This window comes from Flavobacterium ginsengiterrae (assembly GCF_039539785.1).
Lineage (GTDB): Bacteria > Bacteroidota > Bacteroidia > Flavobacteriales > Flavobacteriaceae > Flavobacterium > Flavobacterium ginsengiterrae.
This window is the reverse complement of the sequence record NZ_BAABDU010000001.1, coordinates 1-115,343: the sequence shown is the minus strand read 5'-3', so window position 1 is coordinate 115,343 and position 115,343 is coordinate 1. Positions and strand designations below refer to the sequence as shown.

At 38.8% G+C, this 115,343-nt stretch carries 91 protein-coding genes and 1 rRNA gene (1 of these 92 running past the window's edge); 45 read left to right on the top strand and 47 right to left on the bottom strand.

What is annotated here, in order from left to right; translation table 11 throughout:
• The 3 genes in view from mobC to ABD859_RS00450 are tightly spaced (at most 29 nt apart) and all read right to left on the bottom strand, a layout consistent with a single transcriptional unit that may run on beyond the window.
• Window positions 1-874, bottom strand: partial view of a conjugal transfer protein MobC gene (gene mobC, locus ABD859_RS00460; protein WP_345138749.1) — the 5' end (the start) only. Its footprint begins 1,112 nt before the window's first position; only the first 874 of its 1,986 coding nucleotides appear in the window; its start codon is at window positions 872-874; its stop codon lies off the left edge, out of view.
• 29 nt (window positions 875-903) lie between these two features.
• Window positions 904-2,169, bottom strand: a complete 1,266-nt coding sequence (locus ABD859_RS00455) for a relaxase/mobilization nuclease domain-containing protein (RefSeq protein WP_345138747.1) — start codon at window positions 2,167-2,169, stop codon at window positions 904-906.
• Window positions 2,154-2,561 (bottom strand): plasmid mobilization protein, encoded by a 408-nt coding sequence (locus ABD859_RS00450; protein WP_345138745.1) that lies wholly within the window; start codon window positions 2,559-2,561, stop codon window positions 2,154-2,156. Before ABD859_RS00450 ends, ABD859_RS00455 begins: the two co-directional genes overlap by 16 nt.
• Before the next feature lie 286 nt (window positions 2,562-2,847).
• On the opposite strand from ABD859_RS00450, the gene ABD859_RS00445 reads away from it, so the two are divergent.
• Complete coding sequence (locus ABD859_RS00445) at window positions 2,848-3,141, top strand: hypothetical protein (RefSeq protein ID WP_345138744.1); 294 nt, start codon at window positions 2,848-2,850, stop codon at window positions 3,139-3,141.
• 136 nt (window positions 3,142-3,277) lie between these two features.
• Window positions 3,278-4,477, top strand: coding sequence for a WG repeat-containing protein (locus ABD859_RS00440; protein WP_345138742.1), 1,200 nt, complete (start codon window positions 3,278-3,280; stop codon window positions 4,475-4,477).
• Window positions 4,478-4,769: 292 nt separating this feature from the next.
• Here the strand turns inward: ABD859_RS00440 and ABD859_RS00435 are convergent, their stop codons facing one another.
• On the bottom strand, window positions 4,770-5,237 hold the full coding sequence (locus tag ABD859_RS00435; RefSeq protein WP_345138739.1) for a JAB domain-containing protein: 468 nt from the start codon (window positions 5,235-5,237) through the stop codon (window positions 4,770-4,772).
• Window positions 5,238-5,769: 532 nt separating this feature from the next.
• On the opposite strand from ABD859_RS00435, the gene ABD859_RS00430 reads away from it, so the two are divergent.
• Both ABD859_RS00430 and ABD859_RS00425 read left to right on the top strand, forming a co-directional pair.
• The gene (locus ABD859_RS00430; RefSeq protein ID WP_345138736.1) at window positions 5,770-6,162 is read left to right on the top strand and encodes a Rid family hydrolase; all 393 of its coding nucleotides are present in this window, start codon (window positions 5,770-5,772) and stop codon (window positions 6,160-6,162) included.
• 112 nt (window positions 6,163-6,274) lie between these two features.
• Window positions 6,275-6,589 carry a DUF6965 family protein gene (locus tag ABD859_RS00425; RefSeq protein WP_345138733.1) on the top strand — a complete coding sequence of 105 codons (315 nt, stop codon included), beginning with the start codon at window positions 6,275-6,277 and terminating at the stop codon, window positions 6,587-6,589.
• Between the two features lie 97 nt (window positions 6,590-6,686).
• Here ABD859_RS00425 and ABD859_RS00420 read toward each other — a convergent pair whose 3' ends face one another.
• Entirely contained in the window at window positions 6,687-7,136 is a 450-nt protein-coding gene (locus ABD859_RS00420) for a response regulator (protein ID WP_345138730.1), read from the bottom strand.
• A 428-nt stretch (window positions 7,137-7,564) separates the two neighbouring features.
• Here ABD859_RS00420 and dinB point away from each other — a divergent pair, with 428 nt between their 5' ends.
• The 5 genes from dinB to ABD859_RS00395 all read left to right on the top strand — a co-directional run bounded on the left by dinB (window position 7,565) and on the right by ABD859_RS00395 (window position 15,446).
• A complete protein-coding gene (gene dinB / locus ABD859_RS00415; RefSeq protein ID WP_345138727.1) occupies window positions 7,565-8,746 on the top strand; it encodes a DNA polymerase IV in 1,182 nt (393 codons plus the stop codon).
• Window positions 8,747-8,749: 3 nt separating this feature from the next.
• Window positions 8,750-11,803 carry a DNA polymerase III subunit alpha gene (locus ABD859_RS00410; RefSeq protein ID WP_345138725.1) on the top strand — a complete coding sequence of 1,018 codons (3,054 nt, stop codon included), beginning with the start codon at window positions 8,750-8,752 and terminating at the stop codon, window positions 11,801-11,803.
• A 35-nt stretch (window positions 11,804-11,838) separates the two neighbouring features.
• Window positions 11,839-12,459 carry an alpha-ketoglutarate-dependent dioxygenase AlkB family protein gene (locus tag ABD859_RS00405; RefSeq protein ID WP_345138722.1) on the top strand — a complete coding sequence of 207 codons (621 nt, stop codon included), beginning with the start codon at window positions 11,839-11,841 and terminating at the stop codon, window positions 12,457-12,459.
• A 117-nt stretch (window positions 12,460-12,576) separates the two neighbouring features.
• Window positions 12,577-12,846, top strand: a complete 270-nt coding sequence (locus ABD859_RS00400; RefSeq protein WP_345138719.1) for a DUF3606 domain-containing protein — start codon at window positions 12,577-12,579, stop codon at window positions 12,844-12,846.
• Between the two features lie 299 nt (window positions 12,847-13,145).
• Window positions 13,146-15,446 (top strand): ATP-dependent helicase, encoded by a 2,301-nt coding sequence (locus tag ABD859_RS00395; RefSeq protein ID WP_345138717.1) that lies wholly within the window; start codon window positions 13,146-13,148, stop codon window positions 15,444-15,446.
• Between the two features lie 46 nt (window positions 15,447-15,492).
• On the opposite strand, the gene xseB is transcribed toward ABD859_RS00395, so the two are convergent.
• From xseB to ABD859_RS00380, 3 genes are all read right to left on the bottom strand, one after another.
• A complete protein-coding gene (xseB, locus tag ABD859_RS00390; RefSeq protein ID WP_345138714.1) occupies window positions 15,493-15,702 on the bottom strand; it encodes an exodeoxyribonuclease VII small subunit in 210 nt (69 codons plus the stop codon).
• Window positions 15,680-17,134 carry an exodeoxyribonuclease VII large subunit gene (gene xseA / locus ABD859_RS00385; protein WP_345138711.1) on the bottom strand — a complete coding sequence of 485 codons (1,455 nt, stop codon included), beginning with the start codon at window positions 17,132-17,134 and terminating at the stop codon, window positions 15,680-15,682. Before xseA ends, xseB begins: the two co-directional genes overlap by 23 nt.
• Before the next feature lie 179 nt (window positions 17,135-17,313).
• Window positions 17,314-17,559 (bottom strand): hypothetical protein, encoded by a 246-nt coding sequence (locus tag ABD859_RS00380; protein ID WP_345138708.1) that lies wholly within the window; start codon window positions 17,557-17,559, stop codon window positions 17,314-17,316.
• Between the two features lie 517 nt (window positions 17,560-18,076).
• Here ABD859_RS00380 and ABD859_RS00375 point away from each other — a divergent pair.
• The 3 genes from ABD859_RS00375 to ABD859_RS00365 all read left to right on the top strand — a co-directional run bounded on the left by ABD859_RS00375 (window position 18,077) and on the right by ABD859_RS00365 (window position 21,741).
• Entirely contained in the window at window positions 18,077-18,280 is a 204-nt protein-coding gene (locus ABD859_RS00375) for a hypothetical protein (protein WP_345138706.1), read from the top strand.
• Between the two features lie 73 nt (window positions 18,281-18,353).
• Window positions 18,354-20,150 (top strand): secretion protein, encoded by a 1,797-nt coding sequence (locus tag ABD859_RS00370; protein WP_345138703.1) that lies wholly within the window; start codon window positions 18,354-18,356, stop codon window positions 20,148-20,150.
• A 103-nt stretch (window positions 20,151-20,253) separates the two neighbouring features.
• Window positions 20,254-21,741 (top strand): hypothetical protein, encoded by a 1,488-nt coding sequence (locus ABD859_RS00365; RefSeq protein WP_345138700.1) that lies wholly within the window; start codon window positions 20,254-20,256, stop codon window positions 21,739-21,741.
• A gap of 742 nt (window positions 21,742-22,483) precedes the next feature.
• Here the strand turns inward: ABD859_RS00365 and ABD859_RS00360 are convergent.
• Window positions 22,484-22,918, bottom strand: coding sequence for a response regulator (locus ABD859_RS00360; RefSeq protein ID WP_345138698.1), 435 nt, complete (start codon window positions 22,916-22,918; stop codon window positions 22,484-22,486).
• 532 nt (window positions 22,919-23,450) lie between these two features.
• Here ABD859_RS00360 and ABD859_RS00355 point away from each other — a divergent pair.
• The 10 genes from ABD859_RS00355 to ABD859_RS00310 all read left to right on the top strand — a co-directional run bounded on the left by ABD859_RS00355 (window position 23,451) and on the right by ABD859_RS00310 (window position 31,017).
• Entirely contained in the window at window positions 23,451-23,831 is a 381-nt protein-coding gene (locus ABD859_RS00355) for a YidH family protein (RefSeq protein WP_345138696.1), read from the top strand.
• Window positions 23,832-24,158: 327 nt separating this feature from the next.
• Window positions 24,159-25,286 (top strand): NAD(P)/FAD-dependent oxidoreductase, encoded by a 1,128-nt coding sequence (locus ABD859_RS00350; protein ID WP_345138693.1) that lies wholly within the window; start codon window positions 24,159-24,161, stop codon window positions 25,284-25,286.
• A gap of 1 nt (window position 25,287) precedes the next feature.
• Window positions 25,288-26,001: a methyltransferase domain-containing protein gene (locus tag ABD859_RS00345; protein WP_345138691.1), complete on the top strand. Its 714-nt coding sequence runs from the start codon at window positions 25,288-25,290 to the stop codon at window positions 25,999-26,001.
• On the top strand, window positions 25,998-27,050 hold the full coding sequence (locus tag ABD859_RS00340; RefSeq protein ID WP_345138688.1) for a type III polyketide synthase: 1,053 nt from the start codon (window positions 25,998-26,000) through the stop codon (window positions 27,048-27,050). Before ABD859_RS00345 ends, ABD859_RS00340 begins: the two co-directional genes overlap by 4 nt.
• A 12-nt stretch (window positions 27,051-27,062) precedes the next feature.
• On the top strand, window positions 27,063-27,500 hold the full coding sequence (locus ABD859_RS00335) for a 3-hydroxyacyl-ACP dehydratase FabZ family protein (protein ID WP_345138685.1): 438 nt from the start codon (window positions 27,063-27,065) through the stop codon (window positions 27,498-27,500).
• Complete coding sequence (locus ABD859_RS00330) at window positions 27,497-28,765, top strand: beta-ketoacyl-[acyl-carrier-protein] synthase family protein (RefSeq protein ID WP_345138683.1); 1,269 nt, start codon at window positions 27,497-27,499, stop codon at window positions 28,763-28,765. The genes ABD859_RS00335 and ABD859_RS00330 overlap by 4 nt, the downstream gene beginning before the upstream one ends.
• A 1-nt stretch (window position 28,766) precedes the next feature.
• The gene (locus tag ABD859_RS00325; protein ID WP_345138681.1) at window positions 28,767-29,021 is read left to right on the top strand and encodes an acyl carrier protein; all 255 of its coding nucleotides are present in this window, start codon (window positions 28,767-28,769) and stop codon (window positions 29,019-29,021) included.
• Window positions 29,018-29,524, top strand: coding sequence for a 4'-phosphopantetheinyl transferase superfamily protein (locus tag ABD859_RS00320; protein WP_345138680.1), 507 nt, complete (start codon window positions 29,018-29,020; stop codon window positions 29,522-29,524). Before ABD859_RS00325 ends, ABD859_RS00320 begins: the two co-directional genes overlap by 4 nt.
• Before the next feature lie 410 nt (window positions 29,525-29,934).
• A complete protein-coding gene (locus tag ABD859_RS00315) occupies window positions 29,935-30,513 on the top strand; it encodes a flavodoxin family protein (RefSeq protein ID WP_345138677.1) in 579 nt (192 codons plus the stop codon).
• 144 nt (window positions 30,514-30,657) lie between these two features.
• Window positions 30,658-31,017 carry an SPW repeat domain-containing protein gene (locus ABD859_RS00310; protein ID WP_345138674.1) on the top strand — a complete coding sequence of 120 codons (360 nt, stop codon included), beginning with the start codon at window positions 30,658-30,660 and terminating at the stop codon, window positions 31,015-31,017.
• Window positions 31,018-31,689: 672 nt separating this feature from the next.
• Here the strand turns inward: ABD859_RS00310 and ABD859_RS00305 are convergent.
• Complete coding sequence (locus ABD859_RS00305) at window positions 31,690-31,977, bottom strand: hypothetical protein (protein WP_345138671.1); 288 nt, start codon at window positions 31,975-31,977, stop codon at window positions 31,690-31,692.
• Between the two features lie 296 nt (window positions 31,978-32,273).
• Here ABD859_RS00305 and ABD859_RS00300 point away from each other — a divergent pair, with 296 nt between their 5' ends.
• Genes ABD859_RS00300 through ABD859_RS00275 form a run of 6 tightly spaced genes read left to right on the top strand, consistent with a single transcriptional unit; the run spans window position 32,274 to window position 37,280 of the window.
• Window positions 32,274-33,407, top strand: coding sequence for a glycosyltransferase (locus tag ABD859_RS00300; protein WP_345138668.1), 1,134 nt, complete (start codon window positions 32,274-32,276; stop codon window positions 33,405-33,407).
• Complete coding sequence (gene glf, locus ABD859_RS00295; RefSeq protein WP_345138665.1) at window positions 33,404-34,540, top strand: UDP-galactopyranose mutase; 1,137 nt, start codon at window positions 33,404-33,406, stop codon at window positions 34,538-34,540. The genes ABD859_RS00300 and glf overlap by 4 nt, the downstream gene beginning before the upstream one ends.
• Complete coding sequence (locus tag ABD859_RS00290; protein ID WP_345138662.1) at window positions 34,540-35,685, top strand: glycoside hydrolase family 1 protein; 1,146 nt, start codon at window positions 34,540-34,542, stop codon at window positions 35,683-35,685. The genes glf and ABD859_RS00290 overlap by 1 nt, the downstream gene beginning before the upstream one ends.
• A 22-nt stretch (window positions 35,686-35,707) precedes the next feature.
• Window positions 35,708-36,148 (top strand): adenylyltransferase/cytidyltransferase family protein, encoded by a 441-nt coding sequence (locus tag ABD859_RS00285; RefSeq protein ID WP_345138660.1) that lies wholly within the window; start codon window positions 35,708-35,710, stop codon window positions 36,146-36,148.
• Window position 36,149: 1 nt separating this feature from the next.
• Window positions 36,150-36,749, top strand: a complete 600-nt coding sequence (locus tag ABD859_RS00280) for an SET domain-containing protein (RefSeq protein ID WP_345138657.1) — start codon at window positions 36,150-36,152, stop codon at window positions 36,747-36,749.
• 39 nt (window positions 36,750-36,788) lie between these two features.
• Complete coding sequence (locus tag ABD859_RS00275; RefSeq protein ID WP_345138654.1) at window positions 36,789-37,280, top strand: CinA family protein; 492 nt, start codon at window positions 36,789-36,791, stop codon at window positions 37,278-37,280.
• A 415-nt stretch (window positions 37,281-37,695) separates the two neighbouring features.
• Here the strand turns inward: ABD859_RS00275 and ABD859_RS00270 are convergent, their stop codons facing one another.
• Together ABD859_RS00270 and ABD859_RS00265 are read right to left on the bottom strand one after the other, a co-directional pair.
• On the bottom strand, window positions 37,696-37,968 hold the full coding sequence (locus ABD859_RS00270) for a hypothetical protein (RefSeq protein ID WP_345138652.1): 273 nt from the start codon (window positions 37,966-37,968) through the stop codon (window positions 37,696-37,698).
• A 37-nt stretch (window positions 37,969-38,005) separates the two neighbouring features.
• Window positions 38,006-39,031: an SDR family NAD(P)-dependent oxidoreductase gene (locus ABD859_RS00265; RefSeq protein ID WP_345138649.1), complete on the bottom strand. Its 1,026-nt coding sequence runs from the start codon at window positions 39,029-39,031 to the stop codon at window positions 38,006-38,008.
• 587 nt (window positions 39,032-39,618) lie between these two features.
• Between ABD859_RS00265 and ABD859_RS00260 the strand changes: the two genes are divergently transcribed.
• A complete protein-coding gene (locus ABD859_RS00260) occupies window positions 39,619-39,948 on the top strand; it encodes a hypothetical protein (protein ID WP_345138646.1) in 330 nt (109 codons plus the stop codon).
• Between the two features lie 452 nt (window positions 39,949-40,400).
• On the opposite strand, the gene ABD859_RS00255 is transcribed toward ABD859_RS00260, so the two are convergent.
• On the bottom strand, window positions 40,401-40,727 hold the full coding sequence (locus ABD859_RS00255) for a helix-turn-helix domain-containing protein (protein ID WP_345138643.1): 327 nt from the start codon (window positions 40,725-40,727) through the stop codon (window positions 40,401-40,403).
• A 253-nt stretch (window positions 40,728-40,980) separates the two neighbouring features.
• On the opposite strand from ABD859_RS00255, the gene ABD859_RS00250 reads away from it, so the two are divergent.
• Window positions 40,981-41,250 carry a hypothetical protein gene (locus ABD859_RS00250; RefSeq protein WP_345138640.1) on the top strand — a complete coding sequence of 90 codons (270 nt, stop codon included), beginning with the start codon at window positions 40,981-40,983 and terminating at the stop codon, window positions 41,248-41,250.
• 44 nt (window positions 41,251-41,294) lie between these two features.
• Here ABD859_RS00250 and ABD859_RS00245 read toward each other — a convergent pair whose 3' ends face one another.
• The 7 genes from ABD859_RS00245 to ABD859_RS00215 form a co-directional block, all read right to left on the bottom strand.
• Entirely contained in the window at window positions 41,295-43,532 is a 2,238-nt protein-coding gene (locus tag ABD859_RS00245) for a xanthine dehydrogenase family protein molybdopterin-binding subunit (protein ID WP_345138638.1), read from the bottom strand.
• Window positions 43,533-43,549: 17 nt separating this feature from the next.
• Window positions 43,550-44,569 carry an FAD binding domain-containing protein gene (locus tag ABD859_RS00240; protein WP_345138635.1) on the bottom strand — a complete coding sequence of 340 codons (1,020 nt, stop codon included), beginning with the start codon at window positions 44,567-44,569 and terminating at the stop codon, window positions 43,550-43,552.
• Window positions 44,566-45,045 carry a (2Fe-2S)-binding protein gene (locus tag ABD859_RS00235; RefSeq protein WP_345138632.1) on the bottom strand — a complete coding sequence of 160 codons (480 nt, stop codon included), beginning with the start codon at window positions 45,043-45,045 and terminating at the stop codon, window positions 44,566-44,568. Before ABD859_RS00235 ends, ABD859_RS00240 begins: the two co-directional genes overlap by 4 nt.
• A 92-nt stretch (window positions 45,046-45,137) precedes the next feature.
• Window positions 45,138-46,154 (bottom strand): catalase family protein, encoded by a 1,017-nt coding sequence (locus ABD859_RS00230; RefSeq protein WP_345138631.1) that lies wholly within the window; start codon window positions 46,152-46,154, stop codon window positions 45,138-45,140.
• Between the two features lie 119 nt (window positions 46,155-46,273).
• Window positions 46,274-47,233: a gluconolaconase gene (locus ABD859_RS00225; RefSeq protein ID WP_345138628.1), complete on the bottom strand. Its 960-nt coding sequence runs from the start codon at window positions 47,231-47,233 to the stop codon at window positions 46,274-46,276.
• A gap of 4 nt (window positions 47,234-47,237) precedes the next feature.
• The gene (locus ABD859_RS00220; RefSeq protein WP_345138625.1) at window positions 47,238-48,089 is read right to left on the bottom strand and encodes a PQQ-dependent sugar dehydrogenase; all 852 of its coding nucleotides are present in this window, start codon (window positions 48,087-48,089) and stop codon (window positions 47,238-47,240) included.
• Between the two features lie 504 nt (window positions 48,090-48,593).
• On the bottom strand, window positions 48,594-49,226 hold the full coding sequence (locus tag ABD859_RS00215; protein ID WP_345138622.1) for a YciE/YciF ferroxidase family protein: 633 nt from the start codon (window positions 49,224-49,226) through the stop codon (window positions 48,594-48,596).
• A 693-nt stretch (window positions 49,227-49,919) separates the two neighbouring features.
• Here ABD859_RS00215 and ABD859_RS00210 point away from each other — a divergent pair.
• From ABD859_RS00210 to ABD859_RS00190, 5 genes are all read left to right on the top strand, one after another.
• Window positions 49,920-50,297 carry a response regulator gene (locus tag ABD859_RS00210; protein ID WP_345138621.1) on the top strand — a complete coding sequence of 126 codons (378 nt, stop codon included), beginning with the start codon at window positions 49,920-49,922 and terminating at the stop codon, window positions 50,295-50,297.
• Between the two features lie 106 nt (window positions 50,298-50,403).
• Window positions 50,404-51,855 carry a sensor histidine kinase gene (locus tag ABD859_RS00205; RefSeq protein WP_345138619.1) on the top strand — a complete coding sequence of 484 codons (1,452 nt, stop codon included), beginning with the start codon at window positions 50,404-50,406 and terminating at the stop codon, window positions 51,853-51,855.
• Window positions 51,852-52,283 carry a response regulator gene (locus ABD859_RS00200; RefSeq protein ID WP_345138617.1) on the top strand — a complete coding sequence of 144 codons (432 nt, stop codon included), beginning with the start codon at window positions 51,852-51,854 and terminating at the stop codon, window positions 52,281-52,283. Before ABD859_RS00205 ends, ABD859_RS00200 begins: the two co-directional genes overlap by 4 nt.
• A gap of 57 nt (window positions 52,284-52,340) precedes the next feature.
• Window positions 52,341-58,700, top strand: a complete 6,360-nt coding sequence (locus ABD859_RS00195; RefSeq protein WP_345138615.1) for a HAMP domain-containing protein — start codon at window positions 52,341-52,343, stop codon at window positions 58,698-58,700.
• Between the two features lie 14 nt (window positions 58,701-58,714).
• Window positions 58,715-59,938, top strand: a complete 1,224-nt coding sequence (locus tag ABD859_RS00190) for a response regulator (protein WP_345138612.1) — start codon at window positions 58,715-58,717, stop codon at window positions 59,936-59,938.
• 133 nt (window positions 59,939-60,071) lie between these two features.
• On the opposite strand, the gene ABD859_RS00185 is transcribed toward ABD859_RS00190, so the two are convergent.
• The gene (locus ABD859_RS00185; RefSeq protein ID WP_345138609.1) at window positions 60,072-63,716 is read right to left on the bottom strand and encodes a PAS domain S-box protein; all 3,645 of its coding nucleotides are present in this window, start codon (window positions 63,714-63,716) and stop codon (window positions 60,072-60,074) included.
• Window positions 63,717-64,578: 862 nt separating this feature from the next.
• Here ABD859_RS00185 and ABD859_RS00180 point away from each other — a divergent pair.
• From ABD859_RS00180 to ABD859_RS00150, 7 genes are all read left to right on the top strand, one after another.
• Window positions 64,579-65,439, top strand: coding sequence for a helix-turn-helix domain-containing protein (locus tag ABD859_RS00180; protein WP_345138607.1), 861 nt, complete (start codon window positions 64,579-64,581; stop codon window positions 65,437-65,439).
• Between the two features lie 113 nt (window positions 65,440-65,552).
• Entirely contained in the window at window positions 65,553-66,605 is a 1,053-nt protein-coding gene (locus ABD859_RS00175; RefSeq protein WP_425554210.1) for an alpha/beta hydrolase, read from the top strand.
• Window positions 66,606-66,926: 321 nt separating this feature from the next.
• The gene (acnA, locus tag ABD859_RS00170; RefSeq protein WP_345138604.1) at window positions 66,927-69,698 is read left to right on the top strand and encodes an aconitate hydratase AcnA; all 2,772 of its coding nucleotides are present in this window, start codon (window positions 66,927-66,929) and stop codon (window positions 69,696-69,698) included.
• 568 nt (window positions 69,699-70,266) lie between these two features.
• The gene (gene lpdA / locus ABD859_RS00165) at window positions 70,267-71,673 is read left to right on the top strand and encodes a dihydrolipoyl dehydrogenase (RefSeq protein ID WP_345138602.1); all 1,407 of its coding nucleotides are present in this window, start codon (window positions 70,267-70,269) and stop codon (window positions 71,671-71,673) included.
• Between the two features lie 23 nt (window positions 71,674-71,696).
• Complete coding sequence (locus ABD859_RS00160; RefSeq protein WP_345138599.1) at window positions 71,697-72,386, top strand: SDR family NAD(P)-dependent oxidoreductase; 690 nt, start codon at window positions 71,697-71,699, stop codon at window positions 72,384-72,386.
• Between the two features lie 10 nt (window positions 72,387-72,396).
• Window positions 72,397-73,149: an SDR family oxidoreductase gene (locus ABD859_RS00155; RefSeq protein WP_345138596.1), complete on the top strand. Its 753-nt coding sequence runs from the start codon at window positions 72,397-72,399 to the stop codon at window positions 73,147-73,149.
• A 24-nt stretch (window positions 73,150-73,173) separates the two neighbouring features.
• Window positions 73,174-74,013: an alpha/beta fold hydrolase gene (locus ABD859_RS00150; protein WP_345138594.1), complete on the top strand. Its 840-nt coding sequence runs from the start codon at window positions 73,174-73,176 to the stop codon at window positions 74,011-74,013.
• A 106-nt stretch (window positions 74,014-74,119) separates the two neighbouring features.
• Here ABD859_RS00150 and ABD859_RS00145 read toward each other — a convergent pair whose 3' ends face one another.
• From ABD859_RS00145 to ABD859_RS00130, 4 genes are all read right to left on the bottom strand, one after another.
• The gene (locus tag ABD859_RS00145) at window positions 74,120-74,737 is read right to left on the bottom strand and encodes a hypothetical protein (protein WP_345138591.1); all 618 of its coding nucleotides are present in this window, start codon (window positions 74,735-74,737) and stop codon (window positions 74,120-74,122) included.
• Between the two features lie 216 nt (window positions 74,738-74,953).
• Window positions 74,954-75,409, bottom strand: coding sequence for a response regulator (locus ABD859_RS00140; protein WP_345138589.1), 456 nt, complete (start codon window positions 75,407-75,409; stop codon window positions 74,954-74,956).
• 188 nt (window positions 75,410-75,597) lie between these two features.
• Window positions 75,598-76,788 carry a DUF4932 domain-containing protein gene (locus ABD859_RS00135; protein ID WP_345138587.1) on the bottom strand — a complete coding sequence of 397 codons (1,191 nt, stop codon included), beginning with the start codon at window positions 76,786-76,788 and terminating at the stop codon, window positions 75,598-75,600.
• Window positions 76,789-76,949: 161 nt separating this feature from the next.
• On the bottom strand, window positions 76,950-77,135 hold the full coding sequence (locus ABD859_RS00130; RefSeq protein ID WP_345138584.1) for a bacteriocin: 186 nt from the start codon (window positions 77,133-77,135) through the stop codon (window positions 76,950-76,952).
• A 531-nt stretch (window positions 77,136-77,666) separates the two neighbouring features.
• On the opposite strand from ABD859_RS00130, the gene ABD859_RS00125 reads away from it, so the two are divergent.
• Complete coding sequence (locus tag ABD859_RS00125; protein ID WP_345138582.1) at window positions 77,667-78,371, top strand: SDR family oxidoreductase; 705 nt, start codon at window positions 77,667-77,669, stop codon at window positions 78,369-78,371.
• 88 nt (window positions 78,372-78,459) lie between these two features.
• On the opposite strand, the gene ABD859_RS00120 is transcribed toward ABD859_RS00125, so the two are convergent.
• The 5 genes from ABD859_RS00120 to ABD859_RS00100 all read right to left on the bottom strand — a co-directional run bounded on the left by ABD859_RS00120 (window position 78,460) and on the right by ABD859_RS00100 (window position 82,382).
• Entirely contained in the window at window positions 78,460-79,467 is a 1,008-nt protein-coding gene (locus tag ABD859_RS00120; RefSeq protein WP_345138579.1) for a VOC family protein, read from the bottom strand.
• A gap of 62 nt (window positions 79,468-79,529) precedes the next feature.
• Window positions 79,530-80,387 (bottom strand): SDR family NAD(P)-dependent oxidoreductase, encoded by an 858-nt coding sequence (locus tag ABD859_RS00115; protein WP_345138576.1) that lies wholly within the window; start codon window positions 80,385-80,387, stop codon window positions 79,530-79,532.
• A 162-nt stretch (window positions 80,388-80,549) separates the two neighbouring features.
• A complete protein-coding gene (locus ABD859_RS00110) occupies window positions 80,550-81,128 on the bottom strand; it encodes a Crp/Fnr family transcriptional regulator (protein WP_345138574.1) in 579 nt (192 codons plus the stop codon).
• 98 nt (window positions 81,129-81,226) lie between these two features.
• The gene (locus ABD859_RS00105; protein ID WP_345138572.1) at window positions 81,227-81,547 is read right to left on the bottom strand and encodes a nuclear transport factor 2-like protein; all 321 of its coding nucleotides are present in this window, start codon (window positions 81,545-81,547) and stop codon (window positions 81,227-81,229) included.
• Between the two features lie 40 nt (window positions 81,548-81,587).
• Window positions 81,588-82,382 carry an SDR family oxidoreductase gene (locus ABD859_RS00100; RefSeq protein ID WP_345138570.1) on the bottom strand — a complete coding sequence of 265 codons (795 nt, stop codon included), beginning with the start codon at window positions 82,380-82,382 and terminating at the stop codon, window positions 81,588-81,590.
• A gap of 123 nt (window positions 82,383-82,505) precedes the next feature.
• Between ABD859_RS00100 and ABD859_RS00095 the strand changes: the two genes are divergently transcribed.
• Complete coding sequence (locus ABD859_RS00095; RefSeq protein ID WP_345138568.1) at window positions 82,506-82,883, top strand: winged helix-turn-helix transcriptional regulator; 378 nt, start codon at window positions 82,506-82,508, stop codon at window positions 82,881-82,883.
• Between the two features lie 14 nt (window positions 82,884-82,897).
• Here the strand turns inward: ABD859_RS00095 and ABD859_RS00090 are convergent, their stop codons facing one another.
• From ABD859_RS00090 to ABD859_RS00025, 14 genes are all read right to left on the bottom strand, one after another.
• Entirely contained in the window at window positions 82,898-84,187 is a 1,290-nt protein-coding gene (locus ABD859_RS00090; RefSeq protein ID WP_345138566.1) for a family 8 glycosyl hydrolase, read from the bottom strand.
• 36 nt (window positions 84,188-84,223) lie between these two features.
• Window positions 84,224-85,174, bottom strand: coding sequence for a glycoside hydrolase family 43 protein (locus tag ABD859_RS00085; protein WP_345138564.1), 951 nt, complete (start codon window positions 85,172-85,174; stop codon window positions 84,224-84,226).
• 146 nt (window positions 85,175-85,320) lie between these two features.
• Window positions 85,321-86,814: a RagB/SusD family nutrient uptake outer membrane protein gene (locus tag ABD859_RS00080; protein ID WP_345138562.1), complete on the bottom strand. Its 1,494-nt coding sequence runs from the start codon at window positions 86,812-86,814 to the stop codon at window positions 85,321-85,323.
• An 11-nt stretch (window positions 86,815-86,825) separates the two neighbouring features.
• The gene (locus ABD859_RS00075; protein ID WP_345138559.1) at window positions 86,826-89,834 is read right to left on the bottom strand and encodes a SusC/RagA family TonB-linked outer membrane protein; all 3,009 of its coding nucleotides are present in this window, start codon (window positions 89,832-89,834) and stop codon (window positions 86,826-86,828) included.
• A gap of 482 nt (window positions 89,835-90,316) precedes the next feature.
• Window positions 90,317-92,260 (bottom strand): glycoside hydrolase family 97 protein, encoded by a 1,944-nt coding sequence (locus tag ABD859_RS00070; protein ID WP_345138557.1) that lies wholly within the window; start codon window positions 92,258-92,260, stop codon window positions 90,317-90,319.
• Window positions 92,261-92,292: 32 nt separating this feature from the next.
• Entirely contained in the window at window positions 92,293-93,858 is a 1,566-nt protein-coding gene (locus ABD859_RS00065; protein WP_345138554.1) for a glycoside hydrolase family 43 protein, read from the bottom strand.
• Window positions 93,859-93,883: 25 nt separating this feature from the next.
• Complete coding sequence (locus tag ABD859_RS00060) at window positions 93,884-96,160, bottom strand: glycoside hydrolase family 127 protein (RefSeq protein ID WP_345138552.1); 2,277 nt, start codon at window positions 96,158-96,160, stop codon at window positions 93,884-93,886.
• Window positions 96,161-96,195: 35 nt separating this feature from the next.
• Window positions 96,196-98,724 (bottom strand): glycosyl hydrolase 115 family protein, encoded by a 2,529-nt coding sequence (locus tag ABD859_RS00055; protein ID WP_345138550.1) that lies wholly within the window; start codon window positions 98,722-98,724, stop codon window positions 96,196-96,198.
• 187 nt (window positions 98,725-98,911) lie between these two features.
• Window positions 98,912-100,594 carry a sialate O-acetylesterase gene (locus ABD859_RS00050; RefSeq protein ID WP_345138547.1) on the bottom strand — a complete coding sequence of 561 codons (1,683 nt, stop codon included), beginning with the start codon at window positions 100,592-100,594 and terminating at the stop codon, window positions 98,912-98,914.
• Between the two features lie 45 nt (window positions 100,595-100,639).
• Window positions 100,640-101,860 (bottom strand): SGNH/GDSL hydrolase family protein, encoded by a 1,221-nt coding sequence (locus tag ABD859_RS00045; protein WP_345138544.1) that lies wholly within the window; start codon window positions 101,858-101,860, stop codon window positions 100,640-100,642.
• 38 nt (window positions 101,861-101,898) lie between these two features.
• Window positions 101,899-103,623, bottom strand: coding sequence for a glycoside hydrolase family 43 protein (locus ABD859_RS00040; protein WP_345138541.1), 1,725 nt, complete (start codon window positions 103,621-103,623; stop codon window positions 101,899-101,901).
• Window positions 103,624-103,759: 136 nt separating this feature from the next.
• Complete coding sequence (locus ABD859_RS00035) at window positions 103,760-105,700, bottom strand: RagB/SusD family nutrient uptake outer membrane protein (protein WP_345138538.1); 1,941 nt, start codon at window positions 105,698-105,700, stop codon at window positions 103,760-103,762.
• A 12-nt stretch (window positions 105,701-105,712) separates the two neighbouring features.
• On the bottom strand, window positions 105,713-108,802 hold the full coding sequence (locus ABD859_RS00030; RefSeq protein WP_345138536.1) for a SusC/RagA family TonB-linked outer membrane protein: 3,090 nt from the start codon (window positions 108,800-108,802) through the stop codon (window positions 105,713-105,715).
• Window positions 108,803-109,414: 612 nt separating this feature from the next.
• Window positions 109,415-110,446, bottom strand: a complete 1,032-nt coding sequence (locus ABD859_RS00025; protein WP_345138533.1) for a LacI family DNA-binding transcriptional regulator — start codon at window positions 110,444-110,446, stop codon at window positions 109,415-109,417.
• 187 nt (window positions 110,447-110,633) lie between these two features.
• Here ABD859_RS00025 and ABD859_RS00020 point away from each other — a divergent pair, with 187 nt between their 5' ends.
• On the top strand, window positions 110,634-113,261 hold the full coding sequence (locus tag ABD859_RS00020; protein ID WP_345138531.1) for a glycoside hydrolase family 3 protein: 2,628 nt from the start codon (window positions 110,634-110,636) through the stop codon (window positions 113,259-113,261).
• 29 nt (window positions 113,262-113,290) lie between these two features.
• On the opposite strand, the gene ABD859_RS00015 is transcribed toward ABD859_RS00020, so the two are convergent.
• The 3 genes from ABD859_RS00015 to rrf all read right to left on the bottom strand — a co-directional run bounded on the left by ABD859_RS00015 (window position 113,291) and on the right by rrf (window position 115,155).
• Window positions 113,291-113,782, bottom strand: coding sequence for a DUF2306 domain-containing protein (locus ABD859_RS00015; RefSeq protein ID WP_345138530.1), 492 nt, complete (start codon window positions 113,780-113,782; stop codon window positions 113,291-113,293).
• A gap of 162 nt (window positions 113,783-113,944) precedes the next feature.
• Window positions 113,945-114,802, bottom strand: a complete 858-nt coding sequence (locus ABD859_RS00010) for an AraC family transcriptional regulator (protein WP_345138528.1) — start codon at window positions 114,800-114,802, stop codon at window positions 113,945-113,947.
• Between the two features lie 243 nt (window positions 114,803-115,045).
• Window positions 115,046-115,155 (bottom strand): 5S ribosomal RNA (gene rrf / locus ABD859_RS00005).
• Window positions 115,156-115,343 lie beyond the last annotated feature (188 nt).

Here is a 115,343-nt window from a genome sequence, read left to right as displayed (position 1 = left end):
ATTCCGAAGCATCGGTTATATCTTCCATGCTCTGCGGATCCAGCGGATTGCAGCGGTGCATAATCGTATCAAAATTAATGAAATAGCATTTAGGCATGACCGTATACACTTGCTTGTATTTTTCAAAGGTATTGTAGACGATTTTTGAAAGGTCATCGTATTTGAAATCATACACAAACATGCTGAAGCCTTTGGCAATATGCTGGGTGATGACATGACGGATGACAAAATAGGATTTGCCCGATCCGGGTGTCCCTAAAACCAGCAGACCGCGGAACGGATTGATAATGTTGATCCAGCTCGAACGGAGCTTCTTTTTCAGGTAATACTGCGCCGGCAGATTGATTGAATATTCATTTTCCAATAGCCGTTCTTCCTGCGGAAAGGTTTCATTCTCACTGTTAAATATGTCCGAAACACCCAGCCTGTTTTTGATTAGCCTGGAGAGCAGCGTGCCTCCAGAAAGCATGAGCAGAAAACCCAAAGCCGTAACGGTCATATAACTTACCGCAGCCATAACCGCATCAGTAAAAAACAGTGGCAATAGCCTGCTTACAAAGTATAACAGCAGTCCTGAAACCATCTTATAAAAAGCAGTCTTAAAGACAAGTTTCTCATCCTTTTTCCCTCTGGCTCCCAAAAGCGAGATCAAAAGAAACCCCACCGCGGCAAGCTTGGAAATATAAAAATTATCAAACAGCCCCGTCCGCAAGACAGATGCCAGAATCTTATCCCCAAAGAACCCTGTGAGATTCCATATTCTAAAGGCGCCATAACAATAATAGTAAAAATGTCCCAGCAGCAAAGCGATGCTGATGAGCCTTGTCATGTCTACTATTTTTCGAAGCGCCTGTTCATTTTCTCCTGTCTGCATAGCTCAGTATTTTAGCATTATCGATTGTTTTAATTCAGTTCTGATCCGCCTCTTTTTTTTCTTCTGCGGCGTTTTCGTCTCAATGCCCCTGGAAGATTATCCGACTGCCATTCGGGTTTGAAAAGTTCCCCGAGAACCTTAGCGGAAAGCCCTTGTGAAGCACTTTCAAAAACCGGTATTCCGTGCTCGGAAATATCATGGCACTGCATTTTTTTAACTTTGGAAATCTCTTGCGTTTTTACTGTTTCAAAGCAGCGTTCCAGTATACCCTTGGCGCTGTAATTTTTTCCCATCATACTGCCGTTTAAAACACACTTCGTGATATGGTCGACATAGGTTATGCCATACAGCTGTCCCGTATCGCTTTTTCTTAAAACCGTATCAATTCCTTCTTTCCTGAGCTCAAAAACTAATCTGTCCATATCCACATTTTTACTCAGAAAAACGGTATCCACCTCTGTTTTTATCCGCCTTTTTTCAAATGTCTTTTCACTGCTGTTCAAGACGTACCGCTTCTCTAAAAAAGCAAGTGTCGGCTTCATGGCAAAATCGCTCGCCTTTATGGGCACTCCTATGGCTTTTCCCTCTTTGTCCAGTATGCGGTAGACCAGTCCGCCGGCCTTAAAAATCCTTGACCCTTCACCGCCCCGGTCTGCCTTAATGTTATAAAGCTGGAGCACAGCATTAAGCTCTGCCAGCGAGCTGTATTTATAATTAAAAAGCACCGAGGAAAGCACTCCTGAAATGGCTTTTTTGGATGCTGTTTTACCGTAGGAAACCTTACCTACTGCAATAGGTTTTAACAGAGCATTATCTTCCGCTTTGCTGCCTTCAGCCCTAACCAGATTGAACTGCTTTTCAATTTCCTTTCTCGCTGTTTCCGACTGGTTCTTTCCGATGTTCTGCATGTCAATCCGAGAGCCGTCCTCCCGTACTTTTATCGATACCAGATGGATGTGCGGATGCCCTGCGTCTTCATGGCGGTAGACCAGATAAGGCTGTTCCCCGAAGCCTATCTTCTGCATGTAGGCATCGGCTATTTTCAGGAGCTTTTCATCGGCATATTTTTCAGAGGGATGGAAGTTTAGCGAGATGTGCACGCTGTTTCTTTTCACCCTGCCGTTAAGGGCATTCTGGAGCAATAATCTATTCAGTCTCATGGCTGCTGAAAGCTCATTGGCAGCAGCAGGATAATTGCCTTCCCCTATGCACTGGGCAGCCCCTTCCTTTACCTTGTTCTCATTGTAATGGAAAACGCTTCTTACCGAATGCCCGGTCTTTATGACAGCAACCATTTCGAGGTCATTTCGCTGGTCATTTTCTGGATATCCGACACCGTACGCAGCAGCCTTTCGCGCTGCGCTTCGGTGCTTAAAATCCAATGCCTGAATTCGGGAATCTGCTGCAGGGTATGCAGCTTTCTGACGCTCTGGTTGAAGTTGTTTCCAAGGGCGCTGAGCTCCTTTCGAAGCCTGATGAATTCGAGCATACATTCATCGAGCGAGGCGTCACGGTGTTTGACCGTAACGGGTTTATGCAGCAGGCAGTTTCTGAGGTATTCACTCATCTGTCTGCAGGTGGTCGCCTTGCATCTTCTTTCCAATGCCGCATATTCGGACGTGGTAAAGCGCACTGCCGCAATACGGGTTCTGTTTAAAAGCTCTTTTTTCATCTTATTTCCTTTCATTTTTTTAAACGATCAGCCTTTTTGTTTCTCTGTCCGCGAGTTCCGAGCACAGGACAGCCGGATGCGTTTGTTAAACAAACGGACATCTGGCCGACTGCAGGAACGAGGCAGTCCTGCCGCTTTATCAAATCAAAACTCTTTTAAAAGCTCTTTACAGCGGATTACAACAGCGAAAGTAGAAAACAGCAATGGACTGCACCTATCCTGTCCATATTTTGAACGGGGTATTTTCAAGGCTTCTGACTATCTTTGAATCAATTAATTATTAATTTAAAAATGAGGAATTATGCTGACAGAAAATGATGCTGCCCAGGTTTTTGATACCATTATGAGTATCCCGGGCATGAACGAACCGGTGAGGATTGATCTGAAGATTTCACGAAAAAATGTACTGATGCTGAGCCACGTAATCGAGCGCGGCCTGCAGGAAAACGACAGCAGTCCTTCGGTGCTGCTGCAGCGCACGGCAGAGGAAAATATCAGCGAGCTCAGACAGCTTTCCGCAGACTGCCTTGGAAGGGCAGGCCTTACCGAACTGAGCGAGAAACTTGCCAGTCTGGGAGCAGAAAAAAAGAGGTAAAAAAAGGAGAACAGAAAGCCGTTAACTAATGCGTTAACGGCTTTTTTATTTATCAAAGGCCGGCTGATTTATTGCTGCAGGCAGATGGATTCCATTGCTTTTTTTATGCTATTTTTGAATAACCATTCCAATGCCTATGAGCCCAGAAGAATTAAAAGCTTTTGAAGAAAGACAAGCTGAAATGCAGCAGACCCGTGAGATTTTTGATCTGATCCGCAGCAGGCTCAGCCTGAAATACGGGGAGTTTTTCGGACTCCGCGATACAAGGGGATTCGTTGTGCTTAACCTCTATAATAATCAGGGCGGTAAAACAAGAGTCCTTAAAGTTTCGGAAACCGCAGAAGTGCTGCTCGGCACCTATAAATACCACTCAGTCCATCATCCGCAGACCAGAAAAAACGTTCTTATTTTCAGCGAGCTCAGAGATAAGCCTGACCGCTGCAAGACCACCAGAGAGGGAGTGCTCGATGAGAATTTTGAAATACTGGTTCCTGCCGTGTACGATACGATAAGAGACATCAGTGAAGACAGCTTTCTGGTCGTTATTGATAATTGCGCCGGCATACTTAATGCAGCATTTGAAACCATCATTCCATTAAAATTCAGAGAAATTGAATACAATAAAACCCTGAAAATTTTCAAAGCCAGAGAAGAGATCCATAAAGGAAAAGATGAAGACGGCGATGACATTGAAGGCAGCAGGTATTGGATCTACGACCGCAACGGACTGCTGCTTCAAACTTTAGAGTATGGACTGGTCAATTTTGTGCATGATCCCAGTTTTTATACGGTTTACGATATAGGGGCATTCTATCCCCACTATGCAGACCATACGGCTATAATCAAACGGCAGGGTCTGCTGGACCAGAACTTCAAAATCATAATTCCCCCGCTTTATGACCTTATTTCTAAACGCGGGAAGTCTATTCTGGTGTACGAAAAAAGAAATGCGGTATCCGGGCATGATTATGAATCGGAAGAGGCAGAAGCCGCTGAGTGCTACTATACGCTGGATGGCGGAAAATGGGGCGCTTTTGATCAGGAAGGAAACCCTGTAATCCCTATTGAATATAACTGGATCGGACACACCTTTAAGGATGATCTATTTGTAATCAGCCGCACAGGGCTTATGTACTATTATCGGGGCGAACAGGAAGACGGGATCTGGTGCCACAAAGAAGGGCTTTATGGTCTTATCAATTCCAAAAATGAAATCATAGTAGAACCTGGCTATAAGCACTACCACACCTACGAGGACAAAATCATATTCTGTAACAGGCATTCTGCCAATTATGAAATCCTTGATATGGAAGAGGCACTCACCATATACTTTTAGCTTCCTACGGAAGACTATGCATAAAAAAACTCCCTTAAAAAGGGAGTCCTTAGGCGGCCGGCGGTTGCCTGAAAAGTATACGGTAATTAACTAAATCATTTGGGACAGAACCTCCAGACGAACCCCGCCGGTCCCCTGTTTTTTCTGACTGATTCTATAGTACTATTACCAGTATAAAAACAAATTTACGGCAGTTTAAACTGCCCGCCCTTACAGTATCTTCCGATAATTTTACAGTATTTCTAGTCTGCATCGAAGCAGAACGAAATACTAAATAAAAAAGAAAAAGACGCTATAAAGCGCCTTCATCTGAAAAGGAATAATAGTTTTCTGCCGTTACGACCAGATGATCCAGCAGTTTGATATCCAGCAGCTCCCCAGCCGCTTTGATTTTTCTGGTAATGCCTTTATCAGCTTCTGAAGGAGCCGTCTTCCCAGAAGGATGGTTATGGGCAATAATAAGCCCTACGGCATTGGCTTTGAGCGCTGCGGCAAACAGCAGCCTGATGTCTACAACAGTTCCGGCAATGCCTCCTGAAGAAACCTGATACATGCCCAGCACTTTGTTAGACTGGCTCAGCAGCAGTACTTTGAACTGCTCGATGAATTCAATCTTGTCGGGATCCCAGCATTCGACCAGTATTCCGTAAGCGGATTTTGAAGAAGTGATAAGCGGCCTTTCGGAACTTTTGACTTTGGTTCTGTATACAAGGTCAATTTCCGATACGGTTTTCCAGCTGCTGTTTTCATTTGCTTTCATGATGCTTCAATTTTAAGATTAATAACAGCACCTGCACCGGGCACAGGTAAGCGAGCGCAGAAAGCAACGCAATAAAGCAGGACGGATGTCTTGCATTTATGGGGGAATTTTTTGCAGCGAACCGCAGTTCTGCGCCCGACCTTTGTGATGGAATTAAACTCAAAAGACTTCTTCTGATCCAGCCGTACGAGAAAAAGGACTTTGGCAGGGCTGAAAAAGATCCAGCAGAAAAATTGACGGCATAAAAGAAAAATTCCGCCGCAATGCACGTGGTTTGAAAACAGCACAGAAGTGTTCGAAGATAAGACCGCCATCAGTATTGACTTAAATACGGTACACATCATTCTTTACGCTTTTCTTCCAGCCGTTGCGCCAGGATACTATTTGAGTTGTATCAAATTAAGGCTTAATAAAATTACGAAATGTCGTAAAACTTTTAATGGAGCTGGATTGCTGCATGTATGAAGGAGAGCTGCTTACGAAATTGGCGTGGGAATTGGATTTGATAATATTACATATTAAAATCTAAATTATGCTGAACTTGAAAAAAGAATTGGGCACATTGCAAATGCCTTGGGAAAAAGAATATGGCTACGCACAAGCGGTAAAAAACGGAGACACACTCTGGATTTCGGGGCAATTGGGTCATGATAAGGAAGGAAAACTGGCAGAGGGGATGGAAAACCAATTCGCACAGACGTATGAAAACATAAAATTTTTATTAAATAGTTTTGCGATGAGAGAAGACGACGTTGTAGAAGAGGTTATTTATGTAACTGATATGGCTTCAGCATTTCAAGCAAGAAAAAAATTGGGAAAATCTTTTTATCCTGATCCGCAAAGAGTTGCCAGCAGTATCGTTGAAGTAAGTGGACTTGCTCTTCCCGGACAAATGGTGGAAATAAAAATTGTGGCAAAAATTTAAAGGACGGCGTTAAATTTTATGCTGTCTGCTAAAGCAATGCAAAATCAAAAAGACCAGCAAAAAAATACCTCTGACTCTTGACCTGTCTCTATTTTGCAGTTATTTTTGCAGCATGAATCCAGAAGATATAAAACGTTATTTTGAGAGCAATACGCCTCCCAAGGAAGTGAAATGGACAGATTGGGCCTACATCAGCGATACCCAGGTTTTTCTTAGAAGCTGTTACACCACCATCCAAAATTACAACGGCCCAATGGACCGCTGTCCGGCATGGTGGCATCTGAGGGATTTTTACCTGCTGATGAAAAAAACACAGCACAGCCCGGCTTCGGCAGAAACCCAGACCGGAGAATCGGCGTCTGAAGAAAATGAGTCTGGACAGACCGCGTACCCACAAAGCGCGGAACAGGAGCAGGTATATATCTGACCGCTCTCACTGAATAGTATCATCTTACCTTTTACCCATAAAAAAAACAGCCCTGCAATTCATATGCAGGGCTGTTTGTCTATAGGCGCCTTCTTATTCAGGCGATAAGAAAACCTGTTTTATCTCTTGTAAATGCGTTCCAGTCCATGGAAAAAACATTCTGGAGCAGTTTTTTAAGTTCCTGATAAGTACCCGGTTTCACAGCATAAAAGTCTGCACCGAGTTCATACGATTTATCAATGCTGTAGGCATTATTGCTGGTGGACATCATAATGACTTTAAGCGCATTAAAAGGCTGATCTGCATTCCTTATTTCTGTCAGACATTCAAATCCGTTTTTGCCGGGCATATTGATGTCCAGAAACAGCAGTTCGGGAATCTCCGTTGCCGTCTGATAGAGGCTGTGAAGCAGCTGCTGTCCGTCCTCTGCCTGCTTTACCATAATGGCAAGATCGAGCTCGCTGACAGCATCCATAAAGAGCATTCTGTCATCTTCATCATCGTCTGCCAGATAAATAATTTTGTGGGAATTCTGGGGTTGTAACATGGCCTTGAATTTATGCCGTTACAGAAAACAAAAATCTAAGAATCTGCAAAACCTGTACAAAACATACAGTTGTTGAAAATCGATAAATAATCGAATTATATCCGTGGAGCGGTTAATAGCTGACAAAGATACGTTATTTTTCTTATAAAAATGCTGTAAAACCCCAATTGTGCTCAATATTATGACAAGAATAACAGTATTCACTGTATATGTATAATATTAAAAAAAATGATACTGACTTTAAAAATTAAAGAAAGAAATGCTTCTCTGCGTAAATTCTGAATAAAGCCTTTCAGATGTGGAATTCATCCTTTTCAAATCCCCTTTAAAATAAGGATTTTACAATTTTGTTGCTATTTGTAACACATTTAAAACTAAAAATTGTTATCACCTGTACTAATTTTGACTCGTATAAAAATGAACAGATGATGAGCAGAGCAGTTGTACACATTGATATGAATACGTTTTTCGTCTCCTGCGAAAGACTGGTTAATTCCGAGCTTAACGGCATCCCATTGATCATCGGCGGAGGGGAACGCGGTGTTGTGGCTTCCTGCTCCTATGAGGCCCGAAAATTCGGCGTGCGCTCCGCCATGCCCATTCAGATGGCACTGCGTCTCTGCCCTCAGGCAAAGGTCATGAAAGGGGATATGGAACTGTATTCCAACCTCTCCCATGACATTACCCAAATCATACAGGAAAAAGCGCCCGTGGTGGAAAAAGCCAGCATTGATGAATTCTATCTGGACATCACCGGCATGGACCGTTTCTACGGCAGCTACAAATGGACCGACGAGCTGGCTCAGCGTATCACCAAAGAAACAGGTCTGCCCCTGACCTTTGCCCTTTCGATAAACAAAACTGTATCGAAAATCGGCACCGGCGAAGGCAAACAGAAACAGAATCTGGACATCCCCGAGCATAGGGTGCAGTCTTTTTTAAATCCGCTTTCCATTCAGAAAATCCCCATGGTCGGCGAGAAAACCTTCCAGCTGCTCTCGCGCATTGGCATTAGGACCATTAAAACACTTTCTGAAATGCCCGCTGATGCCCTGCAGCAGATGATCGGCAAAAACGGACTGGAGCTCTGGAAAAAAGCCAATGGCATCGATCATACTCCTGTAGAACCCTATACGGAGAGGAAGTCCATTTCAACTGAACATACTTTCTCCCAGGATACTATAGACATCCCTAAACTGAACAGGGTGCTGCTGGGCATGGTGGAAAAGCTTTCCTATCAGCTGCGCTCTGAGCAGTGGCTTACCTCAACGGTGACCGTTAAAATACGGTATTCCAACTTTGATACCGAAACCAAGCAGTGCCGTGTGCAGTACACCTCAGCAGACCATATCCTGACCAAAACCGTTCAGGAGCTTTTTGATAAGCTCTACCAGCGCAGGATGCGCCTTCGTCTTATCGGGGTGCGTTTCAGCGGGCTGGTCAGGGGCACCTATCAGATCGACCTCTTCAATGATACCGAAGAAATGCTGGCACTTTATCAGGCCATGGACCGGATGAAGACCCGCTACGGCTTTGATGCTGTAATGCGCTGCGCCGGCGCCTCTTTCAAACCTAACAATAAAGACGAAATTTTAAAACGCAAAAAATAAACCATGTACCTCAACTGCCACTCCTTCCACTCCCTGCGTTACGGCACCATACCGGTTGGCGAACTGGTACAGCAGGCCGTCTGTTGCGGTGTCAAGGTTATGGCCCTGACCGATATCAATACCGTGACTGGGATTTATGAATTTTTAAAAGAGTGCACTGCTGCAGGCATAAAACCACTGGCCGGGATTGAATTCCGCTGCGGCAATGAATTCCGGTACATCGGACTGGCGAAAAATACCAGCGGTATTGCCCAGATGAACCGTTTTCTCACACGGCATAATTTCGACGGCAGCCCCCTGCCCTTAACGGCCCCTGATCTTTCCGATGTACTCTTTATCTACACCATGGAAAATGCACCCGCTTCGCTGAAGGAAAATGAGTTTATCGGGATCCGTCCGGAAGAGCTTTCTAAACTCGTATTAAACAAACAGTCCAGAATCTCCAAAATGGTCATACTCCAGCCGGTCACCATCCGCACCCGCACGGAGTATAACCTGCACAGGATCCTGTGCGCAGTGGAACGCAACATCATTTTATCAAAACTGACTCCCCAGGACCACTGCAGGGAAAATGAAGCCATGATTCCACTGAAATCCCTGCTGGAAAAATATTCGGATTATCCCCAGATCATCTCCAATACCCAGACGGTAACATCCCAGTGTCATTTTGAATTTGACTTTAAGACGCCCAAGAACAAAAAATACTACACCCACAGCCGCCAGACCGACATCGAGCTGCTGAGCATACTGGCCCAGCAGGGACTGGAATGGCGTTATGGAAAAGACCATATAGAAGCGAAGACCAGAATGATCAAGGAGCTTAAAATTATTGACCAGCTGGAGTTCAGCGGCTATTTCCTGATTACCTGGGACATCATACGCTACAGCACAAGCAGGGGGTTCATGCACATCGGGCGCGGCAGCGGGGCCAACAGCATCATTGCCTATTGCCTGGGCATTACCGACATCTGCCCTTTGGAACTGGACCTGTATTTTGAACGCTTTTTAAACCTCAACCGCAAAAGCCCGCCTGATTTTGACATCGACTGGTCCTGGAAAGAGCGCGACGTGATCCTTGAATATATATTCTCGCGCTACGGTGCCGACCATGTGGCGTTCTGCGGCACGAACGTGGAATTCAAATACCGCTCCATTTTCCGTGAAGTCGGTAAGGTCTTCGGGCTTCCCAAAGAAGAACTCGATACGCTGGCCAAGAACCCCATGGAGCTGCACCCGACCAATAAAGTGGTGCGTCAGGTGCAGCAGTACGGCATGCTTCTGGAAAAATACCCCAACCAGCGCAGCATGCATTCCTGCGGCATCCTGATATCCGAAGAGCCCATTACCCATTATACGCCATTGGAAATGCCTCCCAAGGGCTTTCCTATTGCCCTTTTTGATATGCATACCGCTGAGGATATCGGGCTTGAAAAATTTGATATTTTAAGCCAGCGCGGCATCGGCCATATTGACCAGAGCGTTAAGATTATTGAGAAAAACAGGGGGATTACGGTCAATATCCGCGATACGTCGCTTTCCAAGAATGAGGCTTCGTGCAATGAATTTCTTTCACGGGGAAAAACCATCGGCTGTTTTTATATTGAAAGCCCTGCTATGCGCGGCCTTCTGCGCCGACTGCATTGCAGCGACTACAAAACCCTTGTGGCAGCGTCTTCCATCATACGTCCCGGCGTGGCGCAGTCAGGCATGATGAAGGAATACATCTACCGCCATAACCATCCCGATAAGTTCGAGTATTTTCATCCTGTTTTCAAAGAGCAGCTCGGAGAGACGTACGGCATCATGGTCTATCAGGAAGATGTCATCAAGATTGCCCTGCATTACGGCGGGCTTCCTGCCGCCGATGGTGATATCCTGCGCCGTGCCATGTCCGGAAAAGGACGATCCAAAGCCGCCCTGCAGCGGGTAAAGGACCATTTTTTTGAATGCTGTGCCCGTCAGGGACATCCCGTGCCGCTCAGCGAGGAAATTTACCGCCAGATAGAATCCTTTGCCGGTTATTCCTTCTGCAAGGCGCATTCGGCTTCCTATGCTGTGGAAAGCTACCAGAGTCTGTACCTCAAAGTGCATTATCCTATCGAATTCATGACCGCGGTGATTAATAACCAGGGCGGGTTTTACCGCACAGAGGTCTATGTGCATGAGGCCAGGATGTCAGGGGCCTCCATCCATAATCCCTGTGTCAATAAAAGCACCTATGAAACCACGCTGTATGGCCGCGATATTTATCTGGGCTTTATGCAGCTGCAGGGGTTTGAATACAAAACAGCCCTGCTGATTCAGGAAGAGCGCACTGTCAATGGGGATTACAAATCGCTCGAAAATTTTATAAACCGCATCCCCATAGGCATTGAAAACATCCAGATCCTGATCTTCATCGGGGCTTTCCGCTTTACAGGGAAATCCAAAAATGAACTGCTGATCACCGCCCGCCTGCTGCTGGTGAATTTCAAGCCCGGGGACCGTAATTTAAAACTCATTCAGGAACCGGCCAGGGAATTCAAGCTGCCCGCATTGGAACGCTCTTTATTTGAAGATGCTTTTGATGAAATCGAGTTTATCGGCTTTCCGGTCTCCTGCTCCCCTTTTGACCTGCTGCAGACCCGCTTCAGGGGCGATGTAATGGCAAAAGACCTGCTGCTGCACCACAAAAAACAAGTTCGTATGCTGGCCTATCTGATCTCAAGAAAACATGTACCGACCAAAATGGGCGCCATGTATTTTGGGACCTGGATTGACGCCGAAGGAGAACTCTTTGATACGGCGCATTTCACGGGAAGCTTAAAAGAATATCCTTTTCAGGGCGGCGGCTGTTACCTGCTGCTGGGCAGTGTTGAGGTTGACTACCATTTCCCGACCATCACGGTCATCAAAATGGCTAAAATGCCTTTTATTGCTGATCCGCGTTATGCCCATGAGAATGACTGGAAGTACAAAATGCAGCAGAAACTCAAAGAAGATGTCAGCATGACCCACCGCGCCCCATATCCGCAGGAACATGAAATCAATATCCCCAGACATAAAATGAACAGCTGATAAATAAGATACGTATAACTAAAAATGTGAAAAAAATGATGCTTTTTGATGATACCGAAATTTTCTCACAAGGCTCCGGGGGCAGAAAAATATTTGACGTTCCCGATGCCGACCTGCTTTTGATTGATAACTTTTTCAATAAAGAGCAATCCGACCATTATTATAATTTCCTGCTCCATACCACCCAGTGGCGGGAGTACGAAATGCCCATGTACGACAAAGTGGTCACGGCACCGCGCATGATTTCATGGTACGGAGATTCTAACAGGCCTGAGCGCAGGTCCAATCCCGACTGGCCTTCAGAACTGCTTGCTATACGTGAACGTGTACAACAGGAAACCCGAATACATTTTAATGCCGTACTGCTGAACCTCTACCGCAACGGAGGCGACGGAGTAGGCTGGCACAGCGATAAAACGCCCTCCAGTAATAAAAACATGAATATCGCTTCGGTAACCTTCGGGGAAACGCGTATGTTCCGCCTGCGTCACAAAGTGCTCAAACATATCCCGCCGATAGAAATCCCGCTGCATCACGGCACCTTCCTGCTGATGGCAGGAAACACCAATACGTACTGGGAGCATCAGGTCCCTAAAACAGCCCGCCCTGTTCTGCCCAGGATCAACCTCACCTTCCGTCAAATACGGGAAGCATAATGCCAATCATCTTAAATTACTGATAATCATAACAATCCTGTAATAATCCGGTTTTATAATGTAACAGCATTATTGTACGGGATGGTAACTTTGGATAAATCCTAAAATTTAAAAATCATGGAAAATACAAACAGCACAGCAGAGACAGAAGATAACCATATCAATATCTCCGACCAACAGGAAATCCAGCAGTGGGCAGCAAAGCTCAATGTACCTGAAGAGATATTAAAAGATGCCGTAAGGGCAGCAGGAACAACGGTTGAAGAAGTGGTGGATCATCTAAGTGAAAATCCGCCTTCCAGAGAAAGCGCTTCAGAAAGGGTCCATTTAAAAGAAGGTCCATGGCATCAGGGAACGGAAAGCAGTGAAGAGTACAGGACAGACTGAAAACACTGAAAGTCAAAAATCTTGATGCCGTTAACTGCATGATCAATGCATTCTGCAGCCGTATCGAAAAGAATTCATAAGAATCCTGAAGGGCATTTTTTAATCAGCTGATTATTGAGGTCCCCTTCAGGGTTTTTATTTTCAATAGACCAGCTTATACTGCCTATGTTGCAAAATCAATCGGACGGATTACGGACCTGATGCGCTTTTCAATAAATTGCATAAATTTGTACCACAGACGCTTTGATCTGTCTGTTTCCCGCAAATAAAAATAAAGATCAAAAATCCCTTCTTTAAAAATGACTGACCCAATATTAGAAAACTTAAACCCAAAACAGCTTCAGGCGGTGAAAACTACTGAAGGATATGTACGTGTTATTGCCGGTGCCGGATCCGGAAAAACAAAAGCGCTGACCTCGCGTTTTGCTTATATTGTGGACAGGCTGGGCATCAACTCTTCCAATATCCTGTGCGTGACCTTTACCAACAAAGCGGCGCAGGAAATGAAAAAACGCGTCAAGGCGCTGATCGGCGATCTTTACGATGTAAGCTTTATCACCACCTATCACGGTTTCTGCGTGCGTTTTCTGCGGGAGGAAATAAACAAAATACACTATCCGAAAAATTTTATCATACTGGATGCCGAGGACCAAAAAACGATCCTAAGGGATGTTTTCACAGAACTTGACATCAATTCCAAGAACCTGACTTTCAAACAGGTGCTGCGCTTTATCTCCAAGCAGAAAAGCACCTCGGATTATATGGGCTATATGCTGGAGAATATAAGTTTTGAGCCCGATGAAAAGGATTCGATCTCTGCACGGGTCTACCAAAAATACTTAGATAAACAGAAACGTAACTACGCACTGGATTTTGACGACCTGATCCACTTTACGGCTTTTATTCTGGACAGCAATCCTGATGTGCTCTCCAAATGGCAGCAGATGATGCATTACATTCAGGTGGATGAAGCCCAGGACAGCTCAGACAGCCAGTTTCATCTGGTGGAAATGCTCTCCCGGGAACACCAGAACCTTTTTCTTGTAGGTGATCCCGACCAGACCATCTATGAATGGCGCGGGGCAAAGCCCGAATACCTGGTGGAATTTGACCGGATGTTCCCCGATACCCAGACCATTATCATGAACCAGAATTACCGTTCGACCCCCAATATCCTGAAAGTGGGCAACCACATCATCAAAAACAATCAGATACGAGTGGACAAGGATATGGTCACCGATAATCCCGAAGGGGTTGAAGTGGTGCATTTCCACGGCAAGAACGATTTTGAGGAAACCTTCTGGGTGGCTTCCGAGATCAAAGAAATCCTGAAAACCGAAAAGGCTTCGTATTCCGATATCACTATCTTATACCGTTCCAATCATCTCTCGCGCAATATCGAGCAGGCCCTTATCAAGGAGAATATCCCCTATGCCATTTTCGGCGGGGTGCGTTTCTTTGAGCGCAGGGAGATTAAAGACGTACTTTCTTTTTTAAGGCTTATCGTTCAGGGGGATAATTTCTCGTTCCTGCGCATGTTCAACCATCCTTCAAGGGGACTTGGGAAAAAGTTCCTGGAGAGGCTCAGCCTTCTGGCAGGCGAACAGAACCTGTCCCTGCTTCAGGCACTGGAAAACAATATACAGGATAAAGAACTCAATAAAAAAGGCGCTATAGATTTTCTCAGCCTTGTTGTCGAACTGAAAAAAGACGCAGAAAATAATTCCATCTCAGACCTGGTCAAAATTATACTCGACAAGAGCGGGCTTTCCGAACTTTACCGCAAGGACGGTGATGAGGACAGGCTCGAGAATATCAAAGAACTGGTAAGCTCGATGATGCTTTTGGAAAAAGAAAACAACGGCCCCATAAATATTGCAGAGTACCTTCAGGAAGTCTCGCTTTATACCGATCTTGATAAGGACACGGAAAATCAGGATAAGGTGCGCCTGATGACCATACACATCTCCAAAGGACTGGAATTTCCGTATGTTTTCTTATGCGGATTTACAGAAGGAGTGCTTCCCAGTGCCCTTTCAATCAAAGAAAGAAGAAAACGTGCCATCGAGGAAGAAAGAAGGCTCATGTATGTGGCCGTCACGCGCGCGGAGAAAAGATTCTATATGACCGATTCGGAAGGTTTTAACTTCACTACTGGTCTCAACAAATATCCGTCAAGGTTCCTTTTTGAAATCAAGGAGGAATTTTACGTGCGCAAAGGAAAACTCTCTGCTGAAATGATCCAGTCAGCACAATCTTCCGCCGCGGCTTCAAAAAACACTGAAGATACTGCTTTTTCAGAAGGCGATCTGGTGATGCATCCTGTGTGGAACAAAGGAAAAATACAGACTGTCGATAGGGAGAAAAACCAGTATATCGTGCATTTTTTCGAAATGGGCAAAGAAAAGCCGATTGATTTTGCTTTCCGTTTCCTGACTCCTGCATCTGAAGAAGAACCAGAAGACACCTCTCCCGCGGCCATTTTAGAGCTGCATGATAGCTTAAAAACGGCCCCAGATCCCTTTACTCAAAGTGATGCCTCAGGGCAGGATGCTTTTGCGGATGATACAGATAGAAAAGAGCCGGAATCCTGGAACTAATAAAACGGATCTGGCATACGTTTCAGATCAGTTTACCGGCTGCAGTCTACCCTTCTTTCTGGTTTTCCATGCCGTCAATGATTTTCCCCACTTCGGTCTCGGTGGCTTTAAGCCTGCCCTGGCAGAAGGTGATCAGCTCCGATGCCCTTTTCACTTTGGCCGCCAGCTCGTCGACCGAAATGGTTTCATTTTCTATTTCTTTTGAAATAGCAGTAAGCTCATTCCAGGCCTGCTCATAAGTCAGTTTCTCTTCCATGGTAGTGTATTTTTTCTTTAACGGTGCTTTTAAGTATGGTATCGTGAAGGATAACCTCAATGTCATCCCCTTGCTTTATATATTCGGTGCTCGCTGCAATCTTCCCGTTGGTTTTCACAATCGCGTAGCCTTTTTTGAGGATATTCTGCGGGGACATCAGTGTAATGCTTTTGAGCATATGATTGAGATGCAGGTTTCTGCTCTTGAAATAGCCAGCCGTAAAAAGCTTTAAGCTTCCGGCAAGATAATCCATATCGCTTTTCCTGCGGCGAACCATGTTCTGTGAGCTCTGGGCTGTCATCTGGGCTTTAAGAGAAAGTTTCTGCTGGTATTCGTACAGTATGTCTTTTGCAGCTGATGCGATTCTCTGATGGGTAAAGACCAGCTGCTGTTTATGCTGGGAGAGAAGCTCTTTTGCATTTCTGGAGATATTGCCTTTAAGTTCTTCCAGCACTTTGAAATGGTGCAGGAAAAGCTGCTGTGATCTGATCACGATATGCTGCTGCATAGAAAATAATCCGGTCTCAAAACTGCGGTTATGGGCAATGATAAACTCTGCCGCTTTTGTCGGAGTTTTGGTATTGGTATGAGCCATCAGATCCGTGATGCTGACATTTTTCTGGTGTCCGATCCCCGTTATGACCGGAATAGGAAACTTAGCGACAGCCCGCCCGATATTGTAATTGTCAAAGATCAGAAAATCAGACTGTGCGCCTCCACCTCTTGTAATTACCACGGCATCATAAGGAATTCCCGTCTGATACACTTCGATAAGCTTGTTTAAAAAAAGCCTGGCATTATTGTCTCCCTGCACGATGGTGTAATAATCATCAATCTGAAAAGCATAGCCAAAATTATTATGCTCAAGCGTATGCCTGAAATCCTCATTACCCGCTGAATTACTTGCCGATATTACTGCAATGCGCTGGATCACAAGAGGCAGTTTCAGACGGCTGTTGTGCGTGGAATAGCCCTCGGCGGTCTTGGTGATAAAATCATTTTCCTGCACAAGTCTTTTAAGCGTAGCATTGCGCTGGCGTTCGAGAACGCCAAGGGTAAAATTAACATCGATATCGAGCACATTGACCGAAAGCCCGTAGAGCGGATGGTAGTCCACGCTGACCTGCACCAGTACATGCAGGTTATTGGTGAAGGTCTGTCCAGTCTTTTTTTCAAAATCAGACAGGTGCACCGCTCCCTCTCCCCACGCCTTGCCCATTATCTTGGCTGTGATGGCACTGTTCTTCTCCGCTTTCTCTACCAGTTCAAAATAATGGATTTTCTTGTCTGCCTTAAAGCTATGGCTGGTCACATCAGCCACGACCCAATAGCGGCGTCCTTTAAAACGTTCGTTTACCGCCTGATGGATCTGATAGTTCAGCTGTGAGAGTGTGATAAAGTTGTCGGGGCCCATAATCATCTGCAGCACCATGCCGCTATTCCGAAATTTTCTTAAAAAGCTAAGATAGCAATTATCCCGCAAAAAAGTGTTATGGAAAGATCGGCAGCTTTGCCGGCCTTTTAATAGTATCTTTCCGTAAATCTGATTTGGCAATTACTGCGGCGCTCTCTTTCAGAAACGCAACTCCGTTTATACATCCAGACTATAAATTATCTGATTGTTACTGTATCGGAAAGGTTTTCCGAACTGATAAAGGCCGCAATATACTGCTGCACATCATTTCTCTTCTCGGCGTCGGTTTCAAAGGAATTGATATGGAATTCATCATCCTGGTCGGAAATATGAATAATTTCTGTGTAACCTTTTGCTATAAGGCTTCCTTTTAACTTGATGACAGTGAGCTGCTGGCGCGGGTCCAAATCTTTTCTCACCTTAAATTGTATCGCTTTTTCCATGTAGAAGATTTGTTTTTACGACTTCGTATTCTATATTCAAAGTTATAAATTTATCTATTTCTACCCTAGTTCATATTGTTAAAATTGAACTAGGCCGGATGGCTGAAATGAGAAGACTGCAGCCGGTCCGCAGCCGTTTTTGTTCAGGACACTTTGTTATCTGTACTTCTAGATTGTGGAAGCTGACCCGTTTCTGATTTCACCGTTGTTTTATTATTTAAAAATACAAGCGTCCAAAATTTTCATGGAAAGCTCGTGCATGTTCTTTACAGCTTTGCTTCGTATGGGACTGCATCTCGTCTGATCTGCCCGCTCCCCCATTAACATGACCAATCTTTGACACATCAGTGAGTTCTGAAATAAATTAACTTTTTTAACAATCTTATTCATGAATATTTTCATTTGTAAGAAATAAAGGTTAATTCTTACATCTTGCTGCCGAAAGAAAGATTTCTTTTATTAGATTTGAATTTAAAGAGTTATATATCAGCTCCATTTTTAATTTTAAATCAAAAAAATGCATAGCACTCCTGTAAGATTAAGTATCCTGTGTTTTTTATTTTTTTTACTATCTGCCGGCGTTTTTTCTCAGGGGGCAGGGCCGCCGCCGCCGGGACTGCCCGATCCCGAACCTGTGCCGATCAATGGAAAGATTGCCTTACTGCTTCTGGGCGGCATTTTATATGGCGGCTTTGTTACCTCACGTAAAAGAAATTCATAAAATGCGGTAGTTGTAATTGGTTGAGCTTAGACATTTATTATAACTCGCAGCTGCGATTTAATTTCAAAACATTATGAAGTATATACTGTATATATTACTTTCTCTGAACGCTGCCCAGACATCGGCCCAAATCTATTTTAGTCCCAATGCGTTCCTGTATGCCAAAAATGAAGTACTTTATGTAGGACAGAATATTACCATGGCCTCATCTTCGAATCTTTACCTGCGGAATAATTCACAGCTGCTTCAGGGATCATCGTCCCTTTCACAAAACTCCGGACAGGGCACGCTATCGGTTTATCAGGAAGGAACTGCGGATAATTTTGATTATAATTACTGGTGTTCTCCAGTTGGAAATGCCTCATCTGCATCGGGTAATGAAAACTTCGGCATTACAATGCTGCACCGTCCTACCTCACCAGTGCTTTCGACTCCGGCAACTCTGCTGCCGGCGGGGAGTTACGACGGCACTTCAAATCCGCTTTCCATTGCGTCATCGTGGATTTATAAACTGGTAAATGCAGGCAGTTACTCGCAGTGGATCTATGTAGGAAATACAGCCGGGCTTCAGCCGGGTGAAGGCTTCACGATGAAAGGCACCAGCGGCACGGATCTGCTTGATCCAGCGCAGACAGGCACATTTAATAATCCGGGCGGTGCACAGCGCTACGATTTCCGTGGAAAACCCAATGACGGCAATATAACTGTAGTACTTGGAGCAGGTGCCGCGACATTAACCGGAAATCCCTATCCTTCTGCACTTCATTTAAATGCCTTTCTTCTGGATCCTTCAAACGTCGTCATTACAGGTGGAACCGCTTACTTTTGGGAGCAGGATAAATCTGTTAATTCCCATTATCTAAGCGCTTATAAAGGAGGTTACGGGGCTTATGCCCCGGTGAGCTTACTCTCGGACGGTATCTATACCCCTCCGGTATTTAATTCGTATAATCAGGATGGTTCGCTGAACACAGGAACTCCGGCTTCCGGTTCCGGCACTCCCATACAGAGACGCTATTCTCCTATTGGACAAGGTTTTTTACTTAATGGAACCGCTGCAGGTACAGCGATTTTTCGTAATTCACACCGTATTTTTGTAAAAGAAGCTTCAGGAGGTTCTCAATTTGAAAAATCTGCAGGGATACAAAAGCCCGAAAGCCGGCAGGAAACAGTAACTCCGGTATCCCATATCAAATTCAATACGATCATCAACAATCAGTTTACACGACAGCTTGCCCTTGCCTTTACCCCAGATGCTACCGACGGTGTGGATCCCGGAGTCGACGCGGTTAATATCTCAACAGATCTTCCCAATGACCTAGGTTTCTGGCTTGAGAATGCATCCTATGTTATTGAAGGAATCAACTTCGATCTGTCGAAACAAATCCCTTTAGTAGTAAAAGCAGCTGTAAACTCAACATTTAAATTTTACATCTCAGATATTATCAATTTTGATCAGGCACAGCCGGTTTATCTTTATGATATGCTGGATGGATCATACCACAATATTGCCCAGACACCCTTTCAGGTGTCCGTGGCTCCGGGAATCTATACCGAACGCTTCAAAATCACCTTTACATCTAAGACGCTGGGAGTTCGTGATTACGACTCCGACACGCAGTTCTTCATCTTTCATAATGATGTTCAAAGCAGCGTAACTGCAGTCAATCCAGGAATGCTGCCTATTGAATCTTACAAGCTCTATGATGTGAACAGCCGAATGGTTCGATCAGAGAATAATCTGACTGCTGATCTGCGCTATGCTTTTTCGACCAGCGGTCTCAGTGCAGGGGTTTACATTGCTGTATTTCATACCAATGACGGCAGACGATTAACCGGTAAGATTATTATTTCAGCCGGCAGTCATTAACGCCGACGCCGCACACCAGACTTAAAATGGATTGCCGCCGCAGTTCAACAGCTGTCAAATCTCATTTCGCATTGAATGTTTCATATAATATAACATCATAATTATGACAAGTAAAATTACATTAACAGCCTTGAAATTATGCTTTATTGGCTTACTGCTTACGTCATCTGAATCCCTGGCTCAGATTGGAATAGGAACGACTTCTCCCAGTCCAAGTTCAATTCTGGATGTCAGCTCGACCACACAGGGTTTTTTGACACCTCGAATGACAACCGCCCAGCGTACTGCCATTACTTCCCCCGCTGACGGGCTGATGGTTTACGACACGGATCTGCGATCTTTTTACTATTATTCACTTCCAGCCGCTTCATGGACAATGATCAACAGCGGCGGGACGCCAAGAGTAAATTTCAAACGCATTCGCAGCGGAGACAACCTTGCTGTTGTTCTTGCCTCAGAGCTTACAGCGGGAGGCGGTGCCAAGTATATGCTGGCCTCCAATACATTATATGAAATTAACGGACAGATAACCTTTAATCTGCCTGTCGATCTAAACAATGCTTATCTCAGCGGGCTGGATGCCAATGATGATATAATTGTCAAGACCTCTGGATTTCTATTTTCAGGAAGCACCGGAGGAAGCATACGAAATCTGACGATTACCACCCCTGGAGCAACAGTTTTTAATCTTACAGGATCTGCAACACAGACCTTACTGGTTCGTGACTGTATAATAGCTAATTCTTCCAGTATCGGAACGATCTCAGGGTATGGCCTTACTTTTTTCAGCATCGTCAACTATTCTGGCAATACAAACGGTATTACGTATAACAATATCGGCCAGTTACTGTTGAGCAACCAGGCATGGTTCAGCAACAATTCAGGGACTTATGAAAAATTCACAGGTACCTTCAATCTAATACAAAAACAGGGCGGTTTTTCTAATGTAGCGGCCACTGCAATCGGACTTGATGTATCGGCTTCTAATCTTTCCATCACCAGTGATGCCGTTCTGGAATCTGTAGTTTTTACAGGTCCAGTGCCTGCAGGCTTTGTACAGCCCTATACTGCCGGAAGTTATCCGGGTTATAATTTTAACAACAGCTGGAACGTACGCTCTGCTGGAATACCGACAGAAAGCGATGCCAATGCCGCGGGCGATTTCGCGATGGATTACCCGGTAGGAAATGGACTGTCTGTTGGTTTTAATACGTCCAATCCCAGCAACATTGTTAAGATCGGGTCGGGAACTCCTCCTACAGTGTACTCTAACCTCTTCCGATTTACAACAGATGACGTGAACAGACTGCGCTACGCCGGCAAGAAAAAAAGAATATTTCAGATTTCAGGCGCCATTTCTTTCCAAGTACCGGCGGCTGGGACTTATATTGTTTTCATTGCCAAAAACGGCACTCCAATTAGCCAGTACAAAATCTACGGACGCGGCGCAGCCACAAATGACATTGTCGTGCTTCCATTAAATGCCTCAGCGGAAATGGTGACAAATGATTACATTGAGGTGTTTGTCCAAAGGTTTTCAGGAAGCACTGGCAATATTATTGTTCCCAATATGACACTCACTATACGATAAATTTTAAGATGCCAGTATTCTTTGACTGGTATCCCTCGCGATACTGACGCCATCCCTATCTAAATTAAAAGTTATTACCTGATAACATTCTCACAGCAGTAATTGAAAACGCAGGTAAACGTTAAATATAAACCAGCCAGCGGACATACTCACCGCTGGTTTGTATAGAAACATCAAGAATTGATGCGCAGGATTCTGTATCACATGTTATTGAGCTGCATTGTTCCAGATACTTTAAATATGGTAACATCTCAAAATACAATACATTACTGCCCCAGCGCCGCACCCTCTATTTTTTTATATCTGAAACAGTATAAACCTTCAACTTAAAATTTTATCAATTGCAAAACAATGACACTGCTGCATTCGTAAAGCAGTTAATTAAATTATCTTTGAAAAAAAAGACTTAAAAACATAAAAAAGAGTGTTGGTTTTACTTAGAACTTCTGTGATGGGCTTCACTGGCGGCATACATTCAACACATCTGCCCGTAATTTTCACCCAAAAGCAGCACCGGTGCCGTCAGAGCATGCAAAAAAAATCAATGGATAAAAGCGCTAAGAAGTATGCGCATGATCACAGACAGAAACAGCATTAGAACGCAGAATCAAGTAAAAAACTTATTTCAGGCTTTTCAAAAAATCTTACTATTAAATCTGCAGTTTCAATAAATATGCGGTTCAGGATGTATTCTTTTCTACCATCCTGTTTATTACATCGAATTTAAATTAACCATTGCAAATCATTGTAAAACAAAATCCGGAGCAGGTTCGGCTGTATTGATCTCCAGTACTTTTTTGATTAATGAGCTCAAAACAGACACACTGGCGGGTTTTATCAAATACCAGTCAGCACCAAGTTCAAGTGCTCTTGCTATAGTATCGGGATTACGTGATGTGGAATACATTATTATCATTATGTTTTTTAGATTATCACTGCGGCTTCGTATTTCCTGCAGACATTCAAAACCGTTTTTAATGGGCATATTAATATTTAAAAATACTACATCTGGCACCAGCTCGAGTGTCTCGCATAGTATCTGAGTCAGCTTTTCTCCGCTTTCAAACTGCCATAGATTTACTGACGGGTCTACCTGCTGCAAAACCTCTGCGAAAATAAATCTGTCATCCTCATCGTCGTCTGCTAAATAGACATTTTTTATCAAACCTGTATTCATTTTAATTGTTTTAAAGAATTGAATGCTAAATACTGTAAAGCCTGAACGTCTGGCCTACCATCCTGTATTTATTTCCTGCAAACTCTCAACTGCCGGACTGTACATCAAAAAGAGGCCACAGTCTTTATAGCAGCCGGCCTCATGATCATAAGGAATGCCTCAATGCTGTAATTATTTCTATCTCTAAAAGCTTATTACCAACACAACTTTAATTGTTTAACAATTTACAAAAAAGATTAAACAAAAATAGTAAAAAAAATAAATTTGTTTTCTCTGGATGATTGTAAGGCCAGCTAGAATTCGATACATGACATAAATAGAAATTGCCTATAATGCAAGCCGGCATTTTTACTTCACAAAATGTAAAAAATCGTTTTGGTTATAGTAAGGAAGATAATTGTTCATTTTTTTTAATAAATTTAGGTATTAAAATGTACCGCGATAATAAACAAAGCCGCATATGGCACATCATTCAAACCGGTGCACTTTACAACTGCAAAACGTACAACCAGTATATAAAATCTAAAGGCAAATGGAATCTAAAAACGACCAGCTGATAATACGCGAACTGATGGCGAACGAAAGAACTTTCCTGGCATGGGTGCGCACAGGAATTGCATTAATGACATTTGGTTTTGTCGTGGTCAAGTTTTCTATGTTTATCAGACAGTTAGGACTCGAACTTGGTGAAGATCCTGCTGTACACAAAGGATATTCTTCGATCATAGGCATTATCATTGTTATTACCGGCGCGGCAGCCTGTCTATACGCTTTTATCCAATACCGATATAACACTAAAAAAATCAAAACATTAAACTTCAAATACAGCACCGCCTTCACGACCCTGCTGGCTATTCTAATTATATTGATGAGCGTTACGCTCATTATTTATCTTTTTCATACTGCCAAATAAAAACCGGCCTTACAAAAGACACTATACTTGTATCGGTGTGAATGGTGCTGCGCTGAAAGCGCGTCATTTCATCTTTTTGGCATTCATCAATATTTTGACACATCGAGCTCTGATCGGTTTTTGAATGCTGCGATATTTTGTAATTTTCAGCTCATACACCTTGAATATCAAAGAGGTTTTCAAATTTAAATTTTCATAACATTGTAATTACATCAGAATTAGTAATCTTTATTTTCATATGTTTCCTCAAATGATGTTGTTACTTATTTCTTATTTTTTTTTCACTTTCATAAGGATGATTTGATATATTATAAGTAAATTGGTAGTATGAGAACAAATGCCGATGTCATAATTATTGGAGGGGGCCTTGCCGGCTTAGCCGGTGCATTGCATTTGTCCAAGAAAGGACTCAGCGTAACGTTGATTGAAAAAACGACTTATCCTCGTCATAAAGTCTGCGGTGAATATATCTCTAATGAAATTTTACCTTATCTGCAATGGCTTGGCATTGATATTTCTGAACTTCATCCGACCAAGATCTCAAATTTCGAATTTTCAGCACAAAACGGAAAAACTGCCCGTACCAAACTTCCCTTAGGCGGTTTTGGCGTCAGCCGTTTTGCCCTCGATCATTTTTTATATAAAAAAGTATTAGAAAATGGATGTACCGTCTTTACTGAAACCGTACATAACAGCTCCTTTGATAATAACATGTTCACAATAAAGACCTCCCAGCAGATTCTTACATCCAAAATTGTGCTCGGTGCTTATGGAAAAAGATCGAATATGGATCAGGTTCTCGCTCGAAACTTTATTGCCGAAAAATCGCCTTGGCTGGCGGTAAAAGGACATTACAAAGGTGAATTCGACAGCAGTCAGGTAGCGCTGCATAATTTTAAGGGAGGCTACTGCGGTGTGTCGGTTGTTGAGAAAAACATCATCAATATATGTTATCTAGCCGATTATGCAACTTTTAAAAAGTATAAAAATATAGACGAATATCAAAAAGCAGTGTTATACGAAAACAAAAAACTGAAAGCTGTTTTTGAAAATGCTGTACCTCTATTTGACAAACCTCTAACGATCAGCCAGATTTCATTTGATAAAAAAAATCCAGTTGAAAACCATATTTTGATGGTGGGCGATACGGCCGGTCTTATACACCCTATGTGCGGGAATGGAATGGCAATGGCTGTACACAGTGCTAAAATTGCAGCAGAATTGATTCTGGATTTTTACAGCGGTAGAATAACATCACATCAGGAATTGGAAAAAAAATATAAACAAGAATGGAAAAAACACTTTAGCAGACGATTGTTTACAGGCAGACTTCTAGCCAAAGCTCTGACACATAAAAAAATTACAAACTTAATGACTTTTGCTGCGGCATCAATGCCTTTATTACTTTCAAAAATCATCAGGCAGACCCATGGCAGCCCTGTCACAATCAATTAGAATGAGTGTTAATAGTAAATATAGAACAGAACAAACCGAGATAATGGACGATTTTTCACTTGAAGGTCCAGAATTAATCGATGCATTAGATCAGATCGCCAAAATCAACCAGCTTTTAGGAGGCAATAAACTCACGCTGCATGGATTAAAAAAACTATTGCAGAAAAAAAAAGCCTCCAAACCGCTTATCATTGCAGATATCGGTTCGGGCAACGGTGATATGCTGCGAATGCTCTCTAGGTTTGGCAAAAAGCACGGTTATGATTTTTCGTTACAAGGAATAGACGCCAATGCATTTACAATAGAATATGCGCGAAATCTTTCTAAAGAATTTCATAATATCCAGTACAAATGTCTTGATATTTTTAGTCCAGAATTTAGTTCATTAAAATACGATATCGCATTGTGCACTTTAACCCTGCATCATTTTACGAATAGCGAGATTGAAAATATTTTAAAACAAATTTACAACAACGCCGCAATAGGAATTGTAGTGAATGATTTACATCGATGCAAAACGGCTTATCGATTATTTCAATTGATTTGCACTGTTTTCAGCCTCAATGAAATGTCCCGAAAGGATGGACTTGTTTCTATTTTAAGAGGCTTCAAAAAAAATGAACTCAAGCAATTCTCCACAAAACTAAATTTTAAAAACTATACCATAAACTGGAAATGGGCTTTTCGCTACCAGTGGATAATCAAAAAAATATGAGCGTAAAGATCGTTACAGCTGTTAAACAGCTTCCGAAATATTCAAGAGAAACAAAAGATATTCTTCCTTATTTAGATGTCTGGCTCGAAGGCCGGGAAGAACGTTTTATCAAAAAGGTAAAAAAAATATTTGCAGGCGCCGCAGTAGACAAACGTTATTCAATTATGGAACCTTCAGAAGTTTTTACTGCATCTTCTTTTGAAGAAAAAAATGATATTTACAGCCGTGAAATGATCGTTTTAGGTCATCAGGTTTTAGAAAAAGCACTTCAAAAAACAGGCTGGGATCCGCAAAGTCTAGATTATATTATTACGGTAAGCTGCACAGGTATTATGATTCCGTCTTTAGATGCTTATCTGATCAATAAAATGAAACTGCGTCAGGATATTGTGCGTCTTCCGGTAACAGAAATGGGCTGTGCAGCGGGAATATCGGGAATTATATATGCAAAGAATTTCCTGAAATCAAATCCAGGAAAGCGTGCTGCTGTAATTGCTGTCGAGTCACCTGCTGCTACATTTCAGCTTAATGATTTCTCAATGCCGAATATTGTCAGTGCGGCTATTTTTGGTGATGGTGCCGCCTGCTGTCTGCTCTCTTCCCATAAAGACGACATCGGCCCGGAAATTCTGGACGAACAAATGTATCATTTTTACGATGCCGAACACATGATGGGTTTTAAACTCACAAACAGCGGTCTGCAGATGGTTTTGGATATTGAAGTACCCGAGACTATTGCAAGTCATTTTGGTGACATTATTCATCCTTTTTTAAAACAAAACGATATGGAAATAAAAGATATAGATCATTTAATCTTTCATCCCGGCGGCAAAAAAATCGTCAATACTGTCGAAGCACTATTCTCTGGTTTAGAAAAGAATATCGACGACACAAAAGAAATTCTGAGACAGTATGGCAATATGTCCAGCGCTACCGTGCTGTATGTTTTAGAAAGCATTATGAATCGAAGTCCAAAAAAAGGTGAAAAAGGATTAATGCTGAGTTTTGGTCCCGGATTTTCGGCACAGCGTATTTTGTTACAATGGTAATATGTTAAAATTATGGAATTAAGCGATATTATAAAACAACTTCCATACAGCAGTCCTTTTTTATTTGTTGACGAACTCCTGCATGCGGATGAAAATGGCGTTACTGGAACATTCACATTTAAAAAAGAACTTGATTTTTACAAAGGTCATTTTAAGGATAATCCTATAACCCCCGGCGTTATTTTAACCGAAGCTATGGCGCAGATCGGCATGGTTTCTCTTGGCATTTATTTATTAAGCAATGATAGTTATAAAGATACTGTCATTATGTTTACTTCTGCAGATATGGAATTTTTAAAACCTGTTTATCCAAATGAAAAAGTAACTGTGACTTCACAGAAAATTTTCTTCCGTTTCGGAAAACTCAAATGCAGCGCCGTAATGACCAATGAAGCCGGACAGGAAGTCTGCCGGGGAATTCTGGCCGGGATGATAACTCAAAAATTATGAAAAAACGAATCGTAATAACAGGCCTTGGCGTCACGGCTCCAAACGGTGTCGGAATTCCGGCATTCACTAATGCGATTAAAAATGGCGTTTCAGGAATTCGTCATAATAAGCAGTTAGAAGAATTACAGTTTTCATGTCAGATCAGCGGACAGCCTGAAATTCCAGACGAATTGAAATCGCAGTATTTTACCGAACTCGAGCTCAGAGGATTTAATAGTTCTGGTATTTTATACGGTGTTATTGCGGGTATAGACGCGTGGAAAAATGCAGGTTTACCTTTGAATGAAACTCTAGATTATGACAGCGGTGCTGTATTTGGCTCAGGCACATCGGGTATTGATAAATTTCGAGAAAGTATCTATAAAATCGATGATCTGCAAACGCGAAGACTTGGCAGCACCGTTGTGGCTCAAACCATGAACAGCGGTGTAAGTGCTTATCTGGGCGGGAAAATTGGCTTAGGAAATCAAGTAACAACCAATTCATCTGCGTGTACAACGGGCACAGAAGCAATTTTGATGGCCTACGACCGAATACAATCTGGACAGGCAAAACGAATTCTTGCAGGAAGCACCTCAGACAGCGGTCCGTATATTTGGGCAGGATTTGATACGCTTCGAGTATGTCCTTCAAAATTTAATGAAATTCCAATAGAAGGCTCTAGGCCTATGAGTGCATCTGCTGCAGGATTTGTTCCCGGAAGCGGTGCTGGTGCAATGGTAGTTGAAGATTTAGAAAGCGCTTTAGAACGAAATGCAATAATCTATGCCGAAATATTGGGCGGAAACGTCAATTCCGGCGGGCAGCGTGACGGCGGCAGTATGACTGCACCAAACAGTATTGCGGTTCAAAAATGTATCGAAAATGCTATTATCAATGCTGGAATTACTGCACACGAGATTGACGCTGTAAACGGACATCTTACCGCCACAGCCAAAGACAGTCTCGAGATTGAAAATTGGACAAAAGCACTAAATCGAAGCGGTATTAATTTCCCTTATATCAACTCTTTAAAAAGTTTGACAGGTCATTGCTTAAGCGCTTCAGGAAGTATTGAAAGTGTCGCTGCCATATTACAGCTTCACGAAGGCTTTTTATTCGGAAATATCAATTGTTCCGACCTGCATCCTGAAATTGCTGCACTGATTGATCCTTCAAAAGTGCTCTTCCAAACGAGTAACAGTAATCCGAAAATAATTGCCAAAGCCAGTTTTGGTTTTGGCGATGTAAATGCATGTGTATTATTTAAAAAATTTGAAAAATAAAATGGCTGAAAAAGAACTTATCGAGAAATTAAAAAACATTATAAAACCTTATGCTGCAGATACAGCTGCCTGCGAGAATCTGTCTGAAGAAACCGATTTTATAAATGATTTAAAAATTAACTCTGCTAATCTTGTAGATATCGTTCTGGATATCGAAGAACAATTTGATGTTGTAATAGACAACGCTGATATGGAACGGATGCTGGATGTCAAAGCAGCAGTAGAAATCATAGAAACAAAATTAGCAGCTAAATGATTGGCAATGATGTCATAGATCTTCAACAATCGCGTTTAGAAAGTAATTGGCAGCGTAAAGGTTTTCTTGAAAAACTTTTTACAGATGAAGAACAACAGCTCATAGAAGAGCATCATGATCCCGAAATCATGGTATGGCTGTTATGGAGCATGAAAGAAGCGGCTTATAAAGTCTATAACAGACAAACTAAAATACGGGAATACATACCTAAAAAACTCGCATGCTCCATTATGACATTATATGAATTTCAAGCACAAGGCCTTGTCACCTGTAATGGAAACACATACTACACCAAAACACAAATAACGCCTGAAAGCATTCATACTATCGCCGGGGTGGGTATGGAAATTTTAGACAATATAAAGGAAACAGATCGGAAAGGAATTATAAAGAACGAAACTGGTATTCCGTATCTTGCAGCTATAGGCGCTGAACTGCAGGATATTTCGATAAGCCATCATGGACGCTTTGAACGTATTGTTACATTTACAAAAAAAAAATAAAATCTTACTATGTTGACCTGCATATAATTTATAATGAGAATGGATGATAAACCCAAAGAACTGAAAGTTTTCATCATGACTACCTCCTCGGAAAACAGTGACAGAGAACCCGCAGAAAAACTGGATATATCAGGCGCCGTTCTGGTCTGCTGGATATCCAAAGATCAATCTGCGATACTAGATTAGAAACAACAGATTTAAATTCTGCGTCTACAACGATGCAATTATACCCTATGTTATTCCTTCGTTCAATATTTTTATCAGTTTAAAATGAAAACTCTATAAATCAAATCATTAATACTATAAAATTATCATTAAACGGTGCTCCAACTTTGTAATGCTGATTCAAATTAGAATATGGGATTGAAAAGTATTAATCCCTATTATACCCAGTATTAAAATTAAATTACATGAAAGCAATCATTTTATTGGCGACGTTAAAAAGCGAAGACCGCTCAAACACACAAGTATTAGTAGATTTTTTTGGCGAATTTTTAACCCGTCAGCAAATCGAATTTGAAATTATAAAACTTGTAGAGTATAACATTCTTCATGGAAGCTATACCCATCTTGATAAAGAAGATGACTGGCCGGAAATTTATCAAAAAATAGTAAAATCTGATATCATTTTATTTGCTACACCTATCTGGTGGAATAATCATTCATCAATACTTCAAAAGTGCATTGAACGTTTGGATGAAGTATTTGATATTATAAATTCTGGAGAAGATTCTCCCGTTGATGGGAAATTAGGAGGTATCCTGGTAACAGGAGATTCTGATGGTGTAGAACATGTTACAGGCAACATTGCAAACTTTTTCTGCTCCATCGGTATCACAATTCCTGCTTATTCATCACTGGGAGTGATTTGGGAAGGCCACAGCAAAGATTCTAAAAAGACTGCAGCACAGCTTAAAAAATACTATAAAGATAACTACAGTAAGGATGCCCAGTCGATGGCAGAATCTCTGGCGAAAGCTTTAAAATAAAAAAATAGTTTGGATTTTTAATATATGGTTTAAAACAAACCTGCATACAGAAAGCAAAAGACGCACTCCGATGCAGCTTTTTTGATGCATCTTCCATTAAATCCCTATGAAAAAATTCAAATAATAGAATCAAAATAAAAGATCATGAAACCAATAGACACCAGAACGCACGGCTGTATGGATTATATCATGGGTATTTTCCTTACTGCTTCCCCTTCAATATTCGAACTTAATTATAATGGAATTGAAAGCACTATTTTTTATATTTTAGGACCAGCAGCTATCCTGTACAGCCTGTTGACCAATTACGAATTAGGATTTATAAGATTAATACCGATGAAACTGCACCTTATTCTTGATTTTATCTCTGGAGTTATTTTAGCTTCTTCCCCATGGCTGTTCGGTTTTTCGCAAACTGTGTACGGACCTCATGTTATTTTAGGGATTATCGAGATTGGAGCCGCACTTTTGACTAGTTGTAAACCTATGAGGAGGGTGGTATAATAAAACGCACCAACCTCGTGGTTTATTAAGACATTAGTTATATTGCTGCATTTTTCCAATAGCACATCGCAGAATTGTGCGCGATGAAATATGAAACACTAAACTTTTAAATCATAGATCCGTTAAAAATAACAGGTCTTGCTGCGCAATACATAACAAAAAAACAAGTTACAGCCTGATACCTTTCCGTACATCTTTATGCGGCACGGCGGTCTGTGTATTAGATTTAGACATTCCTTTTTTCTTTCCTTTATTATCCTTTCGCAGTGTCAATTTTAAATCTGCACGTAAACTGTCTATTGTATTTTGATTGCACTGTACGTGTTTAGTTGCTGACCACGCTGCATAGTCTCAAATTGTGATAAGTACGTGCTTAAAACTATAAAAGATAGAAATAAGTTTTCAAAAATTTTCGGTAGTGAAGAAACTTTAGCAGATTATCTATTGAACCCAAATTTAAAAAAGGCAGCAGCTTATACAGGAATTTTGGAGGCCAGGGTACGACAATTATAAGTTTAAACCTCCATAATTGAAAATATAATGACGCAGTTGGGAAGACGGGCAAGCGACAAATACTGTTCTGTTACCTGACTTATCAATTCCACCGCCGAATAGAAAAAGAGTGGTAATCATGAACTGTCCCCAAGTAGTATCGTATTTTTTGGGCGTAGTCTATGACCGCTCTTTTGTATCTGCCGGCCGACGATCTGTCTTCGATTCCTTACCGCCCCGGCTTTTTTGATTATCATTGTTTTCCTGTTTTTGTCTGCCATTATTGTTTTCATGCACCACATCTTTTACAGCAGGCTTTCCTGAAAGACTGGATCGAAAGTCTTTTTTTGACTCTTCGCCTGATTCAGAATTGTATTTTGAATAACATATAATCGATATTAATACAGGTTCAAGATTACCCGTATTACTGTTTGATCGCACTCTGTGCGAATTATTTGCTCTGCTCATTTTTGTAGTTTTTAAGACGGCATCCTTCTGTCATCAACAGCCAAGTATTAGTAATTATACAGTTACAAAGGTGCAAATACTCCTCTTCTACAATTTATATCATTCCGGTTTTATTTACTGTTTTTCAAATATTTAAGGAGTAAATAATATCGAACTTATATGTAAATTATATAACTCTCAAGATTTTTTTTGTAAGAATATACTTTTTTACACCGATACATTTGCTGAAAGATGATTACTCTATTTATCCTTCTGCCCACAATTAAATCGCATCAAACTATTAAAAATCAAATCTTATGATAAACAATTTAAACAAAATTAACAATGGTTTACGCAGGCAGGAAACTTCTGCAGACCAGCCGCAATATTACGACATGATTGTCTTCAGTCATTTACGATGGAAGTTCGTCTATCAGCGTCCACAACACCTCATTAGCCGGATGGCTGCAAGTATGAAAGTGCTATTTATTGAAGAACCGCTGCCAAACCAAGAAAATGGCGAACGCGGCACTCTGCTTGTTATCAGCGAAAAACTGCATGTACTGCAGCCTCATACCTCAGATATACTTTCCATAACGGAAATTCTCCCTGATTATGTAAAAAGCACAGCGATTTCTATCGGATGGTTTTATTCTCCTGCGTTCTGCCCGCTTTTAGACTATTTTCAATTTGACACAATTATCTATGACTGCATGGACGAGTTAACACTTTTTAAAGGTGCACCGGCACAGCTTATAGATCAGGAAAAATATCTTATGGCTAATGCTGATATTATTTTTACAGGCGGTAAATCACTCTACGAATCAAAGCAACAACATCATAAAAATGTGCATTGTTTTCCAAGTTCTGTCGATCAATCACATTTTTCAAAAGCTTTAAAAAATATCTCAATACCAGCCTCCATAGGAGATATTCCGGCTCCAATAGTCGGTTATTACGGCGTCATTGATGAAAGAATTGATTTAGAACTGCTTGAAAAAACCGTTCAAGAACTTCCCGAGGTTTCTTTTGTCATGATAGGCCCGCTGGCCAAAATTGAAGAATCCGATCTTCCACAAGCCGCAAATCTTTATTATCTGGGGATGAAATGTTATGATGAACTGCCGTATTATCTAAAAGCATTTGACATTGCTATGATGCCATTTGCATTAAATGATGCCACAAAATTTATCAGTCCTACCAAAACGCTTGAATATATGGCTGCCAAAAAGCCTATAATATCGACACGGGTAATTGATGTTGTTCGTGACTACAGCAGTTGTGTAACTATAATTGAAACAGCTGACGACTTTACTCAAGCAGTCATTCAGTTAACAGCTGAGCCCAAGATTGAGAATTTGGAAGCGGCATATGAAAAAATTCTTCAGAAGACGTCTTGGGATACGACAGCTGAACAGATGAAATCTATCATTAAATTCTTTGCGAAATGAAAAATATAGATATTCTCATTATAGGAGCCGGCATATCAGGCTGTGTTTTAGCTGAACGATACGCATCGATAGGCCGAAAAGTCCTTGTAATTGAAAAACGAAACCATATTGGAGGAAACTGTTACGATTTTATAGACGAAAATGGCATATTGGTTTCTAAATACGGCGCTCATTTGTTTCATACCTGCGATGAGTCAGTATGGCGTTATGTTAACCGCTTTTCAGATTGGTATCCATGGGAACATAAGGTAATTGCAAAAGTAGATGGCAAAAATGTTCCCATTCCTGTCAATATTACTACAGTCAATGAACTTTTTAATCTTAACTTAACCGGTGAAGAAGAGATGCAGACATGGCTTGAAGAAAACCGAACGCCGATTGCAGAACCGTCCAATGGTGAGGAAGCGGTCCTAAACCGAGTAGGAAATCTTCTTTACGAAAAAATGTTCAAGCATTACACCAAAAAACAATGGGATAAATATCCGGCTGAACTTGACGCTTCAGTACTTGAACGTATACCGGTAAGAACGAATTTTGATGACCGCTATTTTTCAGATCCCTGCCAGGCGCTGCCTGATGGAGGATATACTCAGCTGTTTAAAAATATGCTCGACCATCCTAATATCAAAGTGCTTTTGGAAACTGATTATTTCGATGTCAAACAATCGTATAATAATTATCATAAACTTTTCTACACCGGACCAATAGACCGGTATTTTGAATTCAAACACAGTCTGGTTCAAAAACTGGAATATCGTTCGATTAACTTTGTAAGCGAGACTATAGATGCTGCCTATTTTCAGGAAAACTCTGTGGTTAATTATCCAGGTACTGAGGTAGATTTCACACGAATTATCGAATACAAACATTTTGGAAATCAAAAATCAGAGAAAACCACTATTGTAAAAGAATTTACTATAGATGAAGGAGAACCTTATTATCCAGTTCCAAATCCAAATAATCAAGAAATTTATACCCGTTATAAACAAGAATCTGAAAAACTAGTCGATGTTCATTTTGTCGGAAGGCTGGCCAATTATAAATATTTTAATATGGACCAGGCTTTTAAAAACGCACTTGATCTTTTCGAGGAGCTTCAGCAAAACAAAACCGTTTTAAAAACTGCTGTATAATGGAAAAATTCAATACTTTTTTTTTAGGAGGTTTCGAATGTGCTGATCATATCAACCGCTCAGGAAAGCGAATTAATCTTTTAAAAGAAACGCAGCATGATACTCGCGTGTATGATGATTATCAGGCTCTCTGTTCAATTGGCATTAAAACGGTGCGCGAAGGAATATGCTGGAGCGAAGTAGAAAAAATACCGGGACAATTTGATTTTTCTGAAGTCCTAAATCGAATAAGAGCCGCTGAAAAGCTGGGAATCCAGCAAATCTGGGATTTAATACACTTTGGATATCCGGATGATCTGTTTCCAACCCATCCTCTTTTTTGCATGCGTTTTGAAAAACTTTGTGAAGCTTTTGTAAATTTTTATAGAACATGTTCCAAACAACCTTTAATGGTAGTTCCTATTAATGAAATCAGTTTTTTAGCTTGGCACTCCGGCGATGTTCGGGGAACGGTCCCTTTTGCAGTCAATTCGGGCTGGGATATGAAATACCATTTATGTAAAGCGGCAATTTTAGGAATTAAAATGCTCAAAAGATTTGATCCAAACTGTACAATAATTTTAGTAGAACCGCTCGTAAGTATTCATGCTACAGAAAATGCATACCATGTTCTGGATATGAATGAACATCAGTTTCAGGCAATGGATATTATAGCCGGCAGAATGTGCCCTGAACTGGGCGGGTCCGAAGATTTTCTTGAACTTCTTGGATTTAATTATTACTGGGACTGCCAATGGGAAGCAGCGGGAAGACCTCTGCCCTGGCCTGAAGAAGAAGGATACGAAAAAAGAACTCCTCTCCTAAAACTTTTACAGACCGCCTGGAAACGATATAAAAAACCCATTTTTATATCAGAAACCGGTCATTTTGGAGCAGGACGGGTTACTTGGCTTAAAGAAATTGCGGCGGCTTGTAAAGATGCTCAAAATAAAGGCGTCAATTTATGGGGCATTTGCATCTATCCGGTAACTGACCGCCCGGACTGGGATAACTTAACAGAGTATTGCGACTGTGGCATTTATGACTTAGACAGCCATAAAAATCGTATTGCATTTGAACCCTTTATTGAGGCTTTACAAGCCATTCAAAACTCAAATAAAAAATCAGAACATCTATTATCCCATGCAGCTGGCTTTTTAAAATAATTGTTTTAATAAAAATATGATTATGAAAGTGATAAAACCCCTTGTCGGAATAACATTTAGTGCCTTTGATCTGCTGCACGCGGGACATGTCCGTATGCTTGAAGAAGCCAAAGTGCATTGTGATTACTTGATTGCAGGTCTGCACACAGATCCTACCATTGACAGACCGGAAAAAAATAAACCGGCTCAGTCAGTTGTTGAACGATACATACAGCTTAAAGCCTGCCGTTTTGTAGACGAAATTATCCCCTATGCTACAGAACAAGATCTTGAGGATATTCTACAGGCCTTCCCGATAGATATTAGAATCATAGGAGAAGAATATCGAAACCAGAATTTTACTGGACGTGATTACTGTGAAAAAGCAAAGATTAAACTTATTTATAACCTGCGCAGGCACCGATTTTCCAGCAGCGGTCTTAGAAAAGAAGTATATGAAAGTGAATCTTTAAAATTAGTATAGTATGATACATCCAGATACAGAAGTCCGCTTTATAAGTCCAGAGAAAGGATATGGAGTTGTTGCTTCCAAATTTATTCCTAAAGGCACAATTACCTGGGTACAGGATGATTTAGATCAAATATTTAAACGGGATCAAATTTCATGTATGACCCCATTGATCAAACAATTTCTCACCAAATACTCGTTTAGAAATAAGAATGGCGATTATGTTTTATGCTGGGATAATGCAAAATTTGTCAACCATAGTTTTACACCAAGCTGTTTCAGCACGTCATACGATTTTGAAATTGCCATACGAGACATTCATCCTGGAGAAGAACTTACAGATGATTACGGATACCTTAATGTTGAAGAACCTTTTACCTGCATTGATGAAAATGTTTTTCGCAAAACTGTATACCCGGATGATTTATTACGATTTCACAAAGAATGGGACGCATTACTACTCGAACAATCTCAAGAAGTTTTGAAAAAAGACCAAATACTGCTGGACTTCATTCCAACGAAAACCTGGGGCGAATTCATGAACGCCGTTTATAATCCAACGCAGATGCGCTCAATATTGGAATGCTACTATGAGGAGTCTTCAATTCATAAATAAATAAATAAATAAATAGTAAAAAAATAAAAGTCCTTACTTATGCCATCAGAAATAGTTATTAAATGCAGTAAAGCATTAAGCTTAAAAAAATGGAACATTGCTTTTGCTGAAAGTGTAACTGCTGGAAGGATGTCTGCTGAATTTTCTTTGACTGAAAATTCAGGAACGATTCTTCGCGGCGGTATTGTCTGCTATGAAGAGTTTGTTAAAATACAGCTGCTTCACGTACCGTATACTCTAATTGAAAAATTTACTGCCGAATCTGCCGAAGTGACCCAGCAGCTGGCGCATCAAGCAGCAAAAATTTTTAACAGCAAAATTACTGCTGCCGTCACGGGTCTGGCTTCACCCGGGGGAAGTGAGACAAAGGAAAAACCGGTAGGAACTATTTTTTTTCATATCGTCACCCCTTTTGGTGCTGCACAACATCGTGAAATATTTCACGGTTCACCTGAAGACATTATCCTTCAGGCAGTCGACAAAACAGCCGAGATAATTTTACGTGTAATTGAAAATGACGCAGCTCTGTAATGTTCTTATATAGAGCCGTTTCATCGGACTGCTAGTTTACAAATTTGACAAACAAAATACCAAAATATAAAGAGAAAAGAAATGGTGCTAAGATATTTATCCCAGCAAGAAACGTAAAATAATTGCTGCTGCTTTTAATTAGGCCTTTATAAAGTGATAATTTTAAAAACGGAATATTTCTTCTTTGCAGCAAACATTTTCGAATTATGTTTTTCGATCGCTTAGTTTCAACATCCAAGCCTCAAAGTTTAGAGTATTAAATATTTTCATAGACTAAAAAGGCTGTCAAACCAAAAATAACATGAGCAAAAAACAATTGTATATAATAGCCTTTATCTGAAACTTTTCTTTCAAACCTGGAAAGTTTAAACATAATTATCCAGCCCGTTATACCGGCCAGACCGGACAAAGCTCCCTAGTACACACCGCTTAAAATAGTGAAAGGAACAATTTTATATTTCCATAAAATGTGGTAAACAATAACAAATATTAAACCAATACCATAATGGATAATCCACGAACAAATACTTTTCAAACTTTCAGAAAAAGTAAAATTAAGTCTGTCAAGAATGAATTTGAGTAAAAGAGGCTCTTTATATAATTCTTTAAAACTTTCGGAAATTATATAACTGAATAAGGTCATTGCTGAGGTTGCCATTATCGCAGCCATTAAAAGGTGTAGAGTCATGATTACTATTTTACTATTTATTGAAATTGAAAACTAATTATTTATCTTTATTTTGTCTGTAATCCTTCATTCTCTTTTTAGCTCCATCCTCTATCCCCCGCCCTTCCGGAATAGGTTTATAAATAGAGCCTTCTGTATGAGGCGTTTCCGGTCCTGTTTTAATCATGTATTTCTCTGCCAAATTACCACCCAGCCTTTCAGAAACCCTCGGAAACACATTGGCACTAAATGATGAAACCTGAGCCTTCCATCCTACTGGCACGATCTTTTTCGGACGAAGTGATTTTCTTAAAACAGCATTGACGATTTTTTGAGGTTCATCCATCATAGCCATTTTGGGTTCTACTCCCGTATAATTGGCTGCGTGTCTCCAGATAGGAGTGTCCACTGCCCATGGTTCGATGGTCACCACTTTAATTTTGTCATATCCATTAAGACGAAGTTCCTGCGAGAGTGCGAGATCCAAACTCCTTATTCCAGATTTGGTTGCGGAATAACCACTCTGATAAGCCAGCGGAATTTCTCCCATAACCGATGCAACATTAATCAAAACGCCCTCTCCTTGTGTTATAAACAGATCGACTGCCGTTCTGCTGGCATAAAAAAAACCTTTTAAATTCACATCGATAACCCGTATCTGATCTTCAATCGGCACTTCCCAAAAACGTCCTATAGCTGTCACCCCCGCCATATTGACCCATACATCAATTTTAGAATATTCTTTTAAAGCAGCCGCTTTCACTCTTTGCAGATCTTCTTCTTTACTAATATCCGTAGTAACCACCACAGCATTACCGCCCGCTTTACGAATTGTTTCAGCAACTTCCTCTAAAAGATCCGTTCGTCTTGCGGCAAGAACAACATTGGCTTTGTATTTTCCAAGCTGCTGCGCTATACCTCGGCCCATTCCACTTGAAGCACCAATAATGACGTAGGTTTTAGCGGAAATTTTCTTCCTGCCCGAACTACCCACTTTCCATGTTGTACAGCTTGCAGTCAGAAAAGAAATAAAAAATACAATAAAGAGCGATTTTAAAATCTTTGGAGTACAACTGATTTTCATATCTTCTAATCTGATTTAAATTAATTCTGGTCGATGAAAATAGAACCAATTTCTCTTTTTATGTTACACAATTCGATTCTTCAAATTGTAAGATTTCAATCTATAATGTAACTCACTATACTACCTGTATAATAAACTTCCATATTTTGTACAATCAAGAGTAAAATTTAAGGTCTGACCATCAATATTTCCTAAACCTTCCATCAGTATTGATCTCAATAATTTTATAATTCCCATTTACTTTTATTGTAATGCCAAGAGCCAATCCATCAAAATGCGATATTCGTTAAAGAGATAACTGAATTTCTTTCCTTGCTGGTGACACCAGTTTATTTTCTTCTGTTCTTAATCTTTTACACTTTAGTCAAAAATACCAAATCAAAAAAATATTTCAAATATTCTTCTTACGATGCAAATTCTAGAACTAAGATTTTTCTTTATTATAAAGCTTATTACTGTCACAGCATCAATAAAAGAAGATTTTTAAATGTTTATTTTAATTTATTAGCTACATTTATTTATATGAACTTATAAATCTGCAATATAATGTATATGCAGGTCATTTATAAGCCTAAAAATATAGAAATATGCCAGCAGGATTTTGGATTGAGACAAACTGGGGAGAATCGTTTGATGAAGTAACAGAAAAAGAAATTACTTTGATACTCCAAAATATCTTTAAAAATAAAAAATCAGATGCAGCATTTTGGATCGGAGACAATGAAGGCCTGCATGTTTTAGAAATACATAATGATTTCAATCTTTATTACACTTACGGTGAAAATATGGACAAACGCTTAACTGCAGCGGCTGATGGAATAGTGCAGTGCAGTTATATTGTGAACATGTTTATCAGTGAAAATTTTTTACTCTTCAGGAATAGATTTGGGAAAGACTGCTTAAAATTTCTTCCTTAAAATAATCGATTTTTAGGCAGAATAAAATAAGTCTTTAAAACCAGATAATCTCGACGTAATATACTTTAGGATTTACAGCCCGGACTTCATACTTTTTTCACATAAAAAAACTATGGCAAATTGAACTGCTCTTTTACCATTTTAACTTTTGTGGCAGAATCTTGGCGAATACATAAAAAAAACGTAAATTCCAGCATTGACAGCACCCGAGAAATGCAGGTTAGAATCTAAGAGCAATCAAAACCAAATAAATAAAACAGCTAAAATCATTCGTTAAGTTCTATAAAAAAAGCCGTCGAAAGATCAGACGATATTCGATTTACATGAAAGCTTTAATAAAAATAGTTCATTCAAATTATTTATGATCATTAAAAAATAATTGCAGTACTAAAGCAATTATTTTTTTTGAAAACAAAGAAATAGAAGTTTTCCATATGCTGGACAATTACAAACTATTTTTGAAATCTTTGATTTACATCCTGCATAATTTCATCCACAGTTTTCACCCTCCCCGCCCTAATCCATTCCATCAGTTCCGACTTTAGAAAATACAGTCGTTTCCCATGCTTGTTGAAGGGAAGCTCATTCCTGCATACTTTTGAGTATACCGTTGCAACTGATAATTTCAAAAAACGGGCTGCTTCTTCTATTGTAACCAGATCATTTTCGAATTCAGTTTTGCCGCCGTTGATTTTTTCTAAAATCTTTTCAATGTTTTGTAATCTTGTCTCAATTGAACCAAGAATATTTGGAAGGTCCTCGAATCTAAATGTTTCCATAATGCAGATATTTTGATTAAAATGACTAAACATCAAAGCTGACAAATCTCTTAAAATTAGATTTGACTCTGTTATATCTTGCTATTTCGCATTTATATAATTTGCTGTTGAAAATTTTAATTGTGAATTTTAATAATTTATTGTCAAATTTTATAAGATGTGTCCTAGCAATAATTCGATTTTTGATATTGTAAAACAGCTTATAATGCTTCGACAACTGATCATATTACTATTTTACATCCCAACGTTCTGCATGGCGCAGGAAGGCTTTAATCGTAAGATTTCTTATGCGCTCGAGACTTATGCTTTTCTAAAGGGACAGGACGCTGCGCTTGAAAAAGTTGCCGGACAGTTTCCAGAGCTGTCTGCTGATGTACGCGCGGCAGAAAAAAAACTTGATAAAGTTTACTGTATCCAGGGCAGCACTCTTCCTTCCCTTACTGCTGTAAATCTCGAGCCGATGATCAGAAAAAATGAAAAACTTTTCCGCCTTATTGCTGACCGGACAGATCTGGACAATTAAACAATGCTAATTTATTCCTCATCCCCATTTTACAGCCGCAAAATTTAAAGCAGTTTATCAAAATGAATAGGCAGATCATTTATCCGTCTACCAGTGGCATGAAACACGGCGTTTGCAATTGCTGCAGGTATGGCGGTCATCCCGATTTCCCCTACGCCCTTAATCCCTAATTCATTGATAAGCGTGTCGTTTTCTTCCACAAAAATGACGTCCATCTCAGGTATATCTGCGTGTACTGGAATGTGATATTCGGCCAGATTGGCATTTATATATTTTCCATACTGCCCGTCTATAACGGTTTGCTCATGAAGGGCTTTACTCATTCCCCAGATCATCGAACCCAGTATCTGGCTTCTTGCCGTCTTCGGATTTATAATTTTCCCGGCAGCAACTGCAGTTACCGCTTTTGTCACCGTAATTGTTCCAAGGTCTTTATCCACTTCAACTTCAATGAAAGAAGCGCTGTGCGTGGCTTTGGTAAACTTTCTTAGTTTTAAAAGATCCGGACCTGCCATTTTAGTAATTTTAATTATTCTTCCCTTATTTGCACGAATTATTTCGTCAAATGAGATACAGATATTAGGATTCCCTTTCACTTCTACCTTACCGTTCTGGAACAGAAACTGATCATTTTTCAAATCTTTAAAAGGGAAATCATCAATATCTTTTAGGAGTTTTATTATTTTTTCTTTGAGTTCGCGCACAGCCGCTACAATTGCAGATCCGGTCGACGCCGTTATCGCCGATCCTCCCTGAAACATAGAAAATGGCTTTTTACTGTCACCGTAGAAAAAATCAACTTCATTCAGAGAAAGCCCCAATTCGTCAGCAGCAATCTGTGTCATAACGGTCAGCGTTCCTGTTCCTATGTCTGTCGTGGCATTGTTTATTTCCAGTCTGCCCTCCTTGTTTAGAACTGCCTCCACCCTAGCCGGAAACTGATAAGCATCCCATATTCCGGTTGCCATTCCCCAGCCTACAAGTCTGTTACCTCTAACGGTGCTTCGAGGCTCAGGATTTCGCAGATGCCATCCAAATTTTGCAGCGCCCTGCTCATAGCATTTTTTCAGCTCCTTGCTTGTAAAAGGCCTTTGAGTTGAAGGATCTGCTTGCGCATAATTTCTTAATCGAAATTCAAGCGGATCTATTTTAAGCTTATAGGAAAGCTCATCCATAATGCATTCCACTGCATGCATACCCGAAACGCCGCCGGGCGCCCTCATATCGATGGGTGTGGCCAGGTCAAGAGGAGAAAGTTTGTATTCAAATAAAGTATTAGCGGCAGGATATAATTTATGGCTCCACGGAACAAGTATTTCGTTATAATCCTCGTACGAGGACGTTTCCCCCACAGCACTGTGGTTCATGGCCGTAATTTTTCCCTGATCATCAGCTGCAAAACGAAGCGACTGATAAACCTGCGGTCGGTGACCAAAAGAAAACATCTGCTTTCTCTCCAGTACCACACGCACATTGCGTTTCAGTTCTAAAGATGCCAAAACACAGAGAAAAAGCTGGTACTGCGGTCTTAATCCTGATCCAAAAGCACCTCCGACAAACGGCGCAAGCACTCTTACATTCTTATATTTTAGTCCGAAAACGTTGGCTATATACAATTGATTATTGATAGTTCCCTGTGTTTTATCGTATACTGTAAGTCTGCCTTCGCCTTCGTAAACTGTTGTTGTAGCAAATAATTCTAAAGGATTATGATGCTCCGTTCCATGAAAGTAATCGGCCTGCACTTTGAAAGGAGCTTTTTCATAAGCTTCGTCAAAATCTCCCGTTGGTTTTGGTGGAGGCGGTTTTAAAGGTGTGGACAAACCTTTTTTTGGTACTCTGGCTTTCCCAATATTTTTATCCAGCAGTGTTTCAAAAGGCTCTTGCTCATATCTGAATTTCAGAAGTGTGGCGGCATACCTTGCTGTTTCAAAATCCTCTGCAACAACCAGTGCAACAGGCTGGCCGTTGTACCTGATTGCAGCATCCCCCAGCGGTTTAAAAACAGTGCCGGGAGGAGCGTCCATATCGGCATACTGCAGATCAAACCATGCCAGAGACGGCCGGTTCTCATGTGTAAATATTTTGACAACCCCGCTTACTGCCAATGCCGCCATTGGATCAATACTTAAAATTTTACCCTTTGTAATTGTGCTGTTCACCACATATCCGTAAAGCAAATCCGGCACATTATACTCTGCCGCATATTTGGCGCTTCCGGTTACTTTTTCGTAACCTTCAAGCCTGCTCACCGGCCGGCCTATTAATGGTTTATTTTCCATATCTGATATCTGTAGAGTTAAAGCGCAGGTTGGGCACCAGGCCTCTGCGTATTCGGATTAAGCGCCATAAAACAGGCTCTGATGACAGCTCTTCTGGCAAGCGGAATCTTAAAATCATTATCTCCTCTGCCCACTGCGCCGTCAAGAATTATTACTGCAGCCTGTTCAAAATTTTGTTCAGTTGCCTGCTTCCCTATTAGAAATTTCTCTGCTTCTTTTACACGCCACGGCTTGTGCGCAACACCTCCTAAAGCTATTGCGGCATTCGTAATCTGTTTTCCATTGATCTCAAAAGCAGCAGCAACAGAGACTAATGCGAATGCGTAAGAATGACGGTCCCGAAGTTTAAGATAGCTGTAATTTTGATTTAATTTATTTGGAGGAAGATCAATAGAAGTGATGATTTCGCCTTTTTCTAAAGTATTATCAAGATGCGGCGTATCTCCGGGAAGACGATGAAAATCTTCAAACGGAATGCTTCGCTCCCCGTTTACAGACCTGACATTTACAACGGCATCCAAAGCAGCAAGCGCTACGCACATGTCCGAGGGAAAAACGGCAATACAATTGTCATTGGCACCTAAAATGGCATGCATTCTATTAAAGCCGTTCAAGGCCGGACATCCCGAGCCAGGAGAACGCTTATTACAGGGAACATCCGGGTCGTAGAAATAATAACACCGGGTACGCTGTAAAAGATTTCCGCCATCGGTTGCCATATTTCGAATCTGTGCCGAAGCTCCGGCTAAAATAGCTTTGGACAATAAAGGATATTGTTCTTCTATTAAAGGATGGTAGGCTGTGTCTGCATTTTTAACCAATGCACCCAGCCGCACCCCGCCGTTTTCCAATTCCTGGATATGCTTTAATTCTTCAATATCATTTATGTCGATAAGAATCTCTGGATTGGTAATATTATATTTCCAGAGATCAATAATATTGGTGCCTCCTGCAATAAACGCGGTTTCATTGCGGGAAGCGGCACTGTTAACTGCAGTTTTTGCACTCATTTCTTTTCTGTATTGGAAATTATTCATGACTGCTGTTCTTTCACCTCCATTATTGCATCAATAATTCCAGAATTCGCTCCGCAGCGGCATAAATTACCGCTCATTAGTTCTTGTACTTCTTCACGCGTCGCGGCTTTATTTTCCTGAAGCATTCCGATTGCACTGCAGATTTGTCCAGGCGTACAGTATCCGCATTGAAATGCATCATGATCGATAAAAGCTTTCTGAAGCGGATGAAGTTCCAAGGGACCGGCAACTCCTTCAATGGTTGTAATCTGGCTTCCATTTTTCATTACAGCAAGCGTCAGACAGCTTAGTATTCTCTTTCCGTCGCATAATACCGTACATGCGCCGCACTGGCCGTGGTCGCATCCTTTTTTTGTTCCGGTTAAATTTAATCTGTCGCGCAGTGCATCCAGCAGTGAAACCCATGGAAGAATCTGCAGTGTGTAATCTTTATGATTAACAGTAAGCATGACCTTATGTATTACATTATCTTTCATAGCAATAGTCTGATATTTATTAATAAGCAGCTGGTTATTATTTATTTCACAAGTATTCAAGACCATTTTAGTCTTTAAATTTAAGTTTAAATTTAATCCGGAAGCTCTTCAATACTCTTAGGTTCAATTCTTGGCTGTGCATTCATATGGTGCCTGTATCGGCTTGAGGTTTCGTATGCCAGCTTTCTTACCCGCATTATATTTCCCAAAGGCCGGTGTGCCGGCAGACAGTGGAAAGGATTAAAACTCAGCACATCATCGCCATACACACGCCTTTCAGGACTGAAAGTCTCCTGTGGTCTAAAAGTAATTCTGGCAACAGGCTGATATGGGCTTTTATCTTCAGGCCACTGTACCGAGCCGTCTTCGACAGGCATGATTTCCAGATCTGTGCACAACTGTGCACTCATTTCATAAGATGCAGTCTGATTCTTAAAAAAATCTTTAATAATTTTAGTAAGAAAAGCATTTTCATCCTGATCTATTATTTCATGATCAATCTTTTTTCCTGCCAGTTCTTTAACATTTTCAGACAAAGGTTGGATATTTATTTTGGCCACATAATCACCAAAGCGAAGAGCTGCCATACTGAAATACGTATCGCCCAAAATATGCGGACCAGGCGCGCTGAGTTCATTGGTACTATCTGCAAGACCTACTGCCGCAAGCACATTCTGAACACCTACAGCTGCTTTTTGTGCCACTTTCTGAAATAATTCTCCACTGTTGGCCTGACTCTCCAGCCCTTCCTGCATTTTGAGATATTCTTTGATGGTTCCCGTTGGAATAACAGGATAGTTAACCAGCAGAAAATCCTGCGTAAGTGCATCGGATAATTCTGGCAGCAGTTTAGTTCCCTCAACCCCGATTATTTTTATGGCCATACCTCTGAAAGCCGACATTTTATCCGGTACTATTGATCCTTGTGCTGTAGAAAAGCGGACAATTATCGGATACGTTTTGGCCGAGCTGAATAATCCTTGTGCAAGATGCGAAGGAAGATTATCATATATCTGGAGCTCGCCTTTCAGTATACCATGGCTTTTAGCATGTGCATCTCTTATGGCATGCCGGTATTTTTCATACATCAGCTGATTGACTCTTGCCATGGAATCTACAATTTTCCGGCTGATCTCCTGTTCATCAGGTTGTATGGTTTCTACAGTATTAGTATAAAGGATGTAGGGATTAAATTCTGTCATATTACGGTATATTGGTTGGTAAAACTTTATTTTTTAATTGGAGTAAACACTGCCTGCTGCAGCGAAAACTTTTTGGAAGGAACATTATTTCCTTCTGCCAGTTCGCTGAAATTAGCATTCATAATCCAAATTTCATTTCCTGAGACAGCAGCTGTTGATGGAAAAGCGAACCGGTCTTCTACGGAGGTTGACTCGATAGGCTGCGCAGAGACCCAGTTATCAGTACTCTTAATTTTAAAAATTTTGTTTACCCCGCCGTTCTGCACTAAAGTGAGTGTATTATTGTCATTTAAGAGCAGTCCGTCAGCGCTTGGAAAAAACTGGTCAATTTTAACTTTTGAAGCTTTTTCAGGAGCCGTAATTTCGATTTTTACCAGCGCCCCAGTTCCATTATTTGCTGCTAAAAGAAATCCCTTGGGATGAAATACAATCCCGTTTGGTCCTACACCTGCCGATTTCAACAGATCGCTTGAACTAAAAACAGCTGCTTTTCCAGAAGCCTCAACTTTATAGATAACGTCAGCATAACTGTCGGTGATATAAACATTGCCCTTATCATCAAAAGCCAGATCATTTGGAAAATGCTCGCCAGGAACTAAGCCTGACAGATCAATATCAGCAGTTTTTTTTCCCGATTTTAAGTCAATAATTAAAAGTCTGGCCATTTTCTTTTTAGTATCCGGAGTGCTGAACTTGCTGTAGTTGGCATCACCAGCGCATACATATAATTTTTTACCGCCCGGGTGCACTTTGAGGCCATAAGTTGATTTTAACGATTTATCGGCGTACAGCTCAGAGTATTTACCCTCTTTACTGACTTTACCGATGGTCCCTAAACGTGCGGAGGAAACATAAAATACATTTGCATCTTTGTCAAAAGCGACGCCTTCCGGATAGGATTCCGGCGCTTCAAATTCAATACGTCTGGCAGGCTGCTGTGCACATACGCTCTGTACAAACAGCAGTAATATGATTAAATTTTTCATGATTTTAATTTTGTTTAAGGCAGTAAATTATACCATTTGCGTCATCAGATATATACACGGTATTGTCAGCAATTACTACTCCTGCAGGTCTTCCAAAGCGTTCGTTGCCGATTAGAAAACCGCTTAGAAAATCTTCAGATCCCACCGCATTTCCTTTGCCGTCAAATTTGATGCGCTGTACCTTATAGCCGCTTGGCTTTTCCCTGTTCCATGAGCCATGCCAGCAGATCAGCGCATCCCCTTTATTGACTCCTTTGTCAAAAAAGGCAAAAGCAATGGGCGCGCTGTGCGCCGGAAATTCTAATACGGAAGGCTGTGTTTGTTTAACCCATCCTTCTTTGGTGTTTCCCATAGGGTCTTCCCGGCTTTTATCAACTTCTTTTTTTCCGTAAGCAAAGGGGAAACCGTAATTACCTCCCATAACTATACGGTTAAGTTCCTCAGGAGGCCAGTCGTCTCCCTTAGTATCGCCGCCATTATCTACGCCCCACATTTCTTTTGAGTCAGGATGCCAGTCAAAACCTATGGTGTTGCGAAGTCCTGAGGCATATAAAGTTCTTTTCCATGTCTGAGGGTCTACCTGCAGCATTGCCGCAGTTTCCTTGTCGCTTTCCTTGCAGTCATTGCAGACACTCCCGACTGAAATGTACAGTTTCCCATCGGGACCAAAATCCATGGTACGATTTGCATGCTGTCCGCCGCTTGGAAGGTCTTTAATTAATGTGTCAGCGACCTTTCCTAAAGTACCATCTGGATTTAAAGGATATCGCAGCACTTTATTATTGTTGCATAGATACATAAAATTGTCTTTTGAGGTGATTCCATGAACGCCCGGAAAGTCTGCTACACGAATCATATTGTCAAATTTTCCGTCCTTATCCTGATCGGTGAGCATCAGTACATCACCGGCATCGCGGCGGGTAACATAAAGTTGTCCTTGTTTTCCAAGATAAAGCATTCGAGGCTTTCCAAGTCCTTTTGCCGCCGGAGTTACTGTCCAGCCGTCAGCTGTCTTGAGACCCGATGCCAGATTATTGGAATATTCCATATGCGCTGGAAAATTGGTGATGGTGGTTTTCATTGTATTTTCCCTGGGAGGGATTCCTTTCTGCCCGAACATCGTCAGGCTGATGCAGCTGAGAATAAGTATCAGCAGCAGTAAAAGTTTTATTTTCATATAATTAGAGCTAAGTTTTATTGATCAATTTTATTTTTCAATAACGTTTTGTATCCTGATCTGCGTCACTTTTTGCAAAGTCATTGCTTTAGAATCCTTTTATTGCCTTTTTACAAATTCCAGAGAACAGGAATAAAAAACCTGTATCAAATGATACAGGTTCTTCTATGCTTGTTCGCTGTTTTATTCGTCTTCAGCCGCCGCATCAAAATTGATGGTATTGTAAGCTGCTTCCGTCAGTAAAGTATCCGCCTCTTTTTCTTCGGCTAAGGTTTTCTCCAGCAGGAGTACTGCATCATCCTCACCTAAAGTAGTTGCAAATGCTGCAAGAGTGCCATAAGTGGCAATTTCATAATGCTCAATTTTTTGTGAAGCTGCGATTATACCGGCATCACGCACAGGTCCTTTCTCTGTTTCTTCCATAATACTCTCCCCTTCCTTGATAAGCCCTTCCATAGCATCGCATTTTTTTGCTGCTGCCTTCTCACCAATCAGTGAAAATACTTTTTCCAGTCTTGCTGTCTGTTCCTGAGTTACTGCAAGATGATCGTTTATTGCTTTTATGAGATTTTCAGAAGTAGCGTTTTTGGCCATCTTTGGCAGTGCTTTTGTAAGTGCTTTTTCTGCCCAGTATATATCTTTCAGCGAATCGATGAATAATTCTCTCAAGCCCTCTGCAGCAGAAGCTTTTGCTTTTACAATCCCCGCTTTAGAAGAAGATTGAGCTGATTTAGATTGTGAAGGAGTTTTTGCTGCCGTTTTAGTTGTTGTGCTGTTTTTTCCGGCAGTTGTTTTTTTCTGTATTGCAGTTTTCATAATATTAGTTTTAAAAATTGTAAACAAAATTACTTTTGTCTGCTGATGTTTATTTACATAATATTACTCAACTTTTACAGATTTCTTATTTATCATCATTCATTTTCAATGAATTATAAATCAAAAATAAGATTACAGCATGATCACAAGGTCCCAATCAAAAAATTATTACACAGTTTCTTAAAACAGAAAACTCCAAAATCTGCACCAACAATATTCTATAAAGCTCGTGGGAAAATCAACAATGAACTGAAAAGAAACTAGACTCTTGTGCAATACGGCACTTTGCAGGGCACTAAAAAAGGTAACGTCATTCAAGGCTTAAAAAACAAGCCAATGCCGCTCTACTCTTTTTGATTGAAAAAGCAAAATAATTCTACTGCAAATGTTAATTATATAACCTAAAAAGAGAATTATATAAAATAAACAAACTGAGGAATATTACTTTTCATCAACCAATTCATTTATGATATTTTCAACCTGTTTTCTATGAAAGAACTCTACTTTGATCTTCTACTTTGCTGTCAATCCTACTTCAGTTTTAAACGCCGAATGCCGCTCACCTTTGTGATCAGCTATTTATCTGCAGACAGCATAAAATTGTAGCCATAAATGAAAATTGTATCTTAAGACAATTGACCTGTCTTAGATCATTCCGGCGTATTTATAATTTAAAACTGAAAACTAAAAAAAATGACATACAAAAACATACTGCAGATCGATGACGATGCCGACGACTGCGAATTTTTCATGGAAGCACTGCAGGCTGTTTCACAAGCAGACTATACCAGCATGCACAATCCGGTTGAAGCTCTCAGAAAACTCATTGAACAGGAACTGATCCCAGATGTAATTTTTCTGGACCTGAATATGCCTATAATGTCTGGCTTTGAGTTTGTGACTGAAATTAAAAAACAGGACATACTGAAAAATATACCGGTAATCATCTATTCCACTTCCCAGATGGAGGAAAATAAAAACAAGGCATCAGCGTTCGGCGCCTCAGGATACATTTCCAAACCTAGCGATTTCAATGAAATGAAGAGAATCCTAACCACATTCGTCGCCTGATGCCTGCATGCAAAAAAAACGTAAAAAGCTCATTTTCAGAATACAGCTGTTTTTTTATTTATCTTTAGTTCCCTGTAATACAAACGCTGCGATTAAAAGAAAGAAAATGAAATTATCCACTCAAATACTGCTGGCGTTTTCGCTGATCATTCTGCTTTCCGTTGCAGATTCATACACGAACTACCGCCTGTCGCTAAAGGTACAGCGTAATTCACAGTTTCTGTCAAAATCAGAGGCTGTTATCCGTAATTCCAATAAAACTCACCGGGCTGTACTCGAAATGCAGAGTGCTGTGCGGGGCTTCCTGCTGACAAGCGATACCGCTTTTCTGCGGCCTTACTACAGCGGTCTCAAAAATGTTCCCCGCTATCTAAAAGAACAGCATGCCCTGATTGACAATAATAAAATCCAGCGACGTATTCTTGACTCCGTAAGCATACTTCACAAGGAGTGGCTCACCTATACTGCAGAACTAATTAGTGCCAGAAAAGAAAATCCGAAACTTTATCAGAGTCTCCTGGACGGGAAACTCAGAAAACACGTAGGCAAGAACATTAATGATTCTATAAGCGTTAAATTTAAAAGATTTGACAAACTTGAGTATAAAACCCGCAAGCACCACAGTGAAATGTTGCTGCATTCCCTTGCCAAAACAAGAACGTACTCCCTTATCTTTTTATCTCTAACAGTCATTGCCGGTATATGCAGCACGGCCTATATCATCGTGATGATTACCAACAGGATCAAATCAATGGTTAATCTTGCTGACTGGATTTCAAAAGGGCGTTTCACCATTGTGCGTGACACCAAAAAAGATGAACTCAGCGCACTTTCTTACTCGCTGAATATCATGTCCGGAAAACTGAAGAAAAATATACACGAGCTCGAAAACAAAAACGAAGAGCTCAATAAATTTGCCTATGTAGTTTCACATGACTTAAAAGCCCCCTTGAGAGGCATCTATAATGTTATTTCATGGATTGAAGAAGATCTGTCTGACGAGGTTTCTCCTGCCCTTCGAAGATATCTGAATATTATCCCCCAGCGTACCCAGCGCATGGAAGCCTTAATAAACGGACTGCTTGACTATGCCAGAACGAACCGGAAAACAGCTCCAGAAGAGGTAGATACCAACTCGCTTATACAGGAAATCACGCAGTCAATTGTACCAAGGAACTTTACATTGAAAATCCAGAAACTTCCCAAAATATTTACAGAACGTTTAAAACTGGAACAGGTTTTTTTCAACCTGATCAGCAACGCGGTAAAATATGCGTCACCCGAAAAAGGATTTATAGAAATAGGATGCCTCCAAAACAACCATATCTTCGAGTTCTATGTTCAGGATAATGGAATCGGCATAGATCCTCAGTATCATAATAAGATATTTGAGATTTTCCAAACCCTGAGAGAGAAAAATGAAATCGAAAGCACTGGCGTGGGTCTGGCTATCGTAAAAAAAATCCTTGACGACCGGGGAGAAACTATCAGCATAACATCACATCTGGGTGAAGGAACCGTGTTTTCCTTCACCTGGAGAAATAATAAAAGAATATGAAAACCCCAACCATTTTACTTATTGAAGACGACGAACTGGATACTATATCCGTAGAGCGTTCGTTAAAAAAACTCCAGATCCAGTACGAACTTCATACTGCCTATAACGGTCTGGAAGCGCTCGAGATGCTGCGCAAAGCGAATCAGCCTCTGCTTCCTGATGTTATCCTTCTGGATATCAATATGCCGCGAATGAACGGCATAGAATTTTTACGCATACTAAGACTAGACGACAAACTCAAAGAACTGAAAGTATTCATCATGACTACCTCTTCGGAAAGCAGTGACAGAGATGCAGCAGAGAAGCTGGGCATATCAGGTTACATTATAAAACCCCTGAATTACACTGATAACTCCAAAAGGTCTGATTCAATGGATGCTTTTGTACAGTTTCATCTGCGCAAAATTCTACTTGAGGAAACTTCCTGACACATCTGAAAAAATATACCTCAACATCTAAAAATAAATCACCAAGCACTCCTGATTATGAAAAATACTAACCAATCTGATACTTTATCCGGCACAGCAGAAATGACTTCCTCTCCAGAAAGCAAGAAAGCGCAGCGCAGCAGAGATGCCGGCGAAGATTCCGTACTTACTGATGCGGAATTTTTGAAAATTTTAATGAAAATTAAAAACGGAAATTTCTCTCAGCGGTTTCCCACAGACCAGAACGGCATCAAAAGATCAATCTGTGATACGCTCAACGAGATAATAGATCTGAACGAGCGAATGGTTTTTGAATTTCAGAAAGTTGGAAAAAGTATTGGTAAACAGGGAAAGCTCAACAATAGGGTAGTTTTAGACGGTGCGAGAGGTTCATGGAGTTCCTGCGTTGATTCTGTAAATACACTGATTTCAGATCTGGTGCATCCTACTATTGAAATTGCCCACGTTATCACTTCAGTGGCAAAAGGGAACTTGTCTCAGGAAATGCCTTTATCGATTGAAGGCAACCCGCTTCAGGGAGAGTTCCTAAGAATTGCCAAAGAGGTAAATGGAATGGTAAAACAGCTGAACCTTTTTTCTATGGAGGTTACCCGTGTGGCACGTGAGGTAGGAACTGAAGGAAAACTGGGAGGGCAGGCTAAAGTTAGAGGCGTTGGAGGAGTTTGGAAAGACCTGACCGATTCTGTAAATAAAATGGCCAGTAACCTTACCGGTCAGGTACGTAATATTGCCGACGTAACAACGGCCGTGGCAAAAGGAGATTTATCGAAAAAAATTACTGTAGACGTAAAAGGAGAAATCCTAGAGCTGAAAAACACCATCAATACCATGGTGGATCAGCTGAACTCTTTCTCTTCGGAGGTAACCCGTGTGGCGCGTGAAGTGGGAACCGAAGGAAAATTAGGAGGTCAGGCACAGGTAAAAGGTGTCGGCGGCACATGGAAAGACTTAACAGATTCGGTTAACCAGATGGCATCGAACTTAACGGGACAGGTGCGTAATATTGCCGATGTAACAACAGCCGTAGCAAGAGGAGATTTATCGAAAAAAATTACCGTAGACGTAAAAGGAGAAATCCTGGAATTAAAAGATACCATCAATACGATGGTGGATCAGCTGAACTCCTTCTCTTCTGAAGTTACCCGTGTGGCGCGTGAGGTAGGTTCTGAAGGAAAACTGGGAGGTCAGGCAAAAGTACGCGGTGTCGGTGGTGTTTGGAAAGATTTGACCGATTCGGTTAACCAGATGGCATCGAACTTAACCGGACAAGTGCGTAACATTGCCGAGGTAACAACAGCCGTGGCAAAAGGAGATTTATCGAAAAAAATTACCGTAAACGTTGAAGGAGAAATCCTCGAATTAAAAAATACCATCAATACCATGGTGGATCAGCTGAACTCATTTGGTGCGGAGGTAACCCGTGTGGCCCGTGAGGTAGGTTCAGAAGGAAAACTGGGAGGTCAGGCAAAAGTAAAAGGTGTCGGCGGAACATGGAAAGATTTAACCGATTCGGTTAACCAGATGGCATCCAACTTGACCGGTCAGGTACGTAATATTGCCGAGGTGACAACTGCCGTGGCAAATGGCGATTTATCTAAAAAAATTACGGCTGTAGCCGAAGGGGAAATCCTCGAATTGAAAAAAACCATCAATACCATGGTGGATCAGCTGAACTCCTTCTCTTCTGAAGTTACGCGTGTGGCACTTGAAGTTGGTACCGAAGGAAAACTGGGAGGTCAGGCAAAAGTAAAAGGTGTCGGCGGAACGTGGAAAGATTTGACCGATTCGGTTAACCAGATGGCGTCTAACCTTACCGGACAGGTGCGTAATATTGCCGAGGTAACAACAGCCGTAGCAAAAGGAGATTTATCACGCCAGATTACCGTTGATACCAAAGGAGAAATCTTAGAGCTGAAAAATACCATTAATACCATGGTGGGCCAGTTGAACTCTTTTGCATCTGAGGTTACCCGTGTGGCACGTGAAGTTGGTACCGAAGGAAAATTGGGAGGACAAGCACAGGTTGAAGGTGTCGGCGGAACATGGAAAGATTTAACAGATTCGGTAAACCAAATGGCATCTAACTTAACTGGACAAGTGCGTAATATTGCCGAAGTAACAACAGCTGTGGCAAAAGGAGATTTATCGCTTCAAATTACCGTTGACGTAAAGGGAGAAATCTTAGAGTTAAAAAATACAATCAATACCATGGTGGATCAGCTTCGAGGTTTTGCTTCGGAGGTAACAAGGGTTTCACGTGAGGTAGGAACTGAAGGAAAACTGGGAGGACAAGCTAATGTACCGGGTGTTGCCGGAACATGGAAGGATTTAACAGACTCTGTTAACCAAATGGCAGGAAACCTTACCGCTCAGGTACGTAATATTGCCGATGTGGCGATTGCCGTAGCCAACGGAGATATGTCGCGAAAAATTACCGTTGACGTTCGCGGGGAAATTCTGCAGTTAAAGGAAACCTTAAATACAATGGTGGACCAGCTTCGTGAATTTGCTTCTGAGGTAACCCGTGTGGCACGTGAGGTTGGAACTGAAGGAAAATTAGGCGGACAAGCCAATGTACCGGGTGTTGCCGGAACCTGGAAAGATTTAACAGATTCGGTGAATCAAATGGCGGGTAACTTAACGACACAAGTTCGTAATATCGCTGAGGTAACCATTGCCGTTGCGAATGGAGATATGTCGAAAAAAATTACAGCAGACGTTCGCGGGGAAATTCTTCAGTTAAAGGAAACTGTAAATACCATGGTGGATCAGCTTCGTGCCTTTGCTTCTGAAGTAACCCGTGTGGCACGTGAGGTTGGAACTGACGGAAAACTGGGCGGACAGGCATTCGTGCCCGGAGTTGCCGGAACCTGGAAAGATTTAACCGATTCGGTTAACCAGATGGCTTCCAACTTAACCGGACAGGTTCGTAACATTGCTGATGTAACAAAAGCCGTAGCAAACGGTGACCTTTCAAAACAAATTACCGTTGACGTAAAAGGAGAAATCCTCGATTTGAAAAACACTTTTAATACAATGGTGGAACAGTTAAATTCATTTGCTTCTGAGGTAACGCGTGTGGCGCGTGAGGTAGGAACCGAAGGAAAACTGGGCGGACAGTCTCAGGTAAAAGGTGTCGCCGGAACCTGGAAAGATTTAACAGATTCTGTTAACGTAATGGCATCCAACTTAACCGGTCAGGTTCGTGGAATTGCAAAGGTTGTAACATCTGTAGCAAAAGGAAACTTAAAACAAAAATTATTAATTGATGCCAAAGGTGAAGTAGCACAGCTTACTGATACTATAAATGAAATGATTGATACTCTGGCAACTTTCTCCGATCAGGTAACCACAGTAGCACGTGAAGTAGGTGCTGAAGGAAAACTGGGCGGACAGGCAAACGTTCCCGGAGCATCTGGAACATGGAAAAATTTAACTGAAAACGTAAACCAGCTGGCGGCAAATCTAACGACACAGGTTCGTGCGATTTCAGAAGTTGCATCTGCCGTAACTCAGGGAGATTTAACTCGTACTATTGGTGTCGAGGCAAAAGGCGAAGTAGAAGCACTTAAGGACACCATCAATCAGATGATTTTTAACCTGAAGGCCACTACCCTGCGTAATGAAGAACAGGACTGGCTGAAATCCAACCTGGCGAAATTCACACAGATGCTTCAGGGACAGAAAGAACTTAAGGCGGTAACTACTAAAATTCTTTCTGAACTGGCTGCGGTTGTAACAGCCCAGCATGGTCTGTTTTATATACTTGAAGAAGGTGAAGAATTCATGGATTCAAGACTGAACCTGATTGCTTCCTATGCCTATATCAAACGTAAAAACTCGCTCATTTCATACGGTATGGGCGAAGGTCTCATCGGTCAGGTAGCTGTAGAAAAGGAAAGAATTATCCTCAGCAACGTACCGAAAGATTATATTAAAATAAACTCCGGCCTGGGTGATGCCAGACCTAAAGATGTCATAATTCTTCCGGTGCTTTTTGAAGGAAGACTAAAAGCTGTAATTGAACTGGCCTCTCTTGATACCTTCAGCCAGATACACCTGGATTTCCTTGAAGGTCTGACTGAAAGTATCGGTATTGTTATCAACACGATCCAGTCCAACTCCAGAACAGAAGAACTTCTGGTGCAGTCTCAGTCACTGGCAAGTGAGCTGAAGAGCCAGCAGGAAGTGCTTAAGAATACCAATGAGGAACTGGAAGAAAAAGCTATACTGCTGGCCAACCAGAAAGAAGAAGTAGAACTCAAGAATCAGGAAGTGGAAGTGGCCCGTAAGGCACTGGAGGAAAAAGCCGACCAGCTTACACTGACCTCAAAATACAAATCGGAATTCCTGGCCAATATGTCACACGAGCTGCGTACACCGCTGAACAGTCTTCAAATTCTGGCCAATGAACTGATCGCAAACCGTGACGGCAACCTGTCGGACAAACAGATTCAGTTTGCCAAAACGATTAACTCCTGCGGGGATGATCTTATTCAGCTTATCAATGATATTCTTGATCTTTCTAAAATCGAATCGGGTTATATTTCTGTGGATTATAACCCCATACGTTTTGATGAGATCTGCCATTTCGTACAGGCTACCTTCAACCCCATCTCGCAGGCCAAGCATCTTCATTTCGAAATCCAAATGGATGAAGAACTGCCTGAAGTTATGGAGACCGATTCACAGCGCCTGAACCAGATCCTAAAAAACCTGCTGTCCAATTCTTTTAAGTTCACCGAAAAAGGTTCTGTTAAACTGCATATCTACAAAGCACAGAACAACTGGAAAACCAAAAACATCAGTCTGGATGCCGCAGAGGCGGTCGCAGCGTTTGAAATATCAGATACTGGTATCGGAATTTCAAAAGAAAAACAGAATATTATTTTCGAGGCCTTTCAGCAGGCCGAAGGTTCCACGAGCCGTAAATACGGCGGAACCGGCCTTGGTCTTTCTATCAGCCGAGGACTGTCCGATTTACTGGGCGGCAGCATCGAGCTGGAAAGCGAAACCAATACGGGCAGTAAGTTTACACTCTTTCTTCCAATGAAATTCGGTCATAATACTGAAACAGAAGATATCAGTGTCAATGAGGAAACCAACGTAATTCATGCAGGAAAAAGCCGTCTGAAATCACTTCCTTCATCAAGCTTTAAATCCTCGGAATCCGAAATCTATTTCGCCGATGAACTGGGAGACGACAGAAACAGCATCCAGCCGGGCGATAAGGTGCTGTTAATAGCAGAAGATAATGAAACCTTTGCCCGCATCCTGCTGGAGAAAGCACGCGAACATAAAATCAGAGGGGTTGTGACATCCAGAGGCAATGATGTGGTAGACTACATTCAGCATTTCCAGCCCGACGCCGTTACAATGGATCTTAATATGCCCGATGCCAGCGGATGGAAAATACTGGACCGTTTGAAAACCGATTTTACCCTGCGTCACATTCCGGTTTATATCATCTCGGGCGAAGATGAAAAAAATAAAGGGCTCAAACGCGGTGCCAGAAATTTTCTGGTAAAACCGGTTACAGGCAATGATCTGGAATCACTTTTCCTGGATATTAAAAAAAGCAGTCCATCAAAGAAGAAAGGATTGCTGCTTGTAGACGACAATGCAGCGGAACTGCAGCGAATCATCGAGGCGCTGCAGGGAGATGACATTGTCATCTCATCGGCACAAACCGCACTGGAAGCGGCGGCGCTGCTTAGGGAAAAATCTTTTGACTGCATCATACTAGACTTAAAACTGCCGGATGCAGACGGCATTGATCTGATCAGTGATCTTGAAAACACGATTACAGGACAGGAAACAGCGATCATTATACACTCGGCTGGAGAACCCGACAAAAAACAGCGCAGCAGGCTGGGCCGCTTTGCCCACAGTATTATTACCAAAAGTGCTGTATCTATGAGCGAGCTGGTCGATCAGACTGCCCTGTTTATGCACCGCAAGCATAAAAATCTTCCCGACGATATGAAACAGCGGATAGAAACGTTTTACTTAAAAGAGGATGTACTTCCAGGGAAAAAGGTACTGCTGGTGGATGACGATGTTAGAAATCTCTTTGCGATGACCACTGCTCTGGAAAGATTCGGGCTGGAAGTTACCAGCGCTGAAAGCGGTCATGAAGCTATTGCAATTTTAAATCAGGGCAATGCCGCTGACATTGTGCTTATGGACATTATGATGCCGGAACTCGACGGTTATGAAACCATGAAAATAATCCGCAGGGACCCCCGCCATAAAGACCTGACCATTATTGCCGTAACGGCAAAGGCAATGAAAGGGGACAGACAGCGATGTATTGAATCCGGAGCCTCGGATTACATCACCAAACCTGTAAATGTAGAACAGCTTTCCTCTCTGATGAGAGTCTGGCTCAAATAATATTTTAAAGCCCCATGGAACAATATACTGTAAAAATATTATTAGTAGACGACAAGAAAGAAAACCTGCTTTCCCTTCAGGTTATACTCGCCGGTCAGGGCTATGAATTTGTAGAAGCTTCATCAGGTAAGGATGCACTGCGCATCCTGCTAAAAAACCAGGATTTTGCCATTATCCTCATGGATGTGCAGATGCCGTTGATGGACGGTTTTGAAACAGCAGAACTCATCAGAGAAAGCGACAAGCTCAAACATGTTCCTATTATATTTCTTACCGCCAATATGGACTCCGCGGACTATATCTTTAAAGGCTATCAGTCAGGGGCTGTGGACTATATGATCAAACCGCTTTCTTCGGAAATCCTTAAGGCGAAAGTACTGGTCTTTACCGAACTCTATAAAAAGAGCAGGGAGCTCCAGCTGAAAGAAGAAGAAACCGCATCACTCAACGCAGAGATGGCAAAAGCCAATATCCAGCTTGCCAAGCAGTACGAAGCTATGGAAAAATATGCCGCCGAGCTCAAAAGGAAAAATGCAGAGCTTGATGCCTTCACACATATTTCAAGCCATGACCTGCAGGAACCGCTTCGTAAAATACAGACATTCAGCAACATTATCCTGGCCAGAGAATATAACAATTTAAGTGAGGAAGGCAGGAGCCGATTTGATAGAATTCTATACGCTACAAGTCGTATGAGGGATCTGATCAACGATCTGCTTGCTTTCTCACAAACCAATGTAGCGGACCGGAAATACGAAATTACGGATCTGCAGGTTCTGATAGAAAACATAAAGGAATCACTCTCTGAAGTCATAAATGATAAGCAGGCGGTAATCGTCACAGAACTGCACGGATCCGTCACAATAATCCCGTTTCTATTTGGGCAGCTTTTAGAGAATCTTACCACAAATGCGCTGAAATTCGCCAGAAACGACCTTCCCATGCGTATTGAAATTAAGAGCCGGATTACTAACCGGGAAGAATTAGGTCTCGAACAGATGCTGCCCGAGATCCCCTACTGCCATATTAGTTTCCGCGACAACGGCATCGGATTTGATGCGCAGCACCGTGAAAAGATTTTCGGTGTCTTTCAAAGACTGCACAGCAGGGATGAATATGAGGGAACCGGCATCGGTCTTGCTATCGTAAAAAAAATAGTTGAAAACCACAACGGTTTTATCACTGCTGAGGGCGAACCAATGAAAGGTGCTGTCTTTCACATTTACATACCGCAGTAAAATACAAAATGAATCTAATATCACCAGCATGACGCAAAAAGCCTTATTCCTTGGGTTTTACCAGCCGTCCAAAAACGATACTTTTCTTTTAAATTTATACTAAAAGGCGGCCGATATATCCGGCGGTTATTTATCAATTTACGGGAACTTCGGGAAGAAAAATGTGAAAAGCAGCACCCGTATCTGGCTCCCCATCTGCAAAAATGACACCATGATGATTCATAACTATTCTCCTGCACAATGCCAGACCAATACCGCTTCCCGGATAAATGCTCTGCTGGTGGAGACGATTAAAAATCTCAAAAATCTGCCTGCCGTAATGCTTCTCAAAACCGATGCCGTTATCTGTAAAAATTATATAATGGTACCTTGCAGCCTCCAGATTTGAATTTGTGTGAGCGGCAACGTAATCACGGCTGACCAGTTCTGTTTTTATAGAAATTCTAGGAGTTCTTTCAGGACTGGTAAATTTCAACGAATTGCTTATTAGATTGTAAAAGAGCTGGTTCATTTGCAATCCTGCAGCCATTATTACAGGAAGATTATCAGTTGTAATTACAGCATTTTTTTCTTCTGCAGCAAGCTCGAAATCATTCCATACAGCTGCTACAATTTTGTTCAGATCAACTAGATTAAAGGATTTTTTGGGATTAATAAGCCTGGAGAAAGCCAGCAGGTCAGAAATGAGAAGACTCATTCTAGATGCCGAAAAATCGATTTTATTTATAATTGTCTCTTTATCTAAACTTGATTTGCCTTCTTTTAGAAGACCTGCAAAAATCTGTATTTTACGAAGTGGTTCCTGCAGATCATGACTGGCAACATATGCAAACTGTGCGAGCTCCTGATTGGAATGCTTAAGCGCCTGATTAGATCTTTCAAGCTCATAATTTAATTCCCTAAGATCTCGCAACGCCGCATCAAGTTCTCTGGTACGGAAATTTACTTCGCTTTCCAATGTCAGCTGCAGTTTTCTCTGAATGGTTATATCTTGGGCTGTCCCGCTTATAACAGAGGGCGTTCCTGCTGCATCAAAATAGGTCTGGCCGATAGAATGAATTATTTTCTCACGGCCTGTCTCTGCATTAATAATCATATATTCAGCTTCATATTTACCATCATTTCCAAGCTGCTGGGCATCAAAAAACGCTTTTGCCACCCTTTCTTTGTCAGCATCTATTATAACGGATCGGGCTTCTTCGGAAGACATCAGCGTCTTCGTAAAACCAAACATTTCTGCGTGGCGTACGGAGAGCGTTGTTATCCCAGTTTTAATATCCATAGACCAGATTCCCAGCTGTGCCAGTTCAACCGCTGATCTAAAATTTGCTTCACTGTCCCTTAGGGCAATCTCCGTTTTTTTACTCTGGGTAATATCAGTGGCATGGACGATAACGCCGATAACATCTCCTTCATTATTGATGTGGGGCGTGTAAACAATATTAAGCCATCTCTCCACCCCCATCCTTGACGGCGCAAACATTTCATACTTTACCTGCTTGCCGCTGTAGGCGATTTTGAGGTTTGGCAGCGTTTTCGCATAAGCTGCCTCCCCTATGAACTCCCGAACAGACAATCCAATTGCTTCGCTTTCACCCACTGAGAACCAGTCCATAAAAACAGTGTTATAAGACTGGTAACGCTGGTCTTTATCCAGGTAAAAAATCATTGCCGGCACTGTATCACGCAAAAGCTGCAGATGCGCTTCGCTCTCCTGCATTGCCTTCTGGGCGTTGACCTGTGCCGTTACATCAATGGCTATATCCAGAATAGCATAGATCTCACCGGATCTGTTGCGAAGCGGCGTATAAGAAATATTGTAGTAGTTGTCGTTAAGAACACCGTCCTGGACAATCTTAACAAGAGATGCAGACGATATAAACGGTATGCCCGTTGTAAATACATCATCTAATATTTTCAGATAAGCCTGCCCCTCCGTAATGAGTTCCGGCATAGCTTCTCTTAATGGAAGTCCATCAATGTGAGGTCCTTTTCCGACAATATCAATAAAGGTTTTATTTGGGTATTCTATTATTAGATCACGCCCGACAAAAAGCCCGATTCCTGCAGGTGCGGCGGCTATAAGATTCCTAAGCTTCATTTCACTGTCCTCAACCTCACGTCTACTGACTACCTGTCTGGTGACATCAGTAGCAATTACCAGCAGGCCAAGTGCTTCTCCAGAAATATTTCTATTTATCTGGTAGGTTAAATTAACATAGATATATTCTAAATTCCCGCCTCGAAGCAGTTTGACTTCCACTTCATTTGCCGTATATGCTTTTTCACTTTGAATTACTTCCTTCAGAAGGTCATCAAAACCCTGGCCTTTAAGTTCAGGAAGCGCCTCCAAAAGCGATTTCCCAATAAGTTCTTCCGATGTGCGGCCTACCAGCTCACAATAAAAACTATTGGCACTCTGGTACACCAATCTTTCATCATTGCTGATAGTCGCAATTCCGACAGGTGACTGTTCAAAGATCGATGCAAGCTCACTGCGGCTTTCACTAAGCTCTCTTTGTGTCAAAACGTTATCGGTAACATCCGAACACATATTTAAAATGCCATATACATTTCCTTTATCGTCAAATAGTGGAGTCAGTGTGTAATCAAAATATCGGTCTTCCTGCATGTCAAGTTTCCATATCTGAGCAGCAGCAATTTTATGCTCTCGGCCGCTTTCATACACCTCCTTTAGTAATCCGATAAAAACACCGGCTGCCTCTACAGGAAGTGCATCTATAATTTTCTTTCCAACAATGTTTTGGTCGGTTTTCCAGTATTCCAGCATTACATCGTTGGCAAGTTCAATATGAAAATCAGAACCGTAATAAAGTGCCGTCCCAACAGGCGCGCTGGCTATTAGATTCCTGAACCTGCTTTCACTTGCCCGCAGTTTTTTTTCATTCTCAATCTCATCTGTTATATCAACAGCTACAGCTGTAATATATTTTTTCCCGTCAGGATCATTCACAATTGAGATACTGTTATTGACCCAGATTACAGATTTATCCCCACAGACATAACGTTTGGTAATCCGGAAATCTTTTCCTTCCTCGATACATTTCTGAAGAAGTCGCATGTTGTTTTCCAGGTCATCAGGATGAGTAAGCTGTCCTAAATTCATTTCAAGAATCTCTTGCCTGCTGTATTTTAACATCTGGCAGTATCTCTCATTTACTTCCATTACCCTGCCGTTAATGTCGGCTTGTGCAATTCCTGCACTTGAATGCATCATCACGCTGTTGAGCTGTGATCTTGCGCTTCGGCTGTCTATCAGATTAGGGATTACTGATGAATTTTCTATGCAGGTTCCAAGAACTGCTTCAATATTACCATTTAGGCCATAAACCGTAGTGTAAGACGCGGTAAGGTAAACTGTATTTTTTTTTGATGATTTTTTATTTCTAAAAGCTGTAATATTGTTCTCAGACTTTTGGGTTTCCCCTCTGATAATTTTGGTTACGGTATCGACTACCTCGCTCCACTCAGATGGCAATGCATTCTCAATCGTTTCTCCGATTGTTATTCCCTGTATTTCAGGATCAAGAAAAAGTTCAAAAGCATCATTGTAAAAGAAAGATTTCTCATTACCCCAAACCAGAAACATGGGAATCTGCGATCTAAGCATAATTCCCAGAGCTGTCCGAAAACTTTCACTCCATGACGACATGGAACCTAACGGATGATCTGCCCATTGTGAAGCTTCAATAAGGCGGCCTGTCGATCCAGTGTTTTTAAGAAATGAAAACTGGGGTAATGAACTATTAAAATACAATTTCTAAGATTTATTTGAATGGGGATTTGACCAACGAAAGGTAAGTTAAATAAATGAGAGATCCGTAATTAAATAAAAGATACAGGTAGGAATCCAAAAATTAGAATTCCACTTATATCTTAAAGGCAGTTTAATAGAATTTTCGGCTGAAGTGAGCAAACCTTTTATCAAATAAAATAATTGACATTTTCAGTTTGAAAAGAAATTGAATTGCAGTTCAGAGATGTGTACAAAAACATTAAGGGTTTGGCATGTAAAATCTCTTTTTTTAGGACAAAACAATCAATTTTGATTTTTTTAGACCTCACATTTTGAAAAGATTAAATTTAACTATAAAATTAAACATAAACACATAAAAATCAATATCTTAGCATTAAAAATTATATTAAAAAAGTTTTATGGCAAAATCGTGGCACTCTAACTTTTGAAAAATAAAAATGCAGGAAATATGCGGGTTTCAAGCGTTAGGTTCGAATCCTGCTCTCCCCACGAAAGTCCTGAAGAAATTCAGGACTTTTTTTATGCGATAAACTGAAAACTTTTCAATTCAAATAGCTTTAAAGGATCAACACGAAAACCTTTAAAACGTCCAGAGTTTCTACAGCAAAATCATGGCACAAGCTTTAAACTCGAGTAAATTAAGCTGAAAAGCTTTAGTTATAACATCTAAAGTTCTTATCAATCAAAGACTTTATATAGTGCTTTTATTCCTCGTAAGCACGGAATTAAATTATTTTTCTATATTTGAAAAAGTCAGTAGTTAAAAAAACAACGGCTTAAAGTAATCACTAAGTTGAAGTATAGATACTTAAGTAATAAGCTTAAAATAAAGACTGGCAAAGAAGATTTACATCATTAAGAAATGGAAAATAATAAACTTGTATTCGAATCTAAATACAAAAAATTAGGCTGTAATACTTTTAACGACCAGGATTTGGAATTAATCAATAATAATCTTTACCGTCCCTTCATTAAAGTTTTGTTAGTACCTGCTCATTACATCATCAGTGTCGATTTTAAAATATACGATTTGGATAAACCGGCTGTATTTTTTGTAAACAGCAATCAGTTCCTTACCATAGTTAAAGCCACAAATACTCCTGCTCACTTAATCTTTTATAATAGGGATTTTTATTGTGTTCAGATCCATGACTCTGAGGTTGCCTGCGATGGATTATTATTCAATAATCTTTTTGAAATCCCAAAAGTAGCTTTTGATGAATCCGAAATGGTAATTGTACAACAATTATTCTCCCAAATTAAAGAAGAAATTGAACTGAAAGATTCTTCATCAGAAGAACTGATCCGTGTTTACTTGAAGCAGGTTATTTTAAAGGCAACAAGAGAGTGGAAAAAACAAAATCTGGAAAATGACCAGATTATGCTTCAGCCCGCTGAACATGATTTTTTTAGAAATTTCAGCCGCCTGGTCGAGATTCATTTTCGCGAAAAACATGCTGTCGCTGATTATGCAGACTTAATGAACCTGGCCCCTAAAACGTTATCCCATAAATTTAAAAAACTGAATCTGGAGAATCCAAACGAAATAATTAAAAACAGGATTATACTTGAAACCAAACGACTTCTATATTATACAGATTTAAGCATTAAAGAAATCGCTTATCAGCTGGGATATGAAGATCCGGGTTATTTCAACAGAATGTTCGCTCAAAAGCTTGGAAATACACCAGCCAATTTCAGAAAAGAGTTCAAAAAACAATAAAAAACACCTGCAAAGGAAAAAAGTACAATTTTAATCCACTTTTTAATCTATACAGAGCTGTTATTGCGACATACCTTTGTCTCATCAAAAAATAACAATTTAAAATATAGATTATGAAAAATTCATTCTTTAAAGGCATAGCCTTATCAGCACTAGCAGCATTGATGTTTAACACGTCAGCAGCAGCACAGCAAAAAACACCTGCAGCACAAGATCCAAACATATCAAAAGATATTCGTGCTTTTTTAAAGGTATTAAATGGTGGTAATGGAAAACCCCTTGAACAAATGACTCCAGAAGAGGCAAGACTCGTTTTGGTAGGTGCTCAAAATTCTGTAACTTACGATTACTCCGATATCGAAGAAACTGAAAAAACAATTACACAGGATGGTTTAACAGTCAAGCTCCATATTGTAAAACCTAAAGGAGCTAAAGACGGATTACCTGTTTTCATGTTTTTCCACGGAGGCGGCTGGGTTTTGGGAGATTATCCTACTCACAAAAGATTAGTTAGAGATTTGGTTGTAAACAGCGGTGCTGTTGCAGTTTTCCCTGATTACACACCTTCTCCTGATGCTCGATTTCCAATAGCTATTAATCAAGCGTATGCTGCTACGAAATGGACTGCTGAACATGGAAAAGAAATTGGTGTAGACGGCACTAGATTAGCGGTTGCAGGTAACAGCGTCGGTGGTAATATGGCAGCTGTGGTGGCACTGATGGCAAAAGATAAAAAAGGACCTAAATTGACACAGCAAGTACTTTTATGGCCGGTAACTGATGCAGATTTCAGCCGTCCGTCATACACTAAATTTGCTCAGGAAAGATTTCTTACAACACCTTTAATGAAATGGATGTGGGACAATTATTTGCCTAAAAAAGAAGGCCGTAAAAATAAATATGCTTCACCTTTACAAGCTTCACTGGAAGAATTGCAAGGCCTTCCGCCAGCATTGGTACAAGTAGCCGAAAATGATATTCTATATGATGAGGGTTTAGCATATGCACGAAAATTAGATCAGGCAGGTGTTCCAACTACCATTACCGAATACAAAGGTTTTATCCACGATTACGGCTTATTGAATCCAATTGCTCATATTCCGGCAATACAAGTTTCAATACAGCAGGCAGCAGTAGTTTTGCATAATGCTTTGTTTGCAGACTAATGTAAATCTTAACGTAAACTAAATCCCTTCAATTGCGAAATCTTTTAAAGGGATTTTTTTTGCAAAAAAGCTATTAACGACATCTCATAATTTGTCAGCGAAATTTAGAAATCAACGAAATATCGTAAATAAAAAAAACAGTCAAAAAACAAGATACCCCTGACTTTTAAGCGATTAAAATTAGAGGCATATATTTTGAACAAATAATAAAAGATTATTAATAATTTTAAGTATTAGTTCATTTAAGAATATGCCGTTATAAAAAACTCTCTCTATTCGATCTTATATATTTCACATCAATACTAATTAAACACTATCAGTATGCAAAACGACATTTATCAAATTAAAAGACTGCTAACAAGCAAAAACAAAACTTTTTCCTATTACAGTCTCGCCGAGATGGAAAACCAGGGATATAATATCAAAAAAATGCCATTCTCGATTCGAATTCTTCTGGAAAATGTGTTACGAAATTATGATGATTTTGCCATTACAAGAGAAAACATCGAAACACTTCTTAACTGGAAACCTGAAGCTTCTGACAAAGATATTCCTTTTAAGCCCGCCCGAGTACTGATGCAGGATTTTACCGGAGTTCCCGCTGTAGTAGATATTGCATCTCTAAGAGCTGAAGCCCAGCGCAGGGGTAAAAACCCTGACATGATAAACCCATTAATTCCTGTGGATCTCGTTATTGATCATTCCGTACAGGTAGATTATTTTGGTACGGAATACTCTTATCTGCGAAATATGGAAGAGGAATATAAGCGTAATTCTGAGCGTTACGAATTTTTGAAATGGGCACAGCAGTCCTTTAGTAATTTTAGTGTCGTCCCTCCGGGTATGGGGATTTGTCATCAGGTTAATTTAGAATATCTATCGAAAGGGGTAATTGAAAGAAACGGGGAAATTTTTCCCGATACTTTAGTTGGAACCGACAGTCATACACCAATGGTAAATGGAATTGGTGTAATTGCATGGGGTGTTGGCGGTATTGAAGCCGAAGCCGCTATTTTAGGACAGCCTATTTATTTTATTATGCCCGAGGTCATCGGACTTAAACTTACAGGTAAAATACCTCTTGGCTCTACCGCTACAGATATGGTGCTTGCAATTGCAGAACTGCTTAGAAAATATGGAGTCGTTGGTAAATTTGTAGAAGTATATGGTCCTGGGTTAGACAGTCTGAGCGTCCCAGATCGCGCTACTATTGGCAATATGTCTCCTGAATTTGGGTGTACCGTTACATACTTCCCCGTCGATGAAAAAACGTTAGAATATATGCGCCTCAGCAACCGTTCCGAAGATCAGATCGAACTTGTCGAAGAATACTGTAAAGCGAACCTATTGTGGCGAACAGGCGATGAAACGATAACATACACTGATGTCCTTGAACTTGACTTGTCTACTATTGAACCTACTGTAGCCGGTCCTAAAAGACCTCAGGATAAAATTCTGCTTAAAAATCTTCAGCCTTCTCTTATTGATTTACTTGACAAAAGCTTTGGCAGAAAAAGCATCGCTCCTAAACAAGTGGCACGCTGGTCTGGCGAAGGAGGTTCACAGCCCGTACAAGGAGATTCTATACTTCCAGAGCATGCAAAAATCGAAGAAAAATCAGAAAACGGAATCAAAAGTGTTGCTGTAACATTAGGCTCTGAACAATTTATGCTGTCTGACGGAGCAATTGCCATAGCCGCCATCACTTCCTGCACCAATACTTCTAATCCATTTGTAATGATCGGAGCCGGACTTGTAGCCAAAAAAGCCCGTGAATACGGACTGAATGTTAAGCCATGGGTAAAAACCTCCCTTGCGCCGGGATCTAAGGTAGTAACAGATTACCTGACCAAAGCAGATTTAATTGGTGATCTCGAAGCTTTAAAATTTCATGTCGTAGGTTATGGCTGTACTTCCTGTATTGGCAACTCTGGCCCTTTACCTGCGCATATTGCTAAAGCTGTTGAGGAGCATGATCTTGTTCTGGCATCTGTTTTATCTGGTAACAGAAACTTTGAAGCGCGAATTCACCCGCAGATCAAAATGAATTTTTTAATGTCTCCTATGCTTGTGGTTGTGTTTGCGCTTGCCGGCCGTGTAGATATTGATTTATTAAATGAACCTGTAGGTTATGACCCCAACCAATTACCTGTTTATTTGAAAGATATCTGGCCATCTGATGATGAAATCAATCAGGTTTTAAGTGAGGTTTTATCTCCTAAACAGTTTGCAAAAAGTTATGAAACTATTTTTGATGGAAACGAAACATGGCAGAATTTAAAAATTCCTGAGCAAAAAATATATACCTGGGACGATCAGTCTACTTATATTAAAGAAGCACCGTTCTTTAAAGATCTTCCCGAAAATCCAAAAGCATTGCAGGACATTGAAAATGCTCGCACTTTATTAGTTTTGGGAGATAGTATTACTACTGACCACATTTCGCCTGCAGGATCTTTTAAGGAAAATTCTTCCGCCGGTCAATACCTGTTAAGTCGAAATGTAGAAAAGTCTGACTTCAATTCTTATGGATCACGTCGCGGTCATGATGAAGTTATGGTTAGAGGAACTTTTGCCAATGTACGCATTAAAAATGCTTTAGCAGATAAAGAAGGCGGTTACACCAAATATCTTCCAACAGGCGAAGAAATGAGTATTTTCGATGCTTCAACAAAATATAAAACAACTAACACTCCTTTAATTATCCTTGCTGGAAAAGAATATGGAAGTGGATCATCCAGAGACTGGGCTGCAAAAGGAACTTTTCTTTTGGGAGTAAAAGCAGTACTTGCTGAAAGCTATGAAAGAATTCACCGAAGCAATTTAGTTGGTATGGGCGTACTGCCTTTACAATATAAAAATGAAGATAATGCTTTAAGTCTTGGACTTACAGGAACCGAAACTTTTACCATATCTGGAATTGCACAAGACATATACCCTTTAAAAGAATTAAAAGTGACAGCAGTAAAAGAAAACGGTGAAATTATAGAGTTTAATGTTATTGCCAGACTTGATTCGAAAATAGAAATTGAATATTACAGAAATGATGGAATATTACAGTATGTACTTAGACAATTTCTTAAAATATCTTAAGTTTCAATAAGTAAAATAAAAAACACAGAACAAATCAATCAATTAGCTTTAAAAAATAAAAATATAGGAAATATACGAATTTAAAGCTATAGGTTCGAATACTGATCTCCCCACGAAAGTCCTGAAGAAATTCAGGACTTTTTTTGTATTAAACTGAAAACTTATAAATTCTATAGATTCATAGTTTTGCTTGTTTTTACCACACTTTTCATTTTTTACCAAAAAAAATTTCTGTGTCAGACTCGCGGCATATTTGCATTTAGAAAAAAATTAAACCTCAGCAAAATTAAAGATTGAAAACAGGATTTAAATAAATATAAAAATGATTCTGGTTTTCTAAATAAATTCGCATCTTTTCTATTTCTAAAAACAGCTCGCGGATTTTATCTTTTCTCTAAATATCACAAAAATTTTCCTGTATTTACGATATATCATTTTTATTAAAAAGCCCAAATCCCCAGATTTTAAAGGTCTTTGTATAGAGGTATAAAGATTGTTACCCAAAACCTGACTCTATAAAGAAAACAAAAAATCAACCGCTTATCAGGCGTTTAAAACCAGAGCAGGAATGGAAACAAAATTTGATATTATCGTTATCGGATCAGGTCCGGGCGGTTATGCTTCGGCGATCAGGGGATCTCAATTAGGATACAAAACAGCTATTATAGAAAAGTACGACACCTTGGGAGGAACCTGTACTAATGTTGGCTGTATCCCCACAAAAGCATTGCTGGACAGTACTGAACATTATCACACCGCATTTTCTAAATTTAAAACATTCGGAATTGAAACAGCGAAACTGGAATTAAACTTTCCCCAGCTTATTAAACGCAAAGAAGAAGTAATAGAACAGAATACCGCAGGGCTAAATTACTTGATGAAAAAGAATAAAATTACCGTTTTTCAAGGCACAGGTGAATTCTTAAACAACAAACAGATAAAGGTCCAGTCAAATAATCAGGAACCAATACAGCTTGAATCTGAATACTACATTATAGCAACCGGTTCAAAACCTTCTACAATTCCGGGTGTCGTACTAGATAAAAAACGCATCATAACTTCCACCGAAGCTCTTTCACTTGAGAATAAACCTAAAAGTCTTGTCATTATTGGCGGAGGTGTTATTGGGGTGGAAATGGCCTCGATATTCGCCAGAATAGGAACAGAAGTAACTATTATCGAATATGCCGATAGTTTGATTCCTACAATGGATAAGGAATTAGGAAAAGAACTTAAAAAACTTTTTACCAGACAAAACATTCAAATACTCTTAAATCATAAAGTCCAGTCTGCTTTTAACCATGGTGATTCTGCAACGGTACAATTTTTAGACACAGCCGATAAACTCAAAGAAATAACAGCAGATTACTGCCTTGTTGCCGTTGGCCGTAAACCTTATACCAGCGGGCTAGGTCTCGAAAATACAGATATAGCCTTAAACGAAAAAGGACAGATTATAACTAATGAAAAACTCCAGACCAGAGTTTCAAATATCTATGCCATTGGAGATGTCGTCAAAGGAACTATGCTGGCACACAAAGCCGAAGAAGAAGGCATATTTGCCGCAGAAATAATCCACGGAGAAAAACCTCATATCAATTATAAACTTATTCCCGGAGTCGTTTATACCTGGCCGGAAATTGCGTCGGTAGGTTATACTGAAGAAGAACTTAAAAAAGAAAACATCGAATACAGGGTTGGCAGGTTTCCTTTCTCTGCAAGCGCCAGAGCACGTGCAGCGATGGAAAAAGATGGTTTCACTAAAGTGCTTACTGATCCTAAATATGGAGAAATACTGGGCATTCACATCATTGGTCCACGTGCTGCAGACCTTATTGCGCAGGGCGTAATTGCAATGGAATATGAAGTTACCGATGAGGATATGTTTCGAATATCCTACGCGCACCCAACCTACTCAGAAACACTTAAGGAAGCTTACCTCGCATCTTCTGGTCAGGGTCCAATAAACATTTAAGAAACCGACAGAAAAAAATAGAAATGAAAACTTCAGGCAATATCATACTTATCACAAATGCTCAAAGAGGCACCGGTCTTGAACTGGCTAAACTACTTGCTACATTAGGCAACAAAGTCATCATTACAGGCAACAATAAAGCAGAATTACAGCATATTTCACAAAGCAGTAAAAACATACACAGCATTTTATGCGATTTAACCTCTGATCAAGGAGTCAGCAGTCTGATTTCAAAAATCCACCAGAAGTTTCCTCTTCTCAATATTTTTATCAATAACTCGGGCCAGACTTGTTTTGATTCTGGAGACTACTATACAGCCTATTCATTTGAAAACCTCTGTCGCCAGTATCTGGCTGGAATCCATCTTACAGAAGAACTTCTTCCACTCTTTGAAAAACAGCACAAAGCTTTAATTATTGATGCTTCACTTCTTACAATTGGTGTTTTACAAAACACTTATTTATTCAGCGGCGTTTTAGAAATTACTTCTTCGTATAACAAACTGCTGCGCCATAAGATTCAAAATTCGAAAATTGAAGTACGAAATCTACAGCCCAGATATTTCTCTGATCTTAACTCAAATCCTGTAATGACAGCATTAAGGATAATTGAGACCATCTATAATAAAAATACGAACACAGAATATATTTCAGGTTTGAAATATGAATTGATTGATTCTGAAAATCTTACTTCCAATTTTTTAAACAATTAATTAATAAAATATGAAAACATCTAACAACACCATCCTTATAACAGGCGGAGGATCTGGAATTGGCCTTGAAATGGCAAAATTATTTTCTGCCGATAATACTGTTATAATTACCGGAAGAACGGCTGATAAATTACACAAAGCTGTAAAAGAACTGCCAAATGTAAAATCAATTACCGCAGATATTAACAATGCAGAAGATGTACAAAATCTTGTAGAAAAACTCCATGCAGACCATCCGGACTTAAACATTGTCATTAATAATGCAGGACTTGCTCATTATTTTAGACTTACCGATCCTAACGCAAATGCTTTTGAAAAAGCTGGAGAAGAAATCATGACCAATTATCTTTCAATCGTGAGACTTACTGAAAAACTGCTGCCATTACTACAGAAACAACAAGAAGCAGCGTTTGTAAATGTTTCATCAATAGCTGCATTTTCTCCGGGAGTAGTACTTCCCGGCTATGCAGTAAGCAAAGCCGCTCTGCACTCCTACTCTCAGGTACTGCGCATTTCTCTCGAAAAACTGGATAAACAACCTGTGGTTAAAGTTTTTGAACTGATGCCTCCGCTAGTGAATACATCATTCTCAAAAGATATTGGAGGAGAAAACGGAATAAGTCCGCAGGATGTGGCTTTAGAATTAAAAAAGGCACTTGAAAATGATACCTATGAAATTCATGTCGGTGCGACTGCAGAATTTTACAAATTATACCTTTCATCTCCAGAAGCAGCTCTTCAGGCAATAAATGCGACGAAATAATAACTAATAATTAAAATCAATCATATGAAAACAGCAGTAAACTCGGAAATTAAATTCGCAGAAATTAATGGAAGGAAACTGGCTTATCGTTCCATAGGAGAAGGACAGCCGTTTATATTAGCAAACAGGTTTAGAGGTGACCTAGATGTATGGGATCCATTATTTCTGGACAAGCTGGCAGAAAAGTATACAATTATCACTTTCGATTACACCGGACTTGCGTCTTCCACAGGAACTCCAGGTACATCTATTCTGGATTTTGCCAATGATATAAAAGACCTGGCAGATGCACTGGGATATAAAAAAATCATTGCAGGCGGCTGGTCATTTGGCGGGTTTGCTGCAGTTGTAGCCGCAACTGAATTTCCAGAACTGATAACACATACTGTGGTTATAGGCGCAAATCCTCCCGGAGAAAACAGCATTCCTATCGAAGAAATGTTTTTTGATGTTTCTAAAAGACCTGAATATACAATAGAAGACGAAACGTATTTATTTTTTGAACCGGCATCTGAACGCAGCAAAAAAGCCGCTGTACGAAGCCGTGAGAGAATAGCTGAAAGAACCAACGGACATGATAAGAAAGTTCTTGAAGAACTTTGGAATCATTATACTCTGGGCTCCGCAGATTACGCTGTTGATCCAACAAATGCACGTGAAAAACTTAAAAAATTACAAAATCCCGTACTTGTTATTATGGGAGACCATGATGTGTGTTTTCCTGTTGAAAACTGGTACGCTTTAAACAGACAGTTAAAAAATACACACCTTATCGTTTTTCCAGAGGCAGGTCACGGTCCTCAGCATGAATATCCAGAATTAACTTCTTCATATATTTTTGAATTTATTAAAAATATTCAATAAATATGGAAGTGTCTGATACAATAATCTGGGCCGGATAATTTATCCGTGTCCAGAATTATAATAAAGTTATTTATGCTCAATCCGCATACAATTCTACAAATACTGATTAACCCAAAAAGTCCATCAATCTTCTTTGCAGAATATCTTCACTTATATGTCCGAAATGAAATCCCAGAATATTATAACTTTCATCAAAAATAATAAAAGAAGGCGTTCCTTGAAGCTGGTTCATTGTAAAGGTCTCTCCAACTAAAGGCACTTGAGAATAATGTGATTTTACTTTCTTCACTAAAATCTCTTTTTCAGTATCCGAAAAATTTGAAAAATTTGGAATAGCAGCACACATTAATTCTATTTTATTTGAATTTAAAAATTCTGCAGAAGGCACAATTTTGTCAAAAGCAGCAGGGAAATTTATCTTTTCACTATAAGCAGAAATACCATAATTTGTTTCATAATGCTTTTTAACAGCTCCAACTAAAGTCCCGTTATTCAATAATAGTTTTAAGTTTGCTTCGTTATTAAATTCAAAATCTTCAAAAGCAGTTGCTACTCCAATAAAACCCACATCTTTTTGAAACAATCTGTAAAGATTATTTATTATGGGAATTCCATATATAAAACAACCAGGACAATTTACCTGAAATACAAATGCTATATTAACCTTTTTAGGCACAAATTCCCCTTGAACTAATTCTTCTGTATTGAGATAAAATTTTGACATCAGTTTTAATCTTTAGCTATTAAACCCTTCTATATTTTTTTCAATTTTATAATTTATTCAAAGTTAGCTGGAATTTAAAGTCAGCTGACAGTCCAGTTTTTAAAAGAACTTAAATAATCTGGATATAATAATTCTTTTAGCGAACCAGACTGGTTTTAAAGTCTAAAATATATAGCAATAAAGGATTCTACGGGAATATAGTACGAAAGATAATCTTTAAAAAACAAAAATATATCTTGGTGAATCTGACTGCATTGTAAGCAATTTAGCTTTTAAATCTGTACGCAATCCACTGCAAAGATTTTTCATTATGGATTTTAAATCATCATAATTAGAAGGTTTTATAAAGTAAGCTTCGGCACCAAGATTTTGAGCAAGAGATATCCCTTCCATTCTGGATGAAGTTGCTATCATAATTACAGGGACTTTTGCGATTCGATCGTCGGCCTTAATATTTTTGAGAAGCTCCCATCCGTTCATCTTTGGCATTCCGGCGTCTACTAAAATCAGATCTGGAAGCGAAAAAGCAGTACTCGTAAGCCTATTTAATGCTTCACTGCCTCCGCCTGAGTATTCAAACGTGATGTAATCAGCTGTATGTTTTACTGCCATCTCAAAAATCTCCGCATCATCTGAGTCATCATCAACCAGCATTATTGTTTTTTTATTCATTTTATAAATTTACGCATTGCTGTACTTTAAAACAACATAAACTCAAAAAATAATAAACCTTTATTCTGAGTTTAAAAAGCTTAAAAGAAAGCAGTACAGATTGTCATATCTGAAATTACAGTTTTTTGTTTGTGAGGTGAAATTTTTATAGATCCTGAAACAAATTATGAACATCAACAAACTGATCTTTAATTCGATATCAGTCTGTCAATATCTTCTGGTTTTAATACATCCAGTGTCTGAAATATAACTGGCAGAAAACTTTTAAAATCAGGATATTTTTTTCGGTCGGTTTCATATTGAACAATAAGATTTTCTAAAAAAGGAAGCAGTACAAATCCCATCGTCACTAAATGTTCTTTTCTAAGACGTTCTTCTTCCGTTTTATCACCCATCAGCATTGCTGTTCGGATTTCCCCAAGACGCACCAGATGTTCGGTAATACAATTTTCCCAATTATTGATATAGGACTTCTCTAAATGTTTTTTCAGTTTAGGAGTAAAAAGAATGCTTTCACGGTCAATTTCTTTTTTGAAATCCTTTAAAAGCGGATTCACAAAAGAGTGTCCAATTTCATGAACAGTCAAAAATCTTGTAACCTCTTTATTATTAAAGCCAAATTCTTTATACTCAGACAGCCTTTCTTTATATGGCACCATTACACTTGAACTAAATACCATAGAAGGCATATTTCCTTTTTTAGTCTGCAGCTGGATGCCAAATGCTCTATAATTATCTTCTCCTTCAGTAATAGGCATTCCCGGCATTAATATAAAAATATAGCCTGGAAATTTCTTTCCATACCATTTTTCTTCAAATGGAATCGACTGCACTCCTATATCTTTAGCAGCTTCGTTTAGAGCTCCTTTATAGTATTCCTTATTATCTCTTAGATATTCCCCAACCTTTGCCTGAACATAAAATTCATTTAAGAGTATCGTAAGTTTTCTAACAAGAGACTCGGCTTCAGGGTATTTTAAAGTATCACGCAGGGCAATATCTTTGGGAAGATCATATCGAAATCCTGTCTGTGGAAAAGGTTTGCAATACCAAAGATATTCAAGAATTTGTGAGTTATCATTTAAAACAGGACGCAGCTTTGCAAGTACATTGGCAATCTTTAAAACCACATCGCTGTCTTTGTATTTCATGAAATGAGCCGCAGAATGGCTTACCAGAGGCTGATGATTATAACTTTCACCCTTATGACTAAAAACATAATAGTCAATGTGTTCTACTGCCAGTTTTTCGGCAAAGAAATACGTTTCGATATTTTCGTTCACATTAATTGATATGGTTTTGGAAAGTGACATACCATACTGTGCTTTTACTGAAAAACACAAGATTAATGCGATAAACAATACAAATGATTTTCGCATATCGGTTCTTTTTAGAATTCTAAGTTACTTCTTTTTTTAGAAAATTACCCTAAATCAAATATTTAAGACCTTCTCAAAACAAAACAGAACCAAATCAAAAGAGAGGGAAATAAATCCCTCTCTTAAAAGATGTAAATCTATTAATATTTTAAAATTAACTATTATAAAGAAAAACAGCATCCGCCTCCGGCTAAAGGATATTCTGGAGGGCATGCTCCATTTTTTAAGATAGCCTCTCCACTTATAAGTGCTTTTGCACAAACTTCTGTTACGCCTCCGTTTACCGCTTTTAGCTCTTTTTTAGTTAATTCCTGAGCTCCGCCTAATCTTAGAATTTTTTTTAACATAATGTAAGGTTTTTAAATTTTAGTTAATACCCAATCATTTTAAGACACTTGGGATTTTTGTCTATCCTCGCGCAAGAATTTTTTCTATATTTTATATGAACTAAATTTCTTTTCTTAAATGAATACTTTTTTAAAACCATTTAGAAAATATTCTAATTCACTTAAAGCTTTTTACAGGATACAATTTTACCTTTTTACTAATGCATACTTGAATTCATGATCATACTGCTTGTCATAATTATATTATTTTAAAAATAAACTGAAACAAACAAATACGTACGAATATACTTTATTTAAATATCATTTCTTTACGGCTTTCCTCATTTTCAGCTTTTATTTAATTATTGAATAAAAACCTTTTAATCAGGAAATAAAAATTTATGCATGCACTTTCTTTTGTCTCACTTTTGTTAAGTTCACGGCTGTAACGGAAATTTGTCGTATTTTTATAAATCGTCTGTCTTAAAAACATAAATACATAACCAAGCACAGAACACGACAGTAAAAGAACTTAAATTAATTTTAAAAAAAATGCAGAACATAGACAACAAGGTAGCGTATATAACAGGAGCGGCGAAAGGTATTGGTTTTGGAATCGCAGAAGCTTTAGTAAAAAACGGAGTAAAAATCGCTATTTCAGGAAGGGATAGTGAAGCGCTTGAAAAAGCACAACAAGTATTAGGAACACAAAATGTACTGATTATTGAGTCTGATGTCAGAAATTTTAATGACGAACTTAAAGCCGTTGAACAAATAATATCCAAATTTGGAAAACTGGATGTTGTTATTGCCAATGCAGGAGTGGGAAAATTTGCACCCATAGACGAAATGTCTCTTGAGGATTGGAATTCGATGATTGACACTAATCTTACCGGAGCTTTTCATACCCTAAAAGCGGCTGCAGGACAACTAAAAGAGAACAAAGGCTATTATATTTCCATTGCATCACTGGCGGGTGCGAATTTCTTTGCTAATGGTGCCGCTTACAATGCCTCAAAATTTGGTTTGGTAGGTTTTACACAAGCTGCCATGCTGGACCTGCGTGATTATGATGTAAAATGCACCACCATTATGCCAGGATCTGTTACTTCAAACTTTAACGGCCATACTCCGAATGAAAACGATAAATGGAAAATTCAGCCTTCTGATATAGGACAAATGGTTGTTGATCTTTTGAGAATGAATCCTAATGTGCTTCCAAGTAAAATAGAAGTCCGTCCAACGAAAACAAAATAAATGATGGAAATGCTTTCATAATACGTTAGTTGTAATAAATAAAAAAGCCAGAATTATTTCTGGCTTTTTTATTGAGTAAGAGCGAAAGTTATTTTTGCTGGTCAACGAAAACGTATAATTTCTGTACTTTTTCTGCTTCAATTACAAATAAATCCATTCCGCTTACAACTGAAGATTTTGTTTTTGAACCAAACTGCCAGTACAATCGAACAATGTTATGATTGGTTTCTACAGATTTGGCAGTAAATTTAAATTCAGGATTTTTAGTCTGAAGTTCAACAATAAATTTACTGATTTCCTCAATTCCTTCAGCAATAAAATGACGATCGACCATTTCTACATCTGATGCATAAACTTGATTTAATAAAGCTTTACGTTTTGCTTCGTCTTTTTCGTTCCAGATTTTTAGATGATTTTCTACTATTGCTGTGTTCTTTTTTGAATCGAAATCAGTTTCAGAAACTTTTTTTATTTTCACATCCTTTGGTGACCATAATACTGTTTTTGGGTTTGACTTTTGATAGCCTTTTCCGTTTGGATATGAAACTAATTCCATCTTAGAACCCCAAGGTGTTTCAAAATAAACCCAAGATTCTCCTGCGGTATCTCCAGATGGCATTGTAAAAGGCTCTCCTAATATTTTCACCCCTTTGCTTTTTAAATATTGCACTGCCAAATTAATATCATTTACATAAAAAGCGATATGAGATGCTCCAATATCATCTGTATTTGGGTGTGTTTTACTTCCTTTATTATCGGCATATTCAAAAACTTCAATACTGGCTCCGCTTCCTGCATTGATCATTTTTATAGTAACGGCACCCGTTGCAGGATTAATATGGTTTAATTTTTTCCATTCAGCGTCAAGCGGAATTGGCCCTAATTGTGTCACAGGAGTAAAACCAAGCACATCGTTAAAAAATGTAACGGCTTTATCGAGTTCCGGCACATTGATGCCGACATGATCTATTCCAACAATTCCCGCATTATTTTGTGCTGTTGTTTTTTCTGAAGCAGAAAAAAGTATTAATAAATTAAGCATTGCTGCTGCAGAAGTTTGTACTTTTTTATTTGATTTTTTATATGTTGTTTTCATAATCTATATTTATAATTGATATTGTTATTGATATTGATATTGTTATTGATTTTAAGATGAAATTAATTAGTGTAAGCTGCTACCCATTTTGCTTTAATATTAGCACGGGCTTCAATAAATTCTTTATCAGTTCCCTGAGCAATTGCATCTAGTGGAAAACGAAGCGGTCTCTCTCCTTTTTTCATACTTACCAATTCTAAAATACCATTGGCAATGGTCTGCGGATTCATATCAAACTGAGCCATTTTACCAAATAATGCTGCTCCCAGTGCGTTGAATTTTTCAGTTGCTGCTTCTCCGTATTCGGCTGCGATTTCTGCTTTATCGGCATGAATACCAGCTTTTGATCCATTATTCATTTCTGTTGGATACACACCTGGCTGAATGCTTACGTTTTCAATTCCGTAATCTGCCAATTCATCTTGTAATCCTTCTGTAAAACTTTCTACCACAAGTTTTGAAGCGATGTACGGAACCATAAAAGGAAGTGTATGCCCGCTTGCTCCGGTTGTGATATTGATTACAAGTCCGTTTCTTTCTTTTCTCATAGAAGGAAGCACTGCCTGATACATACGAAGTACGCTGTAAACGTTTACATCGAACATTTTACGAACCTGATCAACAGAATAGCCTTCAAGCAGACCAAAACCGCTTACTGCTGCGTTATTGATCAGAACATCAATTTTTCCGTATTTTGTGATTACTTTCCCGACTGCATTATTGACTGATGTGTCATCTGTAATATCGATATCTACGACTTCGATATTTTCGATTGCACCTAGTTCTTTTGCTGCAGCGGCATTTTTATCATTTGTGTTGCGCATTCCTGCAATAACTGAATGACCAGCATTTGCTAATGTTACGGCTGTAAGTTTTCCAAAGCCTGTACTTGTTCCTGTAATGAAAATTGTTTTTGACATGATTTCTAATTTTTAAATGTTTATAATGTTTGTTCTTTTGAACATTACAAAGGTGCGTTGAATGCAAAACCTGTACATTGATTAGAAATAAGTAAAAACTTGATCTAGATCAAGAGTTTGAAATAGACATAAAAAAAGGAGCTTTAAAAGCTCCTAGTGTTATTATTTTTTTGCCGTTTGTTTCCGAATACGGCTTAACGTTTCTGGTGTCATACCCAGATATGAGGCAATCATAGCTTGCGGAATTCTTGATGCAAAGCCCGGATACTTGTTTATAAAGTTTAAATACTTTTCTTCGGCTGTTAAAGTCAGCGACGCCTGAATTCGGTTTTGAGCTGCTATAAAACTTCTCTGTAAAATAGCATTTACCATATTATTAAAAGCTGGAATTTCTTTGCATAACAATTCAAAGTTTTCATGTGTAAAAAGTACGAGCTCAGTATCTTCAATAGCATCAATATTAAAACGCGATGGCTGCTGCATCATTAAACTTTCTCGATCACCAGTCCACCAGTTTTCTATACTAAAATTATTGACATGCTCTCCTCCTTTTTCATCTACAGTGTAAGTTCTTACACAGCCCTGAGTAATAAAGGCATCATATTTCCAAACATCTCCCTCCTGCAGTAAATATTGTCTTTTACGCAGTTTTTTAATAATAGCAAATGATTGTATACGTTCTGATTCTGCCTGTGTCAGTTCAGTTTTTTCGTCGAGGTACTTTTGGAATATTTCATACATAGAATGTAAAATTATATAAAAGAATTTTTGAAACTATGAGAAACCCGCAAAAAAATAAAAAAGCTAATAATTAAGGATTCAACAGCTGCCTATAACTATTAATCAATTTTAAGTGATTGAATACGTTCTGCCTCAAATTTAAAATTATAGGTAAGAACTAAAGGACTGCCGGGAAAAGTTCCAGATACTTCTGCTTTTAAACTTCCTTTTTCTGGATCACCTTCAAAACTAAGCGGTTTCATTACCGCATTATATTCCTTTGATGATTTTTCGATCCAGTTTTTTATGTCCGTTTTTCCTGTATAGTTTTTTCCTTCATCAAATACGATTGCTGTTTCTGAAAAACAATCAGCGAAATGAGCACTGTTAAAACTATTTTGTGCGTTTACTAAGTCTTGTATTACTTCTGGTAAGTTCATAATTTATCGATTTAATTGTTAATTACTTGTGCTTAATAATTTAAATTGTAGGCACTGTACCGCCGTCAATTATATATTCTGTTCCTGTTAAATAGCCCGCTCTAGGCGATACAAGGAATCCGACAAATTCAGCAACTTCTTCTGGTTTCGCTGCTCTTCCATAAGGTATTCCTCCTAAAGCATTCATGACACTTTTTTCAGCTTCTTCGATCGAAATATTGCTGCTTTCAGAAATACGTTCCATCATTCGTACAGATGACTCGGTCATAATCCATCCCGGAGAAACGGTCAGTACACGCACACCTTTTGAAGAAACTTCTTTAGACAAACCTTTGCTGTAATTAATCAATCCGGCTTTTGCAGCGGCATACGGAAGAGTCGAATCGTATAAAGGTAATTTTCCCTGAATCGAAGCAATATGAATAATCACACCATTTTTATTTTCAAGCATTTGAGGTAAAAATGCCTTATCTAATCGAACCGGCGCTAATAAGTTGGCCTGCAAAGTTTCTTCCCAATCTGTATTGGTTAATACTGCAAAACCGCCGCCCGGAGTTTCTGAGCTTCCAAGATTGTTTACAAGAATATCAAGCCTGCCAAATTTTTCCAGTACCTCAGCAGCAACTTTAACGGCAGCTTCGGGTTTACTTAAATCTGCCGATATAAAGTGTAAATCTGCATCGGGATTTTCCGGCTGGTTTCTCGCAGTGATAATGACGTGAGCGCCTGCATTTTTTAAACGTTGTGCTATGGCTTTGCCCGCTCCTTTTGTTCCTCCTGTTACCAGCGCAATTTTGCCCGATAACTCGTTCTGATAATCTAATTTGTTTTCCATCTTAATTTGTTTTGTACAAATTTCAGAACTAAGGAACTTTCTCACAAGTACGGAGTTACGATTCATATAGGGATAAATTTTTCCCCTATTGCACAAATCAGGACATACTAGTACTTTTACAATATGTATGAAAGAAAAACAATACCAAACTTAAACTGCGGACTTGACCTGATAGGTGAAGTATTATATGGTAAATGGAAGATACGACTGCTTTGGTTTATAAACGAAGGTCATAAGAGACCAAGTGAGTTACAGCGCAAAATTCCCGATGCTTCCCGCAGAGTCCTGAATATCCAGTTGAATGAACTGGAAGAACATGAACTTGTTACCCGAAAAATATATCCTGTTGTACCGCCAAAGGTAGAATACAGCTTAACAGAATTTGGCCAGAGTTTAATTCCTGTAATAGGAACTTTAGGCCACTGGGGAGATGAGCATCAGGAAAGGCTTAGGTCTTTAATTATTAGAAAATTTCCAGCAGCAGATACTGAAACAAAATAAGATATTTTGTAAACTCAAGGAGTTATAATTTGATAATTACCGCTAAGATGCATCAGGCTGAAAAGATACATTAAGCCATCATAATACGGATCAAAATAACCATCTTCAAACGGTTCTAATTTGGCGTTCCATACAGCATGAACAAAATCCATACTTCCTTTTTTGGAATTAATTAATGAAGTTGTAGCAGCTGTTGATACCAATCCAATGGAGTGTCTGAGCTTTTTCACCGGACCCGCCTGAAGTATAAAATCCGGAGTAGAACCATCTAAATTATATTGATCTACATAGGTATCCATTCCTTTTGACCGCAGAAAATTTTGAAATCTTTCGGCATATTCTTCCTGCCATTTTTTATCTTTTCCGTACCAAGTATAATCCATTGCTATATTCATCGGAACACGCCATGAATCGTAACGAAATGCTGCCGGCATCCATGATGTCGAATGCGGTTGTCCGTTAAATTCAGTATAATCTGCTGTTAATCCTGTTACCGGATGGCAGGCTTTGTGTAGAAAATTACGTGCAACTTCGGCACATTCTTTATAAAACGCTTCGTGACCGTCTTTTGCATAAAGCGCCCATATTTCGTAGAATGCAGGAACATGATAAGAAGGATCTGTCCAATTATAACCGCCGCCTTCGGGAACAAAAGTTATTTGTTTGTGTTCGGTATTGATAATATTGAATACATTACCAGTTCCGTCTTTTTTCCACATCGCATCTAGTATTCGTCTTCCTTCTTTATAATAATGTATTCCCGTATCATTACCCCATTTATTTGAAGCAAAAAGCAGACTTGTAATATAATACAATTCTCCATCTGAAGCTGAACCTTGGGAATTCTGTTTTTTTGTATGCGGATTTACACTCCATGCAAAATAAGCTTCGCGAGGGCCATCCTGATGCTGCATATATTTTACCGACCATCTCCAGAGACGGTCAAAAACATCTTTTTTGTTAAGCTGTACGGCAACCATCATTCCGTAAGACATTCCTTCTGTGCGGGCATCATTATTTTTAATATCAGAAACATATCCTAATGAATCGCCTTCTTCAAAATAAACTTTGTTTGGACCTTCAAAAATATCATAATAAGCTTTAGCCAGTTTTTTATCTATTTCTGACTGACTGTAACCTGCTTCTTTAAAAAGATTACGATAATGAGGTCTTTTAGAATTTGATTTTTCTACATTATTTTTAGTTTGTCCTATCACTAAAATGGGAATAATGAATACACACATCATGATCAAAACTGGAATTCTGCTCCAGAATTGCGTTTTAAAAATGCTTTTTGCTGTCATGAATTTTATTTTTTTAATAATAAAATGAAAATCGATTTACTTGACTTTTTTAACTCCTTCCGTAGTCTGTACTATTTTTTTAATACTGCCGTCTTTATTGTAATACAAATAATCTACACAAATAGAACGCCTGTAACTGCCTCCTGTTGGCAGACTTCCGTTGTGATAAAAAAAGTATGATTTGCCTTTGTAATCAATAATTCCAGGATGTGTTGTAAAGCTGTTCGGTACATTTTCCTGAATTATTCCTCTATAATCCCACGGCCCTGTTGGGGTTTTAGATGTACAATATTCTATCATTTCAGGTTTTGTGCCTTCACTGGCATACACTAAATAGTACAATCCTTTTCTTTTGTAAAGCCAAGGTCCTTCTATATAATTTTTAAGTTCTACGACAGTTATAGGACTATCCAACTCTATCATGTTTTCTTTAAGTTTCACCCACTTACAGCTTCCATTTCCCCAATACATATAGGCTTGTCCATCATCATCGACAAATACGGTTGGATCTATGTCGTCCCACGAATGTTTCTTGTCTGTGGTCATTTCGTTCGTTATTAATGCCTTGCCAATTGCATCTTTAAAAGGTCCCGTAGGACTGTCTGAAACCGCTACTCCAATTGCTGCGCCTCCTTCGCTTACATTATCCTTTTTATGAAATGTAGAAACAAACCAGTAAAATTTTCCATCTCTCTCAACACACTGCGCGGCATAAGCATCACCATTTGCCCAGGAAAATATACTTGGCGAAAGAACAGCCCCGTGATCTTTCCATGTTTTCATATCTGTGGTAGAAAACACATGCCAGTCCGCCATTTTGTAATTTGTATCTTCTGTAGTTGCTGTATCGTGTCCGCTATACAAATAAAGTATGCCGTTATGCACTAAAGGCGCCGGATCGGCAGTAAAAATATCTTTGATTATAGGATTTTGTGCTTGTAACTTAACTGATAAACAAATGACCATTAATAAAATTATCTTTTTCATTTTATATTTTGATTTTGATTGTCACAACTCGGTTAAAACTCTTAAATAGAAGTTTGAAGTATTATAGAACAAATAAACAGCGCAAGAAAAGCTATTGCGCTGTTTATCAAAAAAAACTAACTTAAACTAACCAATATTTAACTCTTTTAATACCCCGGATTATTATCACTAGGTTTTATGTTTGGATTTGATGAGGTTTCTCTGTTTGGTATAGGCCATAACTCACTTTTTCCAGCGGTAAAACCTGTTCCCTGCAATTCTGTATTAGCAATTCCCCATCTTATAATATCATCAAAACGAGACTGCTCTCCGGCTAATTCCACTTTGCGTTCGTGAACAATCGCGGCAAATACAGCTTCTTTTGTTGGAGCAATATTTGTTGTTAAATTCGCTCTGTCTCTCACTTGTGTAATGTATGCAATGGCAGCAGTCTGTGAACCTCCTTCTCTTTGGTTTTCGCATTCGGCTTTCATAAGCAGTACATCAGCATAACGCATCACTTTGAAATTTATACTTGATCGTGTAGCTTCGTCTTCTCTGTTGTAATAGTTTTGATATTTTTTCCATCCCGCTCTTCTAATCCCCGCAGAAGTAGTAAAATTACTGGCAACCATTACTTTAGTTCCTTTTAAATATGTTGAACCCGGTACATAAAATGTATCTCCAAAACGGTCATCGCCGGCTTCGTATGAGTCTAGTAAATTATCTGACGGATACACATTATACCAGCTTAAATTTCCATATTCCTGTCCTCTTAAAGTTGATTCTTCAAAACCAGTTCCGCCGCTGTCACCTTGAGAACCCCACTGGTCTCCGGTTCCATTTTTTTCATCAAATTCAATTTCAAAAATAGATTCTTTACCATGCTCTGTTTCTTCCATAAAGTTGTTATAAAAACTTCCTTTATCTTCAAGACTGAATCCGGTAACGTTATTTAAAGCCGTAAGCGCCTGGTCATATTTCTTTTGGTATAATAATACTTTCCCTAAATAAGCAAAAGCCGCTTCTTTAGTTGCTCTTCCTGCAGTTTCTGTACCTCTTGCCAAAAGATTTTGAGACGCAAATACAAGATCTTCTTCAATCAAAGCATACACTTCGGCTTTTGGACTTCTTGCGTTCCCTACAATAGTTCCTGTTTTATAAATAGGAATATCACCAAAACGTTTCACTAAAAGAAAATAATAGTAAGCTCTTAAGAAATGTGCTTCTCCTAAAAACTTATTCTTCTGCTCTTGCGGTAAAACCGAATTTGCCAACGCATTGATTTTATCTTCATTGTCTAATACGAAATTTGCTCTCGAGATTCCTATGTAACAAGATTCCCAGTAATACTGAATAATATCATTTCCGGCATTAAAAGAAAAATCCTGAAATGGTTTCTTGTTTCCTTCTAATTGAGGATTTCCTAAAGCTTCCTGACTCATAAGATCCATGGCAAATGAAAAATTTCTACCATAAAGCCCTCTTGTCTGCAGGTTGGCATAAGATGCATTTACAGCAGACTGTACCTGATCTTTAGTTTTAAAAAATGTGTCCGGAGATAAGGTGTTAGGATTTGTTAATTCTAATTCACCACTGTCGCAAGAAGTTAGGCTTAAAACTCCCGACAGAACTAAAAGTATATATTTTATTTTTCTCATCATCATATAAATTAAAATGTAACATCAAGTCCAAAAATGATAGATTTTGGCTGTGGATATCTTCCTAAATCAATACCGGCAGAATTAGCATTGGCATCCGCACGTGCAATTTCAGGATCTAAACCGCTGTAATTTGTAATTGTTATTAGGTTTTGTCCGCTTAGGTAGAAACGTACTTTTGAAAAATAGGCTTTGAATGCATCTCCTGATAATGTATATCCTAATGCAATATTTTTTAATCTGGTATACGAACCGTCTTCAATATAGCGCTGGTTTGCCGAAGACCAGTTTATGTCTGCACCCTGAGCTCTAGGCAGTGTTGCTGACGGATTGGTAACTTGGCCATTAACCACAATGGCTCTGTCCAGAACGTCTGTACTGGCATTAAACAAACGGTTCATTCCTTTTAAATCAAAAGTATTGGCGTTGTAAATATCATTTCCCTGAACTCCTGATATAAAGCAGTTAAAATCGAAGTTTTTATAAGCTGCGTTAAGGTTTAAACCATACGTAAAATCAGGGTATGGATTACCGATATTGGTTTTATCATTTGCATTGATAATTTTATTTCCGTCGCGATCTACAATTTTAATATCCCCCGGCTTGATTGCCGTTTGACCCGGGCCAAAAACCGCATCTACTTCTGCCTGATTTTGATAAATTCCATTAGTCTGATAACCGTAGAAATAAAATAAAGGCTGCCCTACTTCAAGTCTTGAAAAGTTTTCTAAACCCGCTCTTGGTACAGGACCTCCTAATACACTGGTTACACCCGGTGCTAAACTCACTACTTCATTTTTGCTTGTTCCTAAATTTGCCACCGCAGACCAGGTAAAATCTCCTTTTCTGTCATTATAACCCAATGATATTTCATAACCGCTTACTTTTACGTCGGCAATGTTTTGAATTTGAGTTCCTCCGCCCGCAGATCCAACAGAAGCAGGTAGCGGTACTGCAAAAAGAATATCGCTGCTCTTGTTATTGAAATACTCAAAAGATCCTGTTATTTTTTCATCAAAAAAACCAAAATCCAAACCTATGTTTCTATCCAGTTTTGATTCCCATTTTAAATTTGGGTTTGGTGCAACTCCAAGCGAAACACCAGGTGCATTACCGCCTCCAATTGGGTAATTGTAATTCGCAATTAAAGTAGCGCTGTATTGGTAATTATCAATTCTGTCGTTTCCTGTTGTCCCCGTACTGGCTCTTAGTTTTAAGGTGCTGAAAACAGAATTCTCCATAAAACTTTCTTTGGCAATATTCCACCCAAGAGCAACAGAATAGAAATTTCCCCAGCGGTTGTTCGATCCAAAACGAGATGATGCATCCCTGCGTCCTGAAACAGCAAGCAGATATTTATCGTTGTAATCGTAATTGATACGGGCGATGTAACCAATATTTTTTTCCTCATAATTAGCCGAACTTAAATTTCCTTCATTGTAACGAAGCTGATCGATTTCGTCTGAAATATTATAACGGCTTCCTGCCACTAAATTTTGTGATTTTCCATCGATTCTTGTAATTACACCTAATACTTCAAAATTATGTTTTCCGGCAATTGTTGTTTTATAAGTCAAACTATTATCAAAAACAATGGTTTGCCCTTGACCATTGGTTTCAGCTGTGGTAGAAAATGCTTGTTTGTGGTAAGAACCGTCCTGAAAACTTGGAACAAAAGTGTGGTCTTTGCCCGTGTAATAATCTAACGAAACCTGAGATCTGAATTTTAAGCCTTTGTAGATTTCAATTTCGGCAAAGATATTTCCAATTATAGATAAATTATTGATTTTCTGATACCCTAAATTAGCTACACGAACAGGGTTTTCGGCATCATTTCCGTCAATGGCACTTGGCCCTTGATAACCTCCTAAATTCTGATCATTATAAATTGGAAAATACGGTGCCATTTTTATAGCGTGCTCTAATAATGTTCTTCCTCCCGCACTGCGCTCAGGATTAATGGTACTGAAAGAAACTCCAATATTACTTCCAACTTTAAGTTTTCCGATATCCTGTGTATTATTGGCTCTGAATGAATAACGCTCAAAACCAGTATTAATAACGGCTCCAACTTGTTTTAAATATTCTGCAGAATAGCGGCTTGTAGATGTTTCTGTTCCGTTTGAAAAGCTCAGCGCATAATCCTGCATTAAACCCGTTTGAAAAATCTGATCCTGCCAATTGGTAGTAATATTTCCAAATTCTGCCGCTCTTGCCGTTAAATCACTTCCCATATCCTTAGCATACTGAAGATACTGCTGTGTATTTAAAACATTGTATCTTTTTGTGATTTCCTGCCCGCCTATGTACGTGCTGAATGTAAGCTGTCCCGGACCTTTTTTACCTTTTTTTGTAGTAACTACAATAACTCCGTTAAAAGCTTTTGAACCGTATAAAGCAGTTGTCGAAGCATCTTTTAAAACCGAAATACTTTCGATATCATTTGGACTCAAACCAGAAAGATTTCCCGTTAAAACTCCGTCAATAACATACAGCGGCGCACTGTTTCCCATTGTGGCTAAACCACGAATAGTAACCGTTGGGTTTGTTCCCGGCGCACCGTTAACAACCGTTACCCCGGCTGCACGACCTTGCAAAGCCGACTCTGCATTGGTAATGGGCACTGCTGCAATATCTTTTGAACTTACAGTAGAAATTGCTCCTGTTACTTTGGCTCTTTTTTGAGTTCCATAAGCCACTACAACTTCATTTAAATTTTGAGTAGAAAGTACTAACGTAACATTAATTGAACTTCTTTGTCCAGGCGTAATAGTCTGCGAAATTAAACCTACATATGAAAAAGTAATTTTATCTGTGGGATTAACTCCTTGTAAAGAATATTTACCATCAAAATCAGTAGAGGCACTATTTTGTGTGCCTTCGACAATAACACTCGCACCAGGCAGCGGAAATCCTGACGGATCTGTAACAACACCCTGAATTGTTTTGGTTTGTGCGATTAAATGCTGACCGCCCGTTATGAGCAGCCCAATAAGTGCAATTTTAATTTTTAACATCATACTAAAGTGGTTTTTTGTTTGGTTAAATTGTTTGCTTAATAGAAACAAATATAAAAAAACAAACATAAAAACAATCGGTTGTTTTACAATTTAATTAAATTATTAATAAAAATATGTCGTTATAAAAACATTAAATTTAATTTAATTTAAAATATATTGTCAATATTTCAATTTAACAATATTTAACAGTAAAAAACATAATGAATTAATAGTCATTTTGACCATTTGATAAAAATTAAATAAAATATTACATTTTTAAATATTTAAAGTAAAATCTTATTTTAAAAACCTAAAAGTAAGTTTTTAATTATAAAAATAAGTATTAAAATAGCTCCTATGAAACTTAACCTACGCGAATAGGAAATAAAATTAGCCTAAGCTAATCAAAATTTAGTTTGCAATCGGTTGTTAAAATGAGTTTTAAAAACATTTTTTCCTATTTTTAGTCCTAAAGAAACTAGAAAAGATATTTTATATCATAATTAATTTTGGAGAAGTATCCCACCATTATACGGAATTTCAATAGTGATTTTTTTGTCTTTATTTACCTGGATTTCACTTACTTTTCCGTTAAGCTGATCATCGTCTGTATAACTTTTAATTTTTGATCCAGTATCAAACATTTCAAGTTTTAGCTGTAGTTTTATTTTTTTCTTTTCAGCATTTACGCCCGCGATGTACCATTTATTGCCGCTTCGGCGTGCCAGCACAATATACTTTCCTGGATAACCGTCTAAAAATCGAATTTCGTCCCAAGTTGTCGGAACTTCCTTCATGAAATTTACAGCCCATTCTGGAGCATCGTTTAAATTGTTTGGAGCCAAAGCAAAATGCTGTACACCACTTTGAAATAATACCGCTGTCGCTAAAGCAAAAACATCCGAAGTCATTCTTTTAGAACCTTTGTCAGGTGTGTTGTCACTGTTGTAAAATTTATTTAACGCGCTTCCGCCAAAATCCATGCTTCCAACTGTATTTCTAATAAAAGGATGTATTGAAGCATTAATTGATTCATTATTACAGCTTTCTTGTCCAAAATGTAAATTCTCGCTGGCTAAAACAGCTTCTGCCGAGGCAAAATTGGGATACATACGCTCCCAGCCTCTTGGTAAAGTACAGCCGTGAAAAATAACCATGATTCCAAAATCGTTGGCATCTGTTAAGATATCTTCATAGAGTTTCATCATAACTTGTTTATCTCCGCCAAAAAAATCTACTTTAATTCCTTTAATGCCATTACTTTTCATCCAAGCCATCTCTTTACGACGGATTGCAGTATTATCCATTAATCCTCTCGGACCTTGGGGCGCATCGTTCCAATATCCGTTTGAATTGTACCATAAATATAAGTCCACGTCTTTTGACGCTCCATATTTCGCTAATTCTTCAATTTTGTCGCGGCCAATTTGAGTGTCCCACAAAGCATCAACCAAAACAGTTTCATAACCCATTTCTGCACTGAAATCGATATACTGTTTTTGCACTGGAAAAGTGGTGTTATTGTCCATTTTTATAATCCAGCTCCAAGTTCCTTTTGTGTATTGATATTCTTTAGAAGATTCGTATTTTGGTTTTACAACATCAAACGGAATCGTAGTTTCTACAATTGGCGCAAGTGTTTCGCCCACAGTAATCGTTCGCCAAGGAGTTTCGCCGTCAAGCGGAATTCCGGGTGCCGTTGTACCATTGCCGTTATTTTCTTCCTGCATAGGAAAACCAATTGTGTACAAACCTTTTTGACCGCCCATTAATCGGCTGGCACAATAACCGCCGTCTACTCCTGTTTCAGAAATTAAAACCCAGCCGTTTGTTTTTACTTTAAACAGGCACGGAAAAGTATAACCGTATCCCAAACCATTTTTACCAACCTCATCATCAAGTGTGTATGAAGTTTCGTAACTTGGTGCAGTTCGGGCGAATCCTGTCATAGGTTTGCTTTGCGGACAAAGAAATGTGGTTGTTCCTTCTGGCAGTAAAAAACCTGAAGCTTCTTCCTGAACAACACAAGAACGGGATTCTTTCTGTGGATAAACTTTGTATTTAAATGCCAGATTGTTATTGCTTACTCTAAAAATAATATCGATCGCAGCTCTTCCTTCTTTCGTAAAAGAAAAAACAGCTTCATTTGCAGTATAATGAACTGTACTTTTTTTGATATTTTTTAATTGATAAGTTTCATCAATTTTATTTTGTTTGATATTGTTTTCTAAAACCAATCCGGCAGAAAAATCGCCAACACTCGTTTTTAATCCAAGCGGTGATTTTTCTATAAAAGTTTTATCGTTATATGAAACACTGTAAGCAGGTTTTCCATTTTCAACAGACAAGAAAACCTTAAGTTTATCGTCTGGACTTTTTACAATTGATTGTGCATTTAGATTAAAAAAACTCAGCACACATAAACAGATAACGTATTTAAAACTCATAACAGATTGATTATTAAATTGCATTTTATTCTTTATTGAACATTGATTTTATCGCTCAGATGAAAATAGTCAAAATCGACGAAACCTCCTGTATTTTGTGTTGCATAATTAAACAAACCAAATCGGTAGCCCATAAAATGAGGCAGTGTATACGGCATCTTTATAGGTTTTCCAATACTGATCCATTCTTTTCCGTTTAAGCTGTAATAAAACCTGCCCGTATCAGCTTTGTCTTTAAAATCGCATTCGGCTTTAAAATATATTTTGTTTTGATGCAAGGGCACACTTTCAATTTCTTTTGGATTTCCTTTTTCGGCATCAATCATTACGATTTTCTTCATACCGTTTTCAACTTTCACGGCTATCAAACCAAAGTCTTTCTGCAATAACGAAAGTCCTGCCATATCGCCTTCTTTCATATTAGAAAGTTCGAGCATAGTACTTCCCGAACATTGCGGGCCAAAGGTTCTTTGAGTTAATGTATTTTTTGCCTGAACAAAACTGCTGTCTATTCTTGCCGTTTTCAATCTTAAATAGCCTTTCCTTTCGCTGACAGACCAAAGTGAGTTATCTGGGTTATGATTCCACTGCCAAACCAATGGAAGATCGTTTTCTCCTTTTTTACGGGTAAAATAATCCGAATTTACAATTCCGGGAATAAGACTTTTATTGGCAGACAAATTAAGGTTTTCCGGCACTTTACCGTTTTCACCTAAAACCGGCCAGTCATTTTCCCATTTTACAGGAACTAGATACGGAATACGACCTACACCGCCGGCATCTCGAAATAAATATGAAAACCATTTTCCGTCTGGCGTATCGATAAGTCCGCCTTGCGCAACGCCCAAATCCTGCAAACCTATTTTTCCTTCCCAAGGTCCAGAAATAGCGTCGGCTTTGTGAATAATCACTGTGCGCATACCGTCTTTTGGCCAGCAGATATTAAACAAATAATATTTTCCGTTAATTTTAAAAAGCTGTGAACCTTCAGACGGAAGCATAATATTGTCTCCAGCGGGAATATTGGCATTTTCGATCAAAACTCTTTTTGTTTCTTCTTTTACTGCCGAAAGATCTTTTTCTAATTCTATGATATAAATTTTACCGCTTCCCCAGACCAAATAATTTTTTCCATCATCATCAAACAAAAGCGAATGATCGTGATACGAATGATTTAAAACAGTTCTTTTCCATGGTCCTTTTTCAATGTTTTTTGTAGAAAAAATATACGTTTTACCCGTCGTTCCCGAAAAAGTGCTCACATAATAAATGCCATTATGAAAACGCAGACTGCTCGCCCAAGAACCTCTTCCATAATCATTTTTGCCGTTATCAAGATTTAATTTATCATCTTTATCTTCAAGTGTTTCATAGGCATAATTAACGAGTTTCCAATTTATCAAATCATTCGATTTCATAATTGGAACACCAGGATTCATGTGCATCGTTGTACTGCTCATATAATACGCATCCTGAACGCGAATTATCGATAAATCAGGAACATCGGCATAAATGACAGGATTATGTGCTTTGCCCGTTTGAGCCTTAACGGTTATAACAACTAATAAAATGGTGCATAAAAAATATCTTGTTTTCATCTTAGTCTTTATTTTAAAATAGACTTTAATCTTTCACAATTCGTAATTGATAAAATCTCGGACTTACGCTTCCGTCTTTTGACAGGATTTTGATGTTTACAACTTCCAGATTTTCTATTTTTATTTTGATGGTTTTATTTTCTGTAGAAATTTCGGCAGGTTTTTCATTTATCAAAATTGTAAAATTGTCTTTCAAGTCATCTAAAACATTCACATATAAAAACTGGCCCTGCTTGTTTTTATTCAGCATTTGATAAGAAATGTACGAACGGGTATTTCTCCAGAATTTTCCATCATCATAACCCGAATTGCTTTTTTCACCTTTATACAAATGATCTACTTCCGGCTGTTGTTCGCCGCAATTTATTTTATCAATGGTTTTATTCTCTAAAGCCAAAGCTTCTATTTCCTGTTGTTTTAACAAGGCTTGTTTTTCTTTGTATTCTTCTTTTGAATAGGTTTGAAAATACATTTGATAACGGGCATCGTGCACTTCAAAAAAAGGCTGTAACTGCAGTGAATCAAGGCTGAATCTCATATCTCCCATTGGCTTAAGTCTTGAAACATAACTTTCCTTTTCTCCTACCAATGCGTATGCTTTATCGAGCGATATAAACTTTCCTTTTGCCACGTGTCCCATTCGGCTGTCATCAGCAAATAAACCATCTAAATCTTGTGTCGATGTTTTGGCCGCTAAAACTATTGGCCCGTCAACAAACGCGCTCCAATTGGAACCATCAGGCAATGCTTCTAAATGAACTGATGTATTAAATATGATTGAAATTTTATCTCCCGATTTCCATTTTCTGGAAACTGAAACATACGCAGAAGGTTGCGATGTGATTTTTTGCTCTTTTCCATTTACCAAAATTTTAAAGTTTTCTGCCCATTTTGGATAACGGATATTTAAAGCAAAAGTTTGGGCTTTTTGAAGTTTAAGAACGATTACTGAACTGTTTTCATAAGGAAACTTCGTTGTCTGCTCTAATTCAATTCCTTTTTCTTTCCATTTTAAAACAGAAGGTATAAACAGGTTCACAAAAACAGCATTACCAGAATGGCTGTAAATTAGTTCGCCGTATTTCGAATGATTTTCTAATCCCGAACCTACACAGCACCACATACTTGTATCGGGTTGTGAATACACACGATAATGATTGGGGCGAATAGGCGTAAAATAAACAAACCCTGCTTTTTCCGGATGCTGGCTGGAAAGAATATGATTGTAAAGTGTACGCTCATAAAAATCAAGATAACTTACATCATTTTTATCCAGAAACAACGCTTTTGTGAGGCGTTCCATATTATAGGAATTACAGGTTTCTGGCCCTTGATTGGATCGTAACATTCCGTCAAAATCATCAATTGGATTAAAATGCTCTGCAACACTATTACCCCCAAAAGCGGTGCTGCGTTTTTGAGTAACATTGTTCCAAAAAAATTCTACACCATCCGACCATTCTTTGTTTTTAGTTAAAACAGCAATTTTTTCAAAACCAATAACTTTTGGAATCTGTGTATTGGCATGCAGTCCTGTAAGTTTGTCTTCTTTTTGCAGCAACGGATTTAAAAAAGCTTTGTGCGATAATCGTTCGGCAGTTTCAAGATATTTTTTATCATGGGTTATTGTGTACAAATCTGCAAAAGATTCATTGATACCGCCGTGTTCTGTGTTTAAAATTTTCTGGATTTGTTCATCAGAAAGCGGGCGAATTAATTCGATAAACCAATCTCCTAATTTTATTAGAATATCTTTTGCTTTTTCATTACCTGTATAACGATATGCATCGTTTAAACCCGCAAAAAGTTTGTGAATGTTGTAAATTGGAACCCAGGTATTATTTAATCCGAAACTGCTTCCGTCAATATCTCCTTTATGAATTCGATCCCAAAAAACTTTTCCCTGCGGAATCCCGCCCACGTAACCATTACCGTTTTTTTCCTGACAAATGGCCAGTTGAGAAAGCATATAATCTAACCTGTTTTTAAGCTCCGAATTTCCTGTAGAAGCATACATCATTGATAAGGCCGAAAGATAATGCCCGGCAATATGTCCGTCGAGTCCAATATTTTCCCAATTGCCATATCGATTTGCTTTTCTTGGAAGACCGGCATCTAATAAATACGGAGCCAGCAATTTATTTGGTTTTAATGCCAAAATATACATAAGATCAATATCCTGAGCTTTTTTAAACGGACTTTCTTTTAACCTTACTTCGTCCAGACTGAAAAGTTCCATTTGAGCTTTGGCACCAAAAGCAGTTAAAAATATAAAGAAACAGTAGACGATTTTATTTTTCATTTTAAAGCAATATTATTAGTAATGAAAAGACCTTTTTATTCTGCGGTCATTTTACTTTCTGGAGCTCCAAGATAAGAAAATTTTAAGCCGCCGGTATCAATTAAAATCTTCTGTAATACAATTCCCGGATCTAAAACACGAAAACGAAGTGTATGTTTTCCTGCTTTTAAAGTTGTATGTTTTGTGGCAGAATGAATCATGTGTTCTGCCTGCCATTTTCCTAATTCGCCGCGGTAATGCCCGTTAAAATTTACTTGCTGCGGTTTTTCTCCATCAAAGGAAATTTCGTAACGAAGTCCTTTGTTGCTGTTAAAATTAAGCGTTGGAGCCAAAAGAAGTTCAACATTGAATTGACCTGTTGAAGTAAAATTAACTTCGTATTGTACAAAAACATTTTCTTCTGAAGATGGATAACTATTTTGCGGAAATGTGGTAATACCGCTTAACGTTTTTCCGAAATCTGGAATTACTTCCCAATGTGTTTTTTTTGAATTATTCGCTTTTGAAAAATGCTGTGCTTCTATCGATATATAACCGTCTTTTTCCTGAAAAACTTTCGGGCTAATATTTTCTTTTTCTGAAAGATAAGTTACCTCTGGCAGAATGTTTTTTGGCGTGTCGTGCCAGGCTTTATAACCTATACGCATTTGGTCCATCATATGTGTCCATTTTCCTCCTGAAATTTCGTTATTGTATTTATTTTGAAGGATCGAATCACGCTCAAAATTCTTTTTTACCTCAGCTGCATAATAATTGGCAAGGCTGTTTTTTTCTTCTGCGAGTTTTTTATTTTTTGCCTGTGCAAAATACATTTCATACAGATTACAGCAAGCATCTATTGGATATAAAACCAGCTGAAAATAAGCATCTTTATATTCGGCAGGAAGTTCATTATAAACACGGTACGCATCGAGCGCTAAATTTTTGTAGTCGTTAACAACGGTTTGAAATTCGTTATAATTTTCTAAACTATACGTTTTGCTGTCGAGCATTTCGGGTGTAACACGACGATTGAATTTTGGATACGTATTTAACAATCTGGCAATTTCTTCGGCATGTTTTTCTCCAAACTGATCTGCTGCCCATTTCTGGGTAAATTCAAAAAGGTTTTGTGAATTAAACTGCTTCGGATTCCAAGCCATATCGAGAAAGAAACTGATCGGAAATTCCATTGGTTTTAAATCGCCGACATTTACAATCCAGATTTTATCGACTCCGTGTTCGTAACTTAAATTCATTTGTTCCCAAACCCTTTGTATCGGACTTATATTAATCCATTTTGAGTTTCTTGGACCGCCGACATAATCAAAATGATAATACATACCGTAACCGCCTTTGTGTAAAGGTTTTGTTAGATCTGGCAGTTTACGCACATTTCCCCAGTTGTCGTCGCAAAACAAAAGAATTACGTCCTCTGGAACACGCATTCCCTGATCGTAATAATCCTGAACTTCTTTGTACAAAGCCCAGACTTGTGGTGTTTTATTGGCACTTTTTCCTGTTTCTTTTTCTATAATTCGGCGTTGTTCTTTTACAATATTTTCGAGCAGGCTTATATTGGTGCCTTCGCTCATAGCTTCGTCACCGTCTCCGCGCATGGCTATTGTGACTATCTTTTCCCAATTTTTACTGCGCTGGATTCCTGTTTTCCAAAATTCATCTAAAACAGTTTTGTTTTTAGAATAATCCCAAACGTTTGGAAGGTTATTTTTTTTGATATAGCGTCGCCAATCTGTTTGTGCCAAAGCCATAGGCTCATGATGTGAAGTTCCCATTACGATTCCCATTTCATTTGCCAGCGGACCGCTTGCAGCGTCATCATCATAAAAGGCATTTCCCCACATGGCTGGCCACATATAATTGGCTTTTAAACGAAGCATTAATTCAAAAACTTTTTCGTAAAACTGACTGTTAAAACCTCCAAATGCGGCTTTTGCCCAACCGCTTAATGCAGGCGCTTCATCGTTAAGAAAAATTCCTCTGTATTTTACAGCTGGTTCTCCATCAGTATAAATTCCTTTTACGAAATAAATAGTCTCTTTCTGTTTTACGGGAACATCAGCCCAGTAATACCAAGGCGAAACGCCAATTTGTTTCGATAATTCGTAAATTCCGTAAATCGTGCCACGTTTATCGCTTCCCGCAATGACAAGTGCTTCTTCAATTCCTTTAAACGGATTTTTAACGTGTTGTATAATGAATTTTTCATTTTTGCCTTTGAGTTCTTTTCCATCGATTTTCTTTTGTTTTACTAAATCATCAATGATCGAATTAGAGCCCATCATTCCGATAATAATCAATGGAGAACCTGTGTTTGGATTTTCATTTAAAACAACGGGACGATCTCCAGTAACTTTTTCAAAATCAGATTGGAGATTATTTACGGCACGCAGAATTCCAGCATCTAATCCTTTGTTTACAAAAAAGGAAAGTGACTGTGATTTCTCTTTTAAAACCATTACGTTTTCTGTTTTTACAGTAGTTATAAAAGGTTGCGATGCTTTTGAAACATTATGCAAAAGAGCAATAATTACAAAGAAGATAAATTTGAAATAGCTATTCATTGTCTTTATTTTATCTATTAGTTATTGATTTGTTTTAAATCAATTTCTTGAATTGCCTCCAGCTTCAGCTGGAGGTCAAAAGTTGAATTGAAGATGAGGCTTTAGCCAAAAATGTATTAGGCTAAAGCCAATTACAGACTCATTCATTAATTAACCTCCAGCTAAAGCTGGAGGCAATTCATATAATTTAGTTTAAATCTGCTGTTTCTAAAACTGTGTATTTTGAAAAAACAGATTGATCTACAGGTTTAAATAAAAACTGAGAAAACATATATAAACCATTTTTCCAGACTTTAAAATCATGAACTCCAGGTTCGATGTAATAAATATGAGGCACATTATTTTTTAACAAATAATCGTGAGTGCGTTTACTGTTTTCGATAAGCCAGTCTTTATCACCACAAGAAATCCAAAGGAGTTTTAATTTCTTTTTTGCTTCTTCGGGATTGGGAATTAACTCGTGAGGTATTTTGGTATTAGGTGCCGATGAAAATCCACCAACCCAGGCAAACTGGTTTAAATTTCCTAAACCAAAATTTAAAGACTGCCCGCCTCCCATTGACAAACCAGCGATGGCTCTATGTTCGCGGTCTTTCAGAACCGGATATTTTTTTTCTATAAACGGAATTAAATCATGCAGTAAATCTTTTTCGAAGTTGGCAAATGCCTGTACTTTATCTGCTGCCATTATGTCTCCAGAAGCGCTGTCGTCTTTCATGGCTCTTCCGTTTGGCATGACCACAATCATAGGTTCAATTTTTCCTTCAGAATAAAGATTATCTAATATTATCTGCGGATTTCCTCCGTTGAGCCATTCTTTTTCATCGCCGCCTATTCCGTGAAGAAGATATAAAACAGGATATTTTTTCTTTTTATTAAATCCTGGCGGTGTATAAATGGTCACTTTTCTGGTTGTGCCAACTGTTTTTGAATCGTAAGTTATGGTTTCAACTTTTCCAGCCGGCACGTTTGGATTTAAAACATCAAATCCTAAAGGCGCCTGAACGATAAAAGGTTCACTGCTATTAGTTGCTTTATAACCTAATAAACTTAACATTTGATCGGCATAACGTTTTCCTAATTCTTTGTAACCTTCTGTATTAAAATGTAAAAAATCAGAAGCAACAGCACAGCCTTTTGAAGAAATAACATAAGCCGTTGGAATTGTTTTTGGCAGTACAGCAATAATTTTATTCATGCTTGCACATTTTCCGTTTTGTTCTTCGTGAACGGTTTCGCCAGAAAGCAAAGGCACTTTTCTAGGATCTAAGTTGAGATCTTTCAGTAAATTATCATATACAATTTTGACTTTTTTCGGCCAAAGTGTATCGCCTGTATTCGATTCTCCCTGATGCAGTAAGATTCCTTTTATGACACCTGTTTTTTGTGCAATTTTTGCCATTTCAACCAGTCTTGCATACGGACTTCCGTTGTATTCTTTTATCATTCCTTTCATCCAATCTGGTGCAGTGGCAGTGTAACTTTCGGTTTTTTCAGGATCAAAAAGTTCAATTTTACAACCTCCAACGGCAACATTTACAACACCGACTTTTATATTTTTTGGAAGATTAGCGACCATCGTTCTTCCGAAATTATCGGTAAGAGTAAATCCTGTTTTACAACGGCATAATGGCGGAATAGCGGTGTACCATTTGCCCATTTCACGCCCTAAATCGGGACAGTTTACAGCTTCTAAAACCTGAAAACGAGGATCGACACCTAGTTTATCCTGAGGTTCTAAAGGCGCCGCTCCTTCCATATTGGACTGTCCAAAACTGAGATAAACATGAAAATTGGGATCTTGAGAATACGCATTCTGTACTATGAAAAAAACAATTGTAAATGCAAAGACTCTAATTAGTAATTTCATGATTGTGATTTAATTAGTTGAAAGAGCGAACTCTTTTTAATGTTATTATTGAAATAAATTTAAATCTACTGCTTCGCCCATTCGCTTGTAGCCCAGTTCATTTGGATGCAGAAAATCATTATCATGCATATTGGACAAGATTGTTTTTGAACCATTTTCGGATTCCATTTCTTTGTCAAAATCTATTACAGCATCAAAACTGCCATTTCTGATCCATGCATTTACAATATCTCTGGCTTCCTGCTTAAACGGGGCATCATAAAATGATTTTTGAAAAGGCAGAATCGTACAGCCATACACTTTGATTCCTTTGGCATGTGCTTTATCGATCATAATTTTATAAGCATCTATAATTTCCTGTGCTTTTGCAACCGCATCTTCGGCACGTTTAATACCGCCAATGTCATTTATACCCTCTAAAATTACAAGCCATTTTGTTCCAGACTGCGAAAGTACATCGCGGTCAAAACGATCGAGTGCTGTCGGACCAAGTCCGCCTTTTACTACACAGTTTCCTCCGATTCCTAAATTCAGCACGCCAATGTGCTCTGTGTTTTTATTAGCTGCTAATCTTGCGGCTAAAATATCTGTCCATCTGTTTTGTTTGTTGGTTCCCGAACCTCTTCCGTCTGTAATCGAATTACCTAAACAAACAATATTTGAAGCCTTTTTTGAAGTAATAACATCTAATCCCATTATGGTGTACCAGTGATCTGTTTTTACAGCCTCAGAAAACATTTCATCTTTTTGATGATCGCCTTGCAATATATAAGATGTTGTCCGCGAACCGGGATGACCTGAGATAAGTTTAGGCGCTTTTTCGTAATGAATAGTTACTGCTAAAAGCTGTCCGGCATAAAGCGGAAAATTAAAAACATCTGAGTATATTTCTTTTTCAGGTTCGATTGTTACAGCAGGATTTCCGTTAAAAGAAAGCATTTGCTGTGTTTTGATATCAATCGCTGGTGCTTCTACAACATTGGCAATACTTACCGATTTTATCGTCAGATCTTCATTGGTAAAAAGATTTGAAAAACGAAACCGCAGCTGATTTCCTCCAATAGAAACTTTAATAATCTGTCTTAACGTATTGCCACTCAAACCGGGTTCTGGAGGCATATTATGAGGTTCGACCTGCATTTGCGCACATGCCCAAGTTCCTGTCCAATTTTGATTTTTAACTTTGGCTGTCTGGTTTGATTTACAGCCTGCAATGAAAATGAGAAGGATAAAAAATAAGATATTTTTGCAATGTTTTTTCTTCATGTTTCTTTATTTCAAAAGTTAAATGATCAGCCTATTTTCTACAATTTCGTGTCGTTAGCCGAAGTCGCATATAAACCTACCAATGCACCTGTAAAACCTCCTGCAACATTTGTTGAAAGAATATCTCCAGAAACTACACCGCCCAGATTTTCATAATCAGAGTCATTTGCTGTAAAATTGAATTCGTAACTATCTCCTTTCGCTTTTACCTGCAGTTTAACTGCTTTTTTAATCTCTATTTTTTTGCTGGCAATTATTTTCGACTCTCCATTTTCTGTTCTTTCTAAAAGTACATAAGTGTCTTTTCCTTTTTTGGTAATGCCGAAAACATAATTAAAACGTTCGTTTTGCAGACATACAATTCCGGCAAGATCTTTTTCTGATGCAGGTTTGTAATTTAATGTAGTTTCAAAAGAAAAAGTATTGTGCTGTTGTCTGTAAAAAAGTGTCGAAGTTGGTTTTAATTCTTTGATATTGGTTTCAAAAGGATTAATTGCAAGACCTTGTTTGGTAATCGAAATAAAATTTTCGCGAGGACCTCTTAAACCTATCCATCTATAATCTAATTTAGTGGAAGTGAAATTTTCGGTAAACGTGAAATTTCCATTCGGAAAAAAGTCTTCTTTTCCTGTTTTGTTTTCGACTCCTTTGGGCATTTTCAATTTTGGTTCCATCGGCACTAATCCGTTTTCAAATACAGGAAAAGTTCCAGACCAGTCAACCGGAAGTATAAAAGTCTCACGACCAATGTTTACACGGTCTTTATCATTTGGACGAATGCCTAAAAATACGCCGTAATATTGATTGTTTGGTCCTTCAATAATATCGGCATGTCCCGTCCAGTCTACTTTATTGGCTCTGTCTTTTGGAAAATATCTTTGGGTAAGTATCGGATTATTTGATGAAGGTTTAAAAGGCCCTTTTAGATTATCCGATATAAAAACCACTTCGCTGTGATTGCCTCCTGTTCCGCCTTCAGCACACATTAAATAATATTTACCGTTTTTTTTATATAAATGCGGTGCTTCAATCCAGATTGGCTTTTTAGAAAGATCCACGCCTCCATCTACTATAATTTTATCGGTTCCCGGAATTACTCTGTCATTTTCTGTATCGTATTCCCAAACTTTGATTACGCGGTGACCGTTGTAAAGTTCTTTTCCTTTATCCGGTGCATCATTATGCACAACGTAACCTTTCCCATTATCATCAAAGAAAATACTCGGATCAATACCTCCGAAATCTAGTTTTATGGGACTTCCCCAACCCTTCATCGGATCTTTTGTTTTTACGATGATATTACCCATTTTACCTGTAAAAGCGGTAACAATCATGTAAAAAGTATCGTTGTGAGGATTGTAGGTAATTCCCGGAGCGTAAACTCCTGCACTGATTCCGGTATCATGCGGATTAAATTCTTTGACATTATTTAGAACTCCGCCCAAATCGGTCCAGTTTACTAAATCTTTAGAATGAAAAATAGGAACGCCAGGAAACATGGCGAATGAAGAACAAACCATATAATAATCGTCTCCTTTTCTGGTAATGGCAGGATCTGGATAACATCCCTGCAGAAGAGGAGAATAAAACTCATCAGATTTTAGTGGATTATTTGTATAAATATCATCGTTTCCATTATAGATAACATTCGAAAAAACAGGCGATAGTCCACTTTTTTTCTTGGCTTTTTTTTCCTGAGCTCCTGCTTGAAAAATAGTCAGGAAAGTTATGGCGAATAAAAGAAATCCTTTTCTTGAAATCATTTTTTGTTGTTTTAAAATGTAATGAACAATATTAAAAAGCCGAGAGAATGACTCTCGGCTTTTAACTAACAAAACTTAAACTTATGAAATAAACTCAATGTATTTTAATGCTTACAAAAATTGTTTGCATAACTTATTAATATCCTGGGTTTTGATAAGCCGCTTTATCTGCAGCCGACATTTCCATACCATCAAGCTGTCCTTGTGGGATTGGTCTTAGATAATGATGCGCATCGATAACTCTGGTTATTACTTCTGGCGTATGCTGTCCGTAATTAGATCCTCCAATAGAATATTTTCCTGCCAGTTCATTCCATTTTTGAGTTCTAACTAAGTCGTACCAGCGGTATCCTTCTCCAAAAAGTTCACGAGAACGCTCTGCTAAAATGTAATTAATATCGATAACGGCTGGTGTAGCGGTTGTCATAGCAGTACTGAAATCTGCCGATTTTGCTATATTCCCGTTATTATCCCAACGCCATTTTCCTGCTCTTGCTCTAATTACGTTTATAAGGCTTCTTGCTGTTAAACTTCCTGTTGCTCCTTTTACTGCCGCTTCTGCCGCTACGAAATACAATTCAGAAAATTTAGCTACCGGAAATGGTCTTGTACTTGCCGCATTTGGCTGTCCTAATCCTCCTGCGTTATCTGTACGATATGGACCTAATTTCCAGAATCCAGGATATACAATTCTGCTTATTCCGTTTGGAGAAATAACATAATCTGCTCTTCCCGGAAGTGTTCCCGCTCCTACACCGCTGTCTCCTTGTCCAGAAGGATACGTAATTGGTGTTACAGGTTCTTCATTTAGAAATGATAAAACAGCATCTCCCGGTTTAATGGTTAAACCATTGGCATTTGTTAAAGTGGCTACAGTAGTTAAACCAGTTCCTTGTAAATTCCAGTTACCGCGGAAAGTAGCAGCGAATGTTCCATCATATCTTGAATCATTTGTTTTATCTGCAAATGTTTTTGTGAAAACTTCAATTGGCGGTGCCATCCTTGTCCAAGGACGTCCTAAAAACTGATTCGCTTCACGCTGCACAGACGAAACTGCTGCTGTACCGTTTTTACTTCTGATAGAAGTATAATTCCACGTTACCATCCAGCCTGCAAAGTTATCTGGCGCACCTCCGTTACCATACGTTAAACTTGCTCCATTGTAGTATTCGCTTTCCTGCGTATGATCTGCATAAAGCATTACTTCTTTGTTACGGTCGTTTGCGCCTGCGTTTACATCATAAAATGAATCTAATAATCCATAAGGGCCAGGATTTTGAATTCCTGCTACTGCTAAATTATAAGCTTCCTGAAAATACCACTGTGCATTGTGTCCGTCTGGATCAACTCTTTGAGCATCTGGGTAAGTTGGAATATTATTTGGATTTTCAAGCCACCATGCGTAGGTTAAATACGCTTTTGCCAAAAATAAACGCGCCAGTGTTTTAGTTGCTGTACCTGTTAATCGAGCTGCATCAGGAAGTTCACTTACCGCATCTCTTAAATCTGGAAAAATAGCTTTTGTATACACTTCAGGAACTGTATTACGTTTTGAACTTCTTGACGGCTTGCTGTTAAATTTCAATTCACCCGCTCCAAGATCCAGAGGAACACCTCCGAAAGTTTGTACGAGTAAAAAGTAATCAAAACCTCTAAAGAATTTAGACTCCGCAATCAGACTGCTTGCAATACCTACAGAAGCTCCATTTTCTATAATCCCGCTTGCTGTATTAATATCATAATAAGAATTATTCCATAAAACATCCGAACGACTTGAATTTGGATTTATAACTCCAACTCCAGACAAATCATGATCTTTAAAGTTACCGTCGGCACTTTGAGCGTAAGTAGCTTCATCTGTGCCCGTTTGGCATGCATTATAAAAATAAGCCTGTCCGTAAATCCAGCGCAAATGGGCGTAATGAGAAGTTAATCCCTGCTTAACTCCCTGCTCTGTTTTAAAATAATTTGGTTCGTAAAAATCGTGTGGCTTTTCTTCTAATATATCAGAACAGCCAGCTAAGGAAAACAAAACTGCAGATCCTACTATTATGTTTTTTAAAATATATCGTTTCATAAGAATGTCTGATTAAAAAGTTAAATTAAGTCCAAATAGATAATTTCTAGTCGTAGGCGTATTAGTACCAATAACCAAAAACCTTCTTTGGTAAGATGCAACAGCCTGATTCTCGTCTCCAAATGAATTGGTTTCTGGATCCATTCCTGATTTTCTATGATAAGGAGAAAATAGAACAAACGGGTTTTGAGCTGTTATATAAAGTCTCAAATTGTCGATACCTAAATTTCTTGTGAAATTTTTGTCTATAGTATAACCCAAAGTCAAAGCTCTGATTTTTACATAAGAGGCATCAAAATAGCCCATTGTTGAAATGTATTTTGGATTATCCCCGCTTCTGATACCTCTCGGATTTGGGAATTCTGCATCTCTGTTATCCGGAGTCCAGTAATCAACATCAACATTGGTTCTTCTTCCGTTCATTAAATTCAAATAACTTGCTCCTCCATAAAGTGTGCTGATTAAGACACCACCGCTTTTAAATGCTCCAACAGCAGAAAAATCAAAACCTTTGTACGTTAAATTCGTATTGAATCCTCCTTGAAAATCAGGATCAGTTTCTATAATTTGTCTGTCACTTGCGTTAATGGCACGTGTAGGCGATCCGTCTGGATTGTAATCTCCGGTATATTTTACTTTGATAGAACCCACCACAGTTCCCTGCTGATTAATTCCTGTTGGTCCTGGTTCTAAAATTGACATATAAGGATCTCCTTCCTGCCAGATACCCACTTTTTGGTAATCGTAAATAGAGTTAATGTTGTAACCTACAAACCAGTTATTTGCTTCATCGCGACTAGCTCCAGAAGCAAGTGCGACTAACTTATTTTCATTTTTGTAGAAGTTAACGCCAACTGTCCATGTTAAACCTTTCGGATTATCCAAAATAACTCCGTTTAAAGAGATTTCGTAACCTTTGTTTTCTGTTTCTCCCACGTTTGCTACATAACCGCTTACACCAGAAGTTGCAGGCAATCCCACTCTTTGCAATAAATCTTTAGTATTTGTTTTATAATATTCTATTGTACCAGATAAACGGTTATTGAAAAATCCAAAATCTAAACCGTAGTTCCATGTTGTAGAAAATTCCCATCCTAAACTTGGGTTTGGAAGTTCTGTAACATAAACCCCTGTAGAATTTGTGCTTCCAAAGTTATAAGGTCTTGTACTTAAAGCTCCTAAAGTAGCGTACGGAGCAACAGCCTGATTGGATGTTTCACCATATCCTGCACGTAATTTCAATAAATCGATGTGTTTAACATCTTTAAGAAATGACTCGTTTGAGATCGTCCATCCTGCAGAAACTGCTGGATACGTTACCCATCTGTTATCTGGCGAAAGTCTTGAAGAACCGTCAGAACGAACTGTTCCTGAAATGAAATAACGATTATCATACGAATACATTAATCTCGCCATATACGAAGTTAAACCCCATTGTGTATAATCCTGATCGGCTGGGTTTATAACGGCTTCTTCTTCACTTTGTCCTAAATTATAAAACTGGAAGGCATCAGAAGTAATTCCGTTTCTGCTGATTCTTGAACTGTTTCCTGTGTATTGTTCGTTAGAATATAATCCCACAAAGTTTATCGTATGTTTTTGAGCAAAAGTTTTGTCATACGTAATTAAGTTTTCAAGTAACCATTGTGTAGACCAAAAATTACTGATAGAAGCATTTGACAAAGTGGCTGGATTTACATCAAAAACTCCTTGTCCTTCGTAATAACCGCTGTTTGAAGTACGGAAATTAAGTCCTGTATTAAGTCTGTATTTTAATCCGTCGATACCCGGAATTTTAACCTCTGCAAAAATATTATTGTATGAACTAAAAGCTCTCGTTTGGTTCACATAAGCATCGCCCAGATTTTCAATTGATTTTCTGGTGTAAACCCAGTTATCATCTGCTGCCATACTTACAGTTCTTCTTAGCGATCCGTCAGGATTATACGGATTAGCAAGAGGCGAAGTCGCTAAAATAGTTCCTGTTCCGATATTATCGCCGTTTGAAAGTGTATAATTTGTATTGGTATTAAAGCCCAAACGAATCGATCTGTTAATCTGCTGATCTAATCCGGCTCTCAAACTAAAACGCTCATAACTCTGACCCGGCAAAACAGATTCTTCTTTATAATATCCTAAACCAGCATTATAAGCACCCATTTCTGTACCTCCAGAAACGCTCACATCGTGGCTGATCATTTCACCAGCTCCATATAATGAATCCTGCCAGTCGGTATTTACATTACGTGACTCGCCTACACCATCTACGTATAAACCTGCATAATCACGAAGCGCGGCAAATTTAGGTCCATCCATCATAGGATATTTTCCAAATACCTGTTTTATACCGCTGAAACCATTATAGCTGAAAGTCGCTTTTTGGTTTTTACGTCCTTTTAATGTTGTTACTAATATAACTCCATTTGCACCTCGAGAACCGTAAATTGCTGTCGCCGAAGCATCTTTTAAAATATCTACCGATTTAATATCTGTCGGGTTAATATCGCCTATTGAACCCGCAAAAGGAACACCATCTAATACCACCAGCGGATCATTGCTTCCGGTTAGCGATCTGGTTCCACGAATTCTAATCTGCATCGCTGCTCCAGGTTTAGAAGAAGTTTGTGTTAATTCTACCCCTGCAAGTCTGCCTTGTAATGCCTGAGTAATATTAGCAGAAGCCACTTCGTTAAGATCTTTTCCTCCTAATGTAGCAACAGATCCTGTTACGGCTTCTTTTATCTGAGTACCGTATCCAATTACAACAACTTCTTTCAGAGTATTTGTATCCTCCTCCAGCAGTACATTTATTTTTGTTTGTCCATTAACAGCTACTTCTTTGTTTTTAAATCCTATAAAGCTAAAAACAAGCACACTGTTTGAAGGAACACTTATAGAATAATTACCATCAAAACTGGTACTTGTTCCACTCTTTGTTCCTTTTAAATTAACATTAGCCCCAGGAATAGGACCATTAGCATCTGAAACGGTTCCGGTAACTGTTACCTGCGCCCTTACATTAAAAGAAAGCAGGAACATTAAGATCAAAAAGCCAAAGCATTTTAAGTACTTTGATCGACTCGCAACAAAATAGTTAGTCATAAAAATTGATTTAAATTAAAACTGGTTTTTTGGTTTAGTTAGTAATCTTAATACTGAATCTTAATAAAATAATGAAGTCTATTTTTCTTAAGTGTATCTTTCACAAATATAGCAAAGACAATTAAATACACAATCGGTTGTGTTGAATATTTTTATTGATTATTAAAAAAATTGACATTTTAAAAACACTTAACACATAAAAAATACAAATAAATTATCAATTAAACAAAAACACACAAAACCATTTAAATACATTTGTGGATTGTATCGCATTTTGAGGTTATTGCTGAAAAAAAGATAAAAAGACAGGTTTTGTAATTTTTTTTTGAATTATAAAGATTTATTCTTACAAAAAGGACAACTTAGAAGATTATTATTTAACAAAAACAAGCAATTTATTACGAGTTTAAGACTGATAATCAATTCAAAAAAAGAAAAACAATCGATTGCTCATGAAAATAATTCTCAAAAAAGCATGATATACAGTTCGTTATAATTTTAAAATAATAAGTAAAAAATTATACTTGTAAGGATATAAAAAATATTTATACATGAATAACCTTCTACGGCCATCATGTTATTAAATACATCTATTTAAGAATGGCAGGATATTTATAATTTCTTTGAAGATTCTCTTATAAGTACTTCTGTATTAAGAAACGTAATTTCTTTAGCTTCGTCCTCCCTGCGTTTCTCAATATTGTCAATTATGATTGAAGCTGCTGCGCTACCCATTTTTTCCGCAGGATGTGTAATGGTAGAAATATTAGGTTCGATAATTTCAGAAATAGGATCGTTATTAAAACCAATTACAGCAAAGTCTTCCGGTACTTTGATTCCTCTTTTCTTTGCTGTCTGCACAGCACTTACCGCGAGAAGATCTCCAGGCGCAAAAAGTCCGTCAGGTATTGGTTTCAAATCAAAAAGTTTATTGCTAGCTCTTACCCCCTCTTCATAAGTCATTGTTTTCAGGGTAATTATCAAATTATCATCTAAAGTCAGACCATGTTCAGTAATAGCATCGATATAACCTCTTTTTCTTTCGTTATAAAGATGACCAAATTCTGATCCGGTTGTAATATGCGCAATTCTTTTACAGCCTTGATCAATAAGATGTTTGACTGCTTTATAAGCTGCCGCATAATTATCGATCACTACTCTAAAGGTATTATAACCTTTTGGAACACGATCCACAAATACCAGCGGAACATTATTCGCAGAAAACTGATCAAAATGCGAAGTATTTTTTGTTTCCATGGCCAGCGAACAGATAACGCCGCTCACTCTGCTTTTAAATAAAGACCTTGCCATATTAACCTCGTCATTGTACGAATCATGAGACTGCATAATAACAACCGAATAATCTGATTTTCTGGCCGTAATCTCGATACCACTGATTAATGAGGACAGAAAGGGCTGTGTAATAGTCGGAATCAAAACACCAATGGTTTTTGTTTTATTTCCACGTAAACCTGCAGCAAGCGTATTAGGTACAAAACCCATTTCTTCTGCTGTCTTTTTTACTTTTTTAATAGTCTTATCACTTATGCTCGGATGATCTTTTAAAGCTCTTGAAATTGTAGATGTTGCCAGATTCAGTTTCTCGGCAATGTCGTAAATTGTTATATGTCTATGTTCTTCCATTTGCACAACATTAAATTGGAATAAATTTTAAAAACACATTTTTGGCTACAAATAATTAAAGAATATTTATTTAAAGCTGCATCTATTTTAAATAAAGGCATAAAATTAAAAATATTTTTCATTTCTTTACACAATCGGTTGCATTATTTTATTACAAATGTCTAAATGACTTAAATTATAATTTAATATGAAAACAAAAAATATCGTTCTTCAAATTACATTGTTAGTATCACTTTGGTGTTCTGGGCAAAATAAAACAGAAAAATTTCCTTTTCAGGACACATCCAAAAGCTTTGAAGAAAGGGTTGATGATTTAGTCAGCCGTTTAACACTGGAAGAAAAAGTATCGCAAATGCTAAACGCCGCTCCTGCCATACCCAGACTGCAAATTCCAGCATACGATTGGTGGAACGAAACTTTACATGGTGTCGCAAGGACTCCTTTTAAAACAACTGTTTATCCACAGGCGATTGCGATGGCAGCCACTTTCGATAAAAATTCCCTTTTTAAAATGGCCGATTATTCTGCACTTGAAGGCAGGGCTATTTATAATAAAGCGGTAAAATTAAACCGTACCAACGAACGTTATCTGGGTCTGACTTACTGGACACCGAATATTAATATTTTCCGTGATCCGCGTTGGGGACGCGGACAGGAAACATATGGAGAAGATCCTTATCTTACAGCCGTTCTGGGAGATTATTTTGTGAGAGGACTTCAAGGAGATGATCCAAAATACTTGAAAGCGGCGGCATGTGCCAAACATTATGCCGTACACAGCGGACCAGAATCTTTACGCCATACTTTTGATGTTGACGTTACTCCTTATGAATTGTGGGATACTTATCTCCCAGCCTTTAAAAAACTTGTAACGCATTCTAAAGTTGCGGGTGTAATGTGTGCTTACAACGCATTTCGAACACAGCCCTGTTGCGCCAGCGATATTTTGATGACAGATATTTTAAGAAATCAATGGCAGTTTACGGGCTATGTAACTTCTGACTGCTGGGCGATTGACGATTTCTTTAAAAATCATAAAACACATCCTGATGCTGAAAGTGCTTCGGCAGATGCTGTTTTTCACGGCACCGATATAGATTGTGGCACCGATGCGTACAAAGCTTTGGTACAAGCTGTAAAAAATGGTAAAATCAGTGAAAAGCAAATTGATATTTCTGTAAAACGTCTTTTTATGATTCGTTTTAGACTTGGGATGTTCGATCCTGATTCTATGGTCAAATATACGCAGACTCCTGATTCTGTGTTAGAAAGCAATGAACATCAGGAACACGCTTTAAAAATGGCAAGACAATCGATCGTTTTACTTCGAAATGAAAAGAATACATTGCCTTTAAACAAAAACCTGAAAAAAATTGTAGTTCTTGGTCCAAATGCGGATAATGCTATTTCTATTTTAGGAAATTACAATGGAACTCCAAGTAAACTAACAACTGTTTTACAAGGTATTAAAGATAAATTAGGTTCTAATGTAAATGTAGTATACGAAAAAGCTGTAAACTTTACCAACGATACATTATTAGTATATCAGAACAGCGCAAATCAATATTCTTTTGAAGGAAAACAAGGTTTTAAAGCTGAATATTTTAAAAATAAAGATTTAACCGGCGAACCTGAAGCAGTAAGAACAGAATCTGAAATTAATCATTTTTGGCAGGAAGGCGAAATGGTCGTAAAAAACATTAAAGCTAACCATTTTTCGGCACGCTATACAACTAATTACACAGCAGACAAAGATGGTTCTATTACTTTTGAAATTAGTGCTGACGACGGTTACCGATTTTTAATTGATGGAAAAGAAGTCATTAATGCCTGGAAAAAGAATCGATGGGGAGAAAAAACATTCAAGTTAGCCACCAAGAAAAATACGGTTTATAATTTAGTTTTAGAATACTGGCAAGGCGAAGGAAAAGCCAACGTTGCATTACAGACTGGAAATTTTGAAAAAACCGATTTCAAAAAACTTATCGAACGCCATAAAGATGCCGATGCTTATGTTTTTGCAGGCGGTATTTCACCACAATTAGAAGGCGAAGAAATGCCCGTAAATTATCCCGGATTCAGTGGTGGCGACCGAACTTCTATTCTTTTACCGAAAGTTCAAACCGAATTACTGCAGTCACTTCAATCTTCAGGAAAACCAGTTGTTTTTATTATGCTTACAGGAAGTGCCATTGCAATCCCTTGGGAAGCAGAAAATATTCCGGCTATTGTAAATGCATGGTATGGAGGACAATCGGCAGGGAAAGCTGTTGCAGATGTGCTTTTTGGAGATTATAATCCGGCGGGGAGATTACCTGTAACTTTTTATAAAAACGATGCCGATCTACCTTCGTTTGAAGATTACAGCATGAATAACAAAACCTATCGCTATTTTACAGGAACACCGCTCTACGGATTTGGTTACGGTTTAAGTTATACAACTTTCAAATACGATGCATTAAAAGTTACTCCAAAAGCAAAGAAAGATTCTGAACTTTCTGTAACCGTCAGAATAACTAATACAGGTAAATTAGAAGGCGAAGAAGTGCCTCAACTTTATATTATAAATCAGGATTCAGGTATAAAAACACCTTTAAAAAGTTTAAAAGGTTTTGAACGCATTCATTTAAAAGCAAAAGAAAGCAAAACAATCACTTTTAAACTCTTGCCTGAAGATCTGTCGTATGTTACCGCAGACGGCACATCAAAACCGTTCAACGATAAAATAAAAATAGTTGTCGGCGGTTGTCAGCCAGATGAAAAAAATAAGGCTAGTGCTAATGTTGTCACACAAACTATTCAAATAGTAAACTAACCGCCAAAAAATCTATACAGCAAAACCGATTAAATCTGCTGTTTATGAAACTGCCTCTGCTTTCTAAACTGATAAATAGAGCCAATAGCAAAAAGAAGCAATAAAACCAGAAGTGTGTTGCCAATTACAGGATCTGTGATATCTTTTGCCAGCGGATGCCCCAGAGGAACTCTGGTAAAAGTTTCGTTAACGGTTGGAACGAGTGACAGAAAAAAACTGAAAGACAGCGAGAAGTTTTCGAAATAACGAGCTCTTCTGCTGTCTTTTCTTTTTAAATTCAAATAATAAGCAGCTGTTACCAGAAGAATTATAAAAATCGAAAACGCATGTCCCGGATTAAATCCGCCGTGTTTTGAGATACCAAATGAAGTTAACGATGTAATGATTGTTCCGTAAAAATAGATTTTGCCCGATAAGGTGTTCAAATTAATTTTACCATATTTAATATAATCTACTAAAGCTGCAACAATTGCAGCAACACCTATAATGGTGTGAAAAATTCCCAGACTTGATAATCCCATTTTTTATTGATTTAAAGTTGTTTGAAGTACACAGCAAACATCCGATAGATCGAGGGAAATGTTTTTGCTAATTTGTCCAATTGTTTGGCAATTTGGTTCACAAAAAAGCATCGTTAAGATAAATCGTAACGATGCTTAAAATAATTTAAACGAGATTTAAAATTATAATTTGTTATTAAGTTTCTGACGATAATTTGTAGGACTTAAATTGTATTTACTGGTGAAACTTTTGGTAAAATTAGCCAGATCATTAAAACCACAATCAAAAGCAATTTCGGTAATACGCTGGTCTGAAAACTCCAGAAGTTCTGCTGCTTTTTCGAGTTTTTTAACTTTAATATAATTGGCAGGCGTATCATTATATATTTTGGCAAATTCACGTTTAAATGATGAAACACTTAAATTGTTTTGGTGCGCCAGTTCTTCAATTGTAAGCTGTGAAAATAAATTGGCTTCGATTATTTGTTTGAAAGTATAAACTGTTGGCGAAAAAAGCTGTGATAGTATCAACTGTATCGATTCTGAGTTTTGTGTCTGAGACAATAAAAGTATAATTTCCTTTACTTTGAGCACCAGAATATCTTCGTTAATCAGTGACGGATTTTCAAAATAAAACAATAATCCCTCAATGTATTTCTGGATTAGGAAATCATTGTTAATTTTTTCGCTGGATTTATTCGATATCACGTTTTTAGGCTTCTGAAACAATAACGGAAGTTCTCTGTCGTATATTCTTTTTAATATTTCAGGATAAAAAGTAACAATCACAATTTCGCAGTTACTCATTGAACTGGAATGCTGCATCTGTTTTCCAGATTGTATACAGTTTAGCAATAATGAGTAATTGGATTCTATGTTAATTTGCTGGTCATTGAACTGATAATTAACCTCTCCGCCTTTCACATATAAAAAACAAGCTTGTTCAGTAACTGGAAAATCAAATTTAAACGGCGGTGTTAATTCGATTTTTTGAATGAGTGTTTTACCATAAAGCTCGTGCTTTTTATAATTATTTACCATAACTTTTATCTACATTTTCAGATCACTTCGCATTATTAGGAACACCTTTTAATCTTTTGTAAAAATAATATCTTATTGCTGATTAAATGAATTAATAATCAGTCCATTTTTAAAATATCGCTGCAACAATGTATCAGCGCCCGTTTATCTCATTTATTTATTAAGCTTTATTTCAAAAAAAACATATTTCCAAATTTGTATAAAACAAAAAACCCTATCCGAATTGGACAGGGTTTTTAAAAAGAAAGGCGACGACATACTCTCCCACAATACTGCAGTACCATCTGCGCAGGCGGGCTTAACTTCTCTGTTCGGGATGGGAAGAGGTGAGCCCCGCCGCAATAACCACCTTAAGGTTTTTGGTTTTCAGTTTATTGTTTTGAGTTCCTTGAGAACTTAACACATCACTGATAACCGCCCGCGACGGGCAAATATTTTAACATACTGAGATAAAGAAACAAATAAGCATTAATTTAGAAAGTTTCCTCCTCCCGTCTTTTGGACGGGAGGAAAAGGGTGTACATAAGCTTACGGATTATTA

Bases quoted from the DNA above. Each gene is read 5' to 3' on its own strand.
- ABD859_RS00080 (WP_345138562.1), bottom strand. From the start codon at position 86,814: ATGAGAAAAATAAAATATATACTTTTAGTTCTGTCGGGAGTTTTAAGC.
- ABD859_RS00235 (WP_345138632.1), bottom strand. From the start codon at position 45,045: ATGAAAGATAATGTAATACATAAGGTCATGCTTACTGTTAATCATAAA.
- ABD859_RS00355 (WP_345138696.1), top strand. From the start codon at position 23,451: ATGGAATCTAAAAACGACCAGCTGATAATACGCGAACTGATGGCGAAC.
- ABD859_RS00070 (WP_345138557.1), bottom strand. From the start codon at position 92,260: ATGAGTTTTAAATACGTTATCTGTTTATGTGTGCTGAGTTTTTTTAAT.
- ABD859_RS00435 (WP_345138739.1), bottom strand. From the start codon at position 5,237: ATGAAAGCAAATGAAAACAGCAGCTGGAAAACCGTATCGGAAATTGAC.
- ABD859_RS00180 (WP_345138607.1), top strand. From the start codon at position 64,579: ATGGAAAATAATAAACTTGTATTCGAATCTAAATACAAAAAATTAGGC.
- ABD859_RS00275 (WP_345138654.1), top strand. From the start codon at position 36,789: ATGCCATCAGAAATAGTTATTAAATGCAGTAAAGCATTAAGCTTAAAA.
- ABD859_RS00025 (WP_345138533.1), bottom strand. From the start codon at position 110,446: ATGGAAGAACATAGACATATAACAATTTACGACATTGCCGAGAAACTG.
- ABD859_RS00095 (WP_345138568.1), top strand. From the start codon at position 82,506: ATGTATGAAAGAAAAACAATACCAAACTTAAACTGCGGACTTGACCTG.
- ABD859_RS00140 (WP_345138589.1), bottom strand. From the start codon at position 75,409: ATGAATAAAAAAACAATAATGCTGGTTGATGATGACTCAGATGATGCG.
- ABD859_RS00065 (WP_345138554.1), bottom strand. From the start codon at position 93,858: ATGAAAACAAGATATTTTTTATGCACCATTTTATTAGTTGTTATAACC.
- ABD859_RS00360 (WP_345138698.1), bottom strand. From the start codon at position 22,918: ATGAATACAGGTTTGATAAAAAATGTCTATTTAGCAGACGACGATGAG.
- ABD859_RS00375 (WP_345138706.1), top strand. From the start codon at position 18,077: ATGCATAGCACTCCTGTAAGATTAAGTATCCTGTGTTTTTTATTTTTT.
- ABD859_RS00015 (WP_345138530.1), bottom strand. From the start codon at position 113,782: ATGGGATTATCAAGTCTGGGAATTTTTCACACCATTATAGGTGTTGCT.
- ABD859_RS00270 (WP_345138652.1), bottom strand. From the start codon at position 37,968: ATGACTCTACACCTTTTAATGGCTGCGATAATGGCAACCTCAGCAATG.
- ABD859_RS00190 (WP_345138612.1), top strand. From the start codon at position 58,715: ATGGAACAATATACTGTAAAAATATTATTAGTAGACGACAAGAAAGAA.
- ABD859_RS00440 (WP_345138742.1), top strand. From the start codon at position 3,278: ATGAGCCCAGAAGAATTAAAAGCTTTTGAAGAAAGACAAGCTGAAATG.
- ABD859_RS00085 (WP_345138564.1), bottom strand. From the start codon at position 85,174: ATGAAAAAGATAATTTTATTAATGGTCATTTGTTTATCAGTTAAGTTA.
- ABD859_RS00195 (WP_345138615.1), top strand. From the start codon at position 52,341: ATGAAAAATACTAACCAATCTGATACTTTATCCGGCACAGCAGAAATG.
- ABD859_RS00055 (WP_345138550.1), bottom strand. From the start codon at position 98,724: ATGAATAGCTATTTCAAATTTATCTTCTTTGTAATTATTGCTCTTTTG.
- ABD859_RS00410 (WP_345138725.1), top strand. From the start codon at position 8,750: ATGTACCTCAACTGCCACTCCTTCCACTCCCTGCGTTACGGCACCATA.
- ABD859_RS00155 (WP_345138596.1), top strand. From the start codon at position 72,397: ATGAAAACATCTAACAACACCATCCTTATAACAGGCGGAGGATCTGGA.
- ABD859_RS00335 (WP_345138685.1), top strand. From the start codon at position 27,063: ATGGAATTAAGCGATATTATAAAACAACTTCCATACAGCAGTCCTTTT.
- ABD859_RS00430 (WP_345138736.1), top strand. From the start codon at position 5,770: ATGCTGAACTTGAAAAAAGAATTGGGCACATTGCAAATGCCTTGGGAA.
- ABD859_RS00365 (WP_345138700.1), top strand. From the start codon at position 20,254: ATGACAAGTAAAATTACATTAACAGCCTTGAAATTATGCTTTATTGGC.
- ABD859_RS00035 (WP_345138538.1), bottom strand. From the start codon at position 105,700: ATGAAACGATATATTTTAAAAAACATAATAGTAGGATCTGCAGTTTTG.
- ABD859_RS00030 (WP_345138536.1), bottom strand. From the start codon at position 108,802: ATGACTAACTATTTTGTTGCGAGTCGATCAAAGTACTTAAAATGCTTT.
- ABD859_RS00145 (WP_345138591.1), bottom strand. From the start codon at position 74,737: ATGTCAAAATTTTATCTCAATACAGAAGAATTAGTTCAAGGGGAATTT.
- ABD859_RS00220 (WP_345138625.1), bottom strand. From the start codon at position 48,089: ATGATTCGTGTAGCAGACTTTCCGGGCGTTCATGGAATCACCTCAAAA.
- ABD859_RS00230 (WP_345138631.1), bottom strand. From the start codon at position 46,154: ATGGCAAGAGTCAATCAGCTGATGTATGAAAAATACCGGCATGCCATA.
- ABD859_RS00010 (WP_345138528.1), bottom strand. From the start codon at position 114,802: ATGGTAAATAATTATAAAAAGCACGAGCTTTATGGTAAAACACTCATT.
- ABD859_RS00125 (WP_345138582.1), top strand. From the start codon at position 77,667: ATGCAGAACATAGACAACAAGGTAGCGTATATAACAGGAGCGGCGAAA.
- ABD859_RS00175 (WP_425554210.1), top strand. From the start codon at position 65,553: ATGAAAAATTCATTCTTTAAAGGCATAGCCTTATCAGCACTAGCAGCA.
- ABD859_RS00400 (WP_345138719.1), top strand. From the start codon at position 12,577: ATGGAAAATACAAACAGCACAGCAGAGACAGAAGATAACCATATCAAT.
- ABD859_RS00420 (WP_345138730.1), bottom strand. From the start codon at position 7,136: ATGTTACAACCCCAGAATTCCCACAAAATTATTTATCTGGCAGACGAT.
- ABD859_RS00040 (WP_345138541.1), bottom strand. From the start codon at position 103,623: ATGATTTCAAGAAAAGGATTTCTTTTATTCGCCATAACTTTCCTGACT.
- xseB (WP_345138714.1), bottom strand. From the start codon at position 15,702: ATGGAAGAGAAACTGACTTATGAGCAGGCCTGGAATGAGCTTACTGCT.
- ABD859_RS00285 (WP_345138660.1), top strand. From the start codon at position 35,708: ATGAAAGTGATAAAACCCCTTGTCGGAATAACATTTAGTGCCTTTGAT.
- ABD859_RS00455 (WP_345138747.1), bottom strand. From the start codon at position 2,169: ATGGTTGCTGTCATAAAGACCGGGCATTCGGTAAGAAGCGTTTTCCAT.
- ABD859_RS00405 (WP_345138722.1), top strand. From the start codon at position 11,839: ATGATGCTTTTTGATGATACCGAAATTTTCTCACAAGGCTCCGGGGGC.
- ABD859_RS00445 (WP_345138744.1), top strand. From the start codon at position 2,848: ATGCTGACAGAAAATGATGCTGCCCAGGTTTTTGATACCATTATGAGT.
- dinB (WP_345138727.1), top strand. From the start codon at position 7,565: ATGAGCAGAGCAGTTGTACACATTGATATGAATACGTTTTTCGTCTCC.
- ABD859_RS00105 (WP_345138572.1), bottom strand. From the start codon at position 81,547: ATGAACTTACCAGAAGTAATACAAGACTTAGTAAACGCACAAAATAGT.
- ABD859_RS00215 (WP_345138622.1), bottom strand. From the start codon at position 49,226: ATGAAAACTGCAATACAGAAAAAAACAACTGCCGGAAAAAACAGCACA.
- lpdA (WP_345138602.1), top strand. From the start codon at position 70,267: ATGGAAACAAAATTTGATATTATCGTTATCGGATCAGGTCCGGGCGGT.
- ABD859_RS00330 (WP_345138683.1), top strand. From the start codon at position 27,497: ATGAAAAAACGAATCGTAATAACAGGCCTTGGCGTCACGGCTCCAAAC.
- ABD859_RS00110 (WP_345138574.1), bottom strand. From the start codon at position 81,128: ATGTATGAAATATTCCAAAAGTACCTCGACGAAAAAACTGAACTGACA.
- ABD859_RS00090 (WP_345138566.1), bottom strand. From the start codon at position 84,187: ATGACAGCAAAAAGCATTTTTAAAACGCAATTCTGGAGCAGAATTCCA.
- ABD859_RS00345 (WP_345138691.1), top strand. From the start codon at position 25,288: ATGAGTGTTAATAGTAAATATAGAACAGAACAAACCGAGATAATGGAC.
- ABD859_RS00135 (WP_345138587.1), bottom strand. From the start codon at position 76,788: ATGCGAAAATCATTTGTATTGTTTATCGCATTAATCTTGTGTTTTTCA.
- ABD859_RS00320 (WP_345138680.1), top strand. From the start codon at position 29,018: ATGATTGGCAATGATGTCATAGATCTTCAACAATCGCGTTTAGAAAGT.
- ABD859_RS00210 (WP_345138621.1), top strand. From the start codon at position 49,920: ATGACATACAAAAACATACTGCAGATCGATGACGATGCCGACGACTGC.
- ABD859_RS00060 (WP_345138552.1), bottom strand. From the start codon at position 96,160: ATGAAAAATAAAATCGTCTACTGTTTCTTTATATTTTTAACTGCTTTT.
- ABD859_RS00100 (WP_345138570.1), bottom strand. From the start codon at position 82,382: ATGGAAAACAAATTAGATTATCAGAACGAGTTATCGGGCAAAATTGCG.
- ABD859_RS00290 (WP_345138662.1), top strand. From the start codon at position 34,540: ATGGAAAAATTCAATACTTTTTTTTTAGGAGGTTTCGAATGTGCTGAT.
- ABD859_RS00395 (WP_345138717.1), top strand. From the start codon at position 13,146: ATGACTGACCCAATATTAGAAAACTTAAACCCAAAACAGCTTCAGGCG.
- ABD859_RS00120 (WP_345138579.1), bottom strand. From the start codon at position 79,467: ATGAAAACAACATATAAAAAATCAAATAAAAAAGTACAAACTTCTGCA.
- acnA (WP_345138604.1), top strand. From the start codon at position 66,927: ATGCAAAACGACATTTATCAAATTAAAAGACTGCTAACAAGCAAAAAC.
- ABD859_RS00150 (WP_345138594.1), top strand. From the start codon at position 73,174: ATGAAAACAGCAGTAAACTCGGAAATTAAATTCGCAGAAATTAATGGA.
- ABD859_RS00115 (WP_345138576.1), bottom strand. From the start codon at position 80,387: ATGTCAAAAACAATTTTCATTACAGGAACAAGTACAGGCTTTGGAAAA.
- ABD859_RS00240 (WP_345138635.1), bottom strand. From the start codon at position 44,569: ATGAATAATTTCCAATACAGAAAAGAAATGAGTGCAAAAACTGCAGTT.
- ABD859_RS00370 (WP_345138703.1), top strand. From the start codon at position 18,354: ATGAAGTATATACTGTATATATTACTTTCTCTGAACGCTGCCCAGACA.
- glf (WP_345138665.1), top strand. From the start codon at position 33,404: ATGAAAAATATAGATATTCTCATTATAGGAGCCGGCATATCAGGCTGT.
- ABD859_RS00020 (WP_345138531.1), top strand. From the start codon at position 110,634: ATGAAAACAAAAAATATCGTTCTTCAAATTACATTGTTAGTATCACTT.
- ABD859_RS00225 (WP_345138628.1), bottom strand. From the start codon at position 47,233: ATGAAAAATTTAATCATATTACTGCTGTTTGTACAGAGCGTATGTGCA.
- ABD859_RS00350 (WP_345138693.1), top strand. From the start codon at position 24,159: ATGAGAACAAATGCCGATGTCATAATTATTGGAGGGGGCCTTGCCGGC.
- ABD859_RS00260 (WP_345138646.1), top strand. From the start codon at position 39,619: ATGCCAGCAGGATTTTGGATTGAGACAAACTGGGGAGAATCGTTTGAT.
- ABD859_RS00380 (WP_345138708.1), bottom strand. From the start codon at position 17,559: ATGGAAAAAGCGATACAATTTAAGGTGAGAAAAGATTTGGACCCGCGC.
- ABD859_RS00245 (WP_345138638.1), bottom strand. From the start codon at position 43,532: ATGGAAAATAAACCATTAATAGGCCGGCCGGTGAGCAGGCTTGAAGGT.
- ABD859_RS00310 (WP_345138674.1), top strand. From the start codon at position 30,658: ATGAAACCAATAGACACCAGAACGCACGGCTGTATGGATTATATCATG.
- ABD859_RS00340 (WP_345138688.1), top strand. From the start codon at position 25,998: ATGAGCGTAAAGATCGTTACAGCTGTTAAACAGCTTCCGAAATATTCA.
- ABD859_RS00425 (WP_345138733.1), top strand. From the start codon at position 6,275: ATGAATCCAGAAGATATAAAACGTTATTTTGAGAGCAATACGCCTCCC.
- ABD859_RS00280 (WP_345138657.1), top strand. From the start codon at position 36,150: ATGATACATCCAGATACAGAAGTCCGCTTTATAAGTCCAGAGAAAGGA.
- ABD859_RS00265 (WP_345138649.1), bottom strand. From the start codon at position 39,031: ATGAAAATCAGTTGTACTCCAAAGATTTTAAAATCGCTCTTTATTGTA.
- ABD859_RS00130 (WP_345138584.1), bottom strand. From the start codon at position 77,135: ATGTTAAAAAAAATTCTAAGATTAGGCGGAGCTCAGGAATTAACTAAA.
- ABD859_RS00045 (WP_345138544.1), bottom strand. From the start codon at position 101,860: ATGAAGAAAAAACATTGCAAAAATATCTTATTTTTTATCCTTCTCATT.
- ABD859_RS00300 (WP_345138668.1), top strand. From the start codon at position 32,274: ATGATAAACAATTTAAACAAAATTAACAATGGTTTACGCAGGCAGGAA.
- ABD859_RS00450 (WP_345138745.1), bottom strand. From the start codon at position 2,561: ATGAAAGGAAATAAGATGAAAAAAGAGCTTTTAAACAGAACCCGTATT.
- ABD859_RS00250 (WP_345138640.1), top strand. From the start codon at position 40,981: ATGGCGCAGGAAGGCTTTAATCGTAAGATTTCTTATGCGCTCGAGACT.
- ABD859_RS00075 (WP_345138559.1), bottom strand. From the start codon at position 89,834: ATGATGTTAAAAATTAAAATTGCACTTATTGGGCTGCTCATAACGGGC.
- ABD859_RS00325 (WP_345138681.1), top strand. From the start codon at position 28,767: ATGGCTGAAAAAGAACTTATCGAGAAATTAAAAAACATTATAAAACCT.
- ABD859_RS00050 (WP_345138547.1), bottom strand. From the start codon at position 100,594: ATGAAATTACTAATTAGAGTCTTTGCATTTACAATTGTTTTTTTCATA.
- ABD859_RS00160 (WP_345138599.1), top strand. From the start codon at position 71,697: ATGAAAACTTCAGGCAATATCATACTTATCACAAATGCTCAAAGAGGC.
- ABD859_RS00305 (WP_345138671.1), bottom strand. From the start codon at position 31,977: ATGAGCAGAGCAAATAATTCGCACAGAGTGCGATCAAACAGTAATACG.
- ABD859_RS00255 (WP_345138643.1), bottom strand. From the start codon at position 40,727: ATGGAAACATTTAGATTCGAGGACCTTCCAAATATTCTTGGTTCAATT.
- ABD859_RS00315 (WP_345138677.1), top strand. From the start codon at position 29,935: ATGAAAGCAATCATTTTATTGGCGACGTTAAAAAGCGAAGACCGCTCA.
- xseA (WP_345138711.1), bottom strand. From the start codon at position 17,134: ATGGTGCTGCAGATGATTATGGGCCCCGACAACTTTATCACACTCTCA.
- ABD859_RS00200 (WP_345138617.1), top strand. From the start codon at position 51,852: ATGAAAACCCCAACCATTTTACTTATTGAAGACGACGAACTGGATACT.
- ABD859_RS00205 (WP_345138619.1), top strand. From the start codon at position 50,404: ATGAAATTATCCACTCAAATACTGCTGGCGTTTTCGCTGATCATTCTG.